The 113,795-nt window shown below is 63.9% G+C and carries 106 protein-coding genes and 4 tRNA genes (1 of these 110 running past the window's edge); 71 read left to right on the forward strand and 39 right to left on the reverse strand.

Annotation, left to right across the window (positions count from 1 at the left end):
• Positions 1-346: 346 nt before the first annotated feature.
• A tRNA-Ser gene (locus tag WFP44_RS03820) sits at positions 347-436 on the reverse strand.
• Between the two features lie 101 nt (positions 437-537).
• On the opposite strand from WFP44_RS03820, the gene WFP44_RS03825 reads away from it, so the two are divergent.
• The 12 genes from WFP44_RS03825 (at position 538) to mazG (ending at position 11,341) form a co-directional block, all read left to right on the forward strand.
• The gene (locus tag WFP44_RS03825; protein ID WP_336925047.1) at positions 538-1,416 is read left to right on the forward strand and encodes a DUF8021 domain-containing protein; all 879 of its coding nucleotides are present in this window, start codon (positions 538-540) and stop codon (positions 1,414-1,416) included.
• Between the two features lie 39 nt (positions 1,417-1,455).
• A complete protein-coding gene (locus WFP44_RS03830) occupies positions 1,456-2,334 on the forward strand; it encodes a DUF8021 domain-containing protein (protein WP_336925048.1) in 879 nt (292 codons plus the stop codon).
• A gap of 86 nt (positions 2,335-2,420) precedes the next feature.
• On the forward strand, positions 2,421-3,464 hold the full coding sequence (locus WFP44_RS03835; RefSeq protein WP_377922984.1) for a lytic murein transglycosylase: 1,044 nt from the start codon (positions 2,421-2,423) through the stop codon (positions 3,462-3,464).
• Positions 3,448-4,434 (forward strand): SPOR domain-containing protein, encoded by a 987-nt coding sequence (locus WFP44_RS03840; RefSeq protein WP_336925051.1) that lies wholly within the window; start codon positions 3,448-3,450, stop codon positions 4,432-4,434. The genes WFP44_RS03835 and WFP44_RS03840 overlap by 17 nt, the downstream gene beginning before the upstream one ends.
• A gap of 156 nt (positions 4,435-4,590) precedes the next feature.
• Positions 4,591-5,640 carry a D-alanyl-D-alanine carboxypeptidase family protein gene (locus WFP44_RS03845; RefSeq protein WP_336925052.1) on the forward strand — a complete coding sequence of 350 codons (1,050 nt, stop codon included), beginning with the start codon at positions 4,591-4,593 and terminating at the stop codon, positions 5,638-5,640.
• Positions 5,637-6,290, forward strand: coding sequence for a dTMP kinase (gene tmk / locus WFP44_RS03850; RefSeq protein ID WP_336925053.1), 654 nt, complete (start codon positions 5,637-5,639; stop codon positions 6,288-6,290). Before WFP44_RS03845 ends, tmk begins: the two co-directional genes overlap by 4 nt.
• On the forward strand, positions 6,287-7,249 hold the full coding sequence (locus tag WFP44_RS03855; RefSeq protein WP_336925054.1) for a DNA polymerase III subunit delta': 963 nt from the start codon (positions 6,287-6,289) through the stop codon (positions 7,247-7,249). The genes tmk and WFP44_RS03855 overlap by 4 nt, the downstream gene beginning before the upstream one ends.
• Positions 7,242-8,810 carry a methionine--tRNA ligase gene (gene metG / locus WFP44_RS03860; protein ID WP_336925055.1) on the forward strand — a complete coding sequence of 523 codons (1,569 nt, stop codon included), beginning with the start codon at positions 7,242-7,244 and terminating at the stop codon, positions 8,808-8,810. The genes WFP44_RS03855 and metG overlap by 8 nt, the downstream gene beginning before the upstream one ends.
• Positions 8,810-9,586 carry a TatD family hydrolase gene (locus WFP44_RS03865; protein WP_336925056.1) on the forward strand — a complete coding sequence of 259 codons (777 nt, stop codon included), beginning with the start codon at positions 8,810-8,812 and terminating at the stop codon, positions 9,584-9,586. Before metG ends, WFP44_RS03865 begins: the two co-directional genes overlap by 1 nt.
• On the forward strand, positions 9,583-10,350 hold the full coding sequence (locus WFP44_RS03870) for an MBL fold metallo-hydrolase (RefSeq protein WP_336925057.1): 768 nt from the start codon (positions 9,583-9,585) through the stop codon (positions 10,348-10,350). The genes WFP44_RS03865 and WFP44_RS03870 overlap by 4 nt, the downstream gene beginning before the upstream one ends.
• Complete coding sequence (locus WFP44_RS03875) at positions 10,347-10,559, forward strand: hypothetical protein (RefSeq protein WP_336925058.1); 213 nt, start codon at positions 10,347-10,349, stop codon at positions 10,557-10,559. Before WFP44_RS03870 ends, WFP44_RS03875 begins: the two co-directional genes overlap by 4 nt.
• A 29-nt stretch (positions 10,560-10,588) precedes the next feature.
• Complete coding sequence (gene mazG / locus WFP44_RS03880) at positions 10,589-11,341, forward strand: nucleoside triphosphate pyrophosphohydrolase (RefSeq protein WP_336925059.1); 753 nt, start codon at positions 10,589-10,591, stop codon at positions 11,339-11,341.
• Here the strand turns inward: mazG and WFP44_RS03885 are convergent.
• The 8 genes from WFP44_RS03885 to dusB form a co-directional block, all read right to left on the reverse strand.
• Positions 11,338-12,102 carry a Stf0 family sulfotransferase gene (locus WFP44_RS03885; protein ID WP_336925060.1) on the reverse strand — a complete coding sequence of 255 codons (765 nt, stop codon included), beginning with the start codon at positions 12,100-12,102 and terminating at the stop codon, positions 11,338-11,340. The genes mazG and WFP44_RS03885 overlap by 4 nt on opposite strands.
• 6 nt (positions 12,103-12,108) lie before the next feature.
• The gene (hflX, locus tag WFP44_RS03890) at positions 12,109-13,437 is read right to left on the reverse strand and encodes a GTPase HflX (RefSeq protein ID WP_452039001.1); all 1,329 of its coding nucleotides are present in this window, start codon (positions 13,435-13,437) and stop codon (positions 12,109-12,111) included.
• Positions 13,437-14,015, reverse strand: a complete 579-nt coding sequence (hfq, locus tag WFP44_RS03895; RefSeq protein ID WP_336925061.1) for an RNA chaperone Hfq — start codon at positions 14,013-14,015, stop codon at positions 13,437-13,439. Before hfq ends, hflX begins: the two co-directional genes overlap by 1 nt.
• A 158-nt stretch (positions 14,016-14,173) precedes the next feature.
• Entirely contained in the window at positions 14,174-15,562 is a 1,389-nt protein-coding gene (ntrX, locus tag WFP44_RS03900) for a nitrogen assimilation response regulator NtrX (RefSeq protein ID WP_336925062.1), read from the reverse strand.
• Between the two features lie 19 nt (positions 15,563-15,581).
• Positions 15,582-17,807, reverse strand: a complete 2,226-nt coding sequence (locus WFP44_RS03905; RefSeq protein ID WP_336925063.1) for a sensor histidine kinase — start codon at positions 17,805-17,807, stop codon at positions 15,582-15,584.
• Between the two features lie 63 nt (positions 17,808-17,870).
• On the reverse strand, positions 17,871-19,277 hold the full coding sequence (locus tag WFP44_RS03910; RefSeq protein ID WP_336925064.1) for a sigma-54-dependent transcriptional regulator: 1,407 nt from the start codon (positions 19,275-19,277) through the stop codon (positions 17,871-17,873).
• Positions 19,278-19,307: 30 nt separating this feature from the next.
• On the reverse strand, positions 19,308-20,384 hold the full coding sequence (locus WFP44_RS03915; protein ID WP_336925065.1) for a two-component system sensor histidine kinase NtrB: 1,077 nt from the start codon (positions 20,382-20,384) through the stop codon (positions 19,308-19,310).
• Complete coding sequence (gene dusB / locus WFP44_RS03920; RefSeq protein ID WP_336925066.1) at positions 20,381-21,403, reverse strand: tRNA dihydrouridine synthase DusB; 1,023 nt, start codon at positions 21,401-21,403, stop codon at positions 20,381-20,383. Before dusB ends, WFP44_RS03915 begins: the two co-directional genes overlap by 4 nt.
• A 71-nt stretch (positions 21,404-21,474) precedes the next feature.
• On the opposite strand from dusB, the gene WFP44_RS03925 reads away from it, so the two are divergent.
• From WFP44_RS03925 to WFP44_RS03935, 3 genes are read left to right on the forward strand one after another with little or no spacing between them, the layout of a single operon-like run.
• A complete protein-coding gene (locus WFP44_RS03925) occupies positions 21,475-22,629 on the forward strand; it encodes a bifunctional 2-C-methyl-D-erythritol 4-phosphate cytidylyltransferase/2-C-methyl-D-erythritol 2,4-cyclodiphosphate synthase (protein ID WP_336925067.1) in 1,155 nt (384 codons plus the stop codon).
• 11 nt (positions 22,630-22,640) lie between these two features.
• On the forward strand, positions 22,641-23,171 hold the full coding sequence (locus WFP44_RS03930) for a hypothetical protein (RefSeq protein WP_336925068.1): 531 nt from the start codon (positions 22,641-22,643) through the stop codon (positions 23,169-23,171).
• Complete coding sequence (locus WFP44_RS03935) at positions 23,171-23,665, forward strand: CinA family protein (RefSeq protein WP_336925069.1); 495 nt, start codon at positions 23,171-23,173, stop codon at positions 23,663-23,665. Before WFP44_RS03930 ends, WFP44_RS03935 begins: the two co-directional genes overlap by 1 nt.
• On the opposite strand, the gene WFP44_RS03940 is transcribed toward WFP44_RS03935, so the two are convergent.
• Together WFP44_RS03940 and lipA are read right to left on the reverse strand one after the other, a co-directional pair.
• A complete protein-coding gene (locus WFP44_RS03940; RefSeq protein ID WP_336925070.1) occupies positions 23,626-24,087 on the reverse strand; it encodes a type II toxin-antitoxin system RatA family toxin in 462 nt (153 codons plus the stop codon). The two genes, WFP44_RS03935 and WFP44_RS03940, sit on opposite strands and share 40 nt — an antisense overlap.
• The gene (gene lipA / locus WFP44_RS03945; protein WP_336925071.1) at positions 24,087-25,013 is read right to left on the reverse strand and encodes a lipoyl synthase; all 927 of its coding nucleotides are present in this window, start codon (positions 25,011-25,013) and stop codon (positions 24,087-24,089) included. The genes WFP44_RS03940 and lipA overlap by 1 nt, the downstream gene beginning before the upstream one ends.
• Positions 25,014-25,073: 60 nt before the next feature.
• On the opposite strand from lipA, the gene WFP44_RS03950 reads away from it, so the two are divergent.
• Both WFP44_RS03950 and WFP44_RS03955 read left to right on the forward strand, forming a co-directional pair.
• Positions 25,074-25,724 carry a carbonic anhydrase gene (locus tag WFP44_RS03950; protein WP_336925072.1) on the forward strand — a complete coding sequence of 217 codons (651 nt, stop codon included), beginning with the start codon at positions 25,074-25,076 and terminating at the stop codon, positions 25,722-25,724.
• Positions 25,699-26,442 carry an NYN domain-containing protein gene (locus WFP44_RS03955; protein WP_336925073.1) on the forward strand — a complete coding sequence of 248 codons (744 nt, stop codon included), beginning with the start codon at positions 25,699-25,701 and terminating at the stop codon, positions 26,440-26,442. Before WFP44_RS03950 ends, WFP44_RS03955 begins: the two co-directional genes overlap by 26 nt.
• A 3-nt stretch (positions 26,443-26,445) precedes the next feature.
• Here WFP44_RS03955 and WFP44_RS03960 read toward each other — a convergent pair whose 3' ends face one another.
• Both WFP44_RS03960 and mutL read right to left on the reverse strand, forming a co-directional pair.
• Positions 26,446-26,961, reverse strand: a complete 516-nt coding sequence (locus WFP44_RS03960) for a hypothetical protein (protein ID WP_336925074.1) — start codon at positions 26,959-26,961, stop codon at positions 26,446-26,448.
• Positions 26,961-28,748 carry a DNA mismatch repair endonuclease MutL gene (gene mutL / locus WFP44_RS03965; protein ID WP_336925339.1) on the reverse strand — a complete coding sequence of 596 codons (1,788 nt, stop codon included), beginning with the start codon at positions 28,746-28,748 and terminating at the stop codon, positions 26,961-26,963. Before mutL ends, WFP44_RS03960 begins: the two co-directional genes overlap by 1 nt.
• 182 nt (positions 28,749-28,930) lie before the next feature.
• Between mutL and WFP44_RS03970 the strand changes: the two genes are divergently transcribed.
• From WFP44_RS03970 to WFP44_RS04030, 13 genes are all read left to right on the forward strand, one after another.
• Positions 28,931-29,977, forward strand: a complete 1,047-nt coding sequence (locus WFP44_RS03970) for a rod shape-determining protein (protein ID WP_336925075.1) — start codon at positions 28,931-28,933, stop codon at positions 29,975-29,977.
• Positions 29,978-30,076: 99 nt separating this feature from the next.
• On the forward strand, positions 30,077-30,925 hold the full coding sequence (mreC, locus tag WFP44_RS03975) for a rod shape-determining protein MreC (protein ID WP_336925076.1): 849 nt from the start codon (positions 30,077-30,079) through the stop codon (positions 30,923-30,925).
• Positions 30,925-31,479, forward strand: a complete 555-nt coding sequence (gene mreD / locus WFP44_RS03980; protein WP_336925077.1) for a rod shape-determining protein MreD — start codon at positions 30,925-30,927, stop codon at positions 31,477-31,479. Before mreC ends, mreD begins: the two co-directional genes overlap by 1 nt.
• A gap of 3 nt (positions 31,480-31,482) precedes the next feature.
• Positions 31,483-33,513 (forward strand): penicillin-binding protein 2, encoded by a 2,031-nt coding sequence (gene mrdA, locus WFP44_RS03985; protein WP_336925078.1) that lies wholly within the window; start codon positions 31,483-31,485, stop codon positions 33,511-33,513.
• Positions 33,510-34,628, forward strand: a complete 1,119-nt coding sequence (gene rodA / locus WFP44_RS03990) for a rod shape-determining protein RodA (protein WP_336925079.1) — start codon at positions 33,510-33,512, stop codon at positions 34,626-34,628. Before mrdA ends, rodA begins: the two co-directional genes overlap by 4 nt.
• A gap of 174 nt (positions 34,629-34,802) precedes the next feature.
• Positions 34,803-34,878 (forward strand) — tRNA-Lys (locus WFP44_RS03995).
• A gap of 253 nt (positions 34,879-35,131) precedes the next feature.
• Complete coding sequence (locus tag WFP44_RS04000; protein WP_336925080.1) at positions 35,132-36,004, forward strand: hypothetical protein; 873 nt, start codon at positions 35,132-35,134, stop codon at positions 36,002-36,004.
• An 11-nt stretch (positions 36,005-36,015) separates the two neighbouring features.
• Positions 36,016-36,495: a hypothetical protein gene (locus WFP44_RS04005; protein WP_336925081.1), complete on the forward strand. Its 480-nt coding sequence runs from the start codon at positions 36,016-36,018 to the stop codon at positions 36,493-36,495.
• A gap of 29 nt (positions 36,496-36,524) precedes the next feature.
• On the forward strand, positions 36,525-37,565 hold the full coding sequence (locus tag WFP44_RS04010) for a hypothetical protein (protein WP_336925082.1): 1,041 nt from the start codon (positions 36,525-36,527) through the stop codon (positions 37,563-37,565).
• A 60-nt stretch (positions 37,566-37,625) separates the two neighbouring features.
• Positions 37,626-42,677: a hypothetical protein gene (locus tag WFP44_RS04015; protein ID WP_336925083.1), complete on the forward strand. Its 5,052-nt coding sequence runs from the start codon at positions 37,626-37,628 to the stop codon at positions 42,675-42,677.
• 77 nt (positions 42,678-42,754) lie between these two features.
• Positions 42,755-44,632, forward strand: a complete 1,878-nt coding sequence (locus WFP44_RS04020; RefSeq protein WP_336925084.1) for a CshA/CshB family fibrillar adhesin-related protein — start codon at positions 42,755-42,757, stop codon at positions 44,630-44,632.
• A gap of 83 nt (positions 44,633-44,715) precedes the next feature.
• On the forward strand, positions 44,716-45,444 hold the full coding sequence (locus WFP44_RS04025) for an SDR family oxidoreductase (protein ID WP_336925085.1): 729 nt from the start codon (positions 44,716-44,718) through the stop codon (positions 45,442-45,444).
• A gap of 12 nt (positions 45,445-45,456) precedes the next feature.
• Positions 45,457-46,611 carry an alpha-hydroxy acid oxidase gene (locus WFP44_RS04030; RefSeq protein WP_336925086.1) on the forward strand — a complete coding sequence of 385 codons (1,155 nt, stop codon included), beginning with the start codon at positions 45,457-45,459 and terminating at the stop codon, positions 46,609-46,611.
• Here the strand turns inward: WFP44_RS04030 and WFP44_RS04035 are convergent.
• Positions 46,608-47,606 carry an NAD-dependent epimerase/dehydratase family protein gene (locus tag WFP44_RS04035; protein ID WP_336925087.1) on the reverse strand — a complete coding sequence of 333 codons (999 nt, stop codon included), beginning with the start codon at positions 47,604-47,606 and terminating at the stop codon, positions 46,608-46,610. The genes WFP44_RS04030 and WFP44_RS04035 overlap by 4 nt on opposite strands.
• Positions 47,607-47,725: 119 nt before the next feature.
• Here WFP44_RS04035 and WFP44_RS04040 point away from each other — a divergent pair, with 119 nt between their 5' ends.
• Entirely contained in the window at positions 47,726-48,685 is a 960-nt protein-coding gene (locus WFP44_RS04040; protein WP_336925088.1) for a PDZ domain-containing protein, read from the forward strand.
• Between the two features lie 10 nt (positions 48,686-48,695).
• On the opposite strand, the gene WFP44_RS04045 is transcribed toward WFP44_RS04040, so the two are convergent.
• Positions 48,696-49,205, reverse strand: a complete 510-nt coding sequence (locus WFP44_RS04045) for a flavin reductase family protein (RefSeq protein ID WP_336925089.1) — start codon at positions 49,203-49,205, stop codon at positions 48,696-48,698.
• A gap of 120 nt (positions 49,206-49,325) precedes the next feature.
• Here WFP44_RS04045 and ribB point away from each other — a divergent pair, with 120 nt between their 5' ends.
• The 4 genes from ribB (at position 49,326) to WFP44_RS04065 (ending at position 52,538) form a co-directional block, all read left to right on the forward strand.
• Entirely contained in the window at positions 49,326-50,624 is a 1,299-nt protein-coding gene (gene ribB, locus WFP44_RS04050; RefSeq protein WP_336925090.1) for a 3,4-dihydroxy-2-butanone-4-phosphate synthase, read from the forward strand.
• Positions 50,625-50,636: 12 nt separating this feature from the next.
• Complete coding sequence (ribH, locus tag WFP44_RS04055; protein WP_336925091.1) at positions 50,637-51,050, forward strand: 6,7-dimethyl-8-ribityllumazine synthase; 414 nt, start codon at positions 50,637-50,639, stop codon at positions 51,048-51,050.
• Positions 51,047-51,982: an aldo/keto reductase gene (locus WFP44_RS04060; RefSeq protein ID WP_336925093.1), complete on the forward strand. Its 936-nt coding sequence runs from the start codon at positions 51,047-51,049 to the stop codon at positions 51,980-51,982. Before ribH ends, WFP44_RS04060 begins: the two co-directional genes overlap by 4 nt.
• 238 nt (positions 51,983-52,220) lie before the next feature.
• Complete coding sequence (locus WFP44_RS04065; protein WP_336925095.1) at positions 52,221-52,538, forward strand: hypothetical protein; 318 nt, start codon at positions 52,221-52,223, stop codon at positions 52,536-52,538.
• 22 nt (positions 52,539-52,560) lie between these two features.
• On the opposite strand, the gene eno is transcribed toward WFP44_RS04065, so the two are convergent.
• On the reverse strand, positions 52,561-53,844 hold the full coding sequence (gene eno / locus WFP44_RS04070; RefSeq protein WP_336925096.1) for a phosphopyruvate hydratase: 1,284 nt from the start codon (positions 53,842-53,844) through the stop codon (positions 52,561-52,563).
• Between eno and WFP44_RS04075 the strand changes: the two genes are divergently transcribed.
• The 6 genes from WFP44_RS04075 (at position 53,821) to WFP44_RS04100 (ending at position 56,271) form a co-directional block, all read left to right on the forward strand.
• Positions 53,821-54,048 (forward strand): hypothetical protein, encoded by a 228-nt coding sequence (locus WFP44_RS04075; RefSeq protein ID WP_336925097.1) that lies wholly within the window; start codon positions 53,821-53,823, stop codon positions 54,046-54,048. The two genes, eno and WFP44_RS04075, sit on opposite strands and share 24 nt — an antisense overlap.
• Positions 54,048-54,620, forward strand: a complete 573-nt coding sequence (locus WFP44_RS04080) for a hypothetical protein (protein WP_336925099.1) — start codon at positions 54,048-54,050, stop codon at positions 54,618-54,620. The genes WFP44_RS04075 and WFP44_RS04080 overlap by 1 nt, the downstream gene beginning before the upstream one ends.
• Positions 54,621-54,626: 6 nt before the next feature.
• The gene (locus WFP44_RS04085; protein WP_336925100.1) at positions 54,627-55,058 is read left to right on the forward strand and encodes a phage holin family protein; all 432 of its coding nucleotides are present in this window, start codon (positions 54,627-54,629) and stop codon (positions 55,056-55,058) included.
• Between the two features lie 3 nt (positions 55,059-55,061).
• On the forward strand, positions 55,062-55,442 hold the full coding sequence (locus WFP44_RS04090; RefSeq protein ID WP_336925101.1) for a hypothetical protein: 381 nt from the start codon (positions 55,062-55,064) through the stop codon (positions 55,440-55,442).
• The gene (locus WFP44_RS04095) at positions 55,439-55,936 is read left to right on the forward strand and encodes a hypothetical protein (protein ID WP_336925102.1); all 498 of its coding nucleotides are present in this window, start codon (positions 55,439-55,441) and stop codon (positions 55,934-55,936) included. Before WFP44_RS04090 ends, WFP44_RS04095 begins: the two co-directional genes overlap by 4 nt.
• Before the next feature lie 107 nt (positions 55,937-56,043).
• Positions 56,044-56,271 (forward strand): DUF4170 domain-containing protein, encoded by a 228-nt coding sequence (locus tag WFP44_RS04100; protein ID WP_336925103.1) that lies wholly within the window; start codon positions 56,044-56,046, stop codon positions 56,269-56,271.
• A gap of 80 nt (positions 56,272-56,351) precedes the next feature.
• On the opposite strand, the gene greA is transcribed toward WFP44_RS04100, so the two are convergent.
• The 4 genes from greA to carA form a co-directional block, all read right to left on the reverse strand.
• On the reverse strand, positions 56,352-56,819 hold the full coding sequence (greA, locus tag WFP44_RS04105) for a transcription elongation factor GreA (RefSeq protein ID WP_336925104.1): 468 nt from the start codon (positions 56,817-56,819) through the stop codon (positions 56,352-56,354).
• 96 nt (positions 56,820-56,915) lie between these two features.
• Complete coding sequence (gene carB, locus WFP44_RS04110; protein WP_336925105.1) at positions 56,916-60,254, reverse strand: carbamoyl-phosphate synthase large subunit; 3,339 nt, start codon at positions 60,252-60,254, stop codon at positions 56,916-56,918.
• A complete protein-coding gene (locus WFP44_RS15860) occupies positions 60,255-60,752 on the reverse strand; it encodes a hypothetical protein (protein WP_452039000.1) in 498 nt (165 codons plus the stop codon).
• Positions 60,753-60,814: 62 nt separating this feature from the next.
• Positions 60,815-61,996, reverse strand: coding sequence for a glutamine-hydrolyzing carbamoyl-phosphate synthase small subunit (carA, locus tag WFP44_RS04120; RefSeq protein WP_336925108.1), 1,182 nt, complete (start codon positions 61,994-61,996; stop codon positions 60,815-60,817).
• A 163-nt stretch (positions 61,997-62,159) separates the two neighbouring features.
• Between carA and WFP44_RS04125 the strand changes: the two genes are divergently transcribed.
• The 3 genes from WFP44_RS04125 to rpoD all read left to right on the forward strand — a co-directional run bounded on the left by WFP44_RS04125 (position 62,160) and on the right by rpoD (position 66,671).
• A complete protein-coding gene (locus WFP44_RS04125) occupies positions 62,160-62,612 on the forward strand; it encodes a GatB/YqeY domain-containing protein (RefSeq protein ID WP_336925109.1) in 453 nt (150 codons plus the stop codon).
• Between the two features lie 89 nt (positions 62,613-62,701).
• On the forward strand, positions 62,702-64,636 hold the full coding sequence (dnaG, locus tag WFP44_RS04130; protein ID WP_336925110.1) for a DNA primase: 1,935 nt from the start codon (positions 62,702-62,704) through the stop codon (positions 64,634-64,636).
• A gap of 7 nt (positions 64,637-64,643) precedes the next feature.
• Positions 64,644-66,671: an RNA polymerase sigma factor RpoD gene (gene rpoD / locus WFP44_RS04135; protein ID WP_336925111.1), complete on the forward strand. Its 2,028-nt coding sequence runs from the start codon at positions 64,644-64,646 to the stop codon at positions 66,669-66,671.
• A 31-nt stretch (positions 66,672-66,702) separates the two neighbouring features.
• On the opposite strand, the gene WFP44_RS04140 is transcribed toward rpoD, so the two are convergent.
• Together WFP44_RS04140 and WFP44_RS04145 are read right to left on the reverse strand one after the other, a co-directional pair.
• A complete protein-coding gene (locus tag WFP44_RS04140) occupies positions 66,703-67,869 on the reverse strand; it encodes a sterol desaturase family protein (protein WP_336925113.1) in 1,167 nt (388 codons plus the stop codon).
• Positions 67,848-68,261, reverse strand: coding sequence for a nuclear transport factor 2 family protein (locus WFP44_RS04145; protein ID WP_336925114.1), 414 nt, complete (start codon positions 68,259-68,261; stop codon positions 67,848-67,850). Before WFP44_RS04145 ends, WFP44_RS04140 begins: the two co-directional genes overlap by 22 nt.
• A gap of 115 nt (positions 68,262-68,376) precedes the next feature.
• Here WFP44_RS04145 and rpiB point away from each other — a divergent pair, with 115 nt between their 5' ends.
• The 6 genes from rpiB (at position 68,377) to rpsD (ending at position 72,379) form a co-directional block, all read left to right on the forward strand.
• Positions 68,377-68,838, forward strand: coding sequence for a ribose 5-phosphate isomerase B (gene rpiB, locus WFP44_RS04150; protein ID WP_336925116.1), 462 nt, complete (start codon positions 68,377-68,379; stop codon positions 68,836-68,838).
• On the forward strand, positions 68,838-70,151 hold the full coding sequence (gene glyA, locus WFP44_RS04155; protein ID WP_336925117.1) for a serine hydroxymethyltransferase: 1,314 nt from the start codon (positions 68,838-68,840) through the stop codon (positions 70,149-70,151). The genes rpiB and glyA overlap by 1 nt, the downstream gene beginning before the upstream one ends.
• A 6-nt stretch (positions 70,152-70,157) precedes the next feature.
• A complete protein-coding gene (locus WFP44_RS04160; protein WP_336925119.1) occupies positions 70,158-70,379 on the forward strand; it encodes a hypothetical protein in 222 nt (73 codons plus the stop codon).
• A gap of 7 nt (positions 70,380-70,386) precedes the next feature.
• Positions 70,387-70,848, forward strand: coding sequence for a transcriptional regulator NrdR (nrdR, locus tag WFP44_RS04165; RefSeq protein ID WP_336925120.1), 462 nt, complete (start codon positions 70,387-70,389; stop codon positions 70,846-70,848).
• Positions 70,832-71,560, forward strand: coding sequence for an RNA methyltransferase (locus WFP44_RS04170; RefSeq protein ID WP_336925121.1), 729 nt, complete (start codon positions 70,832-70,834; stop codon positions 71,558-71,560). Before nrdR ends, WFP44_RS04170 begins: the two co-directional genes overlap by 17 nt.
• A gap of 204 nt (positions 71,561-71,764) precedes the next feature.
• A complete protein-coding gene (rpsD, locus tag WFP44_RS04175; RefSeq protein ID WP_336925122.1) occupies positions 71,765-72,379 on the forward strand; it encodes a 30S ribosomal protein S4 in 615 nt (204 codons plus the stop codon).
• A gap of 87 nt (positions 72,380-72,466) precedes the next feature.
• Here the strand turns inward: rpsD and maoP are convergent, their stop codons facing one another.
• From maoP to WFP44_RS04225, 10 genes are all read right to left on the reverse strand, one after another.
• Positions 72,467-72,772, reverse strand: a complete 306-nt coding sequence (gene maoP, locus WFP44_RS04180; protein WP_336925123.1) for a DUF413 domain-containing protein — start codon at positions 72,770-72,772, stop codon at positions 72,467-72,469.
• 97 nt (positions 72,773-72,869) lie between these two features.
• Entirely contained in the window at positions 72,870-74,009 is a 1,140-nt protein-coding gene (gene tgt / locus WFP44_RS04185; protein WP_336925124.1) for a tRNA guanosine(34) transglycosylase Tgt, read from the reverse strand.
• Entirely contained in the window at positions 74,009-74,941 is a 933-nt protein-coding gene (locus WFP44_RS04190) for a DUF481 domain-containing protein (protein ID WP_336925125.1), read from the reverse strand. Before WFP44_RS04190 ends, tgt begins: the two co-directional genes overlap by 1 nt.
• Positions 74,942-75,021: 80 nt before the next feature.
• A complete protein-coding gene (locus WFP44_RS04195; RefSeq protein ID WP_336925126.1) occupies positions 75,022-75,798 on the reverse strand; it encodes an ABC transporter permease in 777 nt (258 codons plus the stop codon).
• A complete protein-coding gene (locus WFP44_RS04200) occupies positions 75,795-76,766 on the reverse strand; it encodes an ABC transporter ATP-binding protein (protein ID WP_336925127.1) in 972 nt (323 codons plus the stop codon). The genes WFP44_RS04195 and WFP44_RS04200 overlap by 4 nt, the downstream gene beginning before the upstream one ends.
• A 49-nt stretch (positions 76,767-76,815) precedes the next feature.
• Positions 76,816-77,850: a tRNA preQ1(34) S-adenosylmethionine ribosyltransferase-isomerase QueA gene (queA, locus tag WFP44_RS04205; RefSeq protein ID WP_336925128.1), complete on the reverse strand. Its 1,035-nt coding sequence runs from the start codon at positions 77,848-77,850 to the stop codon at positions 76,816-76,818.
• Positions 77,851-77,913: 63 nt separating this feature from the next.
• The gene (locus WFP44_RS04210) at positions 77,914-78,657 is read right to left on the reverse strand and encodes a peptidylprolyl isomerase (protein ID WP_336925129.1); all 744 of its coding nucleotides are present in this window, start codon (positions 78,655-78,657) and stop codon (positions 77,914-77,916) included.
• A gap of 104 nt (positions 78,658-78,761) precedes the next feature.
• Entirely contained in the window at positions 78,762-79,274 is a 513-nt protein-coding gene (coaD, locus tag WFP44_RS04215; RefSeq protein ID WP_336925130.1) for a pantetheine-phosphate adenylyltransferase, read from the reverse strand.
• Positions 79,275-80,180, reverse strand: a complete 906-nt coding sequence (locus WFP44_RS04220) for a polyprenyl synthetase family protein (RefSeq protein ID WP_336925131.1) — start codon at positions 80,178-80,180, stop codon at positions 79,275-79,277.
• Between the two features lie 6 nt (positions 80,181-80,186).
• Positions 80,187-80,435, reverse strand: a complete 249-nt coding sequence (locus WFP44_RS04225) for an exodeoxyribonuclease VII small subunit (protein ID WP_336925132.1) — start codon at positions 80,433-80,435, stop codon at positions 80,187-80,189.
• A 135-nt stretch (positions 80,436-80,570) separates the two neighbouring features.
• Here WFP44_RS04225 and purL point away from each other — a divergent pair, with 135 nt between their 5' ends.
• Entirely contained in the window at positions 80,571-82,805 is a 2,235-nt protein-coding gene (gene purL / locus WFP44_RS04230) for a phosphoribosylformylglycinamidine synthase subunit PurL (protein ID WP_336925133.1), read from the forward strand.
• 3 nt (positions 82,806-82,808) lie between these two features.
• On the opposite strand, the gene WFP44_RS04235 is transcribed toward purL, so the two are convergent.
• Both WFP44_RS04235 and serB read right to left on the reverse strand, forming a co-directional pair.
• On the reverse strand, positions 82,809-83,444 hold the full coding sequence (locus WFP44_RS04235) for a DUF1345 domain-containing protein (protein WP_336925134.1): 636 nt from the start codon (positions 83,442-83,444) through the stop codon (positions 82,809-82,811).
• Complete coding sequence (gene serB, locus WFP44_RS04240) at positions 83,444-84,328, reverse strand: phosphoserine phosphatase SerB (RefSeq protein ID WP_336925135.1); 885 nt, start codon at positions 84,326-84,328, stop codon at positions 83,444-83,446. Before serB ends, WFP44_RS04235 begins: the two co-directional genes overlap by 1 nt.
• Between serB and miaA the strand changes: the two genes are divergently transcribed.
• From miaA to WFP44_RS04275, 7 genes are all read left to right on the forward strand, one after another.
• Complete coding sequence (gene miaA, locus WFP44_RS04245; protein ID WP_336925137.1) at positions 84,321-85,262, forward strand: tRNA (adenosine(37)-N6)-dimethylallyltransferase MiaA; 942 nt, start codon at positions 84,321-84,323, stop codon at positions 85,260-85,262. The two genes, serB and miaA, sit on opposite strands and share 8 nt — an antisense overlap.
• A 144-nt stretch (positions 85,263-85,406) precedes the next feature.
• The gene (ilvB, locus tag WFP44_RS04250; protein WP_336925138.1) at positions 85,407-87,152 is read left to right on the forward strand and encodes a biosynthetic-type acetolactate synthase large subunit; all 1,746 of its coding nucleotides are present in this window, start codon (positions 85,407-85,409) and stop codon (positions 87,150-87,152) included.
• Positions 87,153-87,159: 7 nt separating this feature from the next.
• Positions 87,160-87,678 (forward strand): acetolactate synthase small subunit, encoded by a 519-nt coding sequence (gene ilvN, locus WFP44_RS04255; protein WP_377922957.1) that lies wholly within the window; start codon positions 87,160-87,162, stop codon positions 87,676-87,678.
• Between the two features lie 135 nt (positions 87,679-87,813).
• Positions 87,814-88,833: a ketol-acid reductoisomerase gene (gene ilvC / locus WFP44_RS04260; protein WP_336925139.1), complete on the forward strand. Its 1,020-nt coding sequence runs from the start codon at positions 87,814-87,816 to the stop codon at positions 88,831-88,833.
• Between the two features lie 141 nt (positions 88,834-88,974).
• Positions 88,975-89,625, forward strand: a complete 651-nt coding sequence (locus WFP44_RS04265; protein WP_336925140.1) for a YceI family protein — start codon at positions 88,975-88,977, stop codon at positions 89,623-89,625.
• A gap of 274 nt (positions 89,626-89,899) precedes the next feature.
• Complete coding sequence (leuA, locus tag WFP44_RS04270; protein ID WP_336925141.1) at positions 89,900-91,594, forward strand: 2-isopropylmalate synthase; 1,695 nt, start codon at positions 89,900-89,902, stop codon at positions 91,592-91,594.
• A gap of 192 nt (positions 91,595-91,786) precedes the next feature.
• Positions 91,787-93,430 carry an ATP-binding protein gene (locus tag WFP44_RS04275; protein WP_336925142.1) on the forward strand — a complete coding sequence of 548 codons (1,644 nt, stop codon included), beginning with the start codon at positions 91,787-91,789 and terminating at the stop codon, positions 93,428-93,430.
• Between the two features lie 9 nt (positions 93,431-93,439).
• Here WFP44_RS04275 and WFP44_RS04280 read toward each other — a convergent pair whose 3' ends face one another.
• A complete protein-coding gene (locus WFP44_RS04280) occupies positions 93,440-93,991 on the reverse strand; it encodes an AHH domain-containing protein (protein WP_336925143.1) in 552 nt (183 codons plus the stop codon).
• Positions 93,992-94,181: 190 nt separating this feature from the next.
• On the opposite strand from WFP44_RS04280, the gene WFP44_RS04285 reads away from it, so the two are divergent.
• Together WFP44_RS04285 and WFP44_RS04290 are read left to right on the forward strand one after the other, a co-directional pair.
• Positions 94,182-94,919 carry an acyltransferase family protein gene (locus tag WFP44_RS04285; RefSeq protein ID WP_336925144.1) on the forward strand — a complete coding sequence of 246 codons (738 nt, stop codon included), beginning with the start codon at positions 94,182-94,184 and terminating at the stop codon, positions 94,917-94,919.
• Between the two features lie 28 nt (positions 94,920-94,947).
• Positions 94,948-96,174, forward strand: a complete 1,227-nt coding sequence (locus WFP44_RS04290; protein WP_336925146.1) for an acyltransferase family protein — start codon at positions 94,948-94,950, stop codon at positions 96,172-96,174.
• On the opposite strand, the gene WFP44_RS04295 is transcribed toward WFP44_RS04290, so the two are convergent.
• Entirely contained in the window at positions 96,171-96,923 is a 753-nt protein-coding gene (locus tag WFP44_RS04295; RefSeq protein ID WP_336925147.1) for a hypothetical protein, read from the reverse strand. The two genes, WFP44_RS04290 and WFP44_RS04295, sit on opposite strands and share 4 nt — an antisense overlap.
• 371 nt (positions 96,924-97,294) lie before the next feature.
• On the opposite strand from WFP44_RS04295, the gene recJ reads away from it, so the two are divergent.
• The 11 genes from recJ (at position 97,295) to phoB (ending at position 108,252) form a co-directional block, all read left to right on the forward strand.
• On the forward strand, positions 97,295-99,004 hold the full coding sequence (gene recJ, locus WFP44_RS04300) for a single-stranded-DNA-specific exonuclease RecJ (RefSeq protein WP_336925148.1): 1,710 nt from the start codon (positions 97,295-97,297) through the stop codon (positions 99,002-99,004).
• Positions 99,005-99,126: 122 nt separating this feature from the next.
• Positions 99,127-99,201 (forward strand) — tRNA-Glu (locus tag WFP44_RS04305).
• A gap of 54 nt (positions 99,202-99,255) precedes the next feature.
• A tRNA-Glu gene (locus WFP44_RS04310) sits at positions 99,256-99,330 on the forward strand.
• 94 nt (positions 99,331-99,424) lie between these two features.
• On the forward strand, positions 99,425-100,615 hold the full coding sequence (locus tag WFP44_RS04315; RefSeq protein WP_336925150.1) for a sensor histidine kinase: 1,191 nt from the start codon (positions 99,425-99,427) through the stop codon (positions 100,613-100,615).
• A 103-nt stretch (positions 100,616-100,718) separates the two neighbouring features.
• Positions 100,719-102,113, forward strand: coding sequence for a porin (locus WFP44_RS04320; RefSeq protein ID WP_336925151.1), 1,395 nt, complete (start codon positions 100,719-100,721; stop codon positions 102,111-102,113).
• A gap of 154 nt (positions 102,114-102,267) precedes the next feature.
• Entirely contained in the window at positions 102,268-103,311 is a 1,044-nt protein-coding gene (locus WFP44_RS04325) for a substrate-binding domain-containing protein (protein ID WP_336925153.1), read from the forward strand.
• Between the two features lie 56 nt (positions 103,312-103,367).
• Positions 103,368-104,747 carry a phosphate ABC transporter permease subunit PstC gene (gene pstC / locus WFP44_RS04330; RefSeq protein ID WP_336925154.1) on the forward strand — a complete coding sequence of 460 codons (1,380 nt, stop codon included), beginning with the start codon at positions 103,368-103,370 and terminating at the stop codon, positions 104,745-104,747.
• Entirely contained in the window at positions 104,740-106,011 is a 1,272-nt protein-coding gene (gene pstA / locus WFP44_RS04335; protein WP_377922949.1) for a phosphate ABC transporter permease PstA, read from the forward strand. The genes pstC and pstA overlap by 8 nt, the downstream gene beginning before the upstream one ends.
• On the forward strand, positions 106,005-106,814 hold the full coding sequence (gene pstB / locus WFP44_RS04340; RefSeq protein WP_336925155.1) for a phosphate ABC transporter ATP-binding protein PstB: 810 nt from the start codon (positions 106,005-106,007) through the stop codon (positions 106,812-106,814). Before pstA ends, pstB begins: the two co-directional genes overlap by 7 nt.
• A complete protein-coding gene (gene phoU, locus WFP44_RS04345; protein ID WP_336925156.1) occupies positions 106,814-107,482 on the forward strand; it encodes a phosphate signaling complex protein PhoU in 669 nt (222 codons plus the stop codon). Before pstB ends, phoU begins: the two co-directional genes overlap by 1 nt.
• 80 nt (positions 107,483-107,562) lie before the next feature.
• Entirely contained in the window at positions 107,563-108,252 is a 690-nt protein-coding gene (gene phoB / locus WFP44_RS04350) for a phosphate regulon transcriptional regulator PhoB (protein WP_336917454.1), read from the forward strand.
• Between the two features lie 4 nt (positions 108,253-108,256).
• Here the strand turns inward: phoB and WFP44_RS04355 are convergent, their stop codons facing one another.
• The 3 genes in view from WFP44_RS04355 to WFP44_RS04365 are tightly spaced (at most 6 nt apart) and all read right to left on the reverse strand, a layout consistent with a single transcriptional unit that may run on beyond the window.
• Positions 108,257-108,979 carry an extensin-like domain-containing protein gene (locus tag WFP44_RS04355; protein ID WP_336925157.1) on the reverse strand — a complete coding sequence of 241 codons (723 nt, stop codon included), beginning with the start codon at positions 108,977-108,979 and terminating at the stop codon, positions 108,257-108,259.
• A 2-nt stretch (positions 108,980-108,981) separates the two neighbouring features.
• The gene (locus WFP44_RS04360) at positions 108,982-112,626 is read right to left on the reverse strand and encodes an error-prone DNA polymerase (protein WP_336925158.1); all 3,645 of its coding nucleotides are present in this window, start codon (positions 112,624-112,626) and stop codon (positions 108,982-108,984) included.
• A 6-nt stretch (positions 112,627-112,632) separates the two neighbouring features.
• Positions 112,633-113,795: the 3' portion of a UdgX family uracil-DNA binding protein gene (locus WFP44_RS04365; RefSeq protein ID WP_336925159.1), read on the reverse strand. It continues 331 nt past the right edge of the window; the window shows 1,163 of its 1,494 coding nt (coding positions 332-1,494); the start codon falls outside the window, past its right edge; the stop codon is at positions 112,633-112,635.

Consider the following 113,795-nt stretch of genomic DNA (forward strand, 5'->3'; position numbering starts at 1 on the left):
GCCATCACGCCCAGCGATGGGCATCATAACGGCTCAAGGCTCTACTCGTAGCTGGTAGAAACTTCGGGCTCAGACCACCCACTTTGGGTTCTCTGAATGCAGGGACGACCATGATTGCTCAGGGAACTGCCTGTCGAGTGAAATGCCCAACTCGCTGATTTAATAGGTTAATTATAACCCGAACCTTTTCCGGCGAGGTTCGGGTGAAAAGAGACGAAAGCCGATCAGAGACCGATTTTGGCGTTTTCGGCAGTCTCTGAGGTTCGGTCGCAACCGGCAAAACCGCGCGGAAGCTGGGGATTCTCTGGCCCCGCGAGGTCCATCTCATTGATTCGCGATGAGATGTTGGCGGACAGGGTGGGATTCGAACCCACGGTGGACTTGCACCCACGGCGGTTTTCAAGACCGCTGCCTTAAACCACTCGGCCACCTGTCCGCTTCGCTGCTCCGGCTAGCCGGGATTTGTTGCGTTGTCATCTGCGTTTGGGCTACCATTGCAATCATAACGCTTGAGACGGTCAGGGAGAGGATCGGCAGATGGCTTTTGCACGGATTATCACGGCGTCGCTGGCCCTTGCGGGCGCGGTTTGTGTGGCTGCGCCAGCGGCGGCGCAGGGGGCCTGCGACCGGGCGCAATTGCAGTCGCTTGCCGATGCCTATGTCGCCGCACAACAGGCGGGCGAGGGGTTTCGGGTGCCCATGGGTGAATGGGTGCAATACCGGGAGAATTACCGCCTCTCCTCGATGACGCATGGCGGCGTCCTGGCGACGGCGCACAATGTGGACTGGCACCGCGCGCTGCTCGACACGCAAACCTGCAGTATTTTCGTGACGCTCATCATCGCCAATCCGGAAAGCCCGTGGGTGTTGGGTACCAAGATTTCCACGCGAGGCGGGCTGGTGAACCGGTATGACGTGGTCACCACTACCACGGGCGATTGGCTGTTCGATGCGGCCAGGACGCTGGAATATGCCCGCGCCGAAGACTGGGCCGAAATCCCCGAAGGACGCCGCAACACCCGTGCCGAGCTGATCGCGGCGGCCGATGCCTATCTCGACCTGTTCAACGATCCCAGTGTGCAGGTGCCTTGGGGTGAACCCTGCGCGCGGCTGGAGGGCGGCCTTTACACCGGGCGCGGCCTGCCGACCGACAGCTGCAATGTCGGCGTTCCCAGCGGTATAGAACTGGTGGAACGCGATTACATCGTGGACGAAGCGCTGGGCGCGGTGGCCGTGCGGCTTCGCTTTGGCGGGGCAAATGGCCTGCCCGATGCGCATATTTTCCGCGTGGAGGATGGCCGCCTGCGCTATGTCCACACCATCACAAATTGCAACGGCGTGGACAATTGCGGCTTTCCCCCCTTGTCCGAAATGCTGGCGCGCAATCCCGGTATGCGGCCGGCGATCCCCGAATAACCATTCCCCCCTATCCCGAAAAAGGATCACACAGACACCATGAAAGCCAAATTGACCTTCACGCACAAACTGCTCGCCGCGATGGGCGCGACTGCCGCGATGGGCTTTGCCACCCCTGCCGCCGCGCAGGGCGGCTGCCCGGCGGAACTTACGCAGAGCATCGTCGACACCTGGATCGCCGCGCTGGAGCGCGGGACCATGATGACGATGAATCTGGGCGAATGGGTGGATTACAACGAGAATTTTCGCCGCTCCTCGCTGGGCGGGTTCCTCGATACGCCGCGTGAAGTGGTCTGGCACATGGCACTGCAGGACAATACCGCCTGCCGCGTCTATGTGCAGGCCGTCACCAAACATGGCGATGAATGGGAAGTGCTGGCAACCCAGATCGGCAACGGCTTTTTTGGTGTCGGCCCGTTCAACAATGTGGTGACGCGCGAGGGTGACTGGCTGTTCGATGCCGAACGCACCGCTTACTATGCGAGCCGCGAGGATTGGGGCGTGATCCCCGAAGGCCAGCGCAACACGCGCGCCGAACTGCGCGCCGCTGCCGATGCCTATCTCGACCTGTTCAGCGATCCCACCGTGGAGGTGCCGTGGGGTACGCCCTGCGCGCGGCTGGAAGGCGGGATCTATACGGGCCGCGGCACACCGGAAGACAGTTGCAATGTTGGTGTTCCTTCGGGTGTTCCGATGGTGGAGCGCGAATATGTGATCGACGAGGCGCGCGGCGCGGTGAACGTCCTGCTCAAGATGGGCGAAAAGCGCCGTCCCGACAGCCACACATTCCGTATCGAGAATGGCAGGATTCGCTATGTCCACACGGTAACCAATTGTCAGGGCGAGGAAAATTGCGGCTTCGGCCCGTTCAGCGAAATGCTGGCGCGCAATCCGGGGATGCAGCCCGATCTCGACTGATCGGGGCGCGCGCACGGCTTGGCTGATCACACGCCGCGGGAGCGCAGGGGATTCCCTTTGCGCTCCCGTTGTGGCATTCTGATGCCATGAGAATTGCAATCCCTAAGTCCTTGCGCACCCGCCTGCTTGCTGCCGCAGCGCTTGCTCTTTTTCCGCTTGGCTCGGCTGCGCAGGCGCAGCAGCCCAGCTTTTCCGCCTATCTGGAAACGGTGGCAGCAAAGGCGCGGGCGGAAGGTATCAGCCAGAGCACGATTGACGGCGTGCTGGGCAATCTTACGGTCAGCAACCGGGTGATCGAACTGGACCGCGCCAATGTCTCACCCGGCGCGGTCACCAGCACCGGATTTGCCTCGATGGCAAATTACCTGAACCGTCATAACACGCAGGCGCGCATAAATGGCGGGCTGGCGGCCATGCGCCGTGTGGGCCCCTTGGCGCGGGAGGTGGAGCAGCAATATGGCGTGCCCGCCAGCATCATTCTGGCAATTTGGGGGCATGAGACGTCCTACGGGGCGGTGAAGGGCGGTTTCGATCTGCCGCAAGCGCTCGCCACGCTGGCGTGGGAGGGGCGGCGGCGCGATCTGTTCGAGCCGGAACTGCTTGCCACCTTGCGCATGGTGGATCAGGGCGTGCCACGCACCGATTTGGTGGGAAGCCATGCGGGCGCCTTCGGCAATCCGCAGTTTCTTCCTTCGGTCTATCTGCGGCTTGCGGTGGATGGCGATGGGGATGGCAAGCGTGACATCTGGAATTCGGAAACCGATACGCTGCATTCAATCGCCAATTATTTCCGCGATGCAGGATGGCGCACCGGACAGCCGTGGGGCGTGCGCGCCTTCGTGCCCAATTCGGTGGATCGTTCGGCAATTGCCAACCATGTTGTTTCACCACTCTGCCCGCGTGTACACGAACGCCACAGCCGCTGGATGACAGTGCGCGAATGGCGCGCGCTGGGCGTAGAACCGCGCGGGCCGATTGGCGAAGATGTGCTGGCGACGCTGTTTGAACCCGATGGCCCTGCGGCTCCCGGCTATCTCTTAACCCAGAATTATAGGGTTATCCTCGAATATAACTGCTCGAACTACTATGCGATGAGCGTGGGGTTGCTTGCAGATGAGATTTCAAGGTGACAGCAAGGCGGGCCGGATTGCGCGCGTCTGTGTAATTCTGGCCAGCACCACGGCCCTGGCCGCGTGCGGCGCGTTGGGTGGCGGCGGGCCGGCTACAGGCCTGTTGGCCGCAAGCAGCCTGCCGGGGAATGGCCCGCAGGCGGATTTCCCGGTGACGATTGGTGAACCCTACCAGATCGGCAGCGTGACCTATCGTCCCGCCGATGTGCTCAATTATGACGAGGTCGGCTATGTTACCGCCGGCAACGGCAGGGGCTATACCGGCGCGCATCATACGCTGCCCTTTCCCGCCTATGTCGAGGTGACATCTCTGGAGACGGGCCGGACGATATTGATCCGGTTGGAAGCCCGCGGGCCAATGGAAACGCACCACCTGCTCAGCCTGTCGCCCGCAGCGATGGAGCAACTCGGCGCGAGCGAGAACACCCCTGTGCGCGTCCGCCGCGTCAACGCGCCCGAAATGCACCGTGCGCTGCTGCGTGACGGGCAGCCGGCACCGATGCGGATGGATACGCCGATGGGGCTGGTGGAAGTTCTGCGCCGCCGGCTTCCGGCAGAAGGATCGGCCAGCCTGGCGCTGACACCTGTTGTCGCCCCGCAAGTCGCTTCCACGGTTGAGGCGAGCAGCGATTTTGCCGCTGCCTTCACACCGCCCGTTGCCAATGAGATGCCGCCGCCTCCGCTGGCACCGCCGGCAGCAGCAACACCCGCTCCATTGCCGGCGGCTCCGGTATCCGCGCCGCGTCCTCCGGCTGCATCTGGCTTTGCCGTGCAGGCCGCGACTTTCTCCACGCGGGAACGCGCCGCGCGGGTGGCCGAAGCGCTGGGCGGGCAGGTGGTGCCTTTCGGCAATCTGTTCCGCGTGCGCACCGGCCCCTTTGCGACGCGCAGCGAAGCCGAGGCCTCGCTCGCCAATGTGCGCCGCGCGGGTTATAGCGATGCCCGAATCCTGACCGACGGGCAGGGCTGATCTGCCAGACAGGCGGCTCGCTCTCCTGCGGTTGATGCGGGGGAGCAGGCGTTGCAGGTTGTTCGGGTTTTGGCTGGCAAAGTGGCGGTATGGCTGCTGCTTGTCTGCGCGCCCCCCCTCCTTGCCAACCCCGCCCCGGTGCCGCCCGACATACCTGTGGCGCTGCTTGTCGACGTCAACACCGGTCAGCGCCTTTATGCGCGCGAGGAAAACCGCCGTCTGATGCCCGCATCGGTGGTGAAGGTGATGACAGCCTACACCGCCTTTCGCCTGGTGACCGAAGGGCGAATTTCCACCTCCACCCGTGTTCCCATCACTCCCGAACTGGAAAAGGAATGGTCGGGCGTGGGCTCCTCCATGTTCCTGAAGGCGGGGGAAGCGCCCACATTTGGCGAGTTGATCCTGGGGGCCACCACGGTATCGGGCAATGATGCCAGCGTCGCCATTGCCGAGGCGGCGGCAGGTTCTCTGGACGAGTGGCTTGCGTTGATGAACGAGAATGCCGCAGCGCTGGGTATGCGCAACACGCATTTCGGTTCGGCCAATGGCTATCCCGATGAAGGGCGCACCTTTACCACCGCGCATGATCTGGCCTTGCTGGGCAGCGCGATCGTCACGCGCTATCCCGATCTCTACCGCCGCTATTTCGGGCATCGCACGCTGCGCTGGCGGAACATCGAACAGCGCAATCACGATCCGGTAACGGGGCGCGTGCCGGGGGCGGACGGGATGAAAACCGGTTTCACCAACGAAGCGGGCTATACCTTTCTCGGCTCGGCCGAGCGTGGTGGGCGGCGCCTTGTCATGGTGATCGCGGGTGCGCCGACAGCGCAATTGCGGGACGAGACGGCACGCGCCCTGCTCGAATGGGGTTTTTCCGGCTTTGCCACGCGTCTGGTCGCTCCCGCCCGCACGCCTGTTGGCGAGGCGATGGTGCAGGATGGATCGGCACGCAAGGTTGCACTGGTGGCTGCCCGCGATGTGCGCCTTGCCATCCCGCGCGATGCCACGGCAGAGCCGGTTTACGCGATTACCTATCGCGGGCCGCTGGCCGCCCCGATCCGCGCGGGGCAGGAAGTGGCACGTCTCCATGTCCGTCTAGGGGAAGACGAAGTGCTCGACTTGCCGCTGCTGGCGGCAGAAGATGTGACGAAAGCCGGCTTTTTCCGCCGAATAGTCAACGGCATTGTCGGGGTTCTTGCATGACGGATGGCACCGCAACACCCGGCTGCTTCATCACCTTTGAAGGCGGCGAAGGTGTGGGCAAGTCGACTCAGGTGCGCCTTCTGGCGGATTGGCTGGAAGGGCAGGGCAAGGACGTGCTTGTCACCCGCGAACCGGGTGGCACACCGGGAGCAGAGGCCATTCGCGCGCTGCTCCTCGATCCGGAGGGAACCGACTGGACGCTGCCGGCCGAAGCCTTGCTGTTTGCCGCCGCCCGCGCCGATCATGTCGCACGGGTGATCCGGCCTGCCTTGGCGCGCGGCGCATGGGTAATCTGCGACCGCTTCATCGATTCGACGCGCGCCTATCAGGGCGGAGAAGGCGCCTTGCCCGACGAGGTGATCCTGCAACTGCACGGCATCGGCAGCGGCGGCCTGCTTCCTGATCTGACCGTGCTGCTGGAAGTGTCGCCCGAAATTGCCACCCGGCGCTTGCACCAGCGGGACGGGCTGGCAAGCGACCGGATCGGCGGGCGCGATGCGGCTTTCCATGCCCGCGTGGCGCGGCGCTTTGCCGAAATGGCCGAAGCCGAACCGCGCCGGTTTTCCCGCGTCGCTGGTGGGGTAGAGGCGGAGACCGTTCACATGGCTGTGCGCGCCTGTGTCACGCAGCGGCTGGGGGCACGCGCATGAACCTTTACGGTCACGAGGAGGCCTGGCGCGAATGGAACGCCGCGCTGTCCGGGCCACGGATGCATCACGGCTGGATCCTTGCGGGTGCGCGCGGCCTCGGCAAGGCGAGCTTTGCCATGCAGGCGGCACGCGAACTGGTTGCGGAACCCGGCGTTCCGCAACCCGCCGGATCGCATCCCGATATCCTCGTCCTCAGCCACCTGCCCGCCACAAAGGAGGACGAGAAGAAGCGCGACGAAGGCAAGCCATTCCAACTCAAGCGCAATATCGCGGTGGAGCAGATACGCGGCGTGCAGCAGCGGCTCCATACCCGGCCCACGCTGGGCAGCCGGCGCGCGATCATCGTGGATCCGGCGGACGATCTGGAAAAAGGCGCGGCCAATGCGCTGCTCAAAAGCCTGGAGGAGCCGCCGCAGGGCACCTATTTCCTGCTGGTGGCGCATCGTCCCGGCCGATTGCTCCCCACCATTCGCAGCCGCTGCCGCATCCTGCGCTTTGCGCGGCTGAACGATGCGCAAATGGACGCGGCGCTGCGTGAACAGGCGCCGGAAGCGAACGCTTCAACACGCAACGCCGCGATCCGCGCGTCTGCCGGATCGCCGGGGGCGGCGCTGGAATTTCTCGCGCTCGATCTTGCGCCGGTTTACGAACTGCTCGACCAGATTGCGAAGGCGGGCGATCCCGGCTTCGTCCTTCGCGGCAGGCTGGCCGATGCGATCGGCGCGCGGCCCGACCGCGCACGGCAGGCCGCGATGCTGGAACTGGCGCGCGCGATCACGACAAGCCGGATGCGCGATACGCCGGTTCGCGCCATTCCGCTGCTGTGCGACACCAATGCCGAATTGGCGAACCTTGCCGCGCAGTTTCCTGTCGCCAATTTCGATCCCGGCCTGCTGGTTCAGGAAACGGGCGGCTTGCTTGCCCGGCTTGCCGCAACTAGGGATGCAGCCCATGGCTGAGCCCTTCTATATCACCACCGCAATTCACTATCCCAACGGCAAGCCGCATATCGGCCATGCCTATGAAACGATTGCCGCCGATGTGCTGGCGCGGTTTCACCGGATGCAGGGGCGCGATGTGCGTTTTCAGACCGGCACCGACGAGCACGGCCTGAAAATGGCGCAAAAGGCGCGCGATCTGGGCATCACCCCGCGCGCGCTGGCGGATGAAATGTCTGCGCATTTCCGTGACCTGTTCGACGCGCTTGATATCTCCTATGATCGATTCATCCGCACGACCGAGGGCGAGCATCATACCGCCAGCCAGGCCTTGTGGCAGGCGATGGAGGCCAATGGCGACCTTTATCTTGACCGCTATGAAGGCTGGTATTCGATCCGCGACGAAGCCTATTACGACGCAAGCGAGCTGACGACAGGGGAGGGGGGCGAGAAGCTCTCACCCCAAGGGACGCCGGTGGAATGGACGGTGGAGGAAAGCTGGTTCTTCCGACTTTCCGCCTATCAGGACAGGTTGCTGGCGCTGTACCGCGACAATCCCGGCTTCATCCAGCCCGAAGCGCGCCGCAACGAAGTTGTCCGCTTTGTCGAAGGGGGCCTGCGCGATCTGTCGGTCAGCCGCACCAGCTTCGATTGGGGCGTGAAGGTTCCGGGGCATGACGACCATGTGATGTATGTGTGGGTCGATGCGCTGACCAATTACCTCACCGGCCTTGGCTATCCGGCGATGGATGGCGACATGGCAAGGTTCTGGCCTGCCGACATTCACCTGATTGGCAAGGACATTGTCCGCTTCCACGCGGTGTATTGGCCTGCCTTCCTGATGAGTGCGGGGATTGCCCTGCCCAAGAAGGTGTTCGGCCACGGTTTCCTCCTCAACCGGGGGCAGAAGGAATCAAAGTCGCTGGGCAATGTAACCGATCCGGCTGAACTGGCGGAAAAGTTCGGCGTCGATAATCTGCGCTACTTTCTGCTGCGCGAATTCAGCTTCGGTCAGGATGGCAGCTATTCGCAGGAAGCCATTGTTTCCCGTTCCAATTCCGAACTCGCCAACAGTTTCGGCAATCTGGCGCAGCGCACGCTCAGCCAGATTTTCAAGAATTGCGACGGCTATTTGCCCGCCATTTCCGGTCACACGGCAGAGGATGAGGCGCTGTTTGCACTGGTCGACAAGGTGGTGCGCCGCGAAATGCCCGCCGCCTATGCCGACCTCGCCTTTGCGCAAGCGCTGGAGGCGTGGATGGGCGCGGTGTTTGCCTGCAACGCCTATATCGATGCGCAGGCGCCCTGGGCTCTCCGCAAGACAGACGAAGCGCGGATGCAGACCGTGCTGGCCACCTTGTATATCTGCATCGCGCAATTGGCCGTGGCGGTGCAGCCGGTGATGCCCGGCAAGACCGCGCGCCTGCTGGACATGATGGGGATTGCGCCGGATTTGCGAAACCCCGCCGCCATCGGTGCGCACTGGTATTCGCCATTGGCAGAAGGGGATTTCCGCCTCGACAAGCCCGAAGGCCTGTTCCCCCGGCTAGAGCTGGCGGAAGCTGAGGGTGAGGGCGCCTGATGCTGATCGACAGCCATTGCCATCTCAATTACCCCGGCCTTGCCGAACGGCAGACCGAGGTGCTGGGCAATGCGCGCGCCGCCGGCATTGGCGCTTTCCTCAACATCTCCACCCGGCAAAGCGAATGGGCCGACGTGATCGCCACGGCAGAACGGGAGGCGGATGTCTTCGCCTCGGTCGGCATTCACCCGCACGAGGCCGACGCCCATGCCGAAATGGGAAAGGGCGCATTGCTTGAAGCAGCACAACATCCGCGCGTGATCGCCATCGGGGAAAGCGGGCTGGACTACTACTACGACAAATCAGACCGCAACGTGCAACAGGCGCTGTTCCGGATGCATATCGCGGTGGCGCGCGAAACGGGCCTGCCCCTCATTATCCACACGCGCGATGCGGATGACGATACCGCAGACATCCTGGCAGACGAGATGGTGAAGGGCACCTTTCCGGCGCTGATCCATTGTTTCACCGCCTCACCCGATTTTGGCCGCCGCGTGCTGGAACTGGGCCTGACAATTTCGATTTCCGGCATAGTTACTTTCAAGAACGCCCGGCAATTGCAGGAATTTGCGAAGGAAATCCCGGCAGACCGTTTGCTGGTGGAAACTGACAGCCCCTTCCTCGCCCCCGTGCCGCATCGTGGCAAGACAGGCGAACCGGCCTTCGTGGCGGATACGGCACGCTTCGTGGCGGATTTGCGCGGCGAGAGCGCGGAGGAACTGGCGACTGCCACCACCGCCAATTTCAAGCGCCTGTTTTCCAAGGCGGCGCTGTGAAACTGCTCGTCCTCGGATCGGGCACATCCACCGGTGTGCCGCGGATCGGGAATGACTGGGGCGATTGCGACCCGAACGAGCCGAGAAACCGGCGCACCCGCGTGTCGATCATGGTCGAAAGCGATGCCGGGCAAAGACTGCTGGTCGATACCTCCACAGACTTGCGGCACCAATTGCTCGCCAACAATATCGACAAGGTGGATGGCGTTTTCTGGACGCATGACCACGCGGATCACTGCCACGGCATCGATGATCTGCGCCCGATGCGTTACGGCCGCGGCGGGCCGATACCCGGTTTTGCCTCCACCCACACGGTGCGGCGGTTGAAGCAGCGGTTCGATTATGTCTTTGCCGGCCAGCACGGCTATCATACGATTGTCGAACTCAGCCCGCTCGACAATCTGCGCATGGCGGCGGGGTTCGGGGTCAAATGGGTAGAAATGCCGCATGGGCCGACAACCAGCACCGCCTTCCGCTTCGATGCAGACGATAAATCAATAGCTTATGCGACAGATTTCAGCGAGATTACCGATGACATGGTGGCGCTGTTTCGTGATGTCGATATTCTGGTGACCGATTGCCTGCGCCGGGAAGCGCATCCAACCCATGCCAATCTGACCATGGCGCTGGAACTTGCCCGGCGCGTCCGCGCCCGCAAGACCGTGCTCACGCATCTGGACAAGAGCATGGATTATGCGACGCTGAGTGCCGAAGTCCCGGCCGATGTGCTCGTGGGCTATGACGGCCTGGAGCTGATGGCATGAATACGGGCGCATGGATCCAGATCATCTGGGCCAGCGGCGCATTGATCTTGCTGCTGGGCGCGTACCGGTCGCACAATGTCGGCGCGAAAAAGACGCTTGTGCTGGCCTTGGCCTGGGCGGGCATCTTTCTTATCGCGGGGTTGATAGCCAGCGTGATCGTCGCAGAAGAGGCTCCCCCCGCGTCCTATGACACTACCGATTTAACATAATATATATTATCAATTCAGTATTCGCCCAGATGTCGCAACAGCTCACCCGCCTCCTCTCGATCATGGCGCGCCTGCGTGACCCATCGCAAGGCTGCGAATGGGATCTGGCACAGGATTTCGCCAGCATTGCGCCCTATACGATCGAGGAAGCCTACGAAGTGGCAGATGCGATTGCGCGCGAGGATATGAACGATCTGCGCGGCGAATTGGGCGATCTGCTGCTTCAGGTCGTGTTCCATGCCCGAATGGCGGAAGAAGCCGGACATTTTACCTTCGAGGATGTCGCCTGCGCCATCAGCGACAAGATGGAGGCGCGCCACCCCCATATCTTTGGGCAGGAAGACGGCACAATGACGCCCGCGCGCTGGGAGGACCTGAAGGCCGCCGAACGGCGGCAAAGCGGATCGCAAAGTGCGATGGACGGGGTGGCGCTGGCGCTACCGGCCTTGCTCCGCGCGGAAAAGCTGCAAAAGCGTGCCGCACGCGACGGGTTCGACTGGCCCGATGTGGCCGGCCCGGCCAGCAAGCTCCTTGAGGAGATGGCGGAATTGGCCGAGGCCAGTCCCGACCGGCTCGAAGAGGAAGCGGGTGATCTTCTGTTCGCAGCGGTGAACCTGGTGCGGGCTTATGGCATTTCGCCCGAAGATGCCCTGCGCGCTGCCAATGCCAAGTTCGAACGCCGTTACCGGGCAATGGAAAGGCAGGCGGGCGGTTCGATTGCAGGGCTTTCCCTCGAAGCGCAGGAGGAATTGTGGCAGGCCGTAAAAGAGGCTGAGGACTAGGTGCCGCGCGCCTTGTGCTGCTGTGCCCATTCAGCCGCTCCTTTGCGCGACTGCTGTCGGATCTGCGGCACATCGATCGCGGCAGCCGGATCGATCGCCACGCCAAGATAACGACCGACTTCCTCCACCGCACCCGCCGGATCATCCAGGGCATCCTCGAAACACAGGAGAAGCGGCGCAATGCGCAAATCGCGGCACATGGCCTGCCAGGCATCCTCCTGCTGTGCGATCATATGTCCGGCGCGCTCAACCGCTTGCGGCGAATAGTCCGCTTCGGGCCGCTCGCCCTGCTCCTGTTCCGCGCGCCATATGCCGGTGAGCAGAGCGCGCGCATAGGAGATGGCGTGCGCATCCCGATCCCGCCGGTAAAGCTGCACAACCTTGCGCGGCGATTGCGGCCCCAGCAGAAAGCGGACCACGGCATCCACCAGCGGGGCATTGAATTGCTGAATATGGTGCAATTGCCCCGGAAAGGTTTTCAATCCGAAAACACCATTGGGTGACGTGCGCCGCGCCAAAGCGCGCTGCCACAGCGCGTTTTGCAGATCGGGCCGGTCCGCTGCAAAGCCATAAGGCCCGGATGGTTCGAAATTGCAATATTCCAGCGGAGCACCCAGGCATCCGGTGCCCCACAGGACATGGCTGAACCAGGTGCTGCCCGAACGCGGAACCGATGCGAGCATATACGGCATCCGCGGTGTCGCGTACCGTTCCGGGAAGTCGAACTCCTCCTCATAACCCGTGACGATACCCTCGATCACGCAGCGTCAGCTTTCCATTGCGGCAAAGCGCCCGAAATCCTTCTCGCTCAGCCGCACCGCGATATGCCGCATCGGGCCGGTCGCCCCTTCCCCGCTTTCGCGGTCCTCCACAATATCACCATGGGCATAGAGCCAGGCAATGCGCGCGCCATCGCTGGCAGGAATATCCATGCTGTGCAGCCGTGCGCCCTTGGTCAACATTTCACCAAGACGACCAAACAGCGCAGCCATCCCCTCGCCCGTGACGGCCGATATGGCCACGATATCGGGATCGGCATCGGCCAGCGGGCGCAGTTCGGCGCGCCTTTCGTCATCCAGCAAATCCCATTTGTTCCAGACTTCGATAATGGGAATGGTGCTTTCGCCGCCCTTCTCCGGGATCACGCCCAGATCCCCCAGTATCGAAAGAACTTCCGCCTTCTGGATCGTTGTGTCGGGATTGGCGATATCGCGGATATGCAGGATGATGTCGGCCGCGGTCACTTCTTCCAGCGTGGCGCGAAAGGCGGCGACGAGCTGCGTGGGCAAATCGGAAATGAAGCCCACCGTGTCCGACAGGATCGCCTTTTCAACCCCCGGCAGGCTGATCGCACGCATGGTGGGATCGAGCGTGGCGAAGAGCAGATCCTCGGCCATCACTCCCGCACCGGTGATGCGGTTGAACAGGGTCGATTTGCCTGCATTGGTATAGCCGACCAGCGCAATCACCGGCCAGGGCGCCCTTCCCCGCCTTTTGCGGTGCAGTTCGCGCGTCTTGCGCACCTGCTCCAGCTCGCGGCGCAATTTGGCCATGCGCCCGCGGATCAGGCGGCGGTCCGCCTCGATCTGGGTTTCGCCGGGGCCGCCCAGAAAGCCGAAGCCGCCGCGCTGGCGTTCCAGGTGAGTCCAGCTGCGGACAAGGCGGCTCTGCTGGTAATCGAGATGCGCCAGTTCCACCTGCAAGCGACCTTCCGCCGTCTGCGCCCGTTCCCCGAAGATTTCGAGGATCAGGCCGGTTCGGTCGATCACCTTGCGCTTGAACTTTTCTTCCAGATTGCGCTGCTGGATGGGCGAGAGCGCACCGTCCACGATGACAAGGTCAGCCGCGTGCAATTCGCAATCGGTGCGGATGCGTTCCACCTGCCCTTCGCCGAACAGCGTGCCGGGCCGCCTCTCGCGAACCGGCACGGTATAGCTTTCCGCCACCACCAGCCCGATGGCGAGAGCAAGTCCCCTCGCCTCCTCCAGCCGGGCCTCGGGATCATGAGCCGTGCGCTGGCTGCGGATGTCAGGGCATATGATAAGCGCGCGCGCGCCGCGCGTTACCTCGCCATCGATATCGTCATTACCAAAGATCAGTTGCCGTCACCTTCATCGTCATCAAAATCAGCCGACAAATCCACATGGGTGGCCGGCTGAATCGTGGAAGCTGCGTGCTTGTAGGCCAATTGCACGAAGCCGTCGCGCTCCAACAGCATACAGAATTGGTCGAACGAGGCGATGCGTCCTTGCAGCATCACGCCGTTCACCAGGAACATCGTCACCTGCACTTCCACTTCGGCCACTCGGCTGAGGAAAATATCCTGTAAAAGCCGTTGCTTGCGGCCCGTCTCGGCCGGGCCGCTGAACTGACGGACATCGACCGGCTGCCCCGGCATGATGGTGGAAATCGCGTGCTTGTACACCAGTTGCGATTGCCCGTCGCGCCGCAGCAGAATCGAGAAATTGTCAAACCAGGTCACGATTCCCTGAAGCTTGACGCCCTTTACCAGGAACATGGTGACCGGCACCTTTTCCTTGCGCAGGAAATTGAGGAACTGGTCCTGCAGGCTGCCTGTCCGGCTGACGGCTGCGGGGGGCGGCGGAGGGGGCGGCGGAGGGGGCGGCGCTTCGGATACGGGCCGGGCGCGGGCGGAAAGCGTGGTTCTGGTCACATTCTGACTCCTGTTATTGGCTGGCGCCATGGGCGGCAGCGTTCTGGTCGCCCGATGTGACGCACATCTGACAACCGGCATTCGCGGCGGACCTTGTTTTCAAACAGATACCGGAAGGCGGCCTGCCCTGTGCTTCCGATCTGATCTTTTCAGCGCGGCTATTCCTCGCTCTCACCATCATCCTTGCGATCACCCATGCCCAGAATCTTGAGTTTCCGGTGCAGGGCTGACCGCTCCATGCCGATGAAGCCGGCGGTCTTGGAGATATTGCCTGAAAAGCGACGGATTTGAATACGCAGATATTCCCTTTCGAAATTTTCCCGCGCCTCGCGCAAGGGAACACCCATCAGCGCCGAGATATTCCCCCCGCCCTCGACCGGGCCGCCTACGATCTCGGGCGGCAACATATCGGCATCGATTCGCTCGAATTTCTCGCGCGGGGCAAGAATCACGGTGCGTTCCACCACATTGCGCAGTTGGCGAACATTGCCCGGCCAGTCATAGGCCTGAAGTGCGGCAATCGCCTCGGGCGCAATGCGAGGGGGTTGCAGCCCTTGCTCGCGCGCATAGCGGGTGAAGAAATGATCAGCCAGCGCAGGGATGTCGTCGCGGCGTTCTGCCAGCGAAGGGATGGCGATGGGCACCACGTTAAGCCGGTAGAACAGGTCCTCGCGGAAGCGCTTTTCCGCAATTTCGGTTTCCAGATCGCGCGCGGTGGAGGAGACCACACGCACATCCACGCCCACCTGCCGCGTGCCGCCCACGCGCACGAAACTCTGGTCGGTCAACACGCGCAGGATGCGCGCCTGCGTGCTGATCGGCATATCGGCAACTTCATCCAGATACAGCGTGCCGCCATCGGCCATTTCCAGCAGGCCGGGCCGCACCAGCATCCCGTCGGCTTCCTCGCCGAACAGTTCCTGTTCGAACCGCTCGGGCGTGATGCGCGCCGAATTGACCGTGACAAAGGCATTGCCCGCGCGCGGGCTCCACGCATGGAGTAGCCGCGCCGCCACTTCCTTGCCCGATCCGCCGGGGCCATTGATCAGCACCCGGCTGCCGGTATTCGCCACCCGCTTCAGCGTGGCGCGCACCTGGTTGATGGCGTTGGAATTGCCGGTGAATTCGTCCGATGCGGCAAAGCCCTGGCGCAGGCGCGCGTTTTCGCGGCGCAGCCGTTCGGTCTCGGTCGCGCGCTCCACCAGATGCAGCAGCCGTTCAGCCTCGAACGGCTTTTCGATGAAGTCCATCGCCCCGCGGCTGACGGCGGAAACCGCGGTATCAATATTGCCGTGGCCGGAAAAGATGATGACCGGCAGTTCCGGTTCACGCGCCTTGATCGCGTCGAGCACTTCCAGCCCGTCCATCGGGCTGCCGTGCAGCCACACGTCGAGCAGCACCACGCTGGGCCGCTTCTGATCCACGAGGGCAAGCGCGGTGGTGCTGTCACCGGCCGTGCGGCAGGAATAGCCTTCGTCGCTAAGGACGCCGGCCACCAGATCCCGGATATCCGGTTCGTCGTCGACAACGAGGATATCGAGCGCCATTACAGTTACTCCATTGGTTTCATTCGGCGGCCTTGTCCTGCGACAGGCCGGGATTGAGGGCAAAGCGCAAGGTGGCGACTGCACCACCACTTTCGGCGGGCTGGAAGGCAAGGTCTCCGCCGTGCTCCTCCACGATCTTCTTCACGATGGCGAGGCCGAGGCCCGTGCCCTTTTCACGGGTGGTGACATAGGGTTCCATGATGTTTTCATGGCTGCCGGGCAGGCCCACGCCGTTGTCGGTTACCTTGACCTGCACGAAGTGGCTGTCCGCACTTACCCGCACCTGCACACGCCCGCGGTAATCGGCAGGGGCATCGCGTGTGCGCGCCTCGATCGCCTCTGCCGCGTTTTTCAGCACATTGGTCATCGCCTGGCCAAACTGGTGCCGGTCGCACTGGACGGGAGGAATGTCGGCCTCCGCCGCGAAGGCATAGGTGATCTGCGGGTTCGCCACTTCCTGCAGGAACAGCGCCTGCCGCACCAGATCCACCGCGTCCTCGGTGCGGAACACGGGCTTGGGCAGACGCGCGAAGGAGGAGAATTCGTCCACCATCTTGCGCAAATCGCCCACCTGCCGAATGATCGTGCCGGTCAGCTCGTCGAACAGCTCGACATCGGTTTCGATCTGCTTGCCGTAACGCCGCTTCAGCCTCTCGGTGGCGAGCTGGATTGGCGTCAACGGGTTCTTGATCTCGTGCGCAATGCGGCGCGCCACGTCCGACCACGCGGCCTGCCGCTGGTCCAGAAGCTGGCGAGTGATGTCCTCGAAGGTAATCACCGCGCCCTCGGCCGATGGGGACACCTTTACCGCGAGCGTCAGCAGCTCGCCCCCCTCCCGGCCGAACTGCACGATCCCGCTGTCGGTGCCCTTTGCCAGAAACGCGGAAAGCTCCGGCGCGATTGTGGCGATATGGCTGTCCTGCGGCATGGCGGCCCCCTCGCCCAGCAGCAGCGCCTGTGCCGAATGATTCATCAGCAGCACGCGTCCCGAACCGTCGATCGAAACAATTCCCGCAGTGATGGATTCGAGCACCGCCTCGATAAAGGCGCGGCGTTCGCCAAGCTGGCGATTGGCGCCGATCAACGCAGCGGTCTGGCTTTCGATCTGCGCGCTCATCCGGTTGAAAGCGCGGTTGAGCAGGCCGATTTCATCCGGCCCGGTGCGCCCCGCCACGCGCATTGCGTAATTCCCGCTGCCGATCTCGCGCGCGGCATTGACCAGTTCGGCCAGCGGCTTCACCTGCCGGTCGGCAAAGCGCAACGCGGCAAAGACAGACAGGCCCACCAGAAACAGCGACACGCCAAACAGCGCCAGGTTGAAGCGCAGTTGCAGAACGCGCGCGCGCTGCGTCATTTCCTCGTAAGAGGCCACAACTCCCTGCGCCTGCTGCCATTGGCTGAGCGCCTCGGCATCCGAATTGCGCGCGGTGTAGAGATAGAGGCCCGCCGCCTCGTCCAGAATCATCGCCGCTTCGGTGCGCTGTGCAGTGGCTGTCACCACCACCTGTTCGCCCGCTTCCAGCTGCGCCAGCGTCTGCTGGGATATCCGCTCGCGCTCGGTATCCTCATCAGGATCGACCGCAGCAACCACCCGCAAGGTTCCATCGGGCGCACGCCTCAGGATCGCGCTTTCACCCATTTCGCGAGTGTAGACCTGCAGAAAATACTGCTCCTCGAACACCGGGCTGGACATGGGCACCTGTTGCAGGACGAAACGCAGATCGGCCGCCATCGCCAGCGTATTGTTGCCCACCTGCCGCTGGTTTTCGTCATAGAAACTGCGCGAAACCGTGATGGCGTTTTCCAGGATCGCCCGCTGCCTGTCCGAGAACCAGAATTCCACGCCCGATTGAAACAGCAAGGACGCGAACACGGCGACAAACAGCGTGGGGATCGCCGCGATCAGCGAGAAGAAGAACACCAGATTGACATGAAGCCGGGCCGTGGTTCCACCCGCGCGGCGGATGGCAATGCGCCGGCCCCACAGCACGATCAGACCCAGCGCAGGGATCAATGTCCCTACCAGCATCGCCGCCGCCTGACCTGCGGGCACCAGTTCGCGCGGGTCGGACATCCGCGACAACGAGACATAGCTGGTCATCAGCATGGTGACGAGTGAGACGCCGCAAATCACTTCCAGCCACGGATACAGATTGACCCGCCGCGCCCGCAGCCGCCGCCACCAGCGGCCTGGCCGGCGCGGCCCGGACATCTCTGCCACAGGGGGATTTGCACGCACTGTCACGTTGCAAGCTTACAACGCTGCTGTTGCCATTTTGCAAGCCAATAATCGTTAAGCGTGAAACTTCTATTCGCCGAAGCGCTCCGGATCGATCTCCAGTTCCCCCAAGCGCTTGCGCAAGGTGTTGCGGTTGATCCCCAGCAATTGCGCCGCGCGAAGCTGGTTGCCCCCCGTGCGCGCCAGAGCGAATTCAAAGACGGGCCGCTCCAGCACCGCAAGCGCCTGATGATAGAGATCACCATCAGGCAGACCCGCCATGCCAAGCCAGGCGGCAATCATCGCTTCGATATTGCCATCCACCGGCATGGCATTTTCCACCGCTGCGCTGCTCAGCAGCGCTTCCACTGTAGCCGCGTCAATCTCCTCCTCTCGCGAGAGGAGCGCGGCGCGGAACATGAAATTGCGCAATTCGCGCACATTCCCGCGCCATGGCTGGCGGGCCAGCAAATCAGCAGCAGCAGGGGAAAGCCGACGCAGCGGCAACCCCTCGCGCGCGGCCCGACGCAGGAAATGGCGGGCCAGCGGTTCGATATCGCCCATCCGCTCGCGCAAGGGAGGAAGCTGGATCGGAACCACGTTGAGACGGTAGAACAGGTCTTCACGGAAGGTGCCCGCCGCAATCATCGGCTCCAGATCGCGATTGGTGGCCGCGATAATGCGCACATCGATGGCGATTTCCTGATCGCCGCCCACGCGCCTGATGCGGCCCGATTGCAGCGCGCGCAGCAGGCGGGTCTGCGCTTCGGCCGGCATATCGCCAATCTCGTCGAGGAACAGCGTGCCGCCATTGGCCTGTTCAAACTTGCCGATATTGCGCGCGGTGGCGCCGGTAAATGCGCCTTTTTCATGCCCGAACAACTCGCTCTCGATCAGCTCGCGCGGGATGGCGGCGGTGTTGACTGCGACGAACGGGCCCGATTTCCGCGCGCCAAGCTGGTGGATCGCTTCGGCCACCAGTTCCTTGCCCGTGCCCGATTCCCCCAGAATAAGCACCGTCAGATCGTTGCGCAGCACACGCGTGATCATGCGGTAGACATCCTGCATGGGCTGGCTGCGCCCGATCAGTGGCAAGCCCTCGCCGGGGTCGTCCTCTTCCTGCCCGCTGGAGGATCGGGAATCGGCCGCCTGGCAGGCCGCCCGCACCAACTCGTCGAGATCGAAGGGCTTGGGAAAATATTCGAACGCGCCCGTATCGCTGGCGCGCACGGCGGTATCGAGCGTGTTCTGCGCCGACAGGATGATGATCGGCATGGCAGGATGGGCTTCGCGCACTTCGCCCAGCGTTTCGATCCCGTCGCCGTCGAGCAGCATCACATCGGTGAGCATCACGTCATATTCGTTCACGGCAAGCAGCCGGTCGCGTTCGGCAATGCGGTCGCACCGGTCGACATGAAAGGCCTCGTCCTCCAGCGCCGCGGTGATGACCATCGCAATCGCGGCATCGTCTTCAACCAGCAAAGCGTGGCGGGCCATTTTATCCTCTCTTCCTGTCCGTTTGCCGGATCATCGGGCCATGGGCAGATGCACGCGGAAATGCGTCCAGCCCTCGGTGCCTTCATACCCTTCCTCGCGCTCGTGGCTGATGCGCCCGTCCATGTCGCGCACCAGCTTCTGCACCAGCGCCAGCCCCAGCCCCTGCCCATGCGGCTTGCTGGAAACGAAGGGTTCAAAGATGTGCTGCTCCACCGCCGGGTCGATGCCGGGGCCGTTGTCGCTCACCTGGATTTCAATGGGGAGCTTCACCGGGCGGCCCAGGCGGATCACATTCATCACCAGCCCGCTGACAAAGCGCGTTCGGATGACGACCTTGGGATCGGGCTGACCTGCACAGGCATCGCGCGCATTGGCGAGCAGATTGATAAGCACCTGCACCAATGCGCCGTCATTGCCCAGAACCGGGGGCAGCGAAGGATCGAACTCCTCCCTGATGCGCACCGGCTTGTCCGATGCGGCGCGAAGCGTGTCGAGCGCGCGGTGGATAGCCTCGTGGAGGTTCATCGGCCCCACCGGTTCGCTGCGTTCGCGGCCAAGGCGCTGCATCCGATCGATCAGTTGGGCGATGCGATCGACTTCATCGGTGATGAGCGCGGTCAGATGCCGGTGCTTTTCGTCGAGCTGGCGCGCCAGCAGCTGCGCGGCGCCCCTGATCGCTGCCAGCGGATTCTTTATTTCATGCGCCAGAACGGCCGGCCCTTTGAGCGAAGCGCGCCGTTCCTCGTCACCAAACCGCTCGCCCTGCCCCGTGTCCGACAAGGTCACTACGCGCCAGCCCGGATGCGTGGGCAGCGGAGAGATGGTGAGGTTCACCGACACCGATTTGTCCCCCACCTTCAACGGCAGGCCGCGCGCGATCAACCGCTCCTCCCCTCGGCGCAGACGCTCGCCAATTTGCGGTTCGCCAAAGTCGAGGATCGAAATCACATCCTGGCCGGCAAGCCGCTTGGCGCTGCGCCCCAGCAGGCTTTCCGCCGCCGGATTGACCGAATGGATCACCAGTTCGGGTGAAACGACAAGCATGGCAAAGGTCAGGCCCGCAATCTGGTCGGCCGGGCCGGGCACGTTGGGCGCTGGGCCGTTCACGCCGCCTCGCGGTGAAGGAAGGGGGCGTAGAACCGCTCGATCTCGTCCAAAACCACCGCCGGATCATCAAGGAAATTGGCCTTGTTGCGAAACTCGGCCGAACCGTGCAGCCCCTTGGTGTACCAGCCCAGATGCTTGCGCGCGATCTTGGTGCCCGCGTCTTCGCCGTAATGGTCCAGCATGGCGCGGTAATGGCCCACAAGCACTTCATATTGCCGGGTAATCGGGGGATCACTCAACGCCTCACCCGTGCGCCACCAATGCATCACCTGCGCCAGCAGCCAAGGGCGGCCATAGGCACCGCGCCCGATCATCAGCCCATCCGCGCCCGATTGTTCCAGCGCGCGCGCGGCGTCTTCAATGGTGCAGATATCGCCGTTGACGATAACAGGGATGGACACCGCCTCCTTCACCTTCCGCACAAAGGCCCAGTCGGCATTGCCCTTGTACATCTGGTTGCGGGTGCGGCCGTGAACGGTGACCATCTTGACGCCAATGTCCTCGGCGATGCGGGCCAGTTCGGGCGCGTTCAGGCTGGCATGGTCCCAGCCCATGCGCATCTTGACCGTAACGGGCACCGAAACCGCCTTCACCGTCGCCTCCATCAGCTTGATCGCAAGTGGAACCTCGCGCATGAGCGCGCTGCCGGCAAACTGCCCCACAACCTTGCGCACCGGGCAGCCGAAATTTATGTCGATAATCGCCGCGCCATTGCCTTCCTGAAGCTTGGCGGCTTCGGCCATGCTGGCCGGATCGCAGCCGACCAATTGCATCGACACCGGCTCCTCGATCCGGTCCCATTCGGCCTTCTGCACCGACTGGCGCGTTTCGCGGATGGCGGCCTCGCTTGCGATCATTTCGGTCACGTTGAGGCCGGAACCGAAGCTGCGCACCAGGCGCCGGAACGGCAGATCGGTCACCCCCGTCATCGGTGCAAGCACGACCGGGCAAGCGATCCGCACCGGGCCGATGGCGATAGGCGTGACCGCCGGAGGGGTGGGGAGCGAAGCTTGCGTCATAATGTGCCTAAATATTGGGCAGCGCATAGTGGATTGCGAGGGACGCGGCAAGCCGCTAGCGCGACAGGGCAATGCCGACTGCCCAAACCCCTTCAGCACCGCGCCTTGCCGCCGTCATCGTGGCGGCGGGACAGGGCCTGCGTGCGGGCCAACCGCTGCCCAAACAGTTCGCGCTGTGGCGAGGCAAGCCGGTGCTGCGCCATGCGGCGGAAAGGCTGAAGGCGGCAGGGGTGGACTTGCTCTGTGTCGTCATTCCGGAAGGGGCTGACAGTCTGGTGCGCGATATGCTGGCCGGAACGGAGCCTTTCGTTCTGGTGACCGGCGGCGCAACGCGGCAGGAATCGGTGCGCAACGGACTGGAGGCTCTGACGCTGGCCGCCCCGCAAGCGGTGCTGATCCACGATGCCGCGCGCCCCGATTGCCCCGCAGATGTCGTTGCGCGCCTGATTGCTGCGCTGGAAACGCACAGCGCCGCCATTCCGGTGCTGCCGGTGGTCGATAGCATGGTGACTGCGATTGGTGATGCGATGGGCGCCAAGGCCGACCGGGAGGTGCTGCGCCGCGTGCAGACCCCGCAGGCCTTCCGCTTCGACGCTATCCTTGCCGCGCACCGCGCCTGGGTTGGCGCACGTGATGCTGGTGACGATGCGCAGGTGGCGCAGGCCGCCGGTCTTGCCGTGGCACTGGTCGAAGGGGACGAGCGGTTGGAAAAGCTCACTTTCGCGCATCATTTCAGCAGGGATAGACCGATGATCCGAACCGGCACCGGTTACGATGTGCACCGCCTGGCGACTGGCGAGGAATTGTGGCTTTGCGGCCTGAAGATCGAGCACGACAAGGGCCTTGCCGGCCATTCGGATGCCGATGTGGCGATCCACGCGCTGGTCGATGCCATTCTGGGGGCGGCGGGCGAAGGCGATATCGGGCTGCATTTCCCGCCCTCCGACCCGCAATGGCGCGGCGCATCTTCCGACCGGTTCCTCCAGCACGCGGTTGCATTGGCGGCGGCAAAGGGGCTGGGCATCGGCAATGTGGATGTCACCATCATCTGCGAAGCGCCCAAGATCGGCCCGCACAGGCAAGCCATGCGGGACAATCTCGCGCGGTTGCTGGGGGTTCAGGGGGATTGCGTCAATGTAAAGGCGACGACCACCGAACGCCTTGGCTTTGCCGGGCGCGGCGAAGGCATTGCCGCGCAGGCCGTGGCAACGCTGGTGGCAGGATAAAGGATCAGCGCATGACCCGTTTTCGCCTTCTCGCCCTTGCCGCCAGCCTGTGCGGCCTTGCTCTCACCGGCACGCCTGCCTCCGCGCAGATCAATATCGATCTGAACGAGGAGGAAATGGCGACCTTTGCACTCGCCGCCATGCCAGCGGCCTTGCGCAGCGTGCAGGCGCAGTGCCGTCCGGTGCTCGATGCCGATGCTTATATGTTCGCGCAGAGTGACGCGCTGACCCGCCGGCTGACGGCCACATCGGACCGCGCCTTCCCCGGCGCATCGCGCAGCATTGTCCGCATTGCCGCGCGGGGGAACCCTGCCATGGGGGAGATCATGTCCGCGATGCCGCCCGAAACGCTGCGTCCGCTGCTCAACGAATTTGTGGCCGGCATGGTGACGCAGCGGGTTGATCCGTCGCGCTGCGAACAGATTGACCGCGTGCTGGCCCTGCTCGATCCGCTGCCGCCCGAAAACCTCGCCCGCCTTGCTGCCATCGCCATGAGCGAGGCGCAGGCAGATACTGCCACAGGAACAGCCAGAGGCCGCTGATGCAATCCGTTCTCCCGCCTGAAATCACCGCCCTTGCGACCCGCGTGGTGGAGGAAAACCGCGCCGCAGGTCGGCGCATTGCTTTGGCGGAAAGCTGCACCGGCGGGCTGGTGGCGGCCGCGATTACCGAGATTCCGGGCAGTTCGGCCGTGCTCGACCGGTCTTATGTGACCTATTCGAACGAGGCCAAGCGGCAATGCCTTGGCGTCTCGGACGATATTCTGGAGGCATTCGGCGCGGTTTCGGTCGCCTGCGTCTATGCCATGGCGCAAGGCGTGCTCGACAGGTGCGATGCCGATGTGGCGGTGGCGATCAGCGGGATTGCCGGGCCGGACGGCGGCAGCGCGGAAAAGCCGGTTGGCACCGTGGTCTTTGCGCGGCTGATACGGGGCGAGGACAAGCCCCATGCCGAACACCGCGTCTTTGCCGAAACCAGCCGCGCGGGCGTGCGGCTTCAGGCGACGCTTTGCGCGCTGGAGCTTCTGCTGCCGTAAAGCTGCGCGGCGCGATCTTCGAACGCGGTCACCATCTTGCGAAAGGCGCGGTCGATATATTGACCGGCCAGCGCCTCGAACATCATGTTCTTGAATGCAAAATCGACATCAAAGGTAATGTCGCATCCGCCATCGGCGGCAGGGCCGAAATGCCAACGGTTGTCCAGATCGCGCAAAGGACCGTCGATATAGTGCACGCGCAGGCTATGCGGCCGGTCAAATTCCACCCTGCTGGTAAACTTCTCGCGAATAGCCTTGAAGCCTACCAGCATATCCGCTTCCAGCTCGTTATCGTTACGCCCGCGCACGCGTGTGGCCACGACCCAGGGCAGGAATTCGGGATAGCTGGCGACATCGGCCACCAGGTCGAACATCTGTTCTGCCGTGTAGGGAAGATGCCGGGTTTCGCGGATGGCGGGCATCAGCGCGCCTTCTTGGCCAGTTGCGCCGTGCGGGCCGCCTTCATCGCGGCAAAATCGGCATCGGCGTGATAGCTTGACCGGGTCAGCGGGCTGGCCGCCACCTGCAAAAATCCCTTTGCCCGCGCCACCGCCCCATAGGCGTTGAAAACCTGCGGGGTAATGAAATCGGCCACCGCGGCATGGCGCGGCGTGGGCTGGAGGTATTGGCCCATGGTGATGAAATCGACATCGGCGCTGCGCATATCGTCCATCACCTGATGCACTTCCAGCCGTTCTTCCCCCAGCCCCAGCATGATGCCCGACTTGGTGAAAATGGCGGGATCGTGCCGCTTCACTTCCTCAAGCAGTCGCAGCGATGCGTAATAGCGCGCACCGGGGCGGATCGTGGGATAGAGCCTTGGCACGGTTTCGAGGTTGTGGTTGTAAACATCGGGTCCTGCGGCACAAATAGCCTCAACAGCCGGGCGCATAAGGCCGCGAAAATCAGGGGTGAGGATTTCGATTGTGGTGGCAGGCGTTGTGCGGCGCAGCGCTTCAATCACCTTGACGAACTGCCCTGCCCCGCCATCGGGAAGATCGTCGCGGTCCACGCTGGTGACCACGATATGCTGAAGGCCAAGCCGCGCGGCGGCTTCGGCCACATTCTCCGGTTCCAGCGGGTCAACCTTGCGCGGCATCCCGGTCTTTACATTGCAAAAGGCGCAGGCGCGCGTGCACACATCGCCCAGGATCATCACCGTGGCGTGCTTTTTGGTCCAGCATTCCCCGATATTGGGACAAGCTGCCTCCTCGCACACGGTGTTGAGCTTCAATTCGCGCATCAGGGCGCGGGTTTCCTCATACCCCTTGCTGACCGGAGCTTTCACCCGGATCCAGTCCGGCTTGCGATTGCGCGGGATAGACGGATCGGGGGTGAGGTCGTTCATCCCCCGCCCCATAATCGCCTCGCTTGCCACTGGCAATGCCGCGCGGCTAACGGGGACAGGATGGGGAACGAATCTGCCGAATTGCGCGGCCTGATCGCGGGCTATCGCCGCTTCCGCGAGCGCGAGTGGGAATCCGAACGCAGCCGATGGGTGGCCCTCAATGAAGGGCAGCAGCCGCGCATTATGGTTATCGCCTGCTCGGACAGCCGGGTGGATCCGTCGCATATTTTCGATGTGAATCCCGGCGAGATTTTCGTGGTGCGCAATGTCGCCGCACTGGTCCCTCCCTTCGAGGAGACGCCGGGCCATCACGGCGTTTCGGCGGCACTCGAATTTGCGGTGCAGTTCCTGCGCGTCAGCCAGATCGTGGTGTTGGGGCACGGGATGTGCGGCGGGTGCAAGGCGGCGCTGACCCAGTCGATGCAGGGGATGCAGCCGGGGCGCGGCGGCTTCGTGGCGGACTGGATCAGCCTGCTCAACGCCGCGCGCGAGAAAGTGGCATCGCAGCACGGCACGAGCGGGCGCGCGGCCGAACGGGCGATGGAGATGGAGAGCGTGAAGGTCAGCCTTGCCAATCTGCGCACCTTTCCCTGCGTGGCCACCAAGGAAGCGCGCGGCGATCTGACATTGACCGGCGCCTTCTTCGCCATATCCGACGGTCTGCTGCATATTCTGGATGAAGCGGATGGCACGTTCCGCCCAGGGGATTGAGATGCTGAAGAACATTGCCCTGTTGATCGACGCTGACAATGTCACTCCCGACGGGATCGACCCGGTGCTGACTGTGCTGGCCGAGCTGGGGCAGGTGAACATTCGCCGCGCCTATGGCAATTGGGCGAAACCCGCGCTGGTGCACTGGAGCAAGCACACGCTGCGCTACGGCCTGCAGCCGATCCAGCAGTTCGACCTCACACGGGGCAAGAATGCCACCGACATGGCGATGACGATTGACGCCATCGATCTGCTCTATCGCGGCAAAGTCGATGGCTTTGGCATCATGAGCAGCGACAGCGATTTCACCCCTCTTGCCACGCGCCTGCGGCAGGACGGCATCACGGTTTACGGCTTTGGCGACAGCAAGACGCCTGATGCCTTCCGCACCGCCTGCACCCGCTTTATCGAGGTGGACGCCTTGATCGCCGCGGCGCAGGGGGATGACAAGCCGGCCGGTGGCACTGTCAGCCCTCCCGCGCCGAAGCACCCGGTGGACGAGGAGATCATCGAACTGCTGGGAGGGGCATGGAAAGCGTCGAAACGTGATGCGGATGGCTTTGCCCGGCTGGCCGAGGTGGGCAATATCGCCAACAACCGCTCCAGTTTCGATGTGCGCAATTTCGGCTTCCGGCGGCTGGTCGATCTGATCGAGAGCACCGGGCAGTTCAAGGTGGACCGGCGCGAGGACGGGGTTTACGTCAAGCGGCTGCGCTGATCCTCATGCGCCGCAATCCACCGTTCCCGTGCCGGTATAGACGGTGCGGTTCCACCGGTCGCGCAAATGCACAGTGCCCGAATAGCGGGTGGCGCCGCTGCCTTCGGCAATGGCCGTGCCGTCCCCTTCAATCTCCAGCCGGAGCGAATAAGCGCGCCCGTTATAGAGCGTGCGGGTATTCCCCGGCAACTCGCGCGATCCGGGATCTGCGGCAAAGCGCAGCATCTCGCCGTCGATCTTGACGAAAGCATCGGCGGCGCGGGTAACAACCCGCGTGGCGAGGCTGGTGCCGGGGGCGTAAGAACAGGCCAGTCCGTAAAGGTCATGCTGTTCAAGGTCGGGGTAGAGGATCGGCTCGGGTACCACTTCCTCCAGCGGGGGGATCGCCGCATTGGCGCGCTTCACCGCCGCCACCGCCTCGGCATCGCGCCTTGCCTGCTCCTCTGGCGAAACCTGTTCCCCGCAAGCAGAAAGCGACAGACAGGCCCCCAGAAGGACGAAGGGAAACACACGCTTCATCAATGCCTCCCAAACAGCTTTTCGACATCCGCCATCGACAATTTCACCCAGGTGGGGCGGCCATGATTGCACTGGCCTGAACGCGGGGTTCGCTCCATTTCGCGCAGCAGGGCATTCATTTCCGCCACATTGAGCGGTCGCCCGGCGCGCACCGATCCGTGGCAGGCCATCGTTGCAAGCACAAGGTCGAGCTTCTCGCCCAGCAGCAGCCCGTCGCCATGCGCAGCGATATCATCCGCCAGATCGCTGAGCAGCTTTTGCGGATCGGCGCCTTTCAGCACCGCGGGCAAGGCGCGCACCAGCATGGCACCTGGGCCGAAACGTTCGATTTCAAGGCCAAGATCGGCAAATCGCCCCGCCTGCTCCTCCAGCCGGTCGCAGGCCACCTCGTCCAGTTCCACCACATCGGGCAGCAACAGTGCCTGCGACGCGGCCAGAGCATCACCTGACCCCGCCGCGCGCAATCTTTCGAGCACGATGCGTTCATGCGCGGCGTGCTGGTCCACGATGACCAGACCGTCGGCCGCTTCGGCCACGATATAGGTGTTGGCGACCTGCCCGCGCGCCACGCCAAGCGGGTAATTCTGCGCCGATTCCGGCGTGGGGCACGGCTCTACCGCGCGGCCTTGCAGCGGGGCTGGATCCGCGCCGCGCCATGCGGGTGCCGCATCGTGCAGGCGATCCGAAGGCGTAGCCCAATCCGGCCCGCCAAAGATGGAGCGGATTGCCGCCTGTTCGACCACCGGTTCGACCTGCCAGCGGTTCATCGCTGCTGTGTCGGGCATCTGCGCGCTGCGCCGATCCGCGGTGCCAAGGCTCTGGCGCAGGGCGGACACAAGAAACCCGCGCACACCGGCCGCATCGCGGAACCGCACTTCGGTCTTGGCGGGGTGGACATTCACGTCCACCTCCTCGGGCGGCAGGTCCAGAAACAGCGCCAGCACGGCGTGCCGGTCACGCGCCAGCATATCGGCATAGGCCCCGCGCACCGCGCCAGTAAGCAGGCGATCCTTCACCGGCCGCCCGTTGACGAAGAGATATTGGTGATCGGCCACGCCCCGGTTGTAGGTAGGCAGGCCCGCCACGCCCGACAGCCGCATCGCCCCGCGATCCACATCCAGCACCACGCCGTTATCCGCCAGTTCGCGCGCGATCAATTGGGCCACGCGGCTTTCCACGCTTTGTCCTACCTGCACCTGAAACACCCGCCGCCCGTCATGTTCCAGCACAAAGCCGATATCGGGCCGCGCCATCGCCAGCCGCCGCACCACATCGAGGCAGGCGGCATATTCGCTGCGCGCGGTGCGCAGGAATTTGCGGCGCGCCGGGATGCGAGCGAACAGCTGTTCCATCCGCACGCGGGTGCCGGGCGGCAGGGCAGCCGGGCCTTCTTCCACCACGGCGCCGTGATCGACCACGCGCCGCCACCCCTGCTCCGCCTCGCGCGGGCGGCTTTCCAGCGTCAGCCGCGCCACGCTGGCAATGCTGGGCAGAGCTTCGCCGCGAAAACCCAGCGTTGCGACCTGTTCGATCGCTTCATCGGGCAGTTTGGAGGTCGCGTGCCGCTCCAGCGCCAGCGCCATTTCGGCAGGCGCCATGCCGCAGCCGTCATCGGTTACTTCGATGCGCGACAGGCCGCCCTCGCCCAGCGCAACCGCAATCTGGCGCGCCCCGGCGTCGATGGCGTTCTCGACCAGCTCCTTGAGCGCAGAGGCCGGACGCTCGACCACTTCGCCCGCAGCAATGCGGTTGATCAGCGTTTCTGGCAGGCGGCGGATGTGCGGCATTGCCATGACCTAGCGACGAAGGGCCGTCAATTCGAGCCAGACCGTGTAAAAAAGGCCAGCTTGTCCGCACAAAATTTTGGCCTTTCGCCGCGCGGCGCGCTAAGGAGCGCAACCTTCTGCATCACGGCGCTGCGCCACGGCGGACAAGCTCGCCGCAACTTTCGTCAGGACATGGTTTTTCGATGAGTTCCTTTTTCTCCAAGTTCTTCAAATTCGGGTCGCAGAATATGGCGATCGACCTCGGCACGGCCAATACGCTGGTCTATGTGCAGGACCGCGGCATCGTGCTGAACGAGCCGTCGGTCGTCGCGATCGAGACGATCAACGGGATCAAGCGCGTCAAGGCTGTGGGCGACGATGCCAAGATGATGATGGGCAAGACCCCCGACAATATCGAGGCGATCCGCCCGCTGCGTGACGGGGTGATTGCCGACCTCGACGTGGCCGAGGAAATGATCAAGGAATTCATCCGCAAGGTGCATGGAAAGCGCACGCTGCTGCGGTATCCCGAAATCACCATCTGCGTGCCGTCGGGTTCCACCTCCGTCGAACGCCGCGCCATCCGCGATGCGGCCAGCAATGCGGGCGCATCCGAAGTGTTCCTGATCCTCGAACCCATGGCGGCCGCCATCGGCGCCGATATGCCCGTGACCGAACCTGTCGGCAGCATGGTGGTGGATATTGGCGGAGGGACTACCGAAGTGGCCGTGCTCTCGCTCAATGGTCTTGCCTACACCACCTCGGTGCGCACCGGGGGCGACAAGATGGACGAAGCGATCGTGTCCTATGTCCGTCGCCACCACAATCTGCTGATCGGGGAATCCACGGCCGAACGCATCAAGAAGGATTACGGCTGCGCCACCGTGCCGGAAGACGGCATTGGCGAACAGGTGACGATCAAGGGCCGTGATCTGGTCAACGGCGTGCCCAAGGAAATCACGATCAACCAGGCGCATATTGCCGAAGCGCTGTCCGAACCGATCGGCGCCATCGTGGAAGGCGTGCGCATCGCGCTGGAAAATACCGCGCCCGAACTGGCCGCCGACATCGTCGATCAGGGCATCGTGCTCACCGGTGGCGGCGCGCTGATCCGCGGGCTGGACAAGCACCTGATGGAAGAAACCGGCCTGCCGGTCAGCATCGCCGAAGACCCGCTCACCTGCGTGGCGATGGGCACTGGCCGGGCGATGGAAGATCCCACCTATCGCGGCGTGCTGATGACGGCGTAAGGCCGCATCATACGCGCCAAAATGTAAGGCATAGCGGAGGACGTGGCGGTTATGGCGCCGCCCAAGGCACACCGTTCCGGATCCAACAAGCGGGCCCAGATGGGGCTTTTCGCTGGCTATGTGCTGGCCGGGGCCAGCGCGGCCATCGGCGCGGTGCTGCTGGGAATTTCGCTGTGGAGCCCGCAGACCTTTCAGGGTTTGCGCGCCATGGCATTGGATCTTGCGTCCCCTGCCGGGCAGGCTGGTGCCGCCACCCGTGTGCAGAGCCGGTCCTTGTTTGAGGCGATTGCCGGATATTACGACGCCGGCAGCCGCAACGCGGAATTGAGCCGCGAAATGGCAATTGCGCGTGTCCGCCTCGCCGAGGCGGAGGCCTTGCGGCAGGAAAACCAGCGGTTGAAGGCCGCGCTCGACCTGATCGAAGGCGAGGAGCTTGGCCAGGTGGCGGTGGCGCGTCTGATCGGTTCCTCCTCGTCCAGCAGCCGGCGCTTCGCCTTCATTTCCGCCGGGAGCCGTGACGGGGTGCGTCCCGGTATGCCCGTCACATCGCCCATGGGTCTGATCGGCCGCGTGGTTGAAACCGGTTCCAGCACGGCGCGCATCCTTCTGCTGACCGACAGCGGCAGCATGATTCCGGTGCGGCGCGCCACCGACAATGTCGTCGCCTTTGCCGAAGGGCGCGCCGATGGCTCGCTGCGCATCCGCCTGATCAATCTGGGCATCAATCCGCTGGAGGAAGGCGATGTTTTCGTGACATCGGGCGCAGGCGGCATTTTCCGCCCCGGCATCGCCGTTGCCATGGTGACCGAGGTGACCGAGGACGGGGCCATCGCGCAATTGCTCAGCAATCCGGCGGCGACCGATGTGGTGATTGTCGAACCGATCTGGCAACGCCCGGCAATCGAGGCGGCGGAGCGGGAGCTTTCCGCCCAGTCCAGCGTCGACTGATGGAACAGATCAACCCGCGATCCCGGCGCGACGCCTATGGCAAGAAGATCAACCGCGACCATTCGCCGGCGCTGGTATACGGCGTTCCCTGTGTGACGATCATGCTGGGATCGCTGTTCCCGCTGCTGCCGGTCATCGCTCCCGCCCCCATCATGCCGCCAATGGGCCTGATGGTGCTGCTGGCCTGGCGGCTGCTTCGGCCTGGCCTGCTGCCGCTGTGGGTGGGCTTTCCCTTCGGCCTCTTCGACGATCTGTTTTCCGGGCAGCCGCTCGGCAGCGGCATCATGCTCTTCTCGCTGGCCCTCATCGCACTCGACCTTCTGGAATTGCGCCTGCCATGGCGCAATTTCTGGCAGAACTGGCTGACAGGCGCCGTGGTGCTGACCGTTTACCTGCTGCTCGCGGCGATTGTGTCAGGCGCGGATTTCCGGCTGGCGCATTTCGGCCTGTTGCTGCCGCAGCTCTTGCTTGCGATCCTGCTGTTTCCCATAATCTCGTCTCTCATCGTTCTGCTCGACCGCGGGCGCTTGATGCGCGTGCGGCGCATCGGCTGAGTTATGGATAAGCCACCTTCCTCGCACGCTCTCAACCAGTCGTTCCAGCGCCGCACCTTCTTCATCGGCGCGGCGCAGGCGAGCATTGGCCTGCTGCTGGCGGGGCGCATGGGCTATATCGCGGTGGCCGAGAACGAAAAATACCGGATGGAGGCGGAAAGCAACCGGGTGAACCTCACCCTGATTCCGCCGCGCCGGGGCTGGATACTCGACCGGCACGGTGCGCCGCTCGCCTCCAACCGGGCCGATTTTCGCGTCGATATCATTCCGGAACGGGTGGAGGACGTGCAAGGTACAGTGCGTGTGCTGGGCGATCTGCTCGCGCTGTCCGCGGTTGACCGGCAGGACCTGCTCGACCGGCTCGAAAGCGCACCGCGTTTCAGCGCGGTTCCGGTGGCCAGCGGGCTGGATTACGAAACCTTTGCCGCGGTGACTGTGCGCCTGCCCGAATTGCCGGGCGTGATCCCGCAGCGCGGCTATTCGCGCTATTACCCCACCGGCCCTTCGGTAGGGCATCTGATCGGCTATGTCGGCGCGCCAAGCCGTGAGGAATACGAGGCGGAGCCGACCCCATTGCTGCTCACACCGGGTTTCAAACTCGGCAAGGATGGCCTTGAAAAACAATTCGAACAGGAATTGCGCGGCCGGCCTGGTGCGCGGCGGGTAGAGGTCACGGCATCGGGACGCATCGTGCGCGATCTGGATACGCGCGACGACGTGCAGGGCAAGCCCGTCCGCCTCACCATTGACGGCCCCTTGCAGGATTACGCCGCACGGCGTCTTGGCCTTGAATCCGGCTCGGTGGTGGTGATGGATTGCCGCACGGGCGACATCCTGTGCATGGCATCCATGCCCAGTTTCGATCCCAACAGCTTTTCAGACGGGATCGGCCGCGTCGAATACCAGATGCTGGCCGAGAATGAGCGCGTGCCGCTGCGCAACAAGGTGCTCAAGGGGCTGTATCCCCCCGGCTCCACCGTGAAGCCTATGGTAGGCATGGCCTTTCTTGAGGCCGGGATTGACCCCAAGGAAACGGTCTTCTGCGGCGGTGGGCTTCAGGTCGGCAACCGCCGGTTTGGCTGCTGGAACCGGCGCGGCCATGGTCAGGTGGATATGGCCAAGGGCATCTACCAAAGTTGCGATGTCTATTTCTATCACCTCGCCCAGCGCGTCGGGATGGATGCCATCGCCCCCATGGCGCGCAAATGCGGCATGGGCGAGACATTTCCCCTGCCCGTTCTCAGCCAGTTTTTCGGCACTGTTCCCGACCCTGCGTGGAAGATGCAGAAATACGGCCAGCCCTGGCAGAGCTTTGACACGGTCAACGCCACGATCGGACAGGGCTATATGCTCTCCAATCCGCTGCAACTGGCGGTGATGTCCGCGCGCCTTGCCACCGGAAAACGGGTGATGCCGCGCCTTGTATATGACGAAACCCGGCCGCGCTTCGATCTGATGGGCTTTTCGGATGACCATGTCCATGTCATCCAGGAGGCGATGAGTGACGTGGTCAACGGCCCCGGCACAGCGGGGCGCGCTCGGCTTCCCATTCCCGATGTGCTGATGGCCGGCAAGACGGGCACGGCGCAGGTGGTGGGCCTCAACATTTCCAACGGGCGCACCGGCCCGTGGAAATACCGCGACCACGGCCTGTTCACGTTCTTCGCCCCCTACGACAATCCCATCTATGCGGGCGTGGTGGTTATCGAGCATGGCGGCGGCTCCGGCTCCGCCTATCCCGTGGCGCGCGATGTGATGACCTTCCTGTTCGATCCGCAGAAGGGCCTCGATGCGCTGCACGCGCTGGAACGGCAATGGGGCGGCACCGCGCAGGAAAGGCTGGCCGCGGATTATGCCCGCTATGCCGCAGCTGCCGGGGTCGACCTGCCGCGCCCGCCCGATCCCATCACACTGGCAAGGCAGGTGGAAGCGGAAGCCCGCGCCGCGGCACCGGAGCCTGCCACACCGGTGCCAGATGCTATCATTCCGCGTGAAGACCCTGTCGCAAGTGCCACAGAAGGAACGGAAGAATGAGGCGCTCGATTCCGCTTCCCGCGCCGCTCGCTGCCTTGCCCTGGATCATGCTGCTGCCGCTCTTCGCGCTGGTTCTGTTCGGGGCCGCTGTGCTCCATTCGGCGGCGGGTGGCTCCATGTCGCCCTATGCCCTGTCGCACATCTTGCGCTTCCTTGTGTTTCTGGTGGGCGCGCTTGTTCTGATGATGCTTCCCCGCCGCCTGGTCCTCGACAATGCCTATCTGGCTTATGGCGGCGTGCTGGCGCTTCTCGTGGCGGTGGAGGTTGTCGGCGCGGTTGGCGGGGGGAGCCAGCGCTGGCTGGAACTGGGCGTTGTGCGCCTGCAACCCTCGGAACTGATGAAGCCGGTCATTGTGCTGGTGCTGGCGAGCTTCTTTCACACCCTGCCCATCGGGATGTTGCGCAGCTGGCGCGCCTTGCTTCCGCCACTGGTGCTGATGAGCTTGCCGATGGGCCTGGTGCTGTTGCAGCCCGATCTCGGCACCGCGTTGGCGATCGGGTTTGGCGGTGTGGTCGTGGTGTTTCTGGCGGGTGTCCCCTTGCGCTGGTTCATCGGGGGCGGACTGCTTGCGGCCGTGGCAGCGCCGCTCGCCTATTTCTTCGTGCTCCAGGATTATCAGCGCCGGCGCGTGACCACTTTCCTTGATCCGGAGAGCGATCCGCTGGGATCAGGTTATCACATCATCCAGTCGAAAATCGCCATCGGTTCGGGTGGGATCGACGGCAAGGGCTTCGGCCAAGGCTCGCAAAGCCACCTCAATTACCTGCCCGAACCGCATACCGATTTCGTGTTCGCCACCATGGCGGAGGAATGGGGGCTGATCGGCGGGCTGTTCGTGCTGCTGGTGTTCGGCATTATCCTGCGCTGGGGCCTGCTGGTCGCCCGCGCCGCGCCCGATCGTTTTTCGCGCCTGCTGGCAGCAGGCATGACCGCGACGATCTTCTTCTATGTCGCGGTCAATCTGATGATGGTAATGGGCCTCGCGCCGGTGGTGGGCATCCCCCTGCCCTTCATGAGCCACGGCGGTTCATCGATGATGACCAACATGATCTGCATCGGCACGCTGATGATGGTCGATCGCTGGACACGGCAGGGAGGCGGGCGAGCATCCTGAACGGAGCGGCGGGATTGTCCGCAGCCCATTTGGCCGGACGGTTTTTGCGGCAAGCGCCGCTTTTCCCGCGCAGGAGGCCTTTTCATCCCGAGAAGTTGCGCTATAGGCGCGTCTCCCCGCGATTCGCCGCTCAGGCAATCCGGTTCGGTTGTGGCAAAACGCCAATGCCGGTGTGGACGCATAGCTCAGTTGGTAGAGCAGCTGACTCTTAATCAGCGGGTCCTAGGTTCGAGCCCTAGTGCGTCCACCACCTCCCCCTCCTTGTGCCAGTTGACCCCAAGCGCGGACGGCATCTTCGCGCGCAGGGCGTGTTGGAAAAATACGACAAAAGGGCCTGTTAGCTAACGGCTTGTTTACCAAGTCCGGCGCAATAGGCGCCTATGAACTATGCAAAATCCCCTATCCGTCGTGCACGATTTGCACCCTGGCTGTTAACCATCGCGGCGGCGACGCCTTTCCTTGCGACGCCCGCGGCGGCGCGCGGGATTACGGCGGGATCCTTGGTGGAAAACACCGCCACGGCCACCTTCCAGCAGGGCGCAACCACGACCACGGTCACGTCCAACACGGTCGTCGTGCGCATCGACGAACTGCTCGATGTCACCGTGGCATCGCTGGATGGCGCCAATGTGCCCATCACCGCATCGGGCGCGGTGCTGCGCTTTCAGGTGGAGAATACGGGCAATGGCCCGGAAGCCTTCAACCTCCTGGTCGACGCCGCCCTGGCCGGTGACGATTTCGATCCGGCGGTGGTGGCCATCGTCTGGGACAGCAACAATAACGGCATTTACGAGCCGGGCACCGATCTGCTGATCACGCCGGGTGGAGCCACGCCGGTCATGGCTCCCGATGCGCTGGGCACGGTTTTCGTGGTGCTGGAGTGGACGACGCCGCCGGCCGATGGCGATCTGGCGCGCGTGCGCCTCACCGCCACGGCGGTAACCGGCAGCGGGCCTGCGGGCACCGTGTTCGCGGGGGAAGGCGAAGGCGGCGGCGATGCCGTGGTCGGTGCGCAAAATGCCACCGGCAATGCGCTGGGCACCGTGTTCAGCCAGACCGCGACGGTCACGCTCAGCAAGGCGGCAACGATAGTCGATCCCTTTGGCGGCACCGAGGCCGTTCCCGGCGCGGTCGTCACCTATCAACTGACGGCGGCCGTCAACGGCTCTGCGCCGGTTTCCGACCTGGTGGTGAGTGACGCCATCCCCGCAGGCACCAGCTATGTCGCTGCCAGTCTGCGCCTCAACGGCGCTTCGCTGACCGATGCGGCGGGCGATGATGCAGGCACCGCATCTCCCACCGGAATTGCCGTGGATTTGGGCACCGTCGCAGCAGGCGCCAGCCATGTCGTCACCTTCCAGGTTGCGATTGATTGAGGAGGTTTGTGATGTTTTCCAACTTCTTGAAGGCCGCTTTTGTCGCCGGATCGCTCATGGTGGCGGCACCTATGGCAGCAATGGCGCAGGAATCGCCCGTCGCGCTTTCCAGTGCGGTGCAACTGGTCATCCCGGCGGACGAGAATGCCGGCACCGAAGAACAGCTGGCCGAGGCAAGCAATGTGCTGCCGCAGGATCTGCTGCATTTTTCGGTTTCCTACCGCAACACGGGCGCGGAGGCGGTGAGCGACCTCCTCCTCATCAATCCCGTCCCCGCCACCGTGCGGGTGACGGACGGATCGGCCCTGTCCACCCAGGTATCGGTGGATGGCGGCACGAGCTGGGGCAATCTCAGCGAACTTGTCGTTGAACGCGAGAACGGGGAGACCACCCCCGCCACGGTCGACGACATCACCCATCTGCGCTGGACAATCGCGCTGATCGCACCCGGCGAAGCGGGTTCGGTCGGTTTCCGGGCAGTCGTCAAGTAACCGTGCAACTTAATACCAGGGGATAAATCATGAACAGGACCAGACTGCTGGTCGGCACGGCGATCTCTGCCGTGGCCGGCTCGCTGCTTCTTGCGTCTCCGGCTCTTGCGGCCGGCACGCAGGCGGGCAGCACGATTACCAATAATGTGACCGTGCAATACCAGGTGGGCGGCATCGCCCAGACGCAGGCGACCGCGTCAAACACCGTGACGGTTGACCGCAAGGTCGATCTGGTGGTGGCGCGAACCGATGCGTCTGCCACCATCGTCACCCCCGGCGCGACCGCGCAGGCGGTGAGCTTCACCGTGACCAACACCTCGAACGCCACGCTGGATTTCCAGCTCTCCGCCAGCCAGCGCGCCGACGGGGAATCGGTCGACATCTTTGGCAATGACAGCTTCGATACGACCGGCGGCTTCACCTACTACCTGGATGATGGCGACGGCGTGTTCGATGCGGGCGATACCCTTATCACCCACCTCAATGCGCTGGCTCCGGATTCGCCGGTAGTGGTGCACGTGGTTGCCGCCAATGTGCCCAGCGGCCTTGCCAATGCCTCGGTCGCCGGGATCATCCTGACTGCGACGGCCAAGGAAAACAACAACGGCACCGGCCTTGGCACCGATCTGACCCAGGCCACCACCAACACGGCCGGCATGGATACGATCTTTGCCGATGCAGCCGGGTTCGTGGACGGGGCGCGCACGGCATCGTTCAGTGCCATCGACGCCTTCCAGGTGTTCGGTGCCACGTTGTCGGCCACCAAGTCCAGCCGCATCGTGGCGGGCGATTTCGGCACCGGGGCCTTCATTCCCGGCGCCACGATCGAATACTGCATCGCGGTGAGCAATGCCGCAGGCAGCGCCACGGCGGAGAACATCGTGCTGAGCGATACTCTGCCGTCCGAAGTCACCTATGTCGATGCGTTCGGCGTGCTGGTGGGTGGGCCGGATTGCAACACGCCGGGCACGGGTGTTGGTTCGGAATCGGCCGGCGTCGTCACGGGCACCGTGGCCAGCCTTCCGGCTGACACGACCCAGACGCTGATCTTCCGCGCGACGATCAACTGACCGGAACAGCAGGGCCGGCGCGTCACCCGATTGCGCCGGCCCCGTTTCCAAGACATTCGCATGATCTGGCGCACTGATCTCCGCCGCAGCCTGAAGGGCCTTTTCGGCCTTGCCCTGGTATGCGCGCTGGTCGCCCCGCACAGCGCGGTTGGCGGCACGATCAGCAATGTTGCCAATGCCAGCTGGCGCGTGGGCGACACCCGTCAGAGTGTGCAGTCCAACGAAGTTTCCTTTGCCGTACGCACCCCTCCCCCGGCGATGCGCGTGCGCACATTCGTGCCGCAGCCGGGCGCGAACGGTTCGGTCGATCTGCTGGCAAATTACTGCGCAGGCCGCCCCGGTACATCCGGCCCGCTTGCCGTATCGCCCGGCGCCGGACTCACCGTTTCCACACCGGTGGTGGAAAGCAGCAGCGTGCGCGCAGGGCTTCAGATGGTGCTCCAGATTGAAGCGCCCGCCGCCAATCTGGACCCCGCTTCGGTCGATACGCTGGATTTGCTGATCGCTTCGCAAACGGGCGATGCAGAGCGAGTCCGCGCAATCGAGACCGCCGCCAATTCGGGTGTGTTCCTCGCCTCCATCGCCACCACCGCCAATCTGGAGCCAATCGTGCATCACGATTGCCAGCTGGCGGTGCAGAACCATTCGGCCATTACCGTGCGGACGCTGGGCGAAGACGGCGCGGCAGGCACCACGATTGCCAGCCTGGAGGCGCTCGCCGATCCGCTGGGCGTGGTGTTCGACAGCGTGACCGGTGCGCCGGTCAACGGTGCGGTGGTGACGCTGATCGATGCGCGCACCGGCACGCCGGCCAAGGTTTTCGCCTTTGACGGGGTGACGCCTTACCCCTCCTCCATCACCACCGGTTCAGTGGTGACCGATGCTGCGGGTCGCACCTATCCGATGGGTGACGGCGCCTACCAGTTCCCGCTGGCCCCGCTGGGCGATTACCGTCTGGTGGTCAGCCCGCCTGCTCCCTACACGGCCCCTTCGGCAGCCACGGCAGAGCAGATTGCCAGCCTGCCCCGCCCCGGCGGCGGCGCGTTCACCATTCTGCCCGCTTCCTATGGCGCGATTTTTGCACTCACTTCGCTCGACCCGCTGCTGGTGGATATTCCGGTGGATGGCCCGCGCGGCGAGCTGGTAATCCGCAAGACCGCCTCGCGCGACCGGGCGCAGCCGGGCGACAATGTCGTGTACCGCGTCACCCTGACCAACCGCGATCCTGCGCGCCCCAGCGGGCCGATCGTGCTCGATGACCTTGCCAGCGCCGCTCTGCGGCTGCGCGCCGGGTCGGTGCGGGTGAACAATGCGGCCGTGGCCGAGGACGCGCTGGAAATGGCCGGCACCGGGCGCGGCTATGCTCTGGAACTGCCCAGCCTCGCGCCGGGACAGAGCCACACGGTCACCTACATGATGAGCGTGCGTCCCGATGCGTCCGCCGGGGTCGCCATCAACACCGCCACCGCAACCAATGGCGGCACGCGCCAGAGCGCGCAGGCCCGCCTGCGGATCACGCGCAGCGGGCTTGCCAGCCGGATGACGCTGATCGGCCGCGTGACCGAAGGCGGTTGCGTGGATCCGGCGCAGGCGCGCGGGATTCCGGGCGTGCGCGTAATGTTGCAGGATGGCAGTTTTGCCGTAACCGATGCCGAGGGGCGCTATAACTTCGAAGGGCTGGTGCCGGGCACGCACGTCGCGCAGCTGCAGCCGCATACCTTGCCCGAAGGCAGCCGCGCGGTCGATTGCACCCGCACCACCCGCAGCGCAGGCAGCGCCACCTCGCGCTTCGTGCGGGGGCAAGGGGGCAGCCTGGCGGTGGCCGATTTCCATGTCGATCTGCCCGAAGGCGCACTGGATGCGCTGTTCGCCGCACCCGCCTTGCCCATGCCCGCACAGCCGGATGCCGAGAACGAAGCGGAGACCGCGCCGGCTTCCATCGACTGGCTGGCGCAAGGTGATGGCCCGGACGGTTTCCTCTCGCCCGCCGCCGATGCCAACCCGCGCTCCCCCGCGATTCGTGTGGCGGTGCGCCACCGCGCCGATGCCAGCGCCGCGCTGCTGGTGAACGGTGCGCCCGCTCCCGCGCTCGCTTTTGAAGGCACGCAGCGGCAACCTTCGGGCGCTTACGCCGTCAGCCACTGGCGCGGCATTCACCTGTCCGGTGCGGAAACGCGGCTCGATGCGGTGCTGACACGTGGCGAAGACACGCAGACCCTCACCCAAGCCGTGCATTTCGCCGATACGCCCATGCGTGCAGCCATCGTGCCGGAACTCTCCAACCTGATTGCCGATGGCACCACCGCGCCGGTGCTTGCCCTGCGCCTGACCGACCGCAACGGGCGGCCCGTCCATGCGGGCATTTCGGGCGCGTTCACGCTCGACGGCCCCTATCGCAGCGCCAGCGAGGCGCAGGCCTCGCGCCTGCTCGCCCTCAACAATTTCGGCGGCAGCGATGCGCGCTGGGTAATCGAAGGGGATGACGGGATCGCCCGCATCGCGCTCGAACCCACGTTGATCTCCGGCTCGTTCTCGGTCACGCTCAACTTTGCCGATGGCGAAAGCCGGCGGACGCAGCAGATCGACGCCTGGATGCAGCCGGGTGACCAGCCCTGGACGCTGATCGGCCTTGTCGAGGGTTCAGCCGGCGCGCAGAGCGTGGCCGACGCAATGGAGCGCGGCGAGGATTTCTCCAGCGATCTGGGCGGCGATGCGCGCGTCGCGCTCTATGCCAAGGGGCGCGTTCTGGGCCGCTATCTGCTCACCGTCGCGTATGACAGCATGAAACAGGCCGATGACCAGCCCCTGCTCGGCATTATCGATCCCACTGCCTATTACACCATCTTTGCCGACGGGTCGCAGCGGGCATTCGATGCGCAATCGCGCGAGAAGCTGTATGTTCGTGTAGAAACGTCTGCCTTTTATGCGCTTTACGGTGATTTCCTGACAGGCTTTGTGAATACAAGCCTGGCGCATTACCAGCGCACGGCCACCGGCGTGAAGGCCGAGGCGCAGTTTGGCGCGGTGCAGGCGCAGGCCTTCGCCGCCGAAATCGCCACGCGCCACCGCCGCGACGAAATTCAGGGCAACGGGTTGACCGGCCCTTACCGCTTGTCGAGCCGCTATATCCTTCCCGGCAGTGAGCGGGTCGTGGTGGAAGTGCGCGACCGCCTGCGGTCTGAAGTCATTACCGAACGCCGCGTGCTGATGCGCTTTGTCGATTACACGCTCGATATGCTCAGCGGCACGATCACGCTGGCCCAGCCGCTGGCGGGACGCGACGAGGCGCTCGATCCGCAATTCCTGGTGATCGATTACGAGGTCGATGAACAGGGACAGGCGCAGTGGAATGGCGGGGTGCGCACCACCTGGACGGGCATGGGCGGCGCGCTGGAACTGGGGGCCACCGCGATCAGCGACCGGGGCGAGGCCGAACGCGCCAACCTCGGCGCGGTGGATATGCGCCTGCATCTGGACGCCGCGACCGAAGTGCGCGCCGAACTTGCCCTGTCCGATGGCGCCAGTGGCAGCGGCAATGCCTGGCTGGCCGAAATGCGCCACCAGAGCGGCAACCGCGATATCTCCGCCTATGTCCGGCAGGTGGACAGCGATTTCGGTGTGGGCCAGCAGAACCTTGCTGAACGCGGCCGCCGCAAGATCGGCGCCGATGCGCGGGTTGAACTGGTCGAGGGCCTGTCGGCCGTCGCTGCCCTGTGGCGCGAGGACAATCTGGACAACAGCGCCAACCGCGAAGCGGGCGAGCTGCGCCTGCTGCGTCGCACCGAAAGCACCGATATGTTCGCCGGGATCGCGCATCTGTCCGACACCCGCGCCGATGGCGCCGCCGCAACCTCCACCGTGCTGGAAGCAGGCGCAACGCAGCGCCTGTTCGACAACCAGCTTGAAGTGTCGGGCACCACCAGCGTTGCGCTGGGCGGTGCAGACGCGATCGATCTGCCCAACCGGCACACGCTGGGCCTGCGCTATGCGGTGACAAGCGATGTGCGCGCCATTGCCTCTTACGAAATCGCGCAAGGGGCCGCGCTCGACAGCCGCAATTTGCAGGCGGGCTTGGAATTTGCGCCGATCCGGGGCAGCCGTGTGATCACCACGCTGGGCCGGCAGAGCCTGGGCGCGGATGCGGCGCGCAGCTATGCCGCCTTCAGCCTGGGGCAGACCTTAGGCCTTTCCGAAGCGGTCAGCTTTGACCTGCTGGTGGACGGCAACCGGACGCTGAGTGGCGGAATTGCCTTGCCCAATGTGGCAAACCCGGCCCATCCGGTCTCCTCCGGCGGGTATCTGGGCCAGTCCGGTGCGCTGGGCGAGGATTACACGGCCTACAGCATGGGGGCCAATATCCGGCTCGATCAATGGTCGGCCCGCGCCCGCGCCGAACTGCGAACAGGCGAATATGCCGATCGGCGCGGCCTGTCCGCTGCCATCCTGCGCGATCTGGGCGAAGGCAAGGTGGCAGGTGGCGGCTTTACGTGGAGCCGCGCGAGCACCGCCGCAGGAACCAGCGTGACCGTATCCGACGCAGCCCTTTCAGTCGCATGGCGCCCGGCGGCCAGCACCTTCGCCATGCTGGGCAAGGCAGAATACCGCAGCGACCGTGTGGTGGGCGCTGTAGCGGGCGAAATCGGCCCCGCTGGCCGTTCCTCGCTGACACTGGACGGCGATGCGCGCTCGCGCCGCTTCATTCTCTCCACCTCCACCAATTGGGCACCGCGCGGGCAGGATCGCCTGCGCCCCAGCGAAGTGGGCGTGTTTGCCGCCGTCCGGCACGATCTGGACAGTGTGGAAGGTTACAGCGCCAAGGGCACATCGCTGCTGGGCGGGTTTGACCTGCGCATTGCCGTGGGTGAACATATCGAAGTGGGTGGCCGCGCCAATGTGCGCGCCAATCTGGCCGAAGGCTCCACGCATTTCTCGGTCGGGCCGGAAGTGGGCATCAGCCCCGTGCCCGATATGCTGCTGACGGTTGGCTACAATATCACCGGTTTCCGCGATGCCGATTTCGGCGAAGCGCGGCAGACCAATCGCGGCATCTATGCCAACGTCCGGTTGAAGTTCGACCAGGACCTGTTCGGCCTGCTGGGGCGCAGGCAATGAGGTGCTCTGCCCAACTTCCTCGCCTGGTTATGGTGGCATTAACCATGTGCAAAGGGATTCTGCCTAAGGCTCGCCCCGTGTTTGGGCCTGGATGGAAAACCGGATTTGCCGCGCGCCTGATGGCGCTGATCTTTGCCGTGATGGCGGGCGGGATACTGTCCAATCCGGCGCAGGCGCAGAATTGCCAATACGCCACCTCGCAAGGGCCAACCGGGCCGGCCAATTGGCAGACCTATTGCTGGCTCGACCTCACCAATTACAACAACACGGCTGCCCGCAGCACATCGGGCCAGAACATGAGCTACACCCTGCCCGATGGCACGGTGATGACCTTTACCCTGCGCGTATCGGGCGCGGCAGCGGGTGCGGCAGTGTCACCATCATGGACCGGTGCAGCGGTGGGCAACACCGCGTTTCTGGGCATTGGCGGGCGGCCCATATTCTACCAGACCGCATCGGGGACCACCACGGTCACCTTCAGCAATATCGTCCTCACCCCGCCCTCCGGATCGCAAGCGATCACATCCTATATGTTCGTGGTGGGCGACGGCGAAAGCTCGAACGGCGGGGAATCGATCCAAATCACCACCAATGGCGGGGCGTGGCAATTGCTCGATCTCGTTGGCCCGGTCAGCGGGTCGACTTACCCCACGGTCAGCGGGGTGAACACAAGCACCGCCACCGTTACCGGCGTGGGCGGAACGGTGGGGGCGCATATCTTCGGATCGAGCACTCCCACTTCGGTGACGGCCACAATGGTCGGTTCGGGCCTGCAGGGCATGATGTTCGCGGTCCGCTTCGCCTCGATCAGGTTGACGCAGCAGATTACGGCCACACGCATCGACGCGGCAGACCAGTTCACCTTCGACATTGGCGCGGCCAGCAATGGCGCGGTGCTCGCATCAGGCACCACATCGGGCACCGGGCTTGGCCCCTTTGCCGCCGCCGCCCTGTCGAGCAGTTCCGCCCTGCCGCTGCGCCTGGTGCAGAACATGGCAAGCGGCAGCGTGAGCGCGCAGGGTCAATACCGCACGCTGCTGACCTGCACAAATGCGGTCAGTTCGTCCACGATCCTGCCCACCAATGTGGAAACGGTGAATTTCAACCTCGGCGCACTGCAATTCGGCGACAATGTGAGTTGCGTGTTCACCAGCGTGCCGCGCCCGCATCTGCAACTCAGCAAGGCGCTCGCCACGTCAGGGCGGCGATTTGCAACCGACCAGTTCATCATGCGGATCGATCAGGGCAGCACAGTGGTGGCGACGACCACAACCACGGGCACAGGCGCCACGGTCACGACCGGCTCCACTGCGCTGACGCAGGTGACACCCGGCACCGCCTACACGCTGTATGAGCTGGGCGCGGGTGCGACCGCGCTTGACCAATACACCGCGACGATGAGCTGCACCAATGCCTGGAGCGGTTCGACCACGCCGCTGCCAACCACGGCAACCGCCACGATCACGCCGCAGTTCGGCGACATCATCCGCTGCACCATCACGAATACGCGGCGCGGCAATAATGCGACGCTGTCGGTGACGAAAAGCTCCACCCTGCTGTCTGACCCGGTGAACGGCACCACGGTGCCGTTTCATATTCCCGGCGCGCTGGTGCGTTACAGCTTGCTGGTGCAGAATTCGGGCAATCTGCCTGTGGACAACAATTCGGTGCTGGTGATCGATGCCCTGCCAGCCAATCTGCGCGTGGGCACAGCAGCCGCGCCCACTTTCACGCAAGGCTCGCCCACCTCGAACCTTACCTTCAACGCGGCAAATGATGTGCGCTACTCCAACGCAGCGACACAGCCCACCAGCTTTGCCGCCTGCACATATACGCCGATGGCAGCCTACGATCCGGCGGTGCGCTTCATCTGCATCAATCCCAAGGGATCGATGGCCGCATCCACCGGCACGCCGCGCAGCTTCACGGTCAGCTTCACAGCGCAGATCCGCTGACGGGCCAAAATCCCGGTTCCCCTGCCTCGCCCACCCCGCTAAGCACGCGGTCATACAAGCGGCACAAGGGGAAAGTTTGGGCCATGAGCATTCTGAAAGGCCGCGTGGCCGTGGTTACCGGTGCCAGTTCAGGCATCGGCAGGGCCTGCGCGCTGGGCTTCGTGGCAAAGGGTGCCAAGGTCGTGCTGGCCGCGCGCCGGGTTGACCGGCTGGCCGATCTGGTCGCTGAGATCGAAGGGATGGGCGGCGAAGCGCTGGCCGTTGCCACCGATGTGACCGACGAGGCGGCGGTCGAGAACCTGTTCGCGGCAGCGGTGGAACGGTTCGGCACGGTGGATGTGCTCATCAACAATGCCGGGATTGCCGAGAATACGCCGGTCGATCAGGCCAGCCTCGATCACTGGAACACGGTGATCGCCACCAATCTCACCAGCGCCTTCCTGTGCTGCAAGCACGCCTGGCCGATCTTCAAGCGCGGCGGGCATGGGCGCATCGTCAATGTCGGTTCGATCTCGGCCAAGGTGCCGCGGAATGAATGCCCCAGCTATACCGCCAGCAAGTTCGGCCTGGCGGGCCTCACCCATGCGCTGGCGCTGGATGGGCGCGATCACAATATCGCCGTATCGATCTTCCACCCCGGCATCGTCGCCACCGAGATCATGCCGGGATCGGTGAAGCTGCCCGAAAATTTCGCCGCCACGCCCGAAGAAGCAGCGGGCATCATCATCCATATGTGCGATATGCCCGACCACCTCAATTTCTACGAAGCACTGATGGTGCAGAACAAGCTGCCCTTCCTGGGCCGCGGCTGACGTCAAACGGCGGTGGGCGCGATTCTGGACTGCTGGAACATTGCCGACCTGCGCGACAAGGCGCAGGCGCGGTTGCCGCGCGGGATCTGGGAATATCTTGAGCGCGGGGTGGAGGACGAGCACGGCATGGCGCGCAACCGTGCCGCGCTCGACGCGCTCACCTTCGTGCCGCGCGTGATGCGGCGGGTGGACGCGATCGACACCAGCGCCACCATCTTCGGCCAGCCGGTTCCGCTCCCCCTCGCCATCGCCCCCACCGGCGCGGCGGGGCTGATCTGGCACAAGGGCGATGCGCATCTGGCGCGCGCTGCCGCGGCGGCAGGCGTGCCCTTCACCATTTCCAGCGCGGGCACCATGGATATCGAGGATATCGTGCCCGCCGGGGGCACGCAGTGGTTCCAGCTTTACCTCTGGCGCGACAAGGAACTGTCCTACGAGGTGGTGCGCCGCGCGCATTTGCTGGGATGCGGGGCGCTGTTCGTGACGCTCGACCTGCCGGTGATCCCCAACCGCGAATATCTGCACCGCAACGGCTATGGGATGCCGATCAAGGCCAACCGCCGCAATGTGCCCGATATGCTGTTGCATCCGCGCTGGCTGGCGGGCGTGCTGGGGCGCTATTTGCTGGAGGATGGCCGCCTGCCCACACAGGCCAACCTGCCCGCGCATCTCAAACATTCGGTCGCGCGCGGGGCAAAACCGGGCGCGCATTTCAAGCAGGACGATCTGGACGAGGACGCCTTGCGCCATCTGCGCGACCTGTGGCCGGGCAAGCTGGTGCTGAAGGGCATCCTGCACCCCGATGATGCGCGGCGCGCATTGGCGCTGGGGGTGGATGGCATCGTTGTTTCCAACCACGGCGCGCGCGCGCTCGATGGCGCGATCGCCGCGATCGATGCCCTGCCCGGCATTGTCGAGGCAGTGGGCGGCAAGCTCACCATCTTCCTCGACAGCGGGGTGCGCAGGGGCAGCGATATCGTGAAAGCGCGCGCGCTGGGCGCGGATGCGGTGATGGTGGGGCGCGCCGCGCTCTATGGTCTGGCGGCAGCGGGCGAAGCCGGGGTCGCCCGCGCGCTCGAATTGCTGGCAGAGGAGACGCGGCGCACCATGGCCATGCTGGGTGCGCGCAACTGGGGCGAAGTCAGCCGCGAAACGCTGGGCCTCTAAAGCCCTGCATAGCCGCGATACCATTCGACAAAGCGCGGCACGCCCACATCAACCGAGGTGGTGGGCCGGTAGCCCAGATCGCGGCTGATCGCGGAGATATCGGCAAAGGTGCGCGGCACATCGCCCGGCTGCATCGGCAGCATCTCGACAAGGGCCTCACGGCCGCACGCCTTTTCCAGCACCGCGATCACATCGGTCAGCTTTTCGCACTGATGGTTGCCGATATTGTAGATCGTGTGCGGGGCCACGCTGCCACCGGGTTTTGGCGCGCCGTCATCCGCCGGGGGATGATCCAGCGCCGCCACCACGCCCGCCACGATATCGTCGATATAGGTGAAATCGCGCCAGACCTCGCCATGGTTGAAGACCGGTATCGGCTGCCCTGTCAGTATCCTGTGCGTGAAGCTCCACACCATCATGTCGGGCCGCCCCCACGGGCCGTAAACGGTGAAAAAGCGCAAGCCCGTGAGCCGCAGGCGGTAGAGATGCGCGTAGGTCTCGCTCATCAATTCGTCCGCCTTCTTGGTGGCGGCATAGAGCGACATCGGGTGATCGACCCGGTCATCGACCGCAAACGGCACCTTCTTCGCCCCGCCATAAACCGAGCTGGAGCTGGCATAGACCATATGGGCGATGTGCCGCTCGCGCGCGATTTCCAGCAGGTTGAGATGCCCGGCGATATTGGCGGCGATATAGGCGCGCGGGTGGTCGATCGAATAGCGCACGCCCGGCTGCGCGCCCAGATGCACGATGGCATCGAAAGCCTCGCCATGCAGCGCATTGGCCAGCGCGATATGGTCGGAAAAATCCACCTGCTTGAACACGAACCGATCGCCTGCGCTTTGCGCCACCCGCGCGAGGCGATCCGTTTTCAGCGATACGGGATAGTAATCGTTGAGGCTATCTATCCCCAGCACGCTGTCGCCACGCGCCAACAGGCTGTCCGCCACCGCCGAACCAATAAAGCCCGCAACTCCGGTAACCAGATAACGCATGGATACTCCTGCTGACGGCCCAATCGGCGGCTCGCCCTGCCCCTAGCGCAGAATTGCTAAGGCTTCAAAAACAGCCGGTGCGCTTGATCCGCCCGGCGTGGCGGTTCACAAGCGGTGCAATGCTGCGTGCGGTTTTGTCCCTTCTCGTCTGCCACCTGCTGATGCTCGCAAGTCCGGCAGGGGCGCAGAGTTCAGCCAGCCTGTGGGAACAGGATCTGCGCCTTGCCTCTCTGGCCGAACGCCTGATGGGTGCCAATGCGCATTTGTGCCGCCATACCATGCCGCTGACCGGCATGATCATCCACAGCGCCGATCAGTACGGGCAGGAAGCGGGTGGGTGGTTCGTCAACGGCGCGGCCAGCGTGGCGCAGGTCCTGCCGGGCTCTGCCGCGGAACAGGCGGGGCTGCGGCCGGGCGATGGCCTGATCGCTATCGGCGGTATGCCGGTTGATCGCCTGCCACGCCGCCCCGGCTTTCCCTTGCGGGACGAGGTGTTCGAGCATCTGGCGCAGGTGTCGGGCGCAGTCACGCTGGACGTGCGGCGCGACGGGGTGCAGCACCGCGTCGGCATGAATGCGCCGCACGGATGCCGCGTTCTGGTGGAAGTGCTGGCGGATAGCGGCAACACCGCCCGTTCGGACGGGCGCGTGATCCAGATCAGCCACGCGCTGGCCGCAAGGCTGGACGAGTCGGGCCTGGCGGTGCTTTTCGCGCACGAGCTCGCCCATGCGGTGCTGGAACATCAACGGCGCCTGCGCGAAGCGGGCGTTGCCGAGGGATTGGCGGCCGAATTCGGGCGCAGCCGCCGACTCACCCGGCAGGCCGAGGTCGAGGCCGATCTGCTCTCCGCGCATCTTCTCGCCAATGCCGGGTTTGATCCCGCAATTGCCCCTGCTTTCTGGCAGGATACGGCCGCGCAGGTTCTGGGCACAGGCCTGCTGCGCAGCCGGGTCTATCCGCCCAATGCCGAACGGGCGCGCCTGATCGCGCGCGAGATTGCAACCGGGTTGGCGGGGCAGTCGCTCCCCTCGGCCGCCGCCCATCTGTTGATGCGGCGCGATCAGCCGATGGGCGATTAGTGCCGCCCCTTTATCGGCCGGGCGCCTCGCTGATGTCGATATATTGCCGGTCGAAATAGGTCAGCGGCGTGGCATCCTGCCGGTGCTTGGCGGCCGTCAATTCCCCGATAAAGATGCTGTGCGTGCCGAAATCATGCGCGTGCACAAGCTGGCAGACGAGGCTCGATTGCGCGCTGGCGAGCACCGGCACGCCATCGGCCATCTCCCAATCCCCCACGGTGAAGCGATCTGCCGCCGATGGCGTCATGAAGTGCTCCGCCACATCACGGTTGCCAAGGCCAAGCACGTTCACGCAAAAGCGCCCCTCCGCGAGCAAGGGGGCATGGAGCGAGGCGCTGCGGTTGATGCACACGAGCAGCGAGGGGGGATCGAAGCTGAGCGAGCTGACCGCGGTGGCGAGAATCCCATAGGATCGCCCCCCATGCCGCGTGGTCACGGCATAGACGGTGGCCGCGACATGGCGCATGGCCTTGCGGAAATCGTCCAGCAAGCCTTCGTGTTCGGGCATTGAATCGGTCACTGCGCCTCCCTGTGAACTCCATGCGCAAGCCCTGCGCGCGGCGCAAGCGGGAATGACGCAAAGGCGTAAATGTGAAGCTATTTGCTTGCGATCACATTTTAATGTGATAGACCGACGCGCATGGATGATACAACTGTTTTCAGGGTGCGCGAGGTTGTCGAAAGCGGGAAAATGACCCGTGCGGGGCTGGCGCGGGCGGCGGGGCTCCATGTCAATTCGCTGCGCGATTGCACGCTGCCCAGCTGGAATCCCACGGCGGACACATTGAGCAAGCTGGAACGCTTTCTTGACGATAACGACGACACCCCCGTGCTTGTCGGGATAGAGGAAATCATCGAGGAGGCGCGCAACGGCCGTATGTTCATTCTGGTGGATGACGAGGACCGCGAAAACGAAGGCGATCTTGTCATCCCGGCCCAGATGGCCACCCCCGACGCGATCAATTTCATGGCGACGCATGGCCGCGGCCTGATCTGCCTCGCGCTCACCCGGCAGCGTGTGGACACGCTGGGCCTCGACCTGATGAGCCGCAAGAACCGCACACGCCACGAAACCGCTTTCACTGTGGCGATCGAGGCGCGCGAGGGCGTGACCACGGGCATCAGCGCCGCCGACCGGGCGCGCACCATTTCGGTCGCCATCGACGCCAGCAAGGGCCCGGACGATATCGTCACTCCCGGCCATGTCTTCCCGCTGGTCGCACGCGAAGGCGGCGTGCTGGTGCGCGCCGGCCATACCGAAGCGGCGGTGGACATCTCCCGCCTTGCCGGCCTCAACCCCAGCGGTGTGATCTGTGAAATCATGAACGAGGACGGCACGATGGCCCGCCTCGACGATCTGATCCGCTTCGGCCGCCGCCATGGCCTGAAAATCGGCACGATCCGCGATCTTATCGCTTACCGCCGCCAGCACGATCACCTGCTGGAACAGCGCGCCGAAACGCGTTTCCGCAGCCACTGGGGCGGCGAATGGCGCGCGATCAGCTTCTGGAACAAGGCGACCCGCAGCGAAACGATGGCGCTGGTCAAGGGCCATATCGACCCCGCCCGCCCCACGCTGGTGCGGATGCACGCGCTCTCGCTGTTCGACGATATCTTCGCGCAGGACACAGAACGGCACGGCCTGCTCGAAGGGGCGATGCGCGCGATTGCCGAAGAAGGTGCGGGCGTGGTCGTGCTGATCAACCGGCCGACCGACGATTATGTCAGCCGCGCGATCCACAGCCAGAAAGGCGGCCCTCCCCCGCTCGAAAATGCAAGCGACGAACCCACCGAACAGCGCGATTACGGCGTGGGCGCGCAGATTCTTGCCGAGCTGGGCGTGCGCGACATGGTGCTGCTTACCAATACCCGCCACTCGCTCGTCGGCCTTGAAGGCTATGGCCTTTCGATTGTCGGCGAACAGCCGATTGCCAAGTAAGGATTTCCCAAAATGGCCCGATTTCTGATAGTTGAGGCGCGTTTCTACGCCCATTTGAACGATATGCTGATCGAAGGGGCGCGCACCGCGCTGGTGGCGGCGGGACACAGTGTTGAGGTGCTGACCGTGCCCGGCGCGCTGGAAGTCCCCGGCGCGATTGCGGCGGCGGCCAATTATTACGACGGCTTTGTTGCGCTGGGCGTGGTGATCCGGGGCGAGACCTATCACTTTGAAATCGTGGCGGGCGAAAGCGCGCGCGGCATCATGGCGCTGACGATGGACGGAATTGCCGTGGGCAACGGCATCCTGACGACCGAAAACGAGGCGCAGGCAATCTACCGCGCCGATCCGAAACAGGGCAATAAGGGGGCAGTCGCAGCCGAAGCGGCGATGGCGCTGCTGGCTATCGGAGAGAGATACGCATGACCCTTCACCCCTCGCAAGGCGGAATCCCGCTGGTTCTGGGCGGCAATGTCTTTGGCTTCACCGCCGATCTGGATGCCAGTTTCGCCGTGCTTGACCGCTTTTACGAGGCGGGCGGGCGGATGGTGGATACCGCCCAGGGCTATTCGGTCTGGGTACCCGGCCATGTCGGGGGCGAAAGCGAGGCAGTGATTGGCAAGTGGCTGGAATCGCGCGGCATTCGTTCCGAAATGAAGATTGCCACCAAGACCGGAATGTTCGGCAAGCCGGGCGATCTGGCCCCGGCCAAAGTGGCGGAGGAACTGGACAAATCGCTGGTGCGGCTGCGCACCGATTACGTTGACCTGTATTACGCGCACCGCGATGAAGAAGAGACGCCGCAGCCCGAAGTTGCTGCCGGTTTTGATGCGCTGGTGAAGGCCGGTAAAGTGCGCGAACTGGGCGCGTCGAATTACGATGCATCCCGCCTTGCCTCGCTCAACGCAGCCGCGGACAACGGCGGGCATACGCGCTTCACCGTTCTGCAGAACGAATATAATCTGGTCTGCCGGGAGGCGTTTCCGGCCGATTTGCAGATGCTCTGCGCCGAGCAGGATATCCTGCATTTTCCGTGGTTTGGCCTTGCCGCCGGGTTTCTGACCGGCAAATACCGCAGCCGCGCGGATCTCGAAAAGCACAACCGTGGCTCCTCGATCGAACGCTTTTTCGAGCGGGGGCTGAAAGTGCTGCCGGTGCTGGACGAAGTCGTGGCCGAAACCGGCGCCAGCCACGGTGCGGTGGCGCTGGCCTGGCTCCTCGCCCAGCCCGGCATCGCTGCCCCTATTGCCAGCGCCAGCAAGCCCGAACAGCTCGACATTCAGTTCGAAGCGCTGACGCTCAAGCTCAGCGCGGAGCAATTGGCGCAGCTGACGGCAGCGGGCCAACCACCGGACTGAGCGCGACACAAAGGCACCCAAAGCGACACGCGGTGACAGGCCGACCCATCGGCGGGGCCAAAACCATGCTCAGAAGCGCCAAACAGGCCCACATAATCCGGCCCGTGAAAGCCAACAAAATCCAACGCAAATCACATTATAATGTGATCGATGTGATGCCGGGATGCGGTTTCCTGTAGGAAATATTCGCAAAGCCCCTGCGCCGGGAACCCGCAGCGCCCCCATCCTTTATGCGAGAATGAACGGGCCCCTCGAATGGATCGCCGCCATCGGCACGATGCTTGCCGCTGGCTTGATTGCCGCGGATCGCGGTCGCCGCGCCACCGGCTGGGGCTTTATCCTGTTCTGCGCTGTATCGGTGACATGGATCGTATCCGGCCTCACCTCGGGCGCCATGCCGATTGCCGCGATGAACGCGGTTCTTCTGTGCATCAATCTGTGGGGCGTGTGGCAATATCTGCTCAGCCCCAAGAATCGCCGGGTCATGGAAATGATGGAGGCTGTTCAGCCCCGGATCGAGGCCGAGGTCGAGAAGGAAATGGCGCGGGAGGGTTAGCCCCCACCCCGCGCCCGAACCCTTACTTCAAGCGGCCAAAACACGCGCGTCCGGCATAGACAGCGCTGTCGCCCAGTTCCTCCTCGATACGGATGAGCTGGTTATATTTGGCAAGCCGGTCCGACCGGGCAAGGCTGCCGGTTTTGATCTGCCCGCAATTGGTGGCCACCGCCAGATCGGCAATGGTGGCATCCTCGGTCTCGCCCGAACGATGGCTCATCACGCTGGTGTAACCGGCGCGGTGCGCAATCTCCACCGCCTGCAGCGTTTCGGACAGCGAGCCGATCTGGTTGACCTTCACCAGCAGCGAATTGGCCAGTCCCTTGTCGATCCCCATGGCAAGGCGGCGCGGATTGGTGACGAACAGGTCATCGCCCACCAATTGCACACTGCTGCCAATCCTGTCGGTCAGCAGTTTCCAGCCTTCGAAATCGTCCTCGGCCATCCCATCCTCGATCGATCGGATCGGATAGGCCTTGCACAGATCGGCCAGGTAATCGGCCATTTCGGACGGGCTGAGCGACGTCCCCTCGCCCGCCATGTCGTAGCGGCCATCGCTGAAAAATTCGGTGCTCGCACAATCGAGCGCCAGCGCGATGTCCTCGCCCGGCTTGAAGCCTGCCTGTTCAATGCTCGCCATGATGAAATCCAGCGCATCGCGCGTGCTGGCAAGGTTGGGGGCAAAGCCGCCTTCATCGCCCACAGATGTGGACAGGCCCTTCTGCGACAGGCCCTTCTTCAGCGTGTGGAACACTTCCGCGCCCCAGCGCACGGCTTCGGCCAGGCTGTCTGCGCCCAGCGGCATGATCATGAATTCCTGGATGTCGATCGGGTTGTCCGCGTGCTCCCCGCCATTGATGATGTTCATCATCGGCACCGGCAGGACATGGGCGGATACGCCGCCAATATAGGAATAGAGCGGCAGGCCGCGCGCATTGGCCGCCGCCTTTGCCACCGCCAGCGAGGTGCCCAGAATGGCGTTCGCGCCCAGATTGCTCTTGTTCGCGCTGCCATCCAGTTCGATCATGATCGCGTCGATATCGCGCTGATCCTCGGCATCGAGGCCCAGCAGCGCATCGCTGATCGGGCCGTTCACGGCTTCGACGGCCTGCAGCACGCCCTTGCCCATGTAGCGCGTCTTGTCCCCGTCGCGCAGTTCCACCGCCTCGTGCGCGCCGGTGCTGGCACCCGAAGGCACGGCGGCGCGGCCAAAGCTGCCGTCCTCCAGCAACACGTCCACTTCAACCGTGGGGTTGCCTCGGCTGTCGAGGATTTCGCGGCCGTGAATATCGATGATGGCAGTCATGATGCGTTTCCTGTCCTGATGCGCAATCTGCGGGCGGGTGTGGCGCGCGCGGTTGCAATATGGCAAAACGGCCCCGATATCGAATGCGATACCGGCTGTGTGCGGAACCCCTATTCCGGGGAACGGACAGGCGCAAGCCGCGTTGGCCATTCACATGACCGGCTTGATGATGGTTTGCCGGATTTTACAAAGGGGAAGCATTGATGGCTCAGGATACACCCAAGCCCGCCACCGCCAAGCCGCGCAGCACCAAGCCGCGCACCGCCAAGGCTGCGGCCTCCGCTGCACCCACCGCCGGCGTGGAAGAAGCCCGGTCGCGCTTCACCGCTGCGGTGGAAGAAGCCAAGGCAGGTGCCGCCGCGCTGACGGGTGAGGCGAAGGCCCGCGCCGCCACGCTGACGGACACCGCCAAGACGCGCGCCGCCGCCTATGCCGGCGATGCCCGCGCCAAGGGCGAGGATTGGGCTGGCGAAGCGCGCAGCAAGGCCGCCGAACTTGCCGTTGAAGGCAAGGCCAAGGCCGGCGAAGCACTGGTTGGCCTGAGCCGCGTGGTGGAAGAAAACGCCCCCGTCATCGATGAAAAGCTGGGCCAGAAATACGGCGATTATGCGCGCAATGCTTCGCGTTCGCTCCAGACCACGGCCGAAAAACTCAACGCCAAGAGCGTGGAGGAACTGGGCGAGGATGCGCGCGAATTTGTCCGCCAGAACCCCGGCAAGTCGCTGGGGATCGCGGTGGTCGCAGGCTATTTGCTGTCGCGCCTGTTTCGCCGGTAAACGGCCTTGACCGATCCGGTAGAGGGGCCGCCGGTTCAATCGGCAGATGCAGGTGCGGGCGGCGGCGGTGGAGATGCCCCTCCGCCGCCTCCGCCGCCTGCCGGCACACTGATTGACGATATCGAGGCGCTGATAGCCGACGCCCGCAATTGGGCGGATGCCGAACTGGTTTACCAGAAGACGCGCATCAGCTTTGTGATCGCTTGCCTCAAGCGCTCGCTCGCCATGGGTGTGGCCGCAGGCGTGCTGGGGCTGTTCGCGCTGATCGGGCTGACCGTGGGTCTGGTCATCGCGCTCACGCCCTATGTCACCGCCTGGGGTGCCACGGCAATCGTTGCAGGCGGGCTTGGACTGGGCGCGTTCCTGTGTGTGCGCGCTGCCTCGCGTGCCTGGGGTGAGGCCATTGGCGCCGTGCGCGATGACGAGGAACAGGTATAGCCAATGTCTCCCTTGAAACTTCGCCTGATCGAAGACCGCGCCATGCGCGATGCCGCGCGCGCGGTGGTGGAGGCTGATATCGCCCGCCTCAAGGATGGCGTGCAGGTGCAGGGCCTTGCCTCGCGCACGGCGGAGGCAGGCACCGATTACCTGCGGATTATGGGTGAAGGGGCACTCGATCTTGTGCGCGAGGACAAGGCCAGGGCGGGCGCGTATGCCGCCCTCGCCGCCGCCGCGCTCGCCGCATGGCTGTTTCGCGATACGCTGGCCGAGGCCATGCGCGGATTATGGGACGGGCTGACGGAACACGCGCCCGATTCCACCGTTTCAGAACATGACACGCCCCCGGATAATGCCGGCGGCCATGTGGAGCAGCAGCCATGAGCGAAGACAAACGCCAGCAGATCAAGGAACGCATTACCGCCGCACAGGCACGGCAGGCGGAAACGGACGGGGAAAATCTCGTCGCCGTGCTGGCCGAAAAGGCCACTGAAGCCAAGGATCAGTTCACCAGCTTTGCCCGGCGCCATCCGGTGGCAACGGTTGCGGGAGGTCTGGCGTTGGGTGTGCTGGTCTCCGCACTCTTCCGCAATTCCCCCACCCGCCGTGCGGGCGTCTATGCCGGCACCAAGGCAGCCGGTCTCGCCGCGCTGGCCGGTGAAATGGCCGTTGCCTTTGCCGCGCAGGCCATTCAGGGCGCAAAGGACGCGGGCCGCGCGGGGGCCGATCTGGCCGAGGATGTGGGCGACAAGGCGCATGATGCCGCGCGCAAGGTGCGCCGCGAAGCCGCCTATCGCGCCTCTGCCGCCAATGATGCCGCGCGCAGCACGGCACGCGAAATCGGCAAGACGGTGGCCCGCTCCATCCGTCGGCATTGAACGGCGCCTGAAAGGAATTGGAACAGCAATCTTTCGCACTTGCGGCAAAAGCATATTTGCCTAAGTAGCGGGTGAAACCGGTTTCACTCACGCGAAAGGCTGCATTGATGTCCCAACAGCTCCTCCATCTCGTCATGGGCGGCAAGGTTGTCGATACCCAGGGGATCGAGTTCCAGGATCTGAAGGACATTCATGTCGTCGGCTTCTACGCCTCCTATGCCGAGGCGGAGGCTGCGTGGCGCAGCTGGGCGCAGCGCACGGTGGACGATGCAGAGATGAAATATGTCATCGTCCACCTGCACCGCCTGCTGGAACCGACGCTGGCAAAGGATTGACCGGCACGCCACCGCGGACACAAACAAAAACCCCCGCCATCACAGCGGGGGTTTGTGTTTTCAGGCATGGCTGCCAAAGGTCAGATGAACTCGACCTTCTCGATCAGGTAGAACTTCTCGCCCGAAGGCACCGTCACTTCCACCTCGTCGCCCACGCTCTTGCCGATCAGCGCCCGGCCCAACGGGCTGTCATAGGAAATGCGGCCCTTCTTCGCGTCGCTCTCCGCCTGGCCGACAATCTGGTAGCGCTGCGGCTTGTCATCCTCGTCCAGCACGGTGACTGTTGCGCCGAACACCACCCGATCGCCCGAAAGCGTGGTGGGATCGATGATCTGCGCGCGGCTGACGCGGTCTTCCAGTTCGGAAATCTGCGCTTCGACCTGCCCCTGCCGCTCCTTTGCCGCATGGTATTCGGCATTTTCCGACAGATCGCCATGGGCGCGCGCTTCCTCGATCGCCTCCACGATCTTCGGGCGTTCCTGGCGAAGGGCATTTAGGGCGGTAGTCAGCATTTCATAGCCTTCCGCCAGCATCGGCACACGTTCCATTCTGGTCCCTGTCTCCAGCTTCGTCCCGTCAAAAGAAGCCCTGCCGCCCCAAACGGGCGGGCTGCCGGGCTTCTGTTGTAGAGGGGGATTTATTTGTCAGAGTGCATAATAGTCCTGCAATGAGCGGACTTCAAGATCAGCGGCCCGAACCGTGACAATTGCCTGCGCCACCGCGGCCGCTGCCGAGGCGGTGGTGTAGTAGGGCACCTTGGCCGTGAGCGCAGAGGCGCGGATGGACTGGCTGTCCTTGTGGCTCTGCCAGCCTTCGGTGGTGTTGAAGATCAGCGCGATCTCGCCGTCCACGATCATGTCCACGATATGCCGGCGCCCTTCGGCCACCTTGTTCACCCGCGTGACCGGAATGCCCGCTTCGGCAAGATATTTGGCCGTGCCGCCGGTCGCCACCACGGTAAAGCCAAAGGCCACCAGCTTCTTCACCGGATCGAGAATCAGCGCCTTGTCGCTGTCCTTGACCGAGACGAACAGCGTGCCGCCATCGGGGGGCATCGTGCCTTCCGCAATCTGGCTCTTGGTGTAAGCGGTGGCAAAATCCATATCGATTCCCATCACTTCGCCCGTGCTCTTCATTTCCGGTGTAAGCACCGGGTCGGAACCGGGGAAGCGGGCAAAGGGGAATACGGCTTCCTTCACCGCCATATAGGGCATTTCGCGGCGGAAGGGCGGGAAGGTGTTCAGCTTCTCGCCCGCCATCACGCGCGCGGCAATCTTCGCCACCGGCTGGCCGATCGCCTTGGCCACGAAAGGCACGGTGCGGCTGGCGCGCGGGTTCACCTCGATCAGGTAGACCTCGCCATCCTTCACCGCAAACTGCACATTCATCAACCCGCGCACGCCCAGACCACGCGCCAGCGCATCGGCCTGCCGCTCCATCTCGGCCACGATTTCGCCCGGCAGGCTGTAAGGTGGCAGGGTGCAGGCGCTGTCGCCGGAGTGCACCCCGGCTTCCTCGATATGCTGCATCACGCCCGCGATCACCACATCGTCGCCATCGCACAGCGCATCAACATCGCATTCGATGGCATCGCGCAGATACTGGTCCACCAGCACCGGGCTGTCGCCCGACACATTCACCGCCGTGGCGATGTAATCATCAAGCTGCGCCTCGCTGTCGACAATCTCCATCGCGCGGCCCCCCAGCACATAGGAGGGGCGCAGCAGCACCGGATAGCCGATGCGCGCGGCCACCGCCGCCGCCTCGTCGCGGCTGCGGGCAATGCCGTTCATCGGCTGCTTCAGCTTCAGCTTGTCGACCAGCTTGGCAAACCGTTCGCGGTCCTCGGCAAGGTCGATGGCATCGGGCGAAGTGCCCAGAATCGGCACCCCCGCTTCCTGCAAGGCCTGCGCCAGCTTGAGCGGCGTCTGCCCGCCAAACTGCACGATCACGCCCAAGAGCGTGCCCTTCGACATTTCCACGCGCAGGATTTCCAGCACGTCTTCGGCGGTCAGCGGCTCGAAATAGAGACGGTCGCTGGTGTCGTAATCGGTCGACACGGTTTCCGGGTTGCAGTTGACCATGATCGTTTCATAGCCCGGCCCGTCGGCATCGCTGCCCAGCGCGAAACAGGCATGGACGCAGCAATAGTCGAACTCGATCCCCTGCCCGATGCGGTTCGGCCCGCCGCCCAGAATCACCACCTTCTTGCGGTCGGACGGATCAGCCTCGTTCTCCGGCTCGCCAAAGGACGGCGCTTCATAGGTGGAATACATATAGGGCGTGATCGCCTCGAACTCCGCCGCGCAGCTGTCGATCCGCTTGAACACGGGCAGCACGCCCAGCTTCTCGCGCAGCTCGCGCACTTCGTCTTCCGATGTGGCACCCGCCATGGCGCGCAGGGCATCGTGCAGCAGGCCTGAACGCTTGGCCTGCGTTTCGCCCAGCCCGCCCGCCACATGGACAGAGCGCACCGCCAGCGTGGCGAGCCGCTTGTCCGAAAAGCCCATCGCCTTCAAGCGGCGCAGACCGGCGGCATCGCCGGGCAGGCCGTCTTCACCGATCTTGCGTTCCTCGTCGATGATCTCACAGATATGGCGCAGGAACCACGGATCGTAATGCGTGATCGCGTTGATTTCCTCGACAGTGAACCCTTCGCGGAAGGCCTGGCCGACCTTGAGCAGCCGGTCAGGCGCGCGAATAGAGAGCGCAGCGGTAATCTCGTCGCGCGTCGCGCCTTCGAGTTCGAGCACGCGGTTGAAGCCATCGAGGCCGGTTTCGAGGCCCCGCAGCGCCTTTTGCAAGGATTCCTTGAAGTTGCGGCCAATCGCCATCACTTCGCCCACGCTCTTCATCGCGGTGGACAGTTCCGCCTTGGACCCCTTGAACTTTTCAAAGGCAAAGCGCGGGATCTTGGTGACGACATAATCAATCGTCGGCTCGAACGAAGCCGGCGTTGCGCCGGTGATTTCGTTGGTAATCTCGTCCAGCGTATAACCCACCGCCAGCTTCGCCGCGACGCGCGCAATGGGAAAGCCGGTGGCCTTGGATGCCAGCGCCGAGGAGCGCGAGACGCGCGGGTTCATCTCGATCACGATCAGGCGGCCATCCCGGGGGTTGACCGCGAACTGCACATTCGACCCGCCGGTTTCCACGCCAATCTCGCGCAGCACCGCGATGCTGGCGTTGCGCATGATCTGGTATTCCTTGTCGGTCAGCGTGAGCGCGGGTGCGACGGTGATGGAATCGCCCGTGTGGACGCCCATCGGATCAACATTTTCGATGGAGCAGATGATGATGCAATTGTCGGCGCGGTCGCGCACGACTTCCATCTCGTATTCCTTCCACCCCAGCAGCGATTCCTCGATCAGCACTTCGGTGGTGGGGCTGGCTTCCAGCCCGCCGCGCACAATCGCTTCGAATTCGGCGCGGTTATAGGCAATGCCACCGCCGGTGCCGCCAAGGGTGAAGCTGGGGCGGATGATGGCGGGCAGGCCCGTGCGTTCCAGCACGGCAAAGGCTTCCTCCACCGTATTCGCGACGCCCGAACGCGCGCTTTCGAGGCCGATCTTGTCCATCGCCTCGCGGAAGCGCTGGCGGTTTTCGGCCTTGTCGATCGCATCGGCCTTGGCCCCGATCATTTCCACGCCGTATTCGGCCAGCACGCCCATCTCGTCCAGCTTCAGCGCGCAGTTGAGCGCGGTCTGCCCGCCCATGGTGGGCAGCAGCGCATCGGGCCGTTCCTTGGCGATGATCTTGGCGACGATATCGGGGGTGATCGGCTCGATATAGGTGGCGTCGGCAAACTCCGGATCGGTCATGATCGTGGCCGGGTTGGAGTTGACGAGGATGACGCGGTAGCCCTCCTCCTTCAGCGCCTTGATCGCCTGCGTGCCGGAATAATCGAACTCGCACGCCTGGCCGATGATGATCGGGCCAGCGCCAATGACGAGGATCGAGGAGATGTCAGTTCTTTTGGGCATTTAGCTCAACTTCGCTACTGAAAGCCCCTTCCCTGCAGGGAAGGGGTTGGGGATGGGGGTACCACGATGGCGGAAAAGCGACTGACCAGCCTCGCGCGAGAACTGCGCAACAACCCGACAGAAGCGGAAAAACTGTTGTGGCAGCACTTGTGCGCCAGCCAGTTTTGCGGCGTGAAATTCACGCGGCAATGCCAGATTGGCGGCTTCATAGTCGATTTCGCGTGCCGCCGGTTGCGTATCGCCATTGAACTGGACGGTGGGCAGCACGCCGAAAGCTGTGCCGACGGGGGCCGAACACAAATCATTGAAGCCCACGGCTACCGCGTGATCCGCTTCTGGAACAGCGATGTGCTGGGGAACATTGACGGGGTGTTGCAGGTCATTGCGCATGAAATCGCCATCGCCCGAAACCAATGCTGAAAAGCCCCTTCCTTTGAGGGAAAAGGTTGGGGATAGGTTCATCACGCCCAAAATGACGCCCTCCCCCATCACCGCCAAGCCCCCATCCCCAACCCTTCCCCAAGGGGAAGGGAGTTTACCTGAGAGGCGCTGCCCGAAGTTCACCCCAACATCCCCACAAACTTCTCGAACAGATAGAAGCTGTCCTGCGGGCCGGGGCTTGCTTCCGGGTGATACTGCACCCCGAAGGCGCGCTTGCCGCTGATCGCGATGCCGCAGTTCGACCCATCAAACAGCGAGCGGTGCGTTTCCACCACGCCTTCGGGCAAGGTCGCCGCATCCACCGCAAAGCCGTGGTTCATGGATGTGATTTCCACCAGCCCCTCGGTTGCGCCCCAATTGCCGCCAACGCGCTGAACCGGGTGGTTCGCACCGCGGTGGCCCTGGTGCATCTTCACCGTCTTCGCGCCCGCCGCCAGCGCGAGCATCTGGTGGCCGAGACAGATGCCGAACAGCGGCATATCGCGTTCCAGCAGTGCTTTAATTACCGGCACCGCATATTCCCCCGTCGCCGCCGGATCGCCGGGGCCATTGGACAGGAACACGCCATCGGGCTTGAGCGACAGGATTTCCTCCAGCGAAGTCTTGGCCGGAACCACCGTCACCCGCGCCCCGGCCTTCACCAGATTGCGGAAGATATTGTCCTTCGCGCCGTAATCGATGGCGACAACGTGCGGTCTGGCATCGCGGGAGGCGCGGCCATAGCCGTGGCCAAGGCGCCAAGAACCGCCTTCCCAGCCTTCCTGCCCCTTGCGCGTCACGCGCTGGGCGAGGTCCATGCCTTCCAGCCCCGGCCATTCCTGCGCGCGCTGGAGCAAGGCATCGAGGTCGAACTTGCCATCGGGCGCGTGGGCGATCACCGCATTGGGCGCCCCCGACTGGCGGATGCGGCGCGTCAGCGCGCGGGTATCCACGCCGGAAAGGCCGATCTTGCCGTAACCGGCCATCCATTCGGCAAATTCGCGGGTGGAGCGGAAGTTGGAGCTGTGCGTCACTTCCTCGCGCACCACGCAGCCCACCGCGCCTTCCACCGCGCTTTCCACATCCTCGTCATTCGTGCCGACATTGCCGATATGCGGGAAGGTGAAGGTGACGATCTGCGCGGCATAGGAGGGATCGGTCATCACTTCCTGATAGCCGGTCATCGATGTGTTGAAGCACACCTCGCCAACAGCACTGCCGGTGGCGCCAAAGCCCTTGCCCCATACCACCGTGCCATCGGCCAGAACCAGGACGCCGGTCGCCCCCTTAGGTTGCGCGTGCGAAGGCGCGGAAAAGGCCATGATGGTCTCCCGTGAGCAGATAATGCGATAATGCGTGCTAAGAGGTGGCCGCTATAGCCGCGCCCCCCTCGCGTCAAGGCTGGGGGCGAACTATATTTGCCACATACGCGCGCTTTCCCTAGGGCAGCGCGGGAAACCATCCACAGGAAAGAGACGCAGGAAAATGCTTCGCGATACGATCAAGACCGAAACCGTGGCCGCCATGAAGGCAGGCGACAAGGGCCGCACCGCCGCGCTGCGCCTGATCGGCGCGAAGATCAAGGACCGCGACATTGAACTGCGGACCGGCACAGCGCCCGACAATGACGATGATCTGGTGGTCGATGTGCTGCGCAAGATGGCAAAACAGCGCCGCGAATCGATTGCCTTGTACGAACAGGGCGGCCGCGCCGAACTGGCCGCACAGGAACAGGCCGAACTCGCCGTGATCGAGGAATTCCTGCCCCAGACGCTGAGCGACGAGCAGACCACCGCCGCGATTCTGGCGATCAAGGCCGAAATCGGCGCGCAAAGCGTGAAGGACATGGGGCGCGTGATGGCCGAACTGAAGGCCCGCCACGGCGCGCAGCTCGACATGAGTAAGGCCAGCGGTCTGGTGAAAGCGGCGCTGAGCTAATCCACAAGACTCTCCTCCCGCTTGCGGGAGAGCGCCACAAATCTCCTCTCCCGCTTGCGGGAGGGGCTGGGGGTGGGCAATAGGAACGCATGGCCCTTTCACCCCAATGGCTGGACGAACTGCGCGCACGGGTGACGCTGTCCTCCGTCATCATGCGCACGGTCAAGCTGACGCGCGCGGGGCGCGAATGGAAGGCGTGCTGCCCCTTCCATCAGGAAAAGTCGCCCAGCTTCACCGTCAACGACCAGAAGGGCTTCTACCACTGTTTCGGCTGCCAGGCGCATGGCGATGTCATCAGCTGGATGACCGACAGCCAAGGCCTGTCCTTCATGGATGCGGTGAAGGAGCTGGCGGCGCAAGCGGGCATGGAAGTGCCCGCCCCCTCCCCGCGTGAGGCGCAGGCGGCGCAGCAGCGCGCTGGCCTGCACGATGTGTGCGGGGCCGCACAGCAATGGTTCGTGGCCCAGCTGGCCTCGCCTGCCGGCAAGGCGGCGCGCGATTACCTCAAGCGGCGCGGCTTCAACGCGCGCACAGTGGAGCGTTTCGGCTTTGGCTTCGCACCCGATGACCGCAGCGCGCTGAAAACCGCGCTTGCCCGGTTTGACGAAAGCCTGCTGGTGGAAGCGGGCCTGCTGATCCAGGTGGACGACCCCGGATCGCGGTCCGGGGCAGGCAAGCCCAGCTACGACCGGTTCCGGGGCCGGTTGATGCTGCCCATTCAGGATGCGCGCGAGCGGGTGATCGGCTTTGGCGGGCGCGTGCTGGAAGACCGGGATGGAGTGGCGAAATACCTCAACAGCCCCGATACGCCGTTGTTCGACAAGGGCCGCACGCTTTACAACCTCCACCGCGCCGGGCCGGCGAGCCGCAAGAGCGGGCGCGTGGTGGTGGTCGAAGGTTATATGGATGTCATCGCGCTGGCGGCGGCGGGGATCGACGATGCCGTCGCCCCCATGGGCACCGCGCTGACCGAACAGCAGATCGAGCTTCTGTGGCGGTTGGTGGACAAGCCGGTGCTGTGTTTTGATGGCGACAATGCCGGGCGGCGCGCGGCGATGAAGGCGGCCTTGCGTGCGCTTCCCCTGCTGCGCCCCGGCCATTCGCTGCAATTCGTGCAGCTTCCATCGGGCATGGACCCCGACGATGTGGTGAAAAGCCAGGGCAAGCAGGCCATGGAGGCAATGCTGGCCGCGCCCGTGCCGCTGCTCGATCTGGTCTGGCAAATGGAACGCGACGCCGCCCCGCTTGCCTCTCCGGAAGACAAGGCAGGGCTGAAGGCGCGCCTGATGGCCCATGCCGATGGAATCGCGCATCCCGATATCAAGGCGCTCTACCGGCGCGAATGGCTGGAACGCTATTCGGTCTTTGCCTTTCCCCCGCGCGAGGCGCGAAGCGCCATGCCGGCCCGCTGGCAGGGCAAGGGCGGCAAGCCTTCCACCCCCGTCCAATCGCCCGAGATGACCGCGCGGCTGCGCCAGATGACGCGCGGGGGCACGCGCGGCGCGTTCCGCGATGCGCTGGCGCAGGCAGTGCTGGGCGGTCTTGCGCGCTATCCCGACCAGATCGAGCGTCATGCCGAACACCTGCTGCGCCTGTCGATCAGTGTTCCGGAAACCGCGCCGGTGGTGGATTTGCTGCTCCAGGCCGCCGAAGGGCTTGAAGCTGGCGCAGGCGCGCCCATATCGCCGGCAGGCATCCTGCCGCCGCCGCCGGATAACACCCGTTTCACCTTCCTTGGCGAAGGCTCCGATCCGGACGACGCGCGAGAGGACCTGGCCGAAGCGATTGCCCTGCTCGTGGAAAAACCCGAGCTGGAAGACGCAATAGCCGCAGCCACGGCCCGGTTTGACTCCGATCCCGAAGGCGCTTTTGCCGAGCAGCAACGCTTGCGCAAACGAAAGCTGGAAATTGAGGAGCGTATCGGGCAAATGGCACGCAAACGCGCCTCTGCCCCTGCGGCAGAAAGCAAGGGACATATTGCCGGGGACGCACACAATTCCCACGGTGACAAGGAAACGGATTGAAAGCCAGATGGCGGCCGAAGACACCAGCACCCAGACCGATGATGCACCGCTGATCGACCTTAACGAAGCTTCCATCAAGAAGCTGATCTCCAAGGCGCGGCGCCGTGGTTACATCACTTATGATGAGCTGAACGATGCGCTGCCTTCGGATCAGATGAGCCCCGACCAGATCGAGGACATCCAGACCGCGATTTCCGAAATGGGCGTGCAGATCGTCGAAAGCGACGAGGATGCTGCCGAGGAAGAGGGCGAAGAATCCGCCGAGGATGCGGCCGCCGATGATGATTCGGGCGAGGACGACGGCGAGGACAAGAACGTCCCCGAGAAGAAGCGCACCGTCGGCGCGGGCGAACGCACTGATGACCCGGTGCGGATGTACTTGCGCGAAATGGGCGCAGTCGAACTGCTGAGCCGCGAAGGCGAAATTGCCATCGCCAAGCGGATCGAGGCCGGGCGCGACACCATGATCATGGGCCTGTGTGAAAGCCCGATCACCTTCCACGCCATCATCATGTGGTCCGAAGCGCTGAACAATGGCGAGATGCAGCTGCGCGAGATCCTCGATCTTGACGCCATGCTGTCCAAGGAGCCGCCCGTCGACAAGATGGAGGAAGGCGCCGAGGACGATGACGACGACGGCGAAATCTCCGAAGCGACTGCCGGCCCCACTATCCGCGAGGAAGAGGAAGAGGAAGAGCCGGAAGAGGAGCTCGACGAGGACGGAGAGCCGGTCACCCGCCGCCGCGAGGAGGATGACGAGGAAGACAACACCATGTCCCTCGCCCAGATGGAAGCCGCATTGAAGCCCGAGGCGCTGGAGCGCTTTGCCCGCATCACCGACCTGTTCAAGAAGTTCGAGAAGCTTCAGGCTGAACGCGTCGAGGTTCTGGGCCGTGGGGACGAGTTCCCCAAGGCCAAGGAAAACAAATACGAAGAACTGCGCGAACAGCTGACCGCCGAGGTCGAAAGCGTGCAGTTCCACGCCAGCAAGATCGAATATCTGGTCGACAATCTCTATGCCTTCAACCGCCGGCTGACTGCCCTTGGCGGGCAGATGCTGCGCCTGGCCGAACGGCACAAGGTGAAGCGCGCCGATTTCCTTGACAGCTATGTCGGCAATGAGCTGGACGAAGCCTGGCTCGCCACCATGGCAAAGAAGGACAAGAAGTGGGCCGCCTTTGCCGAGAAGGAAGCCGACGGGGTGGAGCGCATCCGCGCCGAAATCGCGGACATCGCCAGCGCCACGGGCATGAGCCTCAACGAATTCCGCCGCATCGTGAACATGGTGCAGAAGGGCGAGCGTGAGGCGCGCATTGCCAAGAAGGAAATGGTCGAGGCCAATCTGCGCCTGGTAATTTCCATCGCCAAGAAATACACCAATCGCGGCCTGCAATTCCTTGATCTTATTCAGGAAGGCAATATCGGCCTGATGAAGGCGGTCGACAAGTTCGAATACCGCCGCGGCTACAAGTTCAGCACTTATGCCACATGGTGGATCCGGCAGGCGATCACCCGCTCCATCGCGGATCAGGCGCGCACCATCCGTATCCCGGTGCACATGATCGAGACGATCAACAAGCTGGTGCGCACAAGCCGCCAGTTCCTGCACGAACAGGGCCGCGAGCCGACGCCGGAGGAAATGGCCGAACGCCTTTCCATGCCACTGGAAAAGGTGCGCAAGGTGATGAAAATCGCCAAGGAGCCGATCAGCCTCGAAACCCCGATCGGGGACGAGGAAGACAGCCATCTGGGCGATTTCATCGAGGACAAGAACGCCGTCATCCCGGTGGATGCGGCGATTCAGGCAAACCTGCGCGAAACGGTCACCCGCGTGCTGGCTAGCCTCACCCCGCGCGAGGAACGCGTGCTGCGGATGCGCTTTGGCATCGGCATGAACACCGATCACACGCTGGAAGAAGTCGGCCAGCAGTTCTCGGTCACCCGCGAACGCATCCGGCAGATCGAGGCGAAGGCGTTGCGCAAGCTCAAGCACCCCAGCCGGTCACGCAAGATGCGCTCGTTCCTCGATCAGTAATTGCCGAAAGACCCCGCTCCGGCGGGGTTTTTCATGTCGGCTTGCGCAGCGGCCACACCAATTGTCGCAGCCACCCTTCCGGCGCGCGTTCCTCTGCCAGACCATACCCGTTCGGCCAACGGTCTTGCGGCATATGATAGGTGCCGAACACGCGGTCGATCACCGGCAAATGCACGGCAAAGTTCACATCGCGCGCCTCCGCCTCGATCCCGTGGTGCCAGTGGTGGAAGCGCGGCATGGCGATCCACCGCTCCAGCCAGCCTGAACGCGGGGCCAAATTGGCGTGGATGAACACCGCTTGGAAACTCACCAGTGCGAGATAGGCATAGACCGCGCTCTGGGCAAAACCCGCCAGCACCAGCGCCAGCAGCACCAGCCCGCGCGTGGCGATCACATCGACCAGATGCAGCCGCGATCCGGCCAGCCAATCCATCACCTCCACGCTGTGATGCACCTTGTGGAACCGCCACAGCAGCGGCACGGCATGGAAGGCGCGATGCACCCAGTATTGCGCGAGGTCAGCCAGCAGAACGCACAGCGCAAACTGCACCAGCCACGGCAGCGCCTGCACCGCGCCCTGCACGCCCGGATGCGCGATCATCGCGGCGAAATATACCACCGGAGCAACCACCAGCACGCTCAGCAATTGCACCAGCGCATGGGCGAGGAAGAAATATTGCGCATCGGTCAGCCAGCCTTTGCGGAAAGGGCCTTGGTTCCGGCGCAGGGCAAAGGCGCGCTCCAGCGGCACGAACAGCGCCGCGGTGCTGATTGTTCCCAGCACGAACCAATCCAGCCCCAGATAGAGACTGGTGCGGCTGCCATCGCCCAGTTCCGCCCCTCCCCCGCCCAGCGCCAGAGCCACCATCGCCAGCGCCAGCCCGGCCAGCCCCAGCGCTTTCTTCCGCCGCAGCAGTAGGGACAGCCCCGCCAGAACCAGCACCAGCAGAATCGCCCCATCAATCGCCAGTCGCACCAAGGGCAGCGGATAGAGGCTGCGCAATTCGGGCAAGGTCAAATATTGCGGAAAATGCAGGCACAGCACGGCAAACACCGCCAGCAGGCCAAGCCCCACCGCCAGGACACCGCTTATCCACCCCGTGCCAAAGCGGCGCGGCGCAGCATCGGCAAAGATGCGCGCCAGCCAGTCCTCCGCCGTGCGGTGCGCGGGCGGCGTTACCGGCTCTCCGGCACCCACACCGCGCCCTTGATGTAACGGATCAGCCCCGCCTCGTTCAGCAGGTAATGGATGTAGAATTCCACCTCCACGCTCACACCCTTGGGCACCACGCTCATCCCCGAATAGCCCTTGTCCGCCAGCACCTTGGGCGACAAGTCCTTAAGTCCGGTAAAGCGGATGACCACATGGGCGACAAAGCCTTGTCTGCCGGGGAAGAATTCGCGGAACGTCACTTCTTCGGCGCAATATTCGTGGAAGAAGGCGTAGAAGGCGCGGAATGCCTCCTTGCCGCGCACGGCAAAACCCGCATTTTCCAGCACGAAATCATCGGCAAAGAAGCTTTCCATTGCGGCGTAATCGCGCGCGTTGAAGGCGGCGAGATAGCGGTGATAATCGGCTTCGGTCATCATGCACGCCACGCTATAGCCATGCTTGGCGGCGTGAAAGGCATTTTCTCTGCCCTTTTCGGGGATTCCGGGCCTTTTGCGGTGGCAAGCCGGGCCGCAAGGCACTATGTGCGCGGGCATGAAGATCGCCATCGCCTCGGACCACGCCGCATTCGACCTGAAAGCCCAGCTCGCGCAGGACTTGGCCGATTGGGGGCACGAGGTGATTGATCTGGGGCCGGACAGCGCGGACCGCGTCGATTACCCCGATTACGGCTACAAGCTGGCCGATGCCGTTGCCAGCGGCCGGGCAGAGCGCGGGGTGGTGCTGTGCGGATCGGGCATCGGCATTTCCATTGCGGTCAACCGCCATCCCGGCGCACGCTGCGCACTGGTCAATGATCCATATTCCGCTGCGCTGGCGCGTGAGCATAATGATGCCAATGTGATTGCCATGGGCGCACGCCTGATCGGGCCGGACATGGCGCGCACGTGCTTGCAGACCTTCCTTGTCGCGGAGTTTTCCGGCGGCCGCCATCAACAGCGCGTCGAAAAACTGGCAAACCCGCCATTCACCTCCCACTCGCAGGAAATTGCCTGATGTCCACTGTCGCCAGCCCCGCCCACAACGATGCCGTATCCCGTTTCTGGCACGATGATCTGGCCGATGCCGATCCCGAAGTGTTTGCCATCATCGGCCGCGAACTGGGCCGCCAGCGCGACCGGATCGAGCTGATCGCATCCGAAAACATCGCCAGCCCGGCGGTGATGCAGGCGACCGGCAGCGTGTTCACTAACAAATATGCCGAAGGCTATCCGGGCAAGCGCTATTATGGCGGCTGCGACTATGCCGACGAGGTGGAACTGCTGGCGATCGAACGCGCGAAGAAGCTGTTCGGCTGCAATTTCGCCAATGTGCAGCCCAATTCGGGCAGCCAGATGAACCAGGCGGTGTTCCTCGCGCTGCTCAATCCGGGCGATACCTTCCTCGGCCTTGATCTGGCCAGCGGCGGGCATCTGACGCATGGCAGCCCGGTCAATATGAGCGGCAAGTGGTTCAAGGCCGTGCCTTATGGCGTGCGCCGCGAAGACAGCCGGATCGACATCGACCAGGTGCGCGAACTGGCGCACAAGCACAGGCCCAAGCTGATCATTTCGGGTGCCACCGCCTATCCGCGCCAGTGGGATTTCGCCGCTTTCCGCGAGATTGCGGACGAAGTGGGCGCTTACCTGCTGGCCGATATGTCGCACTTTTCCGGCCTGGTGGCGGGCGGCGCGCATCCCAACCCCTTCCCCCACGCCCACATCGTGACCAGCACCACGCACAAGTCCTTGCGCGGGCCCCGCTCCGGCATCATCCTGTGGAATGACGAGGCGCTAAGCAAGCCGCTCAACATGGCGGTGTTCCCCGGAATGCAGGGCGGCCCGCTGATGCATATCGTGGCGGCCAAGGCGGTTGCCTTTGCCGAAGCGCTGCGCCCGGAATTCAAGACCTATGCCGCCTCGATCGTGGAGAATGCCAAGGCGCTGGCAGCCAGCCTTGCCGAAAGCGGCGTCAACATCGTCTCGGGTGGCACGGACAACCATCTGATGCTGGTTGATCTGACACCCAAGAATGTCACCGGCAAGGCGGCCGAGAAGGGCCTCGATCGCGCTTTCCTTACCTGCAACAAGAACGCCATTCCCTTCGATCCGGCCTCCCCTTTCGTCACCTCCGGCGTCCGCCTCGGCACGCCCGCAGGCACGACGCGCGGCTTTGGCCCGGCGGAGTTCCGCAAGGTCGGCCAGCTTATCGCAGAGGTGATTGACGGGATGAGCCGCAACGGCGAAGAAGGCGACGCGCAGGTGGAAGAGCGCGTGCGCCGCCAGGTGCAGGATCTGTGCGCGGCGTTTCCGGTCTATCCGGGGAGGTAATCGGCGATGAATGATCCCGACAAACCCATCGACCGCCGCATATTGGTGGATGCCATTGCCGAGGTGAAAGATATGGGCCGCGAAGGGTTGGCCCACCCTTCCACCAAGCCGGTGCTGACCGGCGCGGCGGTGGGCGCAGTAGCGGCGGCACTGCTGCCTGTGGTCAGCTGGCCAATAGGCCTCGTCGCGGGCGCGGGATTCATGCTTTACAAGCGGATCAGGCCGTAACTGCCTGATGCGTTGCCCGTTTTGTGCCCATGATGACAGCCAGGTAAAGGATTCGCGGCCCACAGAGGACAACACCGCGATCCGCCGGCGCCGCCAGTGCGAAAGCTGCGGCGGGCGTTTCACCACCTTTGAACGCGTGCAACTGCGCGATGTGCTGGTGGTCAAGAGTGGCGGCAAGCGGGAGGCTTTCGACCGGGCCAAGATCGAACAATCGGTCAGCCTTGCCTGCCGCAAGCGCGGGATCGAGCAGGAGCGGATCGACCAGCTCGTCTCCGGGATCCAACGGCAGGTTGAAACTGCGGGCGATGGCGAGGTGCCGTCGTCCCGCATTGGCGAAATGGTGATGGACGGCCTCAGGCAAATCGATTCGGTCGCCTATATCCGCTTCGCATCGGTTTACCGCGATTTCAGCGAAGCGCGCGATTTCGAGGAATTTGCCAGCCAGGTGCGCGATGCCGGAACCGACTGAGCCGCCCGTTATCGTGCTGGTGCGCCCGCAACTGGGCGAGAATATCGGCAAGGCCGCGCGTGCCATGCTCAATTTCGGCCTTACCGAGATGCGCCTCGTCTCCCCGCGCGACGGCTGGCCCAACCCCGCCGCCGGGCCTGCCGCATCGGGCGCGGATGTGGTGCTGGAACGGGCACAGGTGTTTGCCAGCGTGGCCGAGGCGGTGGCCGATTGCGCGCACGTCTATGCCACCACGGTTCGCAAGCGCGGCGTGACCAAACCGGTCGTCAATGCCGAGGAAGCCGCGCGCGAAATCCATGCAGCACCGGGTCGCAGCGCGATCCTGTTCGGGCCGGAGCGTTCGGGGCTGGAAACCGAGGATGTGGCGCTCGCCCGCACCATCCTGACCGTGCCGATCAATCCGGAATTCGGCTCGCTCAATCTGGCGCAGGCGGTGATCCTTGTCGCCTATGAATGGTCGAAGGGGCAGACGGGCCTTGTCCAGCCCACCGAAGAAGACCTGCTGCCTCCCGCCCCGCAGGAGGAGCTGGACGGTCTGATCGGCCATTTCGAGGAACTGCTCGAACCCAAGGGCTATTTCCGCCCCCAGGCCCGTGCCGAGGCGACGCGCCGCACCCTGCGATCCCTGCTGACCAAGCCTGCATGGAACCATCTGGAAGTGCGCACATTGCGCGGGGTGCTCAATTATCTGGGCAAGCCCGACCGCAGCTGACGCTTTCGCGCGCACACGCCCGCGCGCTTGACCTTCGCGCCCATCCTGCTATGCGCGCGGCTCACTTCGATCAGGGGCGCTTGAAAGCGCGCCTTCGATTGGCCCCGCATCCCGGTGAAGCGGCGGCCGCATGGGCGAACCCCATGGTGCAAGACCGGGTTGAAGCGTCACCGCTGGGGTGGCGATGCAGATTGGAGAAGACATATGACGAAGCGCACCAGCGCCAAGCACAAGCTCGACCGCCGCATGGGCGAAAATATCTGGGGCCGTCCGAATTCCCCGGTGAACAAGCGCGCCTATGGCCCCGGCCAGCACGGCCAGCGCCGCAAGGGCAAGATGAGCGATTTCGGCCTGCAGCTGCGCGCCAAGCAGAAGCTGAAGGGCTATTACGGCGATGTGACGGAAAAGCAGTTCCGCCGCACTTACGAAGAAGCGACCGCCATGAAGGGCGACGCCAGCCAGAACCTGATCGGCCTGCTCGAACGCCGCCTCGACATGGTGGTGTACCGCGCCAAGTTCGCGCCGACGATCTTCGCCGCGCGCCAGATCGTATCGCACGGCCACATCTATGTGAACGGCGTGAAGTGCAACATCGCCAGCCGCCGCGTGAATGTGGGCGATGTGATCAGCCTGGGCGACAAGGCCAAGACCATGGCACTGGTGATCGAGGCGCAGAGCCTTCCGGAACGCGATATCCCCGATTACGTCTCGGTCGATGGCACCGACAAGGTGACGTTCACCCGCGTGCCCAAGCTGGAAGATGTGCCCTATCCGGTGACGATGGAACCGAACCTGGTGGTGGAGTTCTACTCGCGCTAAGGCTTTCGGGTTATTCCGATACGAAAGGGCGGCTCCGCTGGGGCCGCCCTTTTCGTTTGACGGGTGATTTTCGGATGCAGGATTCCGTCAATGCCACGGTCGCCAGCCCCGCATATTCCGCTCGGCATCGTCAAGGCGCTGGTTGATAGTGGTGGAGTCCGATCGGACCCAAGCAGGCAGGAGCGAGGTCGGCTTTCGCGGCGCTTTGCCGAGATTTGTCAGATACCAGACATAGGCATATTCGTGCACAGTCGATGGCTCGGCAATCCCTCTTGCCACATCAATGAAACGTCTTTGCGCTGCCGTCTTTGGCCTCCGCCTCCCCTCATGAAGGGCAAGGTAGAATGCCAGATGCTGCTCAATCAACGCTGCGCATTCGCGGGCGTTCAGCATTATCACCCCCAAGGTGGAAATGATGCCACGCCAAAGCGGGCCGGAGGTGGAACATCCGGCTCATTTAATAACAAGCGGTTAAATTGCGTTCCCTGACTCAGCCCAGATAATCGCGCCGGAAATCCCGCGCAAAGCCCGCAAACCGCCTCTCGGCAATCGCCTCGCGCATGGCCTGCATCAGCGCCTGATAGAACCACAGATTGTGTTCAGTCAGCAGCATGGCACCCAGAATCTCGCCCGATTTGTGCAGATGGTGGAGATAGGCGCGCGAATAGCTGGTGCACGTAGGGCAGGCGCAACGCTCGTCCAGCGGGCCGGTATCTTCCGCATGGCGCGCATTGCGCAGGTTTACGGGCCCTTTCCAGGTAAAGCCCTGCCCGTTGCGGCCCGACCTGGTGGGCAGCACGCAATCGAACATATCGACCCCGCGCTCCACCGCGCCCACCAGATCATCGGGCTTGCCCACGCCCATCAGGTATCGCGGACGATCCGCAGGCAGCATTCCGGGCGCGAAATCGAGCGTGGCGAACATCGCCTCCTGCCCCTCGCCCACGGCAAGCCCGCCAATGGCGTAGCCATCAAACCCGATTTCGGTGAGCTTTTGCGCGGAAATGCGGCGCAGATCTGCGTCCAGCGCGCCTTGCTGAATGCCGAACAGCGCGCTGCGTTCCGCGTGCTCACCGCCGCTGTCGAAACCATCGCGGCTGCGGCGCGCCCAGCGCATCGAGAGTTCCATGCTGGCGGCGATCTCGTCCCGCGGGCGGTCGGCGCGGGGGCATTCGTCGAACGCCATCACGATATCGCTGCCCAGCAGGCGCTGAATTTCCATGCTGCGTTCAGGCGTCAGCAGATGTCTCGACCCGTCGATATGGCTGCGGAAGGCCACGCCCTCCTCGGTCAGCTTGCGCAGCGAGGCGAGACTCATCACCTGATATCCGCCGCTGTCGGTCAGGATCGGGCGGTGCCAGTTCATGAATGTGTGCAGGCCGCCAAGCCGCGCCACCCGCTCCGCGCCGGGGCGCAGCATCAGGTGGTAGGTGTTGCCCAGAATGATATCCGCACCCAGCGCGCGCACGCTTTCGGGCTTCATCGCCTTCACCGTGGCTGCCGTGCCCACCGGCATGAAGGCGGGCGTGCGAATAGTGCCGCGGCGCATGACGATCTCGCCCGTGCGCGCAAGCCCGTCCGTGGCCTTCACGCGGAAGGCGAAGCGAGGTTTGTCCGGGATGTCAGGCATCAGAAATTGTAGACGAGGGTGAACCGGCTTTGCGTATCGGTGGAAACGGCATTGGCTGCCGGACTGCTGTCATATTCGATGGTGTAGGAAAAGCGCCCCGTCAACCGTTCGCTGAATTTGCTTTCCACGCCCGATACCAATTGCAACGTGGTGTTGTTGCTGCCGATGAAGGCCACCGCCCGCCCGCCCGCTTCGGCGACGGCATTGGCGTCCTGAGTCAGTTTCAACCGGTCGGTGATCGCCCAGTCGAAATCGAACCCGATCAGGCCAGCTATGCTGTTTTCGGCAAGGCCGGTAAGCAATTCGGTGCGCCGCCAGGCTGGCCCTGCCTTCACATCCAGCGTGGCCTCACCTCTGTTGAGCACGCGGTAACCCAGCCCTCCCGATACCGCATAGCGCCCCGCAAAGCCCTGGAACCGGTTGCGCTCAAACTGCGCCAGCGCATAGGCGAAAAAGCCGTCGTCGATCTGGTATTGCGGTTCGTAAGCGGCAGAAAACTGCTCCCGCTCGCTCCGCCCGCGCGATCGGCGGTAATCGGCGGCGAGGCGCAGATTGTGCCGCCAGTCGGTGCCCTGCCGCCGCAGGTTTAATTGTCCGGTGAGGCCTGTTGCCGGTGAATTGCCCCCCGCCTTGAACCCACCTATTTCGCCCCGCCCTCCCCAATTGTCAAAAAAGCCAGGGCGGCGCGCCGGGGCAAGTGCGGCGTCCGCCAGTTGCGGCGAATCCGGCGCGCCGGCCTCGACCCGTTCGGCCGGTGGCGCCGCTTGGGCAGGCAGGGCCACATCAGGCTGCGCCGATTGCGCGAGCATGGCGTCAATCTCCGCCGCTGCATCGGGATAGGTCGCGCGCGCCACGCCCGCCACCGCATCCACCGTGGCGGGTTCTCCCGTGGCGATCGCCGCTTCGATCATCGCGCGCACCGGATCGGGCATTTGCGCGAATGCCGGCGCAGACGGTAGCGCTACCAAAACGGCAAGAGGAACGATCCGCTTCACCGAATCATCTTAGCGCGTCAGTCGCGCAGCCGCCACCCGGTGCGGAAAATGAAGCCGATCACGCCCACACACAGGCCGACAAAGCCCAGGGTCATGCCCAATGCCAGGGCAATCGGCACATCGGAAGTTCCGGTAAATGTCCAGCGCAAACCGTTGATAAGATAGAAAATTGGATTAAACTGGGCCACCGTCCGCCACGGCTCACCCAGCATATCGATCGAATAGAAGGTGCCCCCCAGAAAGGTCAGCGGCGTCAGGATCAGCATCGGCACGATCTGCAGACGCTCGAAGCCGTCGGCCCAGATACCCAGGATAAATCCGAACAGGCTGAACGCGGCGGCGACCAGCACGATATAGCCCACCGCCAGCAAGGGGTGCGCAATGGTGTAATCGACAAACAACGTCGCGGTGGCGAGGATGATGGCCGAGATGATGAGCGATTTGAGCGCCGCCGCCCCCACGAAACCGATCAGCGTTTCGGCCACGCCCACGGGGGCCGACAGCAATTCGTAAATCGCGCCGGTAAAGCGCGGCATATAGATGCCGAAACTGGCATTGCTGGTGCTTTCGGACAGCAGGGTCAGCATCAACAGGCCAGGCACGATGAACGCGCCATAGGATACGCCGCCGATCTCCGGAATACGCCCGCCAATCGCCGCGCCGAACACGATGAAATAGAGCGAGGTTGTCAGCACCGGCGAGACGATCGAGCCGAAGGCAGTGCGGAAAAAGCGCTGCAATTCGTGCACCAGAATGGCAAAGGCGCCACGCAGATTGAGGAGATTGCCGCTCATGCCACCGCCTCCTGCGATTGCTCGTTCAGCAAGCCGACAAAGATTTCCTCCAGCGTCGATTCGCGCGTTTCCATGCCCACAAAGGCGATGCCATGGCGCGTCAGTTCCTGCGCCAGTTGCGCCACTTCGCGCTTGCCCTTGCCTGTGCCGTCGCCGCCGCGATACACAAGCCGCCGCCCGCCTTCGTCCAGCGTTACCGGAAAGGATGAAAGCACGGCGGGGATCTGCGCCATCGGCTCGGCAAGCGTGAAATGCGCCTCGGTCCGGCCCAGCTTAGCCATGATTGCATCCTTGTCATCGACCAGCAGGATGCGGCCCTTGCTGATCACGCCCACCCGGTCGGCCATTTCCTGCGCTTCCTCGATATAGTGGGTTGTCAGGATGATCGTGGTGCCGCGTGCGCGCAAGCTGTCGATCTGTTCCCACATATCCCGGCGCAGTTCGACATCGACGCCAGCGGTCGGTTCATCAAGGAACAGGATATCGGGATCATGCGCCAGCGCCTTGGCAATCATCACGCGGCGCTTCATCCCGCCCGACAGCTTGCGGATCGGTTCGTCCTTCTTGTCCCACAACGACAGCGCGCGCAGCACTTCCTCGATTCGGGCTTCATCGGGTGCCAGGCCGAACATTCCGCGCGAATAGCGCACCTGCCGGATCACCAGATCGAACATATCGAAACTGAGTTCCTGCGGCACCAGGCCAATGCGGCGGCGCACTTCGCGCCAATGCCTGTTCACGTCGAGGCCAAAGGCCGAAATCGTGCCGCCAGTGGGCCGCACCAGCCCACAAACCGCGCCGATAAGCGTGGTCTTGCCCGCGCCATTCGGCCCCAGCAGCGCAAAAATCTCGCCCTTGCGGATGGCCAGATCGACCCCGCCGGACGCGCCCAGCGCGGTAACGCCGCCCTTGTAGGTTTTCACCAGGCCGCGAATGTCGAGAATCGGATCGGTAACAGGGTTTTGCATCGTGCCCCTCAATGCCCCAGCAAACCGGTTTTAGAAACAGTCGTAATCTCTATCCGGGCAGAAGCAGGCTAGAATCGCCATACGAATAGAACCGATATTCGTTCGCGATGGCATGGGCATAGGCCGCCTGCATCCTCTCGCGCCCCATCAGCGCGGACACCAGCATGAACAGCGTGCTCTTGGGCAGGTGGAAATTGGTCATCAGCCCGTCGACACCTTTGAAGCGGTAACCCGGCGTGATGAAGATCGCCGTGTCGCCTTCGAAGGGGTGTATCATGCGGCTTTCGTCGGTCGCGCTTTCCAGCAGGCGCAGCGCGGTGGTGCCCGCCGCAATGATGCGCCCGCCCTTTGCCCGCGCTTCGTTGAGCAAAGCGGCGGTTTCTGCCGATATGCGGCCGAATTCGGCGTGCATCTGGTGGTCTTCGGTATCCTCGGCCTTCACCGGCAGGAAGGTGCCCGCACCGATATGCAACGTCAGCGTTGTGCGGATGATCCCCGCCGCGTCCAGCGCGTCGAGCAGGCGGGGCGTGAAATGCAGCGAGGCCGTGGGCGCGGCAACTGCGCCATCCTCGCGCGCGAAGATCGTCTGGTAATCCTCGCGGTCGGCCTCGTCGGTGCCGCGCTTGCTGGCAATATAGGGGGGCAGCGGCATCCGCCCTGCCCGCTCCAGCAGGACTTCCACCGGCTCATCCCCGCCAAAGGCCAGGGTGAAGCTGCCATCTTCGTGCCGCGCCTCCGCAATCGCGGTGACGCCTGCGCCGAACAGGATTTCGTCCCCCGGCTTCAGGCGCTTGGCGTTGCGGATGAAAGCCTGCCACCGGCGCAGGTCAATCCGCTTGTGCAGCGTTGCGCCAATGCGCGCATCGCCGCGCTGCCCTTCGAGCTGGGCGGGTATCACGCGCGTGTCGTTGAACACCAGCACATCGCCGGGGTTGAGCAGCTGCGGCAGATCCAGGACGCCAGCATCCTCGAACGGCGCATCGCCGCCGCGCACCACCAGCATCCGGGCCGCATCGCGCGGACGCACCGGGCGCAAGGCTATCCGCTCTGGCGGAAGGTCGAAATCGAACAGGTCTACGCGCATGGCGGCCCGTTAGGGCAAAGCCTGCCTTGCGTCACCCCGCCAAATGACCGGGTGCCGGCCAGCCTATTGGGCAGAGGGCTGTTGCACCGATGCGCTCAGCATATCGGGGGTGATGGCCGCAGCCGGACGCGGGGCTTGTGGCAGCAATTGCGGCAGATTGTCGGCCGCAATGCTGGCCTGCAGGATGCGGGTGGGATTGGCCGGCGGCTCGCCCCGCGCAATCGCATCGACATATTCCATCCCCGCAATCACCCGGCCAAAATTGGTATAGTTCCGGTCCAGCGTGAAGCGCGGGTAAAACACGATGAAGAACTGGCTGTTGGCGCTGTTCACGTCATTGGCGCGGGCCATCGACACGCTGCCGCGAACATGGGGGAACATATTGAACTCGGCCTCAAGGTCGGGAAGCGTCGATCCGCCGCGGCCGGTGCCGGTGGGATCGCCCGTCTGCGCCATGAAGCCATCGATCACGCGGTGGAAAATCACCCCGTTGTAGAAATTGGCCCGCGTCAGTTCCTTGATTCGCGCCACATGGTTGGGCGCCCATTCGGGAACAAGGCGGATCGCCACGCGCCCGCCATTCGAGAGGTCGAGGAACAGGATATTCTCGCGATCTTCCTCGATATTCGGGTTGGCGGCGAGCGGGACGCGTGAAATCGCCTCGGCCACGGCATCGGCATGGGCCTGTGCTTCCTGGCGCTGCTGAAGCGTTTGCGCGGACGCAGGCGAAGCCAGCGCGGCAGCCCCGGCCAAAAGGGCCAGAGGCCCGGCAATCCGTGCAAGCGAACGGGCGAAAAGCGTGCTCATGGTCTGAATCGGATCGGTCCTGCGGAAAACTCGGTGAAGGGTGCCCTAGGGCTTTGGGGCTGACAGTTCAATGAACATGGCATTGAAGTGAACAGCTGCGGCTCTCAGCGTTCGCCCTTCAGGCCGATGGACGCCACGCGCGCCATCACCTGCTCGCGCACCTGCGGGCTGACGAAACGGGCGATATCTCCGCCATAAAAGGCAATTTCCTTGACCAGTTTCGAGGCGATGGGCTGCAAGCTGATATCCGCCATCAGGAATACGGTTTCGATGCCCGAATTGAGCTGCTGGTTCATGCCCGCCATCTGGTATTCGTATTCGAAATCCGCGACCGCGCGCAGGCCCCGCACGATGATGCTGGCCCCTTCCCGCTCCGCCACATCCATCAGCAGCGCGTCAAACCCCTTCACCTCGACATTGGCAAGGCCCAACCGGGCGACTTCGGACCGCACCATCTCCATCCGCTCGGCCGGGGTGAACAGCGGATCCTTGCTGGGATTGGTGGTGACACCCACGACCAGAGTGTCGACCAGCTTGGCCCCGCGCCGCATGATATCGGCATGGCCCAGCGTGAAGGGATCGAAAGTGCCGGGATACAGGCCGATGCGTTCGGGCATTTACCCCTCCCGCTCGACGACGAAACGCGCCAGCGCGCGCAGCACCTCGGCCTCTTTTCCATGGCCCGCCAGATGCCCCACCGCCTGTTCGGACAGGAAGCGCGCCTGTTCGCGCGCCTTTTCCGCGCCCATCAGGCTGACAAAGGTCGCCTTGCCTTGTTCGGCATCCTTGCGCAGCGCCTTGCCCGCCTTCGCCTCATCCCCTTCGTGGTCGAGCAGATCATCGGCAATCTGGAAGGCCACGCCGATGTCGCGGGCATAGGCGCGCAGATGCGCCCGCGCCTCTTCCGGAACGCGGCCCAGGATCGCGCCCATTTCCACCGCCGCCATCAGCAGCGCGCCGGTTTTCAGTTGCTGAAGGCGGGTGACGCCTTGCAGGTCAAATGTCTGCTGCGCGGCGGCCATGTCCATCACCTGCCCGCCGGCCATGCCGTTATGCCCGCTCGCCCGCGCCAGCGCGCCGCACAGTTCCGCGCGGATAAAGGGATCTGGGCCGATTTCGGGGCCAGTGAGCAACTCGAACGCCAGATCATGCAGGCAATCACCCGCCAGCACGGCAATCGCTTCGTCAAAGGCGATATGCAGCGTGGGCTTGCCGTGCCGCATCGCGTCATCATCCATGCAGGGCAGATCGTCATGGATCAGCGAGTAGACATGGATGGCTTCAATTGCACAGCCCGCCTGGATGGCGGCACTGCGGCTGGCGCCATACATTTCGGCCACGGTGATGACGAGGAAGGGGCGCACCCTTTTGCCGCCGCCAATCGTGGCATAGCGCATCGCCTCCACCAGCCTGGCGCGTGGATCGTCGGGAACGGGCAGGATCGCGTCGAATGCCGCGTCCACTTCGCGCTGCACCCGCTGGAGCGCGCGGCCCAGCATATCGTCGGCCAGAACCAGCGCCATCGCGGCCTATTCCGTACCGAAGGGGACAGTGCCTGCGGCCTGCCCATCCGGCCCCGCCACGATCTTCTCGATACGCGCTTGCGCCGCATCGAGCCGCGCCTGGCAATGCCGCCGCAGCGCTTCGCCCCGCTCATACAGAGCAATCGATTCGTCGAGCGGCACTTCGCCGCTTTCGAGCCGGCGCACCACGTCTTCCAGTGCGCGCAGCGCGTCCTCAAAGCTCAGGCCTGCGATGTCAGGGGTATTTGCGTCCATGGCGTCCGGTTTGGCCGTGCCAGCGCGCAGCGTCAAGCGGGCCAAGTGCCAGCAGGAAATCTGTGGGCAAAACGGCCTGTCCGCAAAGAGGCAGGGGCTAGCGACTCCCTTCCCTCCCCGCTAAGGCGCAGGGCCATGACTGAAATCACCGCAGAGATCGTCGAGGCGCACGGCCTCAGCCCCGAGGAATATGAGCGTGTCCTGCACGCGCTTGGCCGCACGCCGAATATGGTCGAGCTGGGCATTTTCTCGGTCATGTGGTCCGAACATTGCAGCTACAAGTCATCGCGCCTGCATCTCAAGAAACTGCCGACCAGCGCCCCCTGGGTCATCTGCGGCCCCGGCGAGAATGCGGGCGTCATCGATATTGGTGATGGGCAGGCCGCCATCTTCAAGATGGAGAGCCACAACCACCCCAGCTATATCGAGCCCTATCAGGGTGCGGCCACGGGCGTGGGCGGCATCCTGCGCGATGTGTTCACCATGGGCGCGCGGCCGGTGGCCAATGCCAATGCCCTGCGTTTCGGCCGGCCCGATCATCCCAAGATGAAGCATCTGGTGCAGGGCGTGGTCGCGGGCATTGGCGGATATGGCAATTGCGTGGGCGTGCCCACCGTGTGCGGGGAGACCAATTTCCACCCCGCCTATGATGGCAATATCCTCGTCAATGCGATGACGGTGGGCGTGGCCGATCAGGACAAGATCTTCTATTCCGCCGCGACGGGCGTGGGCAATCCCATCGTCTATGTCGGCAGCAAGACCGGGCGCGACGGTATTCACGGCGCAACGATGGCCAGCGCCGATTTCGGGGAGGATGCCGAAGCGAAGCGCCCCACCGTGCAGGTGGGCGATCCCTTCACCGAAAAGCTGCTGATCGAGGCGTGTCTGGAACTGATGGCGACCGATGCCATCGTTGCCATTCAGGACATGGGCGCCGCGGGCCTTACATCCTCCAGCGTGGAAATGGCGACCAATGGCAAGGCGGGCATCCGCCTGAACATGAATGCCGTGCCCTGCCGCGAAGAGGGCATGACGCCGTATGAAATGATGCTGAGCGAAAGCCAGGAGCGGATGCTCATGGTTTTGAAGCCCGGCAAGGAAGCGATGGCCGAGGCGATCTTCCGCAAGTGGGAACTCGATTTCGCGGTGATCGGCGAAGTGACCGATACCGGCCACATGGTGCTGGAATGGAACGGCGAAGTGGTGTGCGACATTCCGCTCGGCCCCCTTGCCGCGGATGCCCCGCTGTATGACCGCCCCTACCTCAGCCGCGCCGAATACCGCGCATGGGCGGGCACCAAGCCGCTGGAAGATATTCCGGGTGGCACCGACATTGGCGGCGATCTGCTCAAGCTGATGGCCTGCCCCGATCTGGCGAGCCGGAAATGGATCTGGGAACAGTATGACAGCCAGGTGGGCGCGGATACGCTCCAAACCGGCGGCGATGCGGGCGTGGTGCGCGTGCATGGCACCCGCAAGGCGCTGGCGATCAGCACCGATTGCACCCCGCGCTATGTCTTTGCCGATCCGTATGAAGGCGGCAAGCAGGCGATTGCCGAGGCTTTCCGCAACCTCTGCGCCGTGGGCGCGCGGCCGCTGGCGGTGACCAATTGCCTCAACTTTGCCAATCCGCAGCGCCCGGAAATCATGGCGCAGCTTGTCCATGCGCTCGACGGCATGGGCGAGGCGTGCCGCGTGCTCGACTTCCCGATCGTGAGCGGCAATGTCTCGCTGTATAACGAAAGCAAGGCGACCGGCGGCGGCAGCGCAATCCTGCCCACCCCGGCGATTGGCGGCGTGGGCATCATCGACGATTACGCACAGATGATGACGCTGCCCTTCAAGCAGGAAGGCGATGCCATATACCTTATAGGGGCGGAGCCGTGGGCGACTCCCAACCCCGAACGCAGCCTGGTGGGCCAGTCGCTGTGGCTGCGCGAAATCCACGGCCGGGCCGAAGGCCGCGCGCCTTTCGTGGATCTCACGCTGGAAAAGCACAGCGGCGAATTCGTGCGCGAACTGATCGCGGCGGGCCTTGTCAACGCGGTGCACGATGTGTCCGACGGCGGCATGGCGGTGGCACTGGCGGAAATGGCGCTGGCCGGCGGTCTGGGCGCGGAGGTGGAGAACCACCCCGATTACGACCCGGCGCGCTGGTGGTTTGGCGAGGATCAGGCGCGTTACATCGTCACCGTGCCCGATATTGCCGCGTTTCAGGCGCAGCTCGCCAAGGGCACGCGCAACGAGGACACCGCTGGTTCCGGCGTGCGGCGGCTGGGCACCGTGGGCGGCGACAGCCTTTTCGGGGTAAAGCTGGATGCGCTGCGCGAAGCGCATCTCAGCTTCTTCAAGAACTGGATGGAAGCCTGATCTTCATTTCCCGATCCCGGCCGCAAGCACATTGATCGTCAGCGCCAGGATCACCAGGTTGAAAGCAAAGGCGAACAGGCCGTGGAAAGTCGCAACCCGGCGCATATGTGTGCCGGTGATGGCGACATCCGCGGTCTGGCACGTCATGCCGATAACAAAGGCGAAATTCACGAAATCGGCAAATTCAGGTGTGGCCGTGTCGGGGAACAACAACCCTCCCCTGTCCTCCTGTGCTTCCTCGTCAAAATAGAGGCGGGCATAATGCAGGGCGTAGATCAGGTTGACGAACAGCCAGCTGGCGCAGAGCGTCAGGATAATCAGGCCCGCCATGAACGCGCTGCCTGTTTCGCGCAGCAACACAAGCAAGCCCAGAGCGCCCAAGATGGTCGCCGCAATGAGAAGGGTCAGCAAAAGCAGCAGGATGCGGCCTGCATCATTATCACGCGCGTCCCGGCGCAGCCGGTCTGCCTGCCCATGCTTCCACAGCGATATGCAGGAAAGCAGGAAAGCCGCCACGCCCGCATCAAAGCCGACAAGAATGGCCGGTATGATCGGCATCATCCCTCCCGCAAGCATTACCCCCAGCAGAAAGCCCGCCAGAAACAGGACATAGCGCGGGTGCGGGATGCGCTTTGGCATTAACGGCCCACCCATTCCTTTTCCGGCACGCCCAGCAGTTTCAGCACGCTGGTGAGATCGCCCCGGTCGATCCAGCCATTGGCCGCATCGCGCGCCTTGGGCTTGGCGTGGTAGGCAATGCCGTAGGTCGCCTCGGCAATCATCGGGATGTCGTTCGCGCCGTCGCCGGTGGCCAGCGTCACCACATTGCCGCCCAGTTCGGACGCTTCTTCGAGCAGCACGGTGCGCTTTACGCTGCTGTCGGTGATCGGGCCGACAAGGCCGCCAGTCAGCACCTCGTCCACCACATCGAGGCGGTTGCCCACCACCCGCTCGAACCCCAGCATCTCGGCCACGGGATCGGCAAACTGGTGGAAGCCGCCGGTCACCAGCACGGTGCGGCAGCCGCGGCTTTTCAGCGTTTCGACCAGCACCCGCGCACCCGGCATCGGGGTGATGCGCGTGGCAAGACACTCGGCAATCGCGCCGGCGGACAAATCGCGCAGCAGCATCACCCGCTCGCGCAGCGCGCTTTCGAAATCAAGTTCGCCCTGCATCGCCCGCTCGGTAATTGCGGCGATGTGGTGCTTGATCCCGGCAAAATCGGCCAGTTCGTCAATGCACTCCTGCCCGATCATCGTCGAATCCATATCCGATACGAACAGATGCGGCACGGCAAAGGGTGCGGTGGCAATGATCGCGTCGCTGGGGCTGAAATGCGCGTCCAGGCCTGCCCGCAACGCAGCCATGTCATCGGAAGGCGTGGCAATTTCCAGCACATCGCCGCAGCCATCGAGCAACCCTGCCGAGGCCATCGCCACGCCCCTCTCCGCCAGTTGCGCCGCAAGCGCATCGAGGCGTGTTTCCAGATTGGCGGTGTCTGCTATCAGGCGGGCAATGAGCAAGGGACGAACTCCAGCGAAAAATCCGGTGGCGCTCATCGCAGGGCCGACGGCCAGCGGCAAGAGCGATCTGGCCGTGCGGCTGGCCCTTGCCTTGCACGATGCCGGGAATCCGGCGGTGGTCATCAATGCCGACAGTGCGCAGGTCTATGCCGATCTGGCGGTGCTGAGCGCGCGGCCGAGCGAGGACGAGACGCGCGGCGTGCCCCACCGCCTGTTCGGCACATGGGACGGAGCGACCGCCTGCTCCGCCGCCGATTGGGCGGCCGCCGCCAAGGCCGAGATCGCTGCCGCGCATGAAGCCGGCGCGGTGCCGATCCTTGTGGGCGGCACGGGGCTGTATATCCGCACGCTTCTGGATGGCATTGCGCCTGTTCCGCCGATTGACCCAGCGGTGCGTGACACCGTGCGGGCGATGGAAACGCCGCAAATCCGCGCCGCGCTGATGCAGGAGGACGCACCATATGCCGCGCATCTTGGCCCGGCAGACCGGCAGCGGCTGGCCCGCGCGCTGGAAGTGGTGCGGTCCACCGGCAAATCGCTGAAGGCATGGCAGGCGGAGAAGGCAGGCGGCATTGGCGATGCGATTACTCTCGCCCCGTTGATCCTGCTGCCCGAACGCCAGGCGCTCTACGCCCGCTGCGATGCGCGCTTTGCTGCCATGCTGGATGGCGGCGCGGTGGAGGAGGTGGCAAGCCTGCTCGCGCGCAATCTGAGTCCCGCCCTGCCTGTGATGCGCGCTATCGGCGTGGCCGAGATCGCCAATATGCTGAGCGGAACAAGCACCCGCGAGGAGGCGCTGGCGGCGGGCCAGCAGGCCACGCGCAATTACGCGAAACGGCAATATACCTGGCTCAGGCATCAGCCACCGACGGAATGGCCGCGCCTTGAGCCAGAAAATATCGAAATTCGGTCACAGTTTGAAATATTATTCTGATATTTTGGGTTGACAGGATATTTCCTGTCTCATAACAGCCCCACAGAAACGGGTAACAGGAATGGAACCAGCGGCCCGGCGCGAACCCTCGTGCCGGGTTGGTCTTTTTCCGCTTCCATCAGGACCCAATGCAGGAGAAATACGGTGAGCAACGAACGCAGCGGCGCTGCGATATTGTGCGAGATGCTGGTGCGCCAGGGCGTCGAATTCGTGTTCGGCTATCCCGGCGGCGCAGTGCTGCCCATTTATGACGAGTTGTTTTCGGACAATCGCATTCGCCACATCCTTGTCCGCCACGAAGCCGGCGCGGCCCATGCGGCCGAAGGCTATGCCCGTTCCACCGGCAAGCCCGGCGTGGTGCTGGTCACCAGCGGCCCCGGCGCGACCAATGCGGTGACCGGCATTGCCGATGCTTTCCTCGATTCCATCCCCATGGTGGTGATCACCGGGCAGGTGGCGACCAATCTGATCGGCACCGATGCCTTTCAGGAAGCCGACACGATCGGCATCACCCGCCATTGCTGCAAGCACAATTACCTGGTCAAGGATCCGGCCGAGCTTGCCGCCACGATTGACGAGGCGTTCGAGATTGCCACCACCGGTCGTCCCGGCCCGGTCGTGATCGACATTCCCAAGAATGTGCAGGTCGCCACCGCCCCCTTCACCGATGCACCGGTGCAGCGCCCGCGCCGCTACACGCCGCGCATGGTTGCCTCGGCCGACGAGATTGGTGAGGCGATTGACCTTATCGCCAATGCCAGGCGCCCGATTTTCTACACCGGCGGCGGCGTGATCAATTCCGGGCCGCGCGCCACCACGCTGCTGCGCAAATTGCAGGAACTGACCGGCGCGCCTGTCACCTCCACGCTGATGGGCCTTGGCGCGTTTCCGGCGGGCCACCCGGACTGGCTGGGGATGCTGGGGATGCACGGCACTTACGAAGCCAATATGGCGATGAACCAGTGCGATGTAATGGTGAATATCGGCGCGCGTTTTGATGACCGGGTGACCGGACGTCTGGATGCGTTCTCGCCCGATTCCACCAAGATCCACATCGATATCGACCGCTCCTCCATCAACAAGGTGATCCCGGTTGATCTGGGCATTGTGGGCGACTGCGCCACCGTGCTGGAACAGCTGATCGAGGCCTGGGGCAAGCGCGACCGGCTGGACATCGGCGAATGGAAAGCGCGCATCAGCGGCTGGCGCGCGCGCGAAAGCCTGGCCTATCCGGCGGGCACGGGCGGCATCATCATGCCGCAGCTCGCGGTGGAGCGGCTCCACGCCCTCACCCATCATCTCGACCCGATCATCACCACCGAAGTCGGCCAGCACCAGATGTGGGCGGCGCAGTATTTCGGCTTTACCGGCCCCAACAAGTGGCTGACAAGCGGCGGCCTTGGCACGATGGGCTACGGGATGCCTGCCGCTATCGGCGCGCAGCTGGGCAATCCGGACAGTCTGGTGATCGACATTGCGGGCGAAGCCAGCATCCAGATGAACATTCAGGAAATGGGCACGGCCAGCCAGTTCCGCCTGCCGATCAAGGTGTTCATCCTCAACAACGAATATATGGGCATGGTCCGCCAGTGGCAGGAACTGACCTATGAAAGCCGCTATTCCAACTCCTATTCCGACAGCCTGCCCGATTTCGTCGCGCTGGCCGAGGCCTATGGCTGGAAAGGCATCCGCATCACGCGTGAGGATGAACTCGACGCCGGGATCAAGGCGATGATGGAGCATGACGGCCCGGTGATGGTCGATTGCCAGGTGTCGAAGGACGCCAACTGCTTCCCCATGATCCCCAGCGGTGCGGCGCATACCGAGATGCTGCTCTATGGCGACATGGTGGCAGGCACGCTGGACGACGAAGCGAAAGCGCTGGTCTGAGGATAGGATGATGAAAATCAAGCAAACCGAAGCCGAGCGCCACGTGCTCAACATCACCGTCGATAACGAGGCGGGGATTCTGGCCAAGATCGCCGGGCTGTTCACCGCGCGCGGATACAATATCGACAGCCTGACCGTGGCCGACATATCGGACAACCACAAGGTCAGCCGCATCACCATCGTGACGCAAGGCCCGCCGCGCGTGATCGACCAGATCGAGGCGCAGCTGGAGCGGCTGGTGCCGGTTCACCGCGTGGTCGACCTCACCCAGTCCGGCCCCCATGTCGAACGCGAACTGGCGCTGATCAAGGTGGCAGGCAAGGGCGACAACCGGGTGGAAGCCTTGCGCATTGCCGAACTGTTCCGCGCCAAGGTGGTCGATACCACCACTGAAAGCTTCATTTTCGAACTCACCGGCACGCCCGACAAGATCGACAGCTTCATCACGCTGATGCGCGAACTGGGCCTGGTCGAAGTGGGCCGCACCGGCGTTGTCGGCATGATGCGCGGGCCGCAGGGGGCGTAAAGCGCGCGCCAAATCCGGTTTCAAAAAAGATCACATTTGCACATCGCCCCGACGCGCAAATGCGGCTAGAGGCTCCACCGCGAAATTTCCCCCTGCTCATGCCGGGGACAGACAGAACAAAGACAGGACCATCCGATGAAAGTGTATTACGACGCCGATTGCGACCTCAATCTGGTCACTGACAAGAACATTGCCATCCTCGGCTATGGCTCGCAGGGCCACGCCCATGCGCAGAACCTGCGCGACAGCGGGTGCAAGAATGTCGCCATCGCCCTGCGCCCCGGTTCGGCATCGGCAAGGAAGGCCGAAGGCGCGGGTTTCAAGGTGCTGTCCAACAGTGAAGCGGCCGGCTGGGCCGACATCCTCATGATCCTTGCGCCCGACGAGCACCAGGCCGCGATCTGGGAAAACGACCTCAAGGGCAAGATGAAGCCGGGCGCGGCACTCGCCTTTGCCCACGGCCTCAACATCCATTTCGGCCTGATCGAAGTGCCCGCCGACATCGACGTGATCATGATCGCGCCCAAGGGGCCGGGGCACACGGTGCGCGGCGAATACCAGAAGGGCGGCGGCGTGCCCTGCCTGATCGCGGTGCACCAGAATGCCAGCGGCAATGCGCATGACGTGGCGCTCGCTTATGCCAGCGGCGTTGGCGGCGGCCGTTCGGGCATCATCGAAACCAATTTCAAGGAAGAGTGCGAGACCGACCTGTTTGGTGAACAGGCCGTGCTGTGCGGCGGCATCACTCACCTGATCCAGGCCGGTTTCGAAACGCTGGTGGAAGCTGGCTACGCGCCTGAAATGGCCTATTTCGAATGCCTGCACGAAACCAAGCTGATCGTCGATCTGCTGTATGAAGGCGGCATCGCCAATATGCGCTATTCGATCAGCAACACGGCCGAATATGGCGACATCACCACCGGCCCGCGCATCATCACGGCCGAAACCAAGGCCGAAATGAAGCGTGTGCTGGCCGACATCCAATCGGGCCGCTTTGTGAAGAACTTCGTGCTCGACAACCGCGCCGGCCAGCCTGAACTGAAGGCCGCGCGCAAGGCCGCCGAAGCGCACCCGATCGAACAGACCGGCGCTCGCCTGCGCGCGATGATGCCGTGGATTTCGGCGAACAAGCTGGTGGACCAGACCAAGAACTGATCCGGGATTTCGGCGGGGGTTTGCGACAAATCGCGACAAAAATCCCCGCCGCCCTCTGCTCCGCGCAATCGCTTACCGGTGGACATTGGCAGGCCGCATCGCCACATTGCGCGCCTGAATGAACCACTGGGAGAAACCTTCATGCGCAAGACCCTGCTTTCCATCGCCGCCGCCGGTGGCCTTACCGCCCTTGTGGCCGGCGGCCTTAATGCCCAGGGCGGCCCGCCGCAGCTTCCCGGCGCGGTTGACGCCAGCCGCGTGACTGCGGGCACCTATGCCACCGATGCCAGCCACTCGCTGGTCGGCTGGAAGGTCAACCATTTCGGCTTCAACGACTATTTCGGTATTTTCGGCGATGTCGCGGGCACGCTGGAAATCGACCCCGCCAATCTCAATGCCGCAAAGGTGGACGTGACCATTCCCGTCGCCAGCGTCGTGACCGCCAGCGCGGGCCTGACCGAGCACCTGATGCGCGCGGGCGCCAATGGCGGCAACCCCGATTTCTTCGGCCCCAACCCCGCCCCGGCCCGCTTCGTCTCCACCTCGGTGCACACCACGGGTGCGCATACCGCACACATCATGGGCGACCTGACGCTGAACGGCGTGACCAAGCCGGTCACCATTCAGGCGGAGTTTTCGGGCGCGGGCAACCACCCGTTCAACCAGCGCGCGACGCTGGGTTTCCACGGCAACACCACCATCAAGCGTTCGGAATGGGGCCTTGGCGGCTTCGTCCCGCTGGTGGGTGACGATGTGGAACTGGACATCACCATCGCGTTCGAAAAGCAGTAAATCTTCGCCCCCTTTTGGCGTCAGAAGCGCGCGGCTCCCACATGGGGCCGCGCGTTTTTCATGCGCCCACTGGACATTTGTTTACCCTGTGCGCATATGCTGCCCGCCATGAAGACCCGCGCAACCCTGTCGCTGCTTCGACTTACACGCCCTTAGGCGTGCCATTGCCCCTGCGCCTCTGCCGCCGGGACATCGCCTAAGGGCCATCCGCAAGACTGGTGAATTTACCCCGCACCCCTTGCCGTGCGGGCCGGAAGCGATAAGGGACACTCCCATGCCCATGCTCAAGGATCCGAGCCGAAAATACCAGCCCTTTCCGCAGGTCAACCTGCCGGACAGGCAATGGCCTTCGCGCACCATCACACAGCCGCCCCGCTGGCTGTCGACCGATCTGCGCGACGGCAACCAGTCGATCATCGATCCGATGGATGCGGTGAAGAAGAACCGCTTTTTTGACCTGCTTCTGGAAGTGGGCATGAAGGAGATCGAGGTCGGCTTCCCCAGCGCGGGCGCGACCGAGTTCGACTTTATCTCCGGCCTGGTCAAATCGGGACGCATCCCGCAGGATGTGACGATTCAGGTGCTGACCCAGTCGCGCGAGGATCTGATCCGCCGCAGCTTTGAAAGCCTGGAAGGCGTCCACGCGGCCATCGTCCACCTCTACAACGCGGTCAGCCCCGCCTGGCGCGACATCGTGTTCCGCATGAGCCGCGATGAGGTCAAGCAGATCGCGATCAAGGGCGCGCAGTTGCTGGTTGACGAGGCAGCAAAGCGCCCCGGCACCAAATGGCAGTTTGAATACAGCCCCGAAACCTTCTCCACCGCCGAACTCGATTTCAGCCTGGAGGTGTGCGAGGCGGTGATGGGCGTCATCCAGCCCACGCCCGAAAATCCGCTGATCCTGAACCTGCCGGCCACGGTAGAGGCGGCGACGCCCAATATCTATGCCGACCAGATCGAATATTTCTGCCGCAACCTGCCAAACCGGCAGTCGGCAGTCATATCGCTGCACACCCACAACGACCGCGGCACCGGCGTGGCGGCGGCGGAACTGGGCCTGATGGCGGGCGCCGACCGGGTGGAAGGCTGCCTGTTCGGCAATGGTGAACGGACGGGCAATTGCTGCCTGGTGACGGTGGCGATGAATATGTACACGCAAGGCATCGATCCTGGCCTGGATTTCAGCGATATCGACAAGGTCATCGAGACAGTCGAATACTGCAACCAGCTGCCCGTGCATCCGCGCCACCCCTATGGCGGCGAACTGGTCTTTACCGCCTTCTCCGGCAGCCATCAGGACGCGATCAAGAAGGGGTTCGAGGCGCAGGAGCAGCGCAATGACGAATTGTGGCGCGTACCCTATCTGCCGATCGACCCGGCCGATCTGGGCCGCAGCTACGAGGCGGTGATCCGCGTCAATTCGCAGTCCGGCAAAGGCGGCTTTGCCTGGGTGCTGGAACAGGATCAGGGCCTGAAACTGCCCAAGAAGATGCAGGCCGATTTCAGCCGCCATGTGCAGAAAATGGCCGATGATCTGGGCCGCGAACTGAACGCGGCCGACATCTGGGACTGCTTCCGTCAGGCCTATTTCATTGGCGATGTGCCCAAACGGTTCCGGCTGGTCGATTACCAGGAAAGCAAGGCGGGCGACGGCACGCAGGTCTTTACCGGCACCATTCTGGTTGACGGGCAGGAACAGCGCATTTCGGGGCGCGGCAAGGGCCTGCTGTCCACCATCCTTGGCACCATGCGCGAGGCGTTCGGCCTGGATTTCGAAGTGGTCGATTATGTCGAGCACGCACTGGGATCGGGCGTGGATGCGCGCGCGGCGGCCTATATCGAATGCCGCCTGCCCGATGGCAGCACGAGCTGGGGCGTCGGCATCGATCAGGATGTCGCCACCACCAGCGTCCGGGCGATCCTGTCCGCGGCGAACGGTGTCGTGGCGCGCACAGCGGCTGCCGGCTGACACATCGGGGGATCCGCTTGCCAAAGTGAATGGCGGGAAGACTGCCGCGATCCTCCGGGCCACGCAATCGGTCGCAAAAGGCTTGCCGCCCCTGTTCTGTGCTCGGCTGTTAGGTAGCAATACGCGCAATCCTGCCCACCTTCGGACAAGACAAACGCTCTAAGCCGGATTGGTGCAATTCCGGCTGGCCCCATGTCCACTTTCTTCCTCATCGCCTCCCTAGCGCTTGTGGCCGGCATCATCGGCTTGGTGATCTTGCGCCGGAAACGCAGCGGCGTTCGGCCGAAAACCACTCTGGCACCGCAATGCCGGGCGGCGGATGATGAATGTGCAGCCTTCCTGCTTCGTCTGAGCCAGGAATTGCAGACACCGCTCAATTCGGTGATCGGCTTTGCCGACCTTCTGGCACAGGGCCAACTTTCCGAAGGGCAGCAGCGGCAGGCGCGCCTGATTACCGAAAACGCCCGCTCCATGCTGCGGCTGGTCAACGACACGCTGGAACTTTCGCGCATACGCACCGGGCAGACGCGCATCGTTCACGAAGAATGTGATCTGGCGGCAGAGCTGCTTCGCCTGATCGAGATGTTCCGTCCCCTGGCGGCGGCCAAGGAGCTCGAGCTGATCCACAGCCTGTCTCCCGATCTGCCCGCGCGTCTATGGCTTGACCGGGTGCATCTGCGCCAGATTCTGCTCAACCTCGTGGGCAATGCGGTCAAATTTACCGACAAGGGAACCGTCACCCTGAGTGCGCGGGCCGAACGCGGTACGCTGATCGTGGATGTCAGTGACACCGGAGCCGGGATTGATCCAGACCAGCTGGAAGGGCTGTTCATCCCCTTTGCCAATGCGGTGCAGCCGGCATCTGCGCTGACGCCTGCAAGCGGCCTTGGCCTCGCCATTGCGGCAGAACTGGCAAGGATCATGGGCGGATCATTGGGAGTCACAAGCAAGGCGGAGGAAGGCGGCAGCAGTTTCTCGCTTCGCCTGCCCTTTCACGATCGCGGGCCTGAGGAGCAAATGGCTCGGGTCACGGAGCCTCTCCCGCTGCCCCGCGCGGGGCAAGGGGTGTCAGGCACACCGGATGCGGCGGGATCGGCGGCCACAGGGCCGCGCCGCGTCTTGCTGGCAGAGGATAATGACATCAACCAGCAGCTCGTGCTGGCGATGGCCCCGCTTTTGGGAATTCAGCTCGACATCGCGGCAAACGGGGAGGAGGCCGTGGCCATGGCCGATGCCGCGCGCCTGGCGGGCTTGCCCTATCACCTGGTGCTGATGGATGTGCAAATGCCGGTGCTGGACGGAATTGCCGCTGCCCGCGCCATGCGGCGTGCGGGCCATTCGGCGCAGGAACTTCCCATCGTGGCACTGACCGGACGCAACCAGCCCGAAGATCTGGCAGCCACGCGCGATGCCGGGATGCAGGGGCACCTGTTCAAGCCGGTCGTGCTGGCCGATCTCGCAAAGATGCTCGCCACCCTGCCCGATATCGCTGTCGGCCCCGCCCCGCCCGAAGGGCTCGACGTGACGCGGTTTGGCGATGGCGCAATCCCGGCCATTCACGCGCTCGACCACCGATACCGCGCCCGCAAGCAGCACCTGCTCGACCTGATCGCGCGGACAATCGCCGGGGGCCGCACGGAAGATAACCTCCCGCAGATTGTTTCCGGTCTGCACAAGCTGGCAGGCGTAGCGGCGAATTTCGGCGATGAAGCGACAGGCCGGAGCGCGCGCCATCTGGAACAGGCGCTGAAGCGCAGCGACAGCACAGCAGAAGCGCTGCGGATACTGGTTGCGCACTGGCCATCGCTGCGCGACCGCGCCGCGCAGCAGCCGTGAAGCGCATATTCACGCGCCTCCCGCAGGCTGCGTTACCGTCCAGATGGTTTCAGCCATCGCGTCAAGTTCGGCAAAATCCACGCCAAACCCCACCGGATCGCGCAGATTGAGGCGGATGCGCGGGGGTGCGAAGGGCTGCATCAGCGCGCGACGCAAGGCGGCTTGCAACAGCCGCATCCGCATCACCACATCGCGCAAGGCCTCATCCGGATTGCGGCTGCGGCTGCTTTGCCAACCGGCCTCGATCTGGCCGAACCTTTCGGCCACCACTTCGTTGTAGCGCGGATGCGGGCCGCGGTGCAGCGGCAGGCCCAGCACCATCGCCGCCTTTTCCAACGCAGGCAAAAGCAGCCCGTTGCTGCGGAAATCATCGAGGCTGGCCTCGCCATGCCCCAGCGCATCGAACAGGGGCGACAGGCTTCGTTCCGTCAGCAAAGTGCGCGGAAGCAAATGGTGCCGCTGCATATGCTTGCGGTAACCGGGCTTGCCGGGCCGGTTTACAGACCGAAAAGGCAGACGCGCGCGCCCGCGGGCCCAATCCCCGACTGCATTTCTGTGCACCGACCAGCGACCCTTTATCCTCTCACTCCAGACACAATGCCCGGTTTGCCCACCAAGACAAGTTTGTGCGCCGATTCGCCTGCGCCCGCGGTGTGAAGCTTCGCCCTCAGCCGGATACCTGGCCGACCGCACGACCTGGATGGTCCATTGTGCATTGCAATATACGGATTTGCACTTATAGTTCGCCCACATGGCAAGCGCAGCGTATCGCAGTGATATTGATGGGCTGCGCTGCCTTGCCATTCTGCCCGTTGTATTCAACCACGCCGGCTTCAGCGCCGTTCCCGGTGGCTTTATCGGGGTCGACATATTCTTTGTCATATCGGGCTTTCTGATCACGGGCATCCTTGCCCGCGAACTGGATGAGAACAGCTTTTCGATTGTCCGATTTTACGAACGGCGGGCCCGGCGGATTCTTCCGGCCCTGTTTGCGGTCATCCTCGCCTGCCTGATTGCAGGATGGATCATCATGTTGCCATCGGAATATGTCCGGCTGGCAAAGTCGGCGATAGCGACCTTGCTGTTCGTCTCGAATTTCTGGTTCTGGCACGCGGCTGGGGACTATTTCGGGGCCAATGTCGTATTCGAGCCCTTGCTGCACACCTGGTCACTGGCAGTGGAGGAGCAGTTCTACATCATCTTTCCCCTGCTTCTTTGGGGCTTGAGCAGACTGCCGCGCCGCATCTGGATTGCGGCAATCGCCATAATTTGTCTTGTTTCCTTCGCGTTATCTGTCTGGCTCACCAGCGCCTATCCCACCTTCAGCTTCTATCTTCTGCCTTCACGGGCGTGGGAACTTGGGCTTGGCGCGTTGCTTGCGCTGGGGCTGATCCCCCCCCCCCCCCGCAACTCGCCAAGCGTGGCTGCGCCAGATTGCGGGGTTCGGCGGACTTGTTCTGATTGTTGGCAGTATCGTTCTTGTCGATGACGCGACGCCTTTTCCTGGCCTGTCGGCCTTGCCGGCCTGTGTTGGAACCGCCGCGCTGATTTGGGCGGGAACGGGAGGCCATCATCTGGTCGGTCGGCTCCTGTCTCTGGCCCCCTTCGTCTGGATCGGCCTCATTTCCTATTCGCTGTATCTGTGGCACTGGCCCGTCCTGATCGCCGCCCGAATGATCGAGGGTTCGGCCGTTCTGGATTTGCCTCTTGCATGGGCCTGCATCGGCCTTTCGCTCGCGCTCGCCTTTCTCAGCTGGAAATTTGTGGAGCAGCCGTTCCGCCGAAAGGCGCGCATGGCGGCGCCTGCCCGCAAACAGATCTTTGGCTTTTCGGCCGGAGGGATTTTTCTGCTCGGCAGCGTGTCGGCCGGTGTTGCACTTGCAGACGGACTGCCGCTGCGTCTTGGGGCAAGCACCATTGCCCTGCACGCCGACGCCACCCGCCTGCATCCGCTGGACCGGCAATGCACGACGCAAGGGAAAAGCCCAAACGCCTGCCCTGTCGGTTCCGAGGCACCGGGCGCACAGGTGGCCTATGTGCTTTGGGGCGATTCGCACGCTGGCGCCATGATTTCCGGCTTCGATCACTGGTTGAAGCGAGAGGGGAAAGCCGGAATAGCCTTTGCCAAGGCGGCCTGCGCCCCCATGCTGGGCTTGCGGCGCGCGGATATGGGCAGCCGCCACGGCTGCGACACGCACAATGCGGCGGTGCTGGAGCGCATTCTTGCCGACTATCCGCAAGCCACGATCGTTCTTGTCGGACGCTGGACAATGCTGGCGATGGGAACACGAATGACGGGAGAGCCCGGCGGCCTTGCCATTCTCACAACGTCCGCACAGCCAGCCTCCGGGATCGCCGCGAATGCCGCGCTGCTGGAGAACGGGTTGGCCGAACTTGTCGCAAGACTGCGGCAGGCAGACCGCCGAGTGGTGCTTCTGGCTGGCGTGCCCGAACCCGGCTTTCATGTGCCCAATAACCAGGCGCGTGCGGCCATGTTGGGAACGGTGCCGCGCGAAGTTTCGCGGGCCACCTTCGATCAACGCATCGCCACATCCGATCCCCTTCTTGTCCGCGTGGCAGAGCGATATGGTGCAAGGCTGGTTCGACCGGCGGATTTCCTGTGCGATGATACACGCTGTGGCGTCTTGCTGGCAGGCAAGCCGCTGTACCGGGATGACGATCACCTCAGTATCGCGGGCGCCGCATGGCTTGTGCCCCGGATGATGGCCGCCGCCGCGTCCTAGCGCGCGCCGCGCGACACGCACACGAGCGCCGGGCGTTCACCGTCAGCGTCCTGCGGTTCAAGCAGGATAGGTTCGCCTTCCCGGCCGGTGAGGCTCATCGTATGGGTGATGCGCCCCATGTCGACCAGCCAGTGCAGCAGGCGCAAGGCCAACTTGGCGGCGCGCTGCGGATCGCCACCGGCATCGGGCACGAGGAGCAGTTCCTGCCCGGTGAACAGCGAGAGCCCTTCGCTTTGCAGGCTGCCGTCCTCCAGCGTGCGCAGCGCCGTCAGCCCCAGCCCCGGAAAGGCGCCTCCACCCAGCCAGCGCGTAACCGCATCCCGGAAATAACCGGGCGCACAGACCGTAGCCGCCGGCCCCCAGGCAACGCCTGCAATGTTCTCCAGCTCGGCCAGCTCTCCCGCCAGCCAGGCAAGACAACGCAGAACGGGAATCATCGCGCCGCCGCTGAGAAGGTGCGGCCCCGGAGTCAGCGCCATCGCCTCGCAGTCGCCAAGTGCAGCTTTGGCGTCGAGCGCGAAGAAATGGCGCATTTCCGGCATCGCCGCCGCCACACCGGGTGAAAGGCCTGTCAGATCAAATGTCAGCCCGTTTGCCAGCAATTCGCACCAGTGCAGGGCGCCATGCTCGCCCGCCTTCCCTTCATCCGCCACGCTGTCCAGCGTGACCGCGAACTGCCCGTGGGTAAGCGACAGTGCCTGAATCCGGGCCAAGGAAGGACGCTGATGCTGCGCGAAAAGCAGCACCACGGGATGATCGATCAGGTTTCGCAAAGGGCGTTGCGCAGTCGCTATGGCACCACCCTCCCTGTAATCCGAAATAATCTCGTCCTCCCAGTGCCTTGCGCCCAACAAGAGGAATGGGGCGTTATGCCAATTGCCGGACAAGGCAAGCTGGACTGTGGACTCTGATCCAGTTCGGACCAATTTCGCGTCATCGGTTGGTGGCAAACGCCTTGCACCGCTTTTCTGTTCCCCAAGCATTGTCTAGCATCGGCACGATGGAACAAGCTCCCGCCCACAGTCCTGCCGCAAACCGCAGCCAGCAATCCCACCACCATGCTGCCCTTGGTATCAGCACCTCCCTTTCCGGCAAGTCCTGGCAATGGATGGGTGGGAATATGGCGCTTGGCAATGCGGCTTCGGTAGAAGCGGGAGAGGCGATAATCGCGCAATTGCTGATGGCGCGCGGGGTGGCACAGGCCGAACTTGACCTGCACCGGGAACCTTCGCTGCGCAATTTCCTCCCCGATCCATCGGCCTTTCGCGACATGGACCGCGCGGCCGAGCGGATCGCGCAGGCAGTGCTGACGCGCGAACGGATGACGATCTACGGGGATTATGATGTGGACGGGGCCACCAGCAGCGCCTTGCTCATCCGGTTGATGCGTATGCTGGGCCATGATGCCAGTCATTACATACCAGATCGCTTGCTGGAAGGTTACGGGCCATCCGGGGAAGCGCTCGTAAGGCTGGGCAAGGAAGGGTCAAGCCTCGTTATCACGGTCGATTGCGGGGCCATGGCCTATGACGCGCTGGATGCCGCGCACCAGGCAGGCGTTGATGTGATCGTGGTGGATCATCACAAATGCGCCAGCGCGCTTCCCGTGGCGCTGGCGCTGGTCAATCCCAACCGGCTGGACGAAAGCGATATCGGCGCGGCGCACGGCCATCTGGCGGCGGTGGGCGTTGCCTTCCTGCTGGCGGTTGCGGTGGTGCGCACCCTGCGCGGCCACGGCTATTTCGCCCATCGCCCACAGCCCGATCTGCTTTCGCTGCTTGATCTGGTGGCGCTGGGCACCGTGGCGGACGTGGCCGCAATACGTGGGCTGAACCGGGCCTTCGTGGCGCAGGGCCTGAAGGTGATGGCGCATCGCCGCAATACCGGCATGGCCGCGCTGATCGATGCCGCCCGTCTGACCCGCGCGCCCACCTGCAGCGATCTGGGCTTTGCGCTGGGCCCGCGCATAAATGCCGGTGGCCGCGTGGGCGAAGCAACACTCGGCGTGCGCTTGCTCACCACCGAGGATGCGGGCGAGGCCGCCGCCATTGCCGCCCAACTCTCGCGCCTGAACGAGGAACGCCGCGCGATCGAGGCGGCGGTGCAGGAAGCGGCGGAAGAGCAACTTGCCGCCCAGCGGGATCGGGCGGTGAAGGTGGTGGCCGGGCATGGCTGGCACCCCGGCGTGATCGGGATTGTCGCGGGGCGCATCAAGGAAAAGACCGGCAAGCCGGCCATCGTCATTGCCCTCGATTCGGAAACGGGACAGGGCAAGGGCTCGGGCCGTTCGATTTCCGGGGTCGATCTGGGCGCTGCCATAATCGCCGCGCGCGAAGGCGGCCTGCTGGTGGCTGGCGGCGGGCACGCAATGGCGGCGGGATTGACGGTGGAGGAATCGCGCCTGTCCGATCTGGCCGGCTGGCTGGAGGATCGCCTGGCGGCGCCGGTTGTCCGCGCCAGTGCGGAGGCGGTGCTGCGGCTTGACCTTGCCACTGCGCCGCGCGGCCTCAATCCTGATCTGGTGCAGGTGATGGAACAGGCCGGCCCGTTCGGCGTTGGCTGGCCCGGCCCGCGAATCGCTGTGGGGCCGGTGCGGCTGGTGAAGGCCGACATTGTGGGCGAGAACCATCTGCGCCTCATCGCGGCGGGGGATGATGGCGCCTCGTTCAAGGCGATGGCGTTCCGCGCGGCAGACAGCACACTTGGCCAGACATTGCTCCACGGCGCGCATGGGCGCAAATTGTGGCTGGCCGGCCGGGCAAAGATCGACGATTGGGGCGCGCGTCCTGCGGCGGAACTGCATCTGGAGGATGCTGCCTGGGCAGATTGATGCCCGATTCCCGGCGAAAGTGGTCATGGGCACCCTCCCCCTTCCGGAAAAGGCGATTGCCGCCATCAGCAGGGCTTGACCGCGTGGCCGCGCGCCCGTAAGTGCGCCGCTCGCACCGCAGTGGCCCCTTCGTCTAGCGGTCAGGACGCGGCCCTTTCACGGCTGAAACACGGGTTCGATTCCCGTAGGGGTCACCACGGGTGCGAATCTGCCGGCAAGGGCCCCGCAACGGGCCTGTTCACCACGGTGACGGCCCCTTCGTCTAGCGGTCAGGACGCGGCCCTTTCACGGCTGAAACACGGGTTCGATTCCCGTAGGGGTCACCATCCGGTCACATCCCGGACAACAGCTCAAAATTGGCGCACAGCCCCGGCTTTTCGCGGTTTCCTGCCGCCGAACTTGCGTCTATGTCCGCTTGCCATGGAGGGGCGTCTCATTCCCATCGGCGGCTTCCTTGTTGCTCTGGCAACGGGGGTAGTGCTTGCCGTCTCGGGCATCGATCCGGCCATTGTGGCGGGCGTGGTGCTGGTCTGGTGCGCGTCGTTCTGGCTTGCCATGCCGCCGCCTGCCCCGCCCGCCCCGCCCGCGTTGGAAGGCGTGCAATTGACCCGTTCGGGGATGCGCGACCTGATCGAACATTCAGGCCTGCCCATGCTGATGCTCGATGGCAGCCGCATCATTGTGGCAAACAAGGCCGCGCGCGAGGCAATCGGCGCGCATATCGTGGGGCAGGATGCGCGCGTGGCGCTGCGCCATCCGCTGGCGGTTGACCTGCTCGACAGGCAGGAAGGCGGCAGCGTAACCGTGCAGGGCCTCACCGGCCCGCGCAGCAACTGGCAGATGTCGTATCAGCGCATTGACGAACGCTATAGCCTGATCGAACTGATCAATCGCACGTCAGAGGCCGACGTCAGCCGCGCGCATACCGATTTCGTCGCCAATGCCAGCCACGAACTGCGCACGCCGCTTGCTTCCATTATCGGCTATATGGAAACGCTGGCGGAACCGGGTGCCGATATCGCGCCAAAACAGGCCGAGCGCTTCTATGCCACGGTGCTGCGCGAAGCGCGCCGGCTTCAGGCGCTGGTTGACGATCTGATGAGCCTGAGCCGAGTGGAGGCGGAAAAGCACGATCAACCGCGCGAACGGCTCGATCTGGCGGCTGTCGTGCGGCAGGCGGCGCGCGACGGCGCCGGAGCGGAACGCGTCGACCGCATCCGGTTCGAATTGCCACCCGAACCCGTAACCGTGCGCGGCGATCGCAACCAGCTGGAACAATTGGTGCGCAACCTGGTCGATAATGCGCTGAAATACGGTGCCGAGGACAAGCCGGTGGTTATCAGCCTTTCGCTGGCGGAACGGGACATGGCGCTGCTGCGTGTGGAAGACCGCGGCGAAGGGATCGCCGCCGAACATATCCCCCACCTCACACGGCGCTTTTACCGCACCGATCCCTCGCGCAGCCGCGCGGGTGGCGGCACGGGCCTTGGCCTGGCGATTGTGAAGCACATCGTAGAACGCCACCGCGGAAGGCTCGACATCACCAGCAAGGTGGGGTTCGGCACCAGTGTCAGCGTCTGGTTGCCACTGGCTGCGCAAGAGACGCCTTAACGAAACTGTCATCAAACGCCAAATTCTGTCATAAAAGTGCAATGTAGCGGACATAGGGGCGCCCGAATTCTGTCACATATTGGACAGAAAAAGGGAATGACACATGGCACTTTCGCGAATGGCAGGCGCTCTGGCGCATGGTCTCATAGCATCCTCGGTGCTTGTCCCCGCTTCCGCGACCGCGCAGGAAGCCGGAAGCACCGTGACCAGCGCCTCACCGGACAACGAAATCGCGGCCTTGCGCGCGCAGGTCGCCGCTCTGGAAGCGCAGCTTGCCAACCTTTCCGCACGCCTCGATGGTTTGCAGGCAAGTCAGGCGGAAGGCGCGGCGTCCCCCGCTCCCGCTGCGGCACCGGCGGCGCCTTCTTCAGCGGCCGCTACGCCGCAAACCAGCTTTGCCGGCGCCCCGCAGGTGCGGCAGGCCGGTGGATGGTCGTTCAAGCCGTTTGGCCGCTTAAACATCGATGCCGGCCTGACCGATCTTCCCGATGCGCTGGGCCGCGGCGATGGCTTTTCGAGCGAGATGCGCCGTATGCGCCTAGGGGTTGAAGGCGATATTCCCGGCGGTTTCGGATACAAGGCCGAAGTGGATTTCACCGGCGGCGCGGCAGAATTGACCGATGCCTATGTCACCTACCGCAATGGGGGGCTGACGCTGACGGCCGGCCAGCACAACAATTTCCAGGGCATGGAAGAACTCACCAGCAGCCGCTGGTCCACCTTCATCGAACGCGCCGCCTTTACCGATGCCTTCGGCTTCGAGCGCCGGCTGGGTCTTTCGGCCCAGTATTCGGATGGGCCGGTGATGCTTCAGGGCGGGGTTTTTACCGACAATGTCGATGATTTGCCGGCCAAGAACTGGAGCGTGGATGCCCGTGCTGTCTATGCACCGAAACGGGGTGAGACGCAGCTGCATTTCGGCGCATCACTGCACATGGCCGATCTGGAGCCGGGAAGCACCGTGCGCTACCGTCAGCGCCCGCTTGTGCATTTTACGTCCGAACGCCCGCTTGCCACTCCCACCATTGCTGCGGGCAGGGAATTCGGCGCCGGGGTGGAAGCCGCCATGCTCTCGGGCCGCTGGCACGCCAATGCCGAGGCATTCTGGCAGAATGTCACTGTGCCCGGCCTCGCGCCCGATCCCACCTTTTTCGGCGGCTTCGTCGAAGTCGGCTATTACCTGACCAACGGCGATTCCCGTGGCTACCGCTCCGGCAAGTGGGAACGCACGCGCCCGGCCCGCGGCGTGGATGCAGGCGGCCCCGGCGCGTGGCAGATCAATCTGCGTTACGATTATCTCGATCTTGTCGATGCCGGAATCGCCGGGGGCCAGCAGGACGGCTATTTCGCCTCGCTGATCTGGGTTCCCACCACCTACACCCGCCTGACCGTGAATTACGGGCATCTCGAATATGCGGCTGCCGCCTTTGCCTTGCCGGGAGGCAGCCGAAAGTGGAATGCCGATGTATTGGGCGTCCGCGGCCAGGTCGATTTCTGATCCGAATTGCCCAGGCACGCAGGCTGACGGGACTTGCCACACGGCACTTGACCCATGCATGACATGGATGTGCCAGCAGCTTGTCACCAATCTGTCGCCTTTGCGCAATAGTGGGCCTCTAACGCTAGCTCTCAAGTGAAGTGGAAAACCCCTGATGACCAATGCTTTCAAGTTTGCTGCAGCCGCCCTCGGCGCGATCGCCCTTGCCGCCTGTGGCAGCGGCGGAGGATCGACTTCCAACCTTGCCGTGCGTGCGGTTGGTTCCTCCACCGTCTATCCCTTTGCCACCGTGGTGTCCGAGCTGTTCAGCCGCAATCACCCTGACCTGCCGGCTCCGCTGATCGAATCGACCGGCACCGGCGGCGGCATCGCACTGTTCTGCGCGGGCGACGGTGCGCAGACGCCCAGCATCGCCAACGCCTCGCGCAGGATGAAGGTGAGCGAGTTCGAGACCTGTCAGGCCAATGGCGTGACCGATATCATTGAGGTCCAGATCGGGATGGATGGCGTGGTGATGGCCGCCGCCAAGAACGGCATCACGTTGAACCTGACGCCGGAAATGGTGTATCGGGCGCTCGCCGCCAACCCCTACGGACAGCCGCAGACCGCGCGCAACTGGAATGATGTCGATCCTTCGCTGCCTGCCCTGCCCATCCTCGTGTATGGCCCGCCGACGACCTCGGGCACGCGCGACAGCTTCAACGAACTGATCCTGATGGCCGGCTGCGACACCAATGCGGACATGAAAGCTCTGAAGGATAGTGACGAAGACCGCCACAAGCAGGTCTGCACCGAAGTGCGTTCGGATGGTGCCTATGTCGATCAGGGTGAGCAGGACAATCTGATCGTCCAGAAGATCGAGAGCAATCCGAACGCGGTGGGCGTGTTCGGCTATTCCTACATGGAAGAAAACCTTGACCGGGTGCGCGGCGTGCCGATGGGCGGCGTGGAGCCGACCTATGACAACATCGCCAGCTTCGCCTATCCCGGCGCACGGGCCATGTTTATTTACGTCAAGAAGAGCCATATCGACGCGATCCCCGGCCTGCGCGAATTCCTGGCGACCTGGGCGGAAAGCTGGGGACGAGGCGGCCCGCTGGCGCAGATCGGTCTTGTCGTGAATCCGGATGACGTTATGGCGCGCAGCAATTCCGCCATTACCGAGCTGCGGACCTTGACTGCCGCCGATTTCCAGTAAAGGCCGGCAGCCTCCCGAAGGGAGCTGCTTGCAAGTAAAGGGTAGAGCACCGCGCGATGTCATCAGTCATACCGCTTCTCCTCGCCATCGGGCTGGGTCTGGCCGGATGGCTGGTGGCACGCGGGCGGGCATGGCGATTCCGCAGGGAAGCGCCTGGGGGCAAGATCCCGTCTCTGCCAATTTATCACGCGTGGTATGCGGGCCTGTGGATCGGCCTGCCGATGCTCGCCTTTGCGGCGTTATGGCGTGGCATTTCGGGCAATCTCGTGCTCCAGCACGTGCTCTCAAGTCCGGATGCAGGCGCCCTCCCCGCCTTTGGCCTGCGCCGCGATGCCATTCTGGATGAAGCGCGCGCCGTGGCTATGGGCCTTGCCGATCGGGCATTGATCCCCGAAGCGCAGCCGCTGGTTGAACCCTTCCGTGAAGCGATGGCGCTTTACAACTGGATCGGCGTGGTGGTGGCGCTGCTGCTGGGCCTTGTGGGCGCGGCCTGGGCCTTTACCCGACTCAAGCCCAATTTCGGCGCCCGATCGCGCATTGAAAACGGCGTGCTGGTGGTGCTGTTCGTCGCCTCTACCGTGGCGATCCTGACGACTTTGGGCATTTTCGGCACGCTGGTGTTCGAGACAGTGCGCTTCTTCGGCATGGTTTCGCCGGTCGATTTCCTGCTGGGCACGCATTGGGGCCCGGACCCGATGTCGATGACACCCGACCCGGCGCGCTATGGCTCCATTCCGTTGTTCTGGGGCACAATCTTCATCGGCGCGATCATCGCAATGATCGTTGCCATTCCGCTGGGCCTGATGTCGGCGATCTACCTCACGCAATATGCCAGCCCCCAAGCGCGCAAATGGATCAAGCCCGCGCTGGAAATTCTGGCCGGCGTGCCCACCGTGGTTTACGGCTATTTCGCCGCGCTGACGGTGGCGCCTGCCGTGCGCGATTTCGGCATTGCCATCGGCATTTCCAACGCGTCGAGCGAAAGTGCGCTGGCCGCCGGCATGGTGATGGGCATCATGATCATTCCGCTTGTCTCCTCGCTTGCCGACGATTCAATCAGCGCTGTCCCACAAGCGATGCGCGACGGTTCGCTTGCCATGGGGGCGACCACCAACGAAACGATCCGCCGCGTGCTGATCCCTGCCGCCCTGCCCGGCATCGTGGCAGGCGTCATGCTGGCCATCAGCCGCGCGATTGGCGAGACGATGATCGTGGTGATGGCAGCGGGCGCAGCGGCGAACCTTACGGCCAATCCGTTTGAGGCAATGACGACAGTGACCTTCCAGATCGTCGCCATGCTGACCGGCGAAGCCAGCCTGGAAAGCCCCGCGACACTCAGCGCCTTTGCCCTGGGCCTGGTGCTTTTCATGATTACGCTGGCGCTGAACGTGATCGCGCTGCGCGTGGTAAAGAGGTTCCGGGAAGCATATGAGTGAGGCTGCGACCATGACGGGCAATCCGATTGTCACGCCCACGCGCTCGCCCGCCTTCGAGGCACGGCTGAAGAAGCGTTACGCCGCGGAACGCCGCTTCAAGGCATTGGGCCTTGGCGCGGTGGGCTTCTCCCTGCTGGTGCTCGTCTTTCTGCTCGGCACCATGATCTGGAACGGCCTCGGCGGGTTCCAGCGCACCGTGTTTGACGTGCCGGTCAGTTTTGAAGGCATGGGCCTCACCGTCATGCAGACTGACAATGAAGGCGCGGCCATCCGTGCCCTGCAAAGCCAGGGCCTGCCCGAAATCGTCAGCTTCGCCGCGGAAAAGACGCTGGGTGAGGCTGGCGCGGCGCAGATCAATTCCGAAGCCTGGCGCGAAGTGGCCTCTGCCATCATCGCTGACCCTTCTGTCGTGCAGCGCGGCGGCACCTTTGCCCTGCCCACGACCGACCGGTTCTCCACCGCCTATCTTGGCGAAGGTCAGGCTGCCTTGCAGCCCCTGGCGCGCGAACTGGAGGCACAAGGCCATGTGCGCCGCGCCTTCGATTTCGGCTTCCTCAGCCGCGCGGACGCCACCGATGCCCAACTGGTGGGCATCTGGGGGGCGCTGGTCGGCTCGTTTTACACGATGATCGTAACCCTGCTGCTGGCTTTCCCAATTGGCGTGCTGGCTGCGCTCTATCTTGAGGAATACGCGCCGCGTAACCGCTGGACCGACATTATCGAGGTGTCGATCAACAATCTCGCTGCGGTGCCTTCAATCATCTTTGGTCTGTTGGGGCTGGCGGTTTTCCTCACCCTGTTTCCCACACTGCGATCCGCGCCGGTGATCGGGGGCATGACACTGGCGCTGATGACCATGCCGGTGATCGTGATTTCCGGGCGCAACGCGATCAAGGCGGTGCCGCCCTCAATCCGCGATGGCGCATTGGCAGTGGGTGCTTCGCCCGTGCAGGTGGTGTTCCATCATGTGCTGCCGCTGGCCCTGCCCGGCATCCTGACCGGCACCATCATCGGCATGGCGCGTGCGCTGGGCGAAACCGCGCCGCTGCTGCTGATCGGGATGCGCGCTTTCGTATCCACCCCGCCAACGGGCTTTACCGACAACGCGACTGTGCTGCCGATGCAGATCTATCTGTGGTCTGACCAGGTGACGCGCGGCTTCGTGGAACGCACAAGTGCGGCTATCATCGTGCTGCTGGTTTTCCTTCTGCTGATGAATGGCCTTGCCATCTATCTGCGCAACAGGTTCGAAAAGAAATGGTGACCACCGAAACGCTTTCCGCCGACACGCCCCATGCGCAGGAACTGGGCGAGCCGAAGATGCGCGCCACCGATGTCTCGGTCTTCTATGGCGACAAGAAGGCGATCGACAATGTCTCGATCGATATCCGCACCGAGCACGTGACCGCCTTTATCGGCCCGTCGGGCTGCGGCAAGTCCACCTTCCTGCGCACGCTCAACCGCATGAACGACACGATCGGTTCAGCCCGCGTGGAAGGCGTGATCGAGCTGGATGGCGAAGATATCTACCATTCCGGCATGGATGTGGTGCAGCTGCGCGCGCGCGTGGGCATGGTTTTCCAAAAGCCCAATCCCTTCCCCAAATCCATCTATGAAAACATCGCCTATGGCCCGCGCATCCACGGCCTGGCCGAGGGCAAGACCGAGATGGACGCGATTGTGGAGCGCAGCCTGCGTCGCGCCGGCCTGTGGGAAGAGGTGAAAGACCGGCTGGAAGATTCAGGCACCGCGCTTTCCGGCGGCCAGCAGCAGCGCCTGTGCATTGCCCGCGCCATCGCGGTCGATCCCGAAGTCATCCTGATGGACGAGCCGTGCTCCGCGCTCGACCCGATTGCCACCGCCAAGATCGAGGAGCTGATCGACGAACTGCGCGGCCGCTATGCCATCGTGATCGTCACGCATTCGATGCAGCAGGCCGCGCGTGTTTCGCAGCGCACCGCGTTTTTTCATCTCGGCAATCTGGTGGAATACGGTCATACCTCGGACATATTCACCAATCCGCGCGAAAAGCGCACGCAGGATTACATCACAGGCAGGTACGGTTGATGGCAGAGCATACGGTCAAGGCGTTCGACGAAGACATAACCCGCCTGCGCGGCCTGATCGCGGAATTGGGCGGTCTGGCGGAACTTGCCATCCAGCAGGCGATGGAAGCCATCGTCACAGGGGACGAGGAACTGGCCCGCCAGGTGGTGGAACGCGATGCCAAGCTGGATGCTCTCGAAGCCGAGGTCGACGCGATGGCCATCCGTGTTCTCGCCCTGCGCGCGCCCATGGCGGATGACCTGCGCGAAATCATCGCCGCGCTGAAAATTGCCGGGGTGATCGAGCGGATTGGCGATTATGCCAAGAACATCGCCAAGCGCACCGGCCGCATTGAAGGACGCAGCCGGTTTGAACCGCTGACCTTGCTGCCTGCCATGGCCGAAGTGGCGGCGGAAATGGTGCACGATGTGCTCACCGCCTATGCCGCGCGCGATCCCATCGTGGCGCGCGAGGTGATTGCGCGCGACAACAAGGTGGACGCCTTCTACGACAGCGTGTTCCGCAACCTTGTCAGCTACATGGTCGAAAACCCGGCCACGATCAGCAGCGCGGCGCAATTGCTGTTCGTTGCCCGCAATATCGAGCGGATTGGCGACCATGCGACCAATATCGCGGAGATGGTTCACTTCGTCGCGCTGGGTTCCTATCCCACCGAAATCGAACGCTGAAACATTTCTGACACAGAAATGTAATATGGCGGCGGCGAAGGAACGGGCGGGGATAAGCTCTGCCCATTGGAAAGCGCAAAATGTCCGCACCCAAACTGCTGCTTGTTGAAGACGATACGGCACTGGCCGAACTGCTCGAATACCGTTTCGAGAACGAAGGTTATGACGTGCGCGTCACCGCCGATGGCGAAGAAGCCATGGTCATGGCATCGGAAGAAGCGCCCGATCTGGTGATCCTCGACTGGATGATCGAAGGCATCAGCGGAATCGAAGTGTGCCGCCGCCTGCGCCGCAACAAGGAAACCGCGCACGTCCCCATCATCATGCTCACTGCGCGTGAGGGCGAGGATGACCGGGTGCGCGGGCTGGAAACCGGCGCGGATGATTACGTGACCAAGCCCTTCTCCCCGCGTGAATTGCTCGCCCGCGTTTCGGCCGTCCTGCGCCGCGTGCGCCCGGCGCTTGCCGGTGAAGCGATCGAGGCGGGCGATCTGCGGCTCGATCCTGTGGCGCACCGGGTGGAACGGCGGGGCCGGCAATTGCAGATCGGCCCCACCGAATACCGCCTGATCAAGTTCTTCATGGAACATCCGCGCCGCGTGTTCAGCCGCAACCAGTTGCTCGACGCGGTGTGGGGCACTGGCAGCGAAATCGAGGAGCGCACGGTGGATGTGCATATCCGCCGGCTGCGCAAAGCCATCGCGGTGGAAAACGCGCGCGACCCGATCCGCACGGTGCGCTCCGCCGGTTACGCGCTGGAACCGGTATAGAGGATCAACGGCACACACCGCCGATCATGCGCGGGGCCTGGTCGAAATGGAAATGATCGGCATGGGCGGCGTTATACGCAGGCGATAGCACGGTGGAAAAGCTGGCGCAGGCGCCATCGCGCACCGTGCGCAGGAAGACCTGCTCCTCCTCCGGCCCGTCCCATCCGCGTGTCAGGCTGATACGCCGGCCGTCCTCCAACACGAAAGCGGCGATGTCGATGGCGTTACCGCTGGCGTGCTCGCTCCAATTGCCGCTCTCACCCCCGCCGATCCGGCGGCAGTTGAAGGTGCCCATATGCTCGATCCGGACAAGCGGAGAGCCGAGTATGTCTTCGGCGGCGGGCCGCGCCGAATGGGTCAGCCACACGTGCAGCGCCGCGGCCACTGGACAGGTCATTTGCGGGCTGGCGGGCGCGATAGTGTTGCCGCGCAAGACGGTGCGATCCGTCCGCGCACACTGCCCATCCCCCGCAGATGGCAGCACGTCAAAGGCGATGCCGCCGCGTTCCAGCACAGCGCGGCATTCCTCCACATCCTCGCGCAGGGCCGCCAGCTTGATGCCTGTCGCCCAGCCCGGCGGATGGGCGATGTCCAGCGGGGCAAAGGGGTTGTGCTGCGGATGATCCTCCACCCATCCGCGCGCGGCCAGACCCAGCGCCAGCAGCGCGAGCAGCATCAGAACCGCCCTGTCGAGGGCAAATCGGCCAATCTTGCGGCTGATCCTCATCCTCAATGAAAATCACGAGACGGCGGAATGATCCGCACATTGCGCGGATGGCTGCGGCTGGGCGGTGCAGAAAGCGGGTTTTGGGGCAACTCCCCTGGCAAGGAACCAGCCAGATCGGCGCGCGCCAGCGGGGCCTGCAACAGATCGTCCGACAGGCGGTGCAGGCTGTGCGTGGCGTCGGTCATATGGTGGGCGATGACGTGGATCACCTCGTCATCATATTCCACCCGGCCGCGCACTTCCATCAGCCGCGATCCCATCACCACCTTGCGTTGCCGGTCCTTCAGATCGGGCCAGATAACAAGGTTGATGACGCCCGTCTCGTCCTCCAGCGTGATGAAGCACACGCCCTTGGCGCTGCCGGGGCGCTGGCGGATCAGCACCACGCCGGCCACCTGCACCATGCTGCGGTATGTCCGGTCACGCAGATCGCAGGCGCGCACAAAGCCGCGCTCTGCCAAATCGGCGCGCAGGAAGGCCAGCGGATGCGCTTTCAAGGACAGGCGCGTGGTCTGGTAATCGGCCACTACTTCCTCGCTCAAAGGCATGGCGGGCAGGACGGCGCGGCCCTTCTCCACCCCATCACCGCGCGCCTGCGCATGGGCGAACAGCGGCAGATCGGGCGCGCCGATCAGGCTGCGCGCATCCCACAAGGCCTGCCGGCGCGACAGGCCCAGCGAGCCAAAGGCATCGGCGCTGGCAAGCTGCTCCACAAAAGCAGGGCCAATGCGGGCGCGGCTGCGCAGATCCTCCACATCGGCAAACGCCCCGCCCTCCGCGCGCGCGGCCACGATGCGGGCGGCGATATGTTCGGGCAGTCCGTCCACCTGACGCAGGCCCAGGCGCAGCGCTCTTGCCGCGTCGGGTTCACGCGGAGACGCGGAGGCGCGGAAGGATTTTGGGCGCTCACCGAGGCACAAAGGCACAGTGGAAGATTGCGCCGCAGGCCTTGGTTCAGCACGGTTGCCGGCAACTTGTCCGGCATTTGAAAGCGGCTGTGCCGCAGTTTCCCCTTCTCTGTGCCTCTGTGCCTCTGTGAGCGAACCTCCGTTTCTCTGTGCCTCTGCGCCTCCGCGTGAACCCATAACCTCCAAAGTGCAGTCCCAGTCCGAACAGTTCACATCCACCGGCAGCACGGCCACCCCATGCTCGCGCGCGTCGCGCACAATCTGCGCAGGCGCGTAAAAGCCCATCGGCTGCGAATTGAGCAGGCCGCAGGCAAAGGCGGCGGGGAAATGGCATTTGAGCCAACTCGACACATAGACCAGATGCGCAAAGCTGGCCGCATGGCTTTCCGGAAAACCGTATTCGCCAAAGCCGCGGATCTGGTTGAAGCAGCGCTGGGCAAAGTCGCGGTCGTATCCGCGCGCCACCATCCGTTCCACCATCATGTCCTGCAACTCGTCTACCATGCCCCGGCTGCGGAAGGTTGCCATTGCCTTGCGCAACCGGTTCGCCTCTGCCCCTGAAAACTTCGCCGCATCCAGCGCGATCTTCATCGCCTGTTCCTGAAAAATCGGCACACCCAAGGTGCGGCCCAGAATGCTGGTGAGTTCATCGGGCGGGCCATGCGCGGCGCCCGGCGCGGGGATCACCACCGCCTCCTCCCCCCGGCGGCGCTTCAGATAGGGATGCACCATATCGCCCTGAATCGGGCCGGGCCGCACGATCGCCACCTGAATGACCAGGTCATAGAATTCGCGCGGGCGCAGGCGGGGCAGCATATTCATCTGCGCGCGGCTTTCCACCTGAAACACGCCGAGCGAATCCCCCCGCCGCAGCATGGCATAGGTTTCGGGATCCTCGCGCGGGACGCTGGCCAGCGTCAGTGCGCGTCCGTGATGCGCCTCCAGCAGATCGAGGCATTTGCGGATGCAGGTGAGCATCCCCAGCGCCAGCACATCCACCTTGAGGATGCCCAGCGCCTCGATATCGTCCTTGTCCCATTCGATGAAACTGCGATCCGGCATCGCGCCGTTGCCGATGGGCACCGTCTCGATCAGCGGGCTCTGCGTCAGGATGAACCCGCCCACGTGCTGGCCCAGATGGCGGGGCATTCCAATCATCTGCTCCGTGAGCTTGAGCACGCGCCTGAGATGCGGGTCGGTGATGTCCACCCCCGCCTCGGTCGCGTGGCGCTCGCCAATCTCGTGCCCGTGCCCGCCCCACACGGTGCGCGCCAGCGCGGCGGTGACATCTTCGCTCAGCCCCATCGCCTTGCCCACCTGCCGGATCGCCATGCGCGGGCGGTAATGGATCACCGTGGCGCACAGCCCTGCGCGGTGGCGGCCATATTTGGCATAGATATGCTGGATCACCTCCTCGCGCCGCTCATGCTCGAAATCGACATCGATGTCGGGCGGCTCCTTGCGGTCTTCGGAAATGAACCGGTCGAACAGCAATTGGTGCTTGGCCGGGTCAACCGCGGTAATGCCCAGCACATAACACACCGCCGAATTGGCCGCAGAGCCGCGCCCCTGGCACAATATCGGCGGATCCTGCGCGCGGGCGAAATCGACAATATCCTTGATGGTGAGGAAATAGCGCGCCAGTTCCATCTTGCCGATCAGCGCCAGCTCGCGTTCCAGCGCTTCCTTAACAGATTCGGGCAAACCATTGGGATAACGCCACTTTGTTCCCTCCCATGTCTGCTGCACGAGGTAATCCTGCGGGCTCATGCCATCGGGATAAATCTCCTCCGGATATTCATACCGCAACTCCTCCAGGCTGAAGGTGCAGGCATCCGCCACATCGCGCCCGGCGGCGATGGCGTGCGGCCAGCGGGCGAACAGCGCCTCCATCTCCTCCGGCCCTTTCAGGTGCCGTTCGGCATTGGCGTGGAGCAGATGCCCGGCGGCGGCCACCGTGGTCTTGTGGCGGATCGCGGTCATCACATCCTGCAAGGGGCGGCGGTCAGCTGCGTGGTAATGCACATCATTGGTCGCCAGAATAGTGCAGCCATTGGCGCGCGCCAGCGCATCGAGCCGCTCGATCCGCGCCACATCATCGCCCCGATAGAGGTAGCTGGCGGCGATATGGCGCATGGCGGGAAGCCCGGCGGCAAGATGCGGCAGGATATCGGCAAAGCCACCCGTCACCTGTTCCTGATACAGGCTGCCATCCATGCCCACGACATTGCTGCCCCAGGCGGGCACGGTGACAGGGGCGGAAAGATCATCGGGCGGCAGCAGGATCAGCTGCACATCCTCGCTGTGCTCCGCCAACATCGACAGGCTGATGTCGCAGGCGCCCTTGTCCTGCCATTCACCGTCCAGCTTGGCCATGCGCCCGGCCGAAATCAGCCGGCACAGGCGGCCATAGGCGGCGCGGTTGGTGGGATAGGCGAGGAAAGCCAGCCCCTCCACCACCTCGATCCGGCATCCGATCACCGGGCGGATACCCAGCGCGCGCGCTTCGGTATGCAGGCGCACCACCCCGGCAAAGGAATTGGCATCGGCAAGGCCCAGCGCATCATAACCCAGCGCACGGGCGCGCAGCACCAGATCGACCGCATCGGACGCGCCGCGCAGGAAGGAGAAGCAGCTCACCACGCCCAGCTCGACAAAGGGCGCGCGCGGCGGCGGGGATGCCTCGACAGCTTCATGCGCAAGCGTCCGGCGGGGCACCTGAAGGTCGTTTTCGGGCATTGTAGCCTAGACCTTCCCCAGCTGCGCCAACCGCGCGGCCACGGCGGCGAGATCGGCGGCGAACAGGCGTTCCTGCTCATCGCGCGCGCCCCCTTCCAGACGCAACAAATAGGACGGGTGCGCAGTGATCCACAGCTCGCTGCCATCCTCCAGCGGCAGCGGCCGCCCGCGCTCGCGCGTGATGCTAGCGGTGCGGCCCAGCAGGCCGCGCGCCGCACTCGCCCCCAGCGCCAGCACGATACGGGGTTTGACCAGCGCCCGCTCTGCTTCCAGCCACCAGCGGCAGATATCGATTTCGCGCGCGGTGGGCGATTGGTGAAGCCGCCTCTTGCCCCTCTGCACAAACTTGAAATGCCGCACCGCATTGGTGACGCGCGCCGCGCCGCGATCAATCCCGGCCTGCGCCAGATGCCGGTCGAGCACTTGCCCTGCCGGGCCGATAAAGGGGCGGCCGGCCCTGTCCTCCTCATCCCCCGGCTGTTCGCCTACGATCATCAGGCCCGAAAAGCCTTGCGGATCGAGCGGCCCCTCGCCCGCAACGCCTTGCGTGGCGCATTCCCCGATGGGGCAACGGCGGCAGGTGGTAATCGCATCGGCCAAGGCGGCAAGGCTGGCGGGACGATCCGCCGCATCGGGCGCGGCGCCAGTGGAAATCATCCGCGCCTCGCGTCCCTGCGCGCCCGCGATCAGATCGCCAATCAGCTCGGCCTCAGGCAGATTGCGCCAATAGCGGCGCGGCATTTCCTTCAGCATCGCGCCGATCTTCAGCCGGGCGGGATTGAAGATGGAGGCGTAATAGCGCCGCCACAGATCCTCCATTATATCGCCCGAAGGCGCATCGGATTTCACCGCCGCCGGCCCTTCGCACAGCGCCTCCCCATCCCAATGCAGCGACCCGCGCGGGGTGAGGATCGACCAGCGCATAGTGGCAAAGCGGCGCACGAAAAACCCCGCATTGGCGCGCAGGATATGGTGCTCCGGCTCGAACCAGGCGGCGTAATGTTCCTGCGCCTCCGGCCCGGCCAGCCCATCGATCAGCGCATCGGGATCGGTCGGCACCAGGCGAAAGCGGACAAAGGCACGCATCTTGTGCATATCGCGCCGCACCTGCCGGGTGAGATCATCAAGACAGCGCACATCGGGATCGGCGCGGTCTTCCAGCAGGCGCG

The organism is Alteraurantiacibacter palmitatis (assembly GCF_037154115.1).
Taxonomy (GTDB): Bacteria; Pseudomonadota; Alphaproteobacteria; order Sphingomonadales; family Sphingomonadaceae; genus Alteraurantiacibacter; species Alteraurantiacibacter palmitatis.

What these genes read in the sequence shown, in the direction of transcription:
- WFP44_RS03875 (WP_336925058.1), top strand. Translation starts at nt 10,347, where the DNA reads ATGAATACGGGCGCATGGATCCAGATCATCTGGGCCAGCGGCGCATTG.
- WFP44_RS04040 (WP_336925088.1), top strand. Translation starts at nt 47,726, where the DNA reads ATGCTGCGTGCGGTTTTGTCCCTTCTCGTCTGCCACCTGCTGATGCTC.
- phoU (WP_336925156.1), top strand. Translation starts at nt 106,814, where the DNA reads ATGGCAGAGCATACGGTCAAGGCGTTCGACGAAGACATAACCCGCCTG.
- WFP44_RS04325 (WP_336925153.1), top strand. Translation starts at nt 102,268, where the DNA reads ATGACCAATGCTTTCAAGTTTGCTGCAGCCGCCCTCGGCGCGATCGCC.
- WFP44_RS03970 (WP_336925075.1), top strand. Translation starts at nt 28,931, where the DNA reads ATGAGTTCCTTTTTCTCCAAGTTCTTCAAATTCGGGTCGCAGAATATG.
- recJ (WP_336925148.1), top strand. Translation starts at nt 97,295, where the DNA reads ATGGCGCTTGGCAATGCGGCTTCGGTAGAAGCGGGAGAGGCGATAATC.
- rodA (WP_336925079.1), top strand. Translation starts at nt 33,510, where the DNA reads ATGAGGCGCTCGATTCCGCTTCCCGCGCCGCTCGCTGCCTTGCCCTGG.
- lipA (WP_336925071.1), bottom strand. Translation starts at nt 25,013, where the DNA reads ATGAACGACCTCACCCCCGATCCGTCTATCCCGCGCAATCGCAAGCCG.
- mreD (WP_336925077.1), top strand. Translation starts at nt 30,925, where the DNA reads ATGGAACAGATCAACCCGCGATCCCGGCGCGACGCCTATGGCAAGAAG.
- WFP44_RS03925 (WP_336925067.1), top strand. Translation starts at nt 21,475, where the DNA reads ATGCCGACTGCCCAAACCCCTTCAGCACCGCGCCTTGCCGCCGTCATC.
- WFP44_RS04210 (WP_336925129.1), bottom strand. Translation starts at nt 78,657, where the DNA reads ATGAGCACGCTTTTCGCCCGTTCGCTTGCACGGATTGCCGGGCCTCTG.
- WFP44_RS04315 (WP_336925150.1), top strand. Translation starts at nt 99,425, where the DNA reads ATGGAGGGGCGTCTCATTCCCATCGGCGGCTTCCTTGTTGCTCTGGCA.
- WFP44_RS03960 (WP_336925074.1), bottom strand. Translation starts at nt 26,961, where the DNA reads ATGAAGCGTGTGTTTCCCTTCGTCCTTCTGGGGGCCTGTCTGTCGCTT.
- carA (WP_336925108.1), bottom strand. Translation starts at nt 61,996, where the DNA reads ATGGCCTTTTCCGCGCCTTCGCACGCGCAACCTAAGGGGGCGACCGGC.
- glyA (WP_336925117.1), top strand. Translation starts at nt 68,838, where the DNA reads ATGTCCACTGTCGCCAGCCCCGCCCACAACGATGCCGTATCCCGTTTC.
- coaD (WP_336925130.1), bottom strand. Translation starts at nt 79,274, where the DNA reads ATGCCCGAACGCATCGGCCTGTATCCCGGCACTTTCGATCCCTTCACG.
- WFP44_RS04235 (WP_336925134.1), bottom strand. Translation starts at nt 83,444, where the DNA reads ATGCCAAAGCGCATCCCGCACCCGCGCTATGTCCTGTTTCTGGCGGGC.
- nrdR (WP_336925120.1), top strand. Translation starts at nt 70,387, where the DNA reads ATGCGTTGCCCGTTTTGTGCCCATGATGACAGCCAGGTAAAGGATTCG.
- dusB (WP_336925066.1), bottom strand. Translation starts at nt 21,403, where the DNA reads ATGACGCAAGCTTCGCTCCCCACCCCTCCGGCGGTCACGCCTATCGCC.
- WFP44_RS04220 (WP_336925131.1), bottom strand. Translation starts at nt 80,180, where the DNA reads ATGGCGCTGGTTCTGGCCGACGATATGCTGGGCCGCGCGCTCCAGCGG.
- metG (WP_336925055.1), top strand. Translation starts at nt 7,242, where the DNA reads ATGGCTGAGCCCTTCTATATCACCACCGCAATTCACTATCCCAACGGC.
- mrdA (WP_336925078.1), top strand. Translation starts at nt 31,483, where the DNA reads ATGGATAAGCCACCTTCCTCGCACGCTCTCAACCAGTCGTTCCAGCGC.
- WFP44_RS04195 (WP_336925126.1), bottom strand. Translation starts at nt 75,798, where the DNA reads ATGAGCGGCAATCTCCTCAATCTGCGTGGCGCCTTTGCCATTCTGGTG.
- WFP44_RS04015 (WP_336925083.1), top strand. Translation starts at nt 37,626, where the DNA reads ATGATCTGGCGCACTGATCTCCGCCGCAGCCTGAAGGGCCTTTTCGGC.
- WFP44_RS04160 (WP_336925119.1), top strand. Translation starts at nt 70,158, where the DNA reads ATGAATGATCCCGACAAACCCATCGACCGCCGCATATTGGTGGATGCC.
- carB (WP_336925105.1), bottom strand. Translation starts at nt 60,254, where the DNA reads ATGCCCAAAAGAACTGACATCTCCTCGATCCTCGTCATTGGCGCTGGC.
- WFP44_RS04265 (WP_336925140.1), top strand. Translation starts at nt 88,975, where the DNA reads ATGCGCAAGACCCTGCTTTCCATCGCCGCCGCCGGTGGCCTTACCGCC.
- pstB (WP_336925155.1), top strand. Translation starts at nt 106,005, where the DNA reads ATGGTGACCACCGAAACGCTTTCCGCCGACACGCCCCATGCGCAGGAA.
- WFP44_RS03835 (WP_377922984.1), top strand. Translation starts at nt 2,421, where the DNA reads ATGAGAATTGCAATCCCTAAGTCCTTGCGCACCCGCCTGCTTGCTGCC.
- queA (WP_336925128.1), bottom strand. Translation starts at nt 77,850, where the DNA reads ATGCGCGTAGACCTGTTCGATTTCGACCTTCCGCCAGAGCGGATAGCC.
- WFP44_RS03855 (WP_336925054.1), top strand. Translation starts at nt 6,287, where the DNA reads ATGAACCTTTACGGTCACGAGGAGGCCTGGCGCGAATGGAACGCCGCG.
- ilvC (WP_336925139.1), top strand. Translation starts at nt 87,814, where the DNA reads ATGAAAGTGTATTACGACGCCGATTGCGACCTCAATCTGGTCACTGAC.
- WFP44_RS04360 (WP_336925158.1), bottom strand. Translation starts at nt 112,626, where the DNA reads ATGCCCGAAAACGACCTTCAGGTGCCCCGCCGGACGCTTGCGCATGAA.
- WFP44_RS04005 (WP_336925081.1), top strand. Translation starts at nt 36,016, where the DNA reads ATGTTTTCCAACTTCTTGAAGGCCGCTTTTGTCGCCGGATCGCTCATG.
- WFP44_RS03930 (WP_336925068.1), top strand. Translation starts at nt 22,641, where the DNA reads ATGACCCGTTTTCGCCTTCTCGCCCTTGCCGCCAGCCTGTGCGGCCTT.
- WFP44_RS03940 (WP_336925070.1), bottom strand. Translation starts at nt 24,087, where the DNA reads ATGCCCGCCATCCGCGAAACCCGGCATCTTCCCTACACGGCAGAACAG.
- rpoD (WP_336925111.1), top strand. Translation starts at nt 64,644, where the DNA reads ATGGCGGCCGAAGACACCAGCACCCAGACCGATGATGCACCGCTGATC.
- purL (WP_336925133.1), top strand. Translation starts at nt 80,571, where the DNA reads ATGACTGAAATCACCGCAGAGATCGTCGAGGCGCACGGCCTCAGCCCC.
- pstC (WP_336925154.1), top strand. Translation starts at nt 103,368, where the DNA reads ATGTCATCAGTCATACCGCTTCTCCTCGCCATCGGGCTGGGTCTGGCC.
- WFP44_RS04060 (WP_336925093.1), top strand. Translation starts at nt 51,047, where the DNA reads ATGACCCTTCACCCCTCGCAAGGCGGAATCCCGCTGGTTCTGGGCGGC.
- WFP44_RS04025 (WP_336925085.1), top strand. Translation starts at nt 44,716, where the DNA reads ATGAGCATTCTGAAAGGCCGCGTGGCCGTGGTTACCGGTGCCAGTTCA.
- ntrX (WP_336925062.1), bottom strand. Translation starts at nt 15,562, where the DNA reads ATGGCGCTCGATATCCTCGTTGTCGACGACGAACCGGATATCCGGGAT.
- WFP44_RS04035 (WP_336925087.1), bottom strand. Translation starts at nt 47,606, where the DNA reads ATGCGTTATCTGGTTACCGGAGTTGCGGGCTTTATTGGTTCGGCGGTG.
- WFP44_RS04170 (WP_336925121.1), top strand. Translation starts at nt 70,832, where the DNA reads ATGCCGGAACCGACTGAGCCGCCCGTTATCGTGCTGGTGCGCCCGCAA.
- WFP44_RS04100 (WP_336925103.1), top strand. Translation starts at nt 56,044, where the DNA reads ATGTCCCAACAGCTCCTCCATCTCGTCATGGGCGGCAAGGTTGTCGAT.
- WFP44_RS03825 (WP_336925047.1), top strand. Translation starts at nt 538, where the DNA reads ATGGCTTTTGCACGGATTATCACGGCGTCGCTGGCCCTTGCGGGCGCG.
- WFP44_RS03910 (WP_336925064.1), bottom strand. Translation starts at nt 19,277, where the DNA reads ATGGCCCGCCACGCTTTGCTGGTTGAAGACGATGCCGCGATTGCGATG.
- phoB (WP_336917454.1), top strand. Translation starts at nt 107,563, where the DNA reads ATGTCCGCACCCAAACTGCTGCTTGTTGAAGACGATACGGCACTGGCC.
- WFP44_RS03830 (WP_336925048.1), top strand. Translation starts at nt 1,456, where the DNA reads ATGAAAGCCAAATTGACCTTCACGCACAAACTGCTCGCCGCGATGGGC.
- greA (WP_336925104.1), bottom strand. Translation starts at nt 56,819, where the DNA reads ATGGAACGTGTGCCGATGCTGGCGGAAGGCTATGAAATGCTGACTACC.
- tmk (WP_336925053.1), top strand. Translation starts at nt 5,637, where the DNA reads ATGACGGATGGCACCGCAACACCCGGCTGCTTCATCACCTTTGAAGGC.
- eno (WP_336925096.1), bottom strand. Translation starts at nt 53,844, where the DNA reads ATGACTGCCATCATCGATATTCACGGCCGCGAAATCCTCGACAGCCGA.
- WFP44_RS03935 (WP_336925069.1), top strand. Translation starts at nt 23,171, where the DNA reads ATGCAATCCGTTCTCCCGCCTGAAATCACCGCCCTTGCGACCCGCGTG.
- dnaG (WP_336925110.1), top strand. Translation starts at nt 62,702, where the DNA reads ATGGCCCTTTCACCCCAATGGCTGGACGAACTGCGCGCACGGGTGACG.
- WFP44_RS04355 (WP_336925157.1), bottom strand. Translation starts at nt 108,979, where the DNA reads ATGAGGATCAGCCGCAAGATTGGCCGATTTGCCCTCGACAGGGCGGTT.
- leuA (WP_336925141.1), top strand. Translation starts at nt 89,900, where the DNA reads ATGCCCATGCTCAAGGATCCGAGCCGAAAATACCAGCCCTTTCCGCAG.
- WFP44_RS04125 (WP_336925109.1), top strand. Translation starts at nt 62,160, where the DNA reads ATGCTTCGCGATACGATCAAGACCGAAACCGTGGCCGCCATGAAGGCA.
- WFP44_RS04090 (WP_336925101.1), top strand. Translation starts at nt 55,062, where the DNA reads ATGTCTCCCTTGAAACTTCGCCTGATCGAAGACCGCGCCATGCGCGAT.
- WFP44_RS04320 (WP_336925151.1), top strand. Translation starts at nt 100,719, where the DNA reads ATGGCACTTTCGCGAATGGCAGGCGCTCTGGCGCATGGTCTCATAGCA.
- WFP44_RS03955 (WP_336925073.1), top strand. Translation starts at nt 25,699, where the DNA reads ATGGCACGTTCCGCCCAGGGGATTGAGATGCTGAAGAACATTGCCCTG.
- WFP44_RS04200 (WP_336925127.1), bottom strand. Translation starts at nt 76,766, where the DNA reads ATGCAAAACCCTGTTACCGATCCGATTCTCGACATTCGCGGCCTGGTG.
- WFP44_RS04065 (WP_336925095.1), top strand. Translation starts at nt 52,221, where the DNA reads ATGAACGGGCCCCTCGAATGGATCGCCGCCATCGGCACGATGCTTGCC.
- ilvN (WP_377922957.1), top strand. Translation starts at nt 87,160, where the DNA reads ATGATGAAAATCAAGCAAACCGAAGCCGAGCGCCACGTGCTCAACATC.
- WFP44_RS03840 (WP_336925051.1), top strand. Translation starts at nt 3,448, where the DNA reads ATGAGATTTCAAGGTGACAGCAAGGCGGGCCGGATTGCGCGCGTCTGT.
- ribH (WP_336925091.1), top strand. Translation starts at nt 50,637, where the DNA reads ATGGCCCGATTTCTGATAGTTGAGGCGCGTTTCTACGCCCATTTGAAC.
- miaA (WP_336925137.1), top strand. Translation starts at nt 84,321, where the DNA reads ATGAGCAAGGGACGAACTCCAGCGAAAAATCCGGTGGCGCTCATCGCA.
- maoP (WP_336925123.1), bottom strand. Translation starts at nt 72,772, where the DNA reads ATGCTGAACGCCCGCGAATGCGCAGCGTTGATTGAGCAGCATCTGGCA.
- WFP44_RS04080 (WP_336925099.1), top strand. Translation starts at nt 54,048, where the DNA reads ATGGCTCAGGATACACCCAAGCCCGCCACCGCCAAGCCGCGCAGCACC.
- pstA (WP_377922949.1), top strand. Translation starts at nt 104,740, where the DNA reads ATGAGTGAGGCTGCGACCATGACGGGCAATCCGATTGTCACGCCCACG.
- WFP44_RS04285 (WP_336925144.1), top strand. Translation starts at nt 94,182, where the DNA reads ATGGCAAGCGCAGCGTATCGCAGTGATATTGATGGGCTGCGCTGCCTT.
- WFP44_RS04190 (WP_336925125.1), bottom strand. Translation starts at nt 74,941, where the DNA reads ATGCCCGATCCGGTGCGCGCGATGATCGAAGCGGCGATCGCCACGGGA.
- rpiB (WP_336925116.1), top strand. Translation starts at nt 68,377, where the DNA reads ATGAAGATCGCCATCGCCTCGGACCACGCCGCATTCGACCTGAAAGCC.
- WFP44_RS04010 (WP_336925082.1), top strand. Translation starts at nt 36,525, where the DNA reads ATGAACAGGACCAGACTGCTGGTCGGCACGGCGATCTCTGCCGTGGCC.
- WFP44_RS04095 (WP_336925102.1), top strand. Translation starts at nt 55,439, where the DNA reads ATGAGCGAAGACAAACGCCAGCAGATCAAGGAACGCATTACCGCCGCA.
- WFP44_RS03950 (WP_336925072.1), top strand. Translation starts at nt 25,074, where the DNA reads ATGGGGAACGAATCTGCCGAATTGCGCGGCCTGATCGCGGGCTATCGC.
- rpsD (WP_336925122.1), top strand. Translation starts at nt 71,765, where the DNA reads ATGACGAAGCGCACCAGCGCCAAGCACAAGCTCGACCGCCGCATGGGC.
- WFP44_RS04275 (WP_336925142.1), top strand. Translation starts at nt 91,787, where the DNA reads ATGTCCACTTTCTTCCTCATCGCCTCCCTAGCGCTTGTGGCCGGCATC.
- mazG (WP_336925059.1), top strand. Translation starts at nt 10,589, where the DNA reads ATGTCGCAACAGCTCACCCGCCTCCTCTCGATCATGGCGCGCCTGCGT.
- mreC (WP_336925076.1), top strand. Translation starts at nt 30,077, where the DNA reads ATGGGGCTTTTCGCTGGCTATGTGCTGGCCGGGGCCAGCGCGGCCATC.
- tgt (WP_336925124.1), bottom strand. Translation starts at nt 74,009, where the DNA reads ATGCCTGACATCCCGGACAAACCTCGCTTCGCCTTCCGCGTGAAGGCC.
- WFP44_RS03865 (WP_336925056.1), top strand. Translation starts at nt 8,810, where the DNA reads ATGCTGATCGACAGCCATTGCCATCTCAATTACCCCGGCCTTGCCGAA.
- ribB (WP_336925090.1), top strand. Translation starts at nt 49,326, where the DNA reads ATGGATGATACAACTGTTTTCAGGGTGCGCGAGGTTGTCGAAAGCGGG.
- WFP44_RS04225 (WP_336925132.1), bottom strand. Translation starts at nt 80,435, where the DNA reads ATGGACGCAAATACCCCTGACATCGCAGGCCTGAGCTTTGAGGACGCG.
- mutL (WP_336925339.1), bottom strand. Translation starts at nt 28,748, where the DNA reads ATGCCGCACATCCGCCGCCTGCCAGAAACGCTGATCAACCGCATTGCT.
- WFP44_RS04145 (WP_336925114.1), bottom strand. Translation starts at nt 68,261, where the DNA reads ATGATGACCGAAGCCGATTATCACCGCTATCTCGCCGCCTTCAACGCG.